Origin of the sequence: Paenarthrobacter ureafaciens, assembly GCF_004028095.1 — a bacterium.
GTDB classification, from domain to species: domain Bacteria; phylum Actinomycetota; class Actinomycetes; order Actinomycetales; family Micrococcaceae; genus Arthrobacter; species Arthrobacter ureafaciens.
In genome coordinates this window covers 1,990,085-2,104,041 of sequence record NZ_SBHM01000007.1, presented here as the reverse complement: position 1 = coordinate 2,104,041, position 113,957 = coordinate 1,990,085, and the positions used below count along the sequence as shown (strand labels likewise).

The window sequence follows — 113,957 nt, the reverse complement described above, 5'->3', positions numbered from 1 at the left end:
GAACAGGATGGCGGAGAGTTCCACGCCCTCGGGGCTGAAGTACTCTTCGGCAAGCATGTCGATCTGGTCGATCGGGGTGCAGAAGCGGGAGTTCGGGTGCGCGGCCGGGGCCTCCGAGTCCGGAGTCCAGGAGTTGCCCTGCCAGTCGGTCAGGTGTGCCGGGGTCTCCTCGGTCATGCCTTCCCACCAAACTCCACCGTCGTCGGTCAGTGCGACGTTGGTGAAGATGCTGTTGCCCTTGGCAATGGCACGCATGGCGTTGGGGTTGGTACCCCAACCGGTGCCCGGCGCAACGCCGAAAAGACCGGCTTCCGGGTTGACCGCGCGGAGCTCGCCTTCCTTGCCGAAGCGCATCCACGTGATGTCATCGCCCAGGGTCTCAACTTTCCAACCCTTGATGGTGGGGTCCAGCAGGGCGAGGTTGGTCTTGCCGCAGGCGGAGGGGAAGGCCGCGGAGACGTAGTAGGTCTTCTGCTCGGGAGAGGTCAGCTTGAGGATGAGCATGTGCTCGGCCAGCCAGCCTTCGTCGCGGGCCATGACCGACGCGATGCGCAGCGCGTAGCACTTCTTGCCCAGCAGGGCGTTTCCGCCGTAGCCGGAACCGAAGGACCAGATGGAGCGCTCTTCGGGGAAGTGGACGATCCACTTTTCCGGGTTGCACGGCCATGCGACGTCGGCCTGGCCGGGTTCCAGCGGTGCGCCGAGGGAGTGCAACGCCGGTACGAAGAACGCGTCGGTCCGGGTGATGCGTTCCAGAACGTCGGTGCCGATGCGGGCCATGATGCGCATGGAAGCAACCACGTAGGCGGAGTCGGTGATCTCAACGCCGAACTTGGGGTCTTCAGCATCCAGGTGGCCCATGACGAAGGGAATGACGTACATGGTGCGGCCGCGCATGGAGCCGGCGAAAAGTCCGCGCAGCTTCTGCTTCATCTCGGCCGGGGCCATCCAGTTGTTGGTGAAGCCTGCGTCGCGCTCGTTCTCGGAGCAGATAAAGGTCTGCTCCTCTACACGGGCAACGTCAGCGGGATCGGAGAAAGCTGCAAAGGAGTTCGGGAACGTCTCCGGGTTGAGCCGCTTCAGCGTGCCGGCCTCAACCAGCTCGTCTGTCAGCTTCTTGTTTTCTGCTTCGCTACCGTCAACCCAGTGGATGCGGTCCGGCTGAGTCAGTTCAGCTACTTCTTCGACCCAGGCCAGCAGGCGTGCATGCGTAGTAGGTGCCTTCTCAAGCAGCGGCAGTCGCGCCAGATCGCCCATTGCGGTTCCCTTCGTCGGGTTCGGTGGTGTGTCCTAAACGATAGGGGGCGCGGACCAGACCAATCCGTTGTCAGACATCGGACAAATGAGGGCCGCGCAAATGAAAACCGCGGAAAATCAAGGAATCCAGTTTCTGAAGGGCTGATTTAAGTGACGAAGGTCACCTAGACCGGTCTAGTTAGGCAGATTACAGTCTGTCGATTTGGAACTTCACGTGAACTTCTGTAAAGTTTATTGAGGTTCGAGGGGGTCAGAGAAACAGACCGCCGAGAATCACCAAGAATGCGCCCATAGCTCAGCTGGATAGAGCGTCTGTCTACGGAACAGAAGGTCAGGGGTTCGAATCCCTTTGGGCGCACAGATAAAGACCCGCACCGGTTCGCCGGTGCGGGTCTTTTGTTTTCCCCGTCCCACCCCCACTCCCCTCCCACCCCTCCCAACTAATACGAAAGTGGAGGTTGGTTAGGCTGCGTTGGCCGGGGTGATGGTGACGTTGTAGCCGAGGTTGTTGAGTTGTTTGATGGCGTTGTTCTTCGCTCGGGTTGGGTTGATCCTGTTGAAGTGGTCGGCGCCGGGGTCGGTGTAGCACTCGCCGTTGCGGAGCATGTGCCAGGCTGCGGTCAGGAGGGAATGTTCGACGGCGACCAGGGCCTTGTTCTTACCTGAGCGGGCGGTGATGCGTCGATACTTTGCGGCTAGGTAAGTGTCCTTGGACCGGGCTGCAGACATGGCTGCGGTGCCTAGGGCTGCTTTGAGGTATTTGTTGCCGGGCATGATGTGGCTGGATTTGATGTGTCCGGCGGACTCGTGGGCGGTGGGACAGACCCCTGCCCAGGAAGCGAGCCGGGCGGGGGTTTCGAAGACGTCCATGTCAGCGCCGGTCTCGGCGATGATCACTTCGGCGATTCGTTGGGAGACTCCGGGGATGGTGGCCAGGGCTTCCCTGGCCTCACGAAAGGGTTCCATCGCCTCCTCGATGCGTCCGGTGAGGGTGTCGATGGCGCGGTTGTGGGCATCGATCTGGTCCAGGTGCAGCCTTGCCATGAACGCGTGGTGGGGCCTGAACCTGCCGGTCAGGGCATCGACCAGGGCGGGGATTTTCGAGCGCATCGTCCCGCGAGCCATCCCGGCGAGAACCTCTGGGTTCCGTTCCCCATTGATGAGGGCTTCGAGCATGTCCCGGGAGGAGACCCCGGTCAAATCTGAAACGACGGAGGAGAGTTTGATCCCGGAGCTCTCCAGGAACTTCTCCAGCCTTTGGATTTCCCGTGCCCGGTCCCGGACCGCGATTGCCCTGGCCCGGGTGAGGTCCCTCAGGTCGCGGATCGGTTCCGGGGGCACGAACGAGGCCCGCAACAGCCCGTGCGCGGCCAGTTGGGCCAACCAGGCAGCGTCCGAAACATCGGTCTTCCGTCCCGGGATATTCCGGGCGGCCTTAGCATTGACCAGCATCACCGGGAGCGTCTCTTCGAGCAGGTAGAAGAACGGTTTCCAGTAATCGCTGGTCGCTTCCATCACCAACACAGTGACATGCTCGCGTTCCAGAAACTCCCGCAACTCCAGGATCGCCCCCGTGGTCGCACCCCAGGAAGTGACCTTTGAGGTGTAGGTCCCGGCCCGGGTTCCCGGGACCCGCACGCAGACCTTCGCGTCGCGTTTGGAGATATCCATTCCAGCGGCACGCTCGTGAACAATATCCATTCCAGCTTCCCTCCAACACTGATGACTGTGCTGACAGTGTCTGTCTCGGGGAGGACAGGGATTATTCAGGAATCTAATACCCGTGCTTAAGAGCAACAATCCACGGTTCCCGTGGGAGTCCTCCACGCCACGCTAAGTCACGGACTCAAGGCACCAAGTTGGTTCGGTGTTCACCGAGACAGACACCACCATGATCCACCCGCCGTGCCCGCCCTGACCACAGCTAAGGCAGGTCGAACGCATACTTTCCCCAACCCACGGCGCGCCAGCGGCGCCCACACGCTAAGTCGCAGCTGTGCGCCTTTAGACGGCTCTAAACGCGCGCTAATGCGACCTAGTTGGGGAAGTAGGGAGTTGAGCGGTGGGGCAGGGAGTTTGCGGCTGCGGGTGGTGGCGGGGCAGGGAAAGTGCGTTGAGCGGAAACGGCAAGGGCCGCCGTCGTACTTGAACAGAAGTACGACGGCGGCCCTTGGGTTCGGCGCGTTACTCGCCCACGGCCTCGCTGATGCGGCGGCGGATACCGTCGAAGTGGCGGTTGAGCAGTTCGGCTGCGAGGGGCTTGTCCCCGGCTGCCACGGCGGTGTAGATATCGCGGTGCGTGGCGGCGGTCTTGACCAGGTCCTCGTTGCCGGCGCCTATCTCCACGTGGATCTTGCGGTAGACCTTCCAAAACACGCCCATGAGGTTGATGAGGAGCTCGTTGTTGAGGGGCTCGAACAGGCGGCGATGGAACTCGGCGTCGGCGGCGACGAAGTTCTCGCCCGAAGCCGCCAACTCCTCCATCTGCTTGACCGTTTCCTCAATGGAGGCCAGCTGCTCGGGCGTCATGACGTCAATGGAAGATGCGATCAGGCCGGATTCCAGGGCTTGCCGTACGTCTACCAGTTGCAGGGCTTCGAATCCCTGATGCCGCAGGGAGAGGCGGCCGCGGAAGGTCAGCCCGTCCGCCAGGGCATCGAAGTTGCTCGGAGCGACGAACATGCCGAAGCCATGGCGGATCTCGATCACACCCAGGGCCTGGAGCACCTTCAGGGACTCCCTGAGCGTGTTGCGTCCTACTCCGAGGGCTACGGACAGTTCACTCTCCGTGGGCAGGGGGTCGCCGGCCTCGAGTTCGCGCTCGAGGATCAGTTCCATAATGTCCGACTGCAAAGCCCGCAGCCGCGCCTGTGCACTGAACCGCGCCTGCGGTACTACACCGGAAGTTGTCATGGCGCTCTCCTTGCCAAAGCAGTTACCGCTGCGCAGGCTCGACGCCTCCGCCGCCGGCAAGTGCGGGTGTTAATATTGGAGCGAGCTTAGCGCCCACTGCAGATTGATGATTGCAGCATACAATATCGGATGTCCCACCTCCCTGATAAGTATGCCGCGGAATTTCCCTGGAAGTCCCGCTCCCGGGCCCTCGAACAGTCGCCCCGAAGGCCTTCCGGAACACCCCGGCGTGACCTGATTCTCACTTGACGTTCGTTGTGACCACCCTTACAGTTTCACTATGAGCATCGGACGTCCTACATCCGATAACCCACGATAAGTGAATTGTGAGGCCCCTATGAGCAAGACGATCAATAGCCTGCCGCTGGTCAACGACGCCAGCCGCAGGAACTTCCTGAAGCTGAGTGGAGCCGTCGGTGCCGCTGCTGCTTTCACCGCGACCCTTTCTGCGTGCGGCGGCGCTGCCAGCACCACGAGCAGCAATGCGACCAACACCGCTGCGGTCAACAAGGACCTCACCATTGAGGCGGGCATCTCCTACGCGCTCTCCACGGGCTTCGACCCGTTGAGCTCCTCCGGTGCAACGCCCATGGCAGCCAACCTGCACATCTTCGAAGGCCTCATCGAACTGCACCCGGCAACGCGCGAGCCATACAACGCCCTCGCCGCAGCGGACCCCAAGAAGGTCAACGACACCACTTACCAGGTGACCATCCGCGAGGGTGCCAAGTTCCACGACGGCTCTCCGGTCACCACCGAAGACGTCGCATTCTCCTTCACCCGCGTCATGGACCCGGCCAACAAGTCGCTGTTCTCCCAGTTCATCCCGTTCATCCAGGACGTCAAGCCCTTGGACGGGAAGACGGTCGAGTTCACCCTCAAGTACGCCTTCCCGGGCTTCGGACCGCGTATCTCCGTGGTCAAGATCGTTCCCAAGGCACTCGCCACTGACCTCAAGGCATTCGACGCCAAGCCGGTGGGCTCCGGCCCCTACAAGCTCGTTTCCGCCGTGAAGGACGACAAGATCGTCTTTGAAGCCTTCGCCGACTACAACGGCCCGAAGCCCGCCCTCGCCAAGGGCATGACCTGGCTGCTCCTCTCCGACGCCGCGGCCCGCGTCACGGCAGTCCAGTCGGGACGCGTCCAGGCGATCGAGGATGTCCCCTACCTCGATGTGGACGGCCTCAAGTCCAAGGTCAAGGTCGAGTCGGTGCAGTCCTTCGGCCTTCTGTTCCTCATGTTCAACTGTGCCAAGGCACCGTTCAACAACAAGCTGGTCCGCCAGGCCCTGCACTACGGCATGGACAAGGAAGCCATCATCAAGAAGGCCCTGTTCGGCAACGCCAAGGCCGCCAGCTCCTACTTCCAGGAAGGCCACCCGGATTACGTCAAGGCCAAAAACGTCTACGGCTACGACGCCAAGAAGGCTGAGGACCTGCTCAAGGAAGCAGGCGTCACCAACCTCGAATTCGAACTCCTCACCACCGACACCGCGTGGGTCAAGGACGTCGCTCCGCTGATCCTCGAATCCTGGAACAAGCTCCCGGGTGTCAAGGTCACCGTCAAGAACCTCCAGTCCGGTGCTTTGTACACCGACCGCGTGGGCAAGGGCGACTACACCGTGGTTGCCGCCCCGGGTGACCCGTCAGTGTTCGGCAACGACGCGGACCTTCTCCTGAGCTGGTTCTACTCGGGCAGCACCTGGATGGAAAAGCGCGCCTTCTGGACCACGCCCGAGCGCACCAAGCTCCAGGAACTCATGGACAAGGGCTCGCAGGCCTCCGGCGATGCCGCCAAGAAGACGGTCGGCGAAATCGTGGACCTCGTCTCCGAAGAAGTCCCGCTGTACCCGATCTTCCACCGCCAGCTGCCCAGCGCTTGGGACGAGAACAAGCTCAGCGGCTTCCGGCCCCTGCCCACCACCGGCGTGTCCTTCATCGACGTCGGACGTACCGCTTAGTCGGTCCCCCACCGTTGCGGGGCCCGCCTTGCGTCCCGGGTTCCCCTCCCGGGCCGCAAGGCAGGGCCCGCAACCCTGCTGTACCTCTACCTCGATCGAAGCGAAGCGCACCGACCGCCTCCCGCAGGTGTCCGTGAGGGCGAGACGATGGGGCTGGTCGGTGAGTCCGGCTGCGGCAAATCCATCACCTCGCTCGCGGTCATGGGCCTCCTGCCGAAAACCGCCTACATCAGTGGTTCCATCAAGTTCGACGGCAAGGAACTGCTGGATCCGAAGACCGGGCACAGCGATCCGAAGGCCTACGTCGGACTGCGCGGTGAACAGATCGCCATGGTCTACCAGGACGCCCTCAGCTCCCTGAACCCGTCCATGAAGATCAAGGAGCAGATGGAACAGCTCACCAAGCGCGGAGGCCGCAAGACTCCGACCGAGCTGCTGGAAATGGTGAAGCTGGATCCCGTCCGCACCTTGGCCAGCTACCCGCACGAGCTCTCGGGCGGCCAGCGACAGCGCGTGCTGATCGCCATGGCCCTGTCCCGTTCGCCCAAGATCGTGGTGGCCGACGAGCCCACGACAGCCTTGGACGTCACCGTCCAGAAACAGGTAGTGGACCTGCTCAACGAGTTGCGCGAGCAATTGGGCTTCGCCATGGTGTTTGTCAGCCACGACCTCGCTTTGGTCGCTTCCCTCGCCCACCGCATCACGGTTATGTACGCCGGCCAGGTGGTGGAGTCCGCGCAGGCGTCGGAGCTCCTGCAGAACCCGAAGCACGAATACACCCGTGGCCTGCTGGGTGCGGTGCTGTCCATCGAGGCCGACGCCGCCAGGTTGCACCAGATCCCGGGAACCGTACCGTCGCCACGCGACTTCGCAACCGGTGACCGTTTCGCCGCCCGCTCGCTCAGGCCCGACGCCGACCCGCACCAAAAGCTGGTCCTCACGCCCGTCGCTTCGGCGAACGGTGAGGACACGGACCACTACTGGGCCAGCCACTTGAAGGAGGACGCAAAGTGAGCGAATCACTTCGCCGGGATTCGAAGCCCGTGATCGAGCTCAAGGACGTCAAGGTCTACCACCATGCGCGGACCGGCGGGTTGTTCAGGCCGAACATCGTCAAGGCAGTGGACGGCGTGGACTTCACCATCAGCCGCGGCGAGACCGTGGGCATCGTCGGTGAGTCCGGCTGCGGCAAGTCGACGCTTGCCTCCGTGCTGGTCGGACTCCAGCCCCCGACGTCGGGCAAGGTCCTGTTCCACGGGAAGCCGGCCATCAAGCGCAACGCGGCCATGCGCAAGGAGTTCGGCCGTTCCGTGTCCGTGGTTTTCCAGGACCCGGCAACGGCGCTGAACCCGCGCATGACCATCCAGGACATCCTCACCGATCCCCTGCAGGTCCACGGCATCGGCACCGCGTCCAGTCGTGCGGCAAAGGTCAAGGAACTGCTGGCGCTGGTTGGCCTGCCGCAATCGGCAGCCGAAGTGACGCCGTCGCAGGTTTCCGGCGGCCAGCGCCAGCGTGTGGCGATCGCCCGCGCACTGGCCCTGGACCCGGACATCATCGTGGCCGATGAACCGACCTCCGCGCTCGATGTGTCCGTGCGTGCACAGGTGTTGAACCTGCTCTCCGACCTGAAGACGCAGTTGAACCTGGGCATGGTGTTCATTTCCCACGACATCCAGACCGTCCGCTATGTCTCGGACCGGATCTGCGTCATGTACTTCGGCAAGATCGTCGAACAAGGAACCGCCGCGCAGGTGTTCGACAACCCGAGCAACGACTACACCAAAAAGCTGCTGGGCGCCGCGCCGAGCCTGCTCCACATCTAGTTTTTCCCCTCACAAGTTACAACCAACGGAGATTTCTGTGTCCACTCAGTTCCAGGGCGTCATTCCCCCGGTCATCACCCCCCGCCACGCCGACGGCAGCGTCGACACCGACTCGCTGAAGAACGTCACCAAGCACCTGATCGACGGCGGTGTGGCCGGGCTCTTCGTCCTGGGCTCCTCCGGCGAGGTCCCCTACCTGACCAACGCCGAGCGCGAACTGGTGGTCACCACCATCGCCGAAGCCAACGCAGGTGCGGTTCCCCTGATTGTGGGTGCCAACGAGCAGACCACCAACCGCGTCATCGAGGAAGCCCGGAAGGTAGTGGACCTCGGCGCCGACGCGATCGTTGTCACGTCCATGTACTACGCGATCGGCAACGTCGCGGAGACCGAAACCCATTTCCGCAGCATCCACGCGGCCATCGACAAGCCGATCTTCGCCTACGACGTGCCCGTCCGCACCCACTTCAAGCTGCCCACCGACCTCCTGGTCCGGCTTGGCCGCGACGGCGTGATTGCCGGCGTCAAGGACTCCTCCGGCGACGACGTCTCCTTCCGCCAACTGCTGCTGCAGGCCAAGGACATCCCCAATTTCGATATCTTCACCGGACACGAAGTGGTGGTGGACGGCGCACTCCTCGGCGGCGCACAGGGCGTTGTTCCCGGCCTCGGCAACGTTGATCCGGCCGGCTACCGCCGCCTCTTCGATGCCGCGCAGGCTGGAGACTGGGCCCTGGCCGCGCGGGAACAAGACCGTCTGGCCGATGTGTTCGAGATCGTCTACACCCCCAACGGCCGCGTTTCCGGCGGCGCTGCGGGCCTGGGCGCTTTCAAGACCGCCCTGCAGGTGATGGGCATCATCGAGTCCAACACCATGAGTCAGCCCATGCTGACCCTGAACGACGCAGAGACCGCCGCGATCCGCGCCATCCTGGAACGCAACGGGCTGGTCTAGTCCTCAATGACCGGTTCGATGACCGCTTCCATGACCCACGTGATCGGCGTTGACCTCGGCGGTACCAAAACCGCCGCCGGGGTTGTCTCAGAGTCGGGGGAGGTACTGATGTCGGGGACCATTCCGACGCTGAACCGGACCGGTGGCGAAGCAATCCTGGATGCCACCGCAGCGCTGGTTTCGGGCTTGGTTGAGCGCGCTGCCGACGCCGGACTGACAGCGTCCGGCGTCGGCGTCGGCTCCGCGGGAGTCATCGACGCCGCGGCCGGGACCGTGGTCTCCGCAACGGATGCCATCCTGGGCTGGACCGGAACGAAGCTTGTTGCAGGGCTCTCCGCCCGTGTGGGACTTCCGGTCCGGGCCGTCAACGACGTCCATGCGCACGCCCTCGGCGAGGCATGGCTGGGTGCAGCCGCAGGCACCGACAGTTCCCTCATGGTCGCCTTCGGTACAGGCGTGGGCGGCAGCTTTGTCCTGAACGGCTCGCCGTTCCTGGGACACCGTTTTGTTGGCGGCCATGTGGGGCACTTCGCGTCCCCCTACGCCGTAGTGGACGGAAATCCGCTGCCCTGCGTGTGCGGTGGTTTCGGGCACGTGGAAGCCGTCGCTTCCGGGCCCGCCATCCACGCGGCCTACCTCCGGTTCGGTGGTCTGGCGTCGGAGGCCGCCGATACCCGTGGTGTGTTCGCGATCGCCCAGGGGAACCACGACGCCGTGAGCGGCGTCGCTGCCACTGCCGGCGCCGCTCCCGGTGCCGTGGTCGCCGCCCGTGCCGCCGTCGGGCTCGGTGCCAAAGCCGCCGGGCAAGCCCTGGGCGGCCTCATCAATATCCTTGACCCTGAAGTCGTGGTGGTGTCCGGCGGCCTTGCCGACGCCGGGGAGCTTTGGTGGAAGCCCATGGAGACCGCCCTGCGCCAGGAACTCCTGGCCCCTTTGGCTTCCGTACCGGTAGTTCGCGCCACCTTGGGTAATACGGCGGCGATCGTCGGCGCTGCGAAACTCGTTCTTAAGTAAGGAAGGGACCATGATCCTCACCGCCGAAGGCCTCGAGGCCCTCCGTTCCCAGCTGATTGTTTCCTGCCAGGCGTACCCCGGCGAGCCCATGCGTGATCCCCGCACCACCGGCCAGGTGGCGGCTTCCGCAGTCATTGGCGGTGCTGCGGCCGTCCGCGTCCAAGGGTTGGCGGACGTGCAGTTCACCCGCGCCGCCGTCGAGGTGCCGGTGATCGGACTCTGGAAAGACGGCCACGACGGCGTCTTCATCACACCCACCCTCCGTCATGCCCTTGCCGTGGCGAATGCCGGCGCGCATGTGGTGGCCATTGACGGGACTCGGCGTGCCCGGCCGGACGGCCTGTCCCTGGCAGAGACCATTGCCGGTATCCATGCCGAATCCCATGCCTTGGTGATGGCCGACTGCGGCTCGTTCGACGACGCTGCCGCTGCCGTCCAAGGCGGTGCAGACCTCATCGGAACCACCCTCGCCGGGTACTCTGGCGAGCGCCCCAAGACCGATGGGCCGGACCTGGCGTTGCTGGCGGAAATCGCTTCGGCGAACCTGGGCAAACCGCTTATCGCCGAGGGCCGCATCCATACACCCGCCCATGCCCGGCAGGCCCTCGATGCCGGCGCCTTCGCAGTAGTGGCCGGCACGGCCATCACCCACCCGGCGTCCATTACGGGCTGGTTCAAGGGTGCGATGCACGCGTAGCACCAAAATTTGCTCAATCATTAGCCGCATGCCCTTCCCGCAACCCCGTAGTTATAGGGGATACGAGGGTTCAGACGGGAATGATGCAGCAAATTTTTGCGGTCGCAGCTTAGAGCCCGTACTTCTCCAGCAAGCGAAGCCACACTTCGCTCAGGGTGGGGAAGGCCGGGACGGCGTGCCAGAGGCGGTCAAGGGGTACCTCGCCCACAATCGCGATGGTCGCGGCGTGGAGGAGTTCAGCTACCCCGGGACCCGCGAAGGTTGCGCCCAGAATGACCCGGCGGTCCTCATCGACGACGATCTGCGCCCAGCCTTTGTAGTCGGGCGAGTAGAGCTGCGATCCGGAGACGTTGATGGGTAATTCGACACCCGTGACGTTCTTTCCGTCCAGAAGAGCCTGCTCAAGGCTCGGGCCTACGGAGGCAACTTCGGGGTCCGTGAACACGACGCTCGGTACAGCGTGGTGGTTGGCGGTTTGGGCCCAAGGGCTCCAAGGCTTGGGCGTGCCATGCAGCTTGCCCTTGGCCCGTGCGACGATTGCGTCTCCGGTGGCGCGGGCCGCGTACTTTCCCTGATGAGTCAGCAAGGCCTTCCCGGCAGCGTCGCCCACAGCGTAGAGCCAGTAGCCGCTGGTGCCGTCGCTTGCCGGGCCGTCCACCAGCCCGCTGACGTCCGTGGTCAGTGTGAGCTTCCCGCCGTCGGCGGCGAGGCCCACATTTTCCAGGCCGAGGTTTGCCAATGCGGGGTGCCTCCCGGAAGCAACCAGGAGTTCGTCTGCGCTCACGGTACTTCCGTCGAACGTGATGGTCAGTGACCCGTCGTCGTCCTCTTCCACCTTGTCGACGTCGGTGTGCAGGTGCACTGCCACGCCGTCCGCCCTGAGCCCGGCGAGGACCAGTGCGGCGGCTTCCTCCGGGTAGCTGCCGAGCAAGCGGCTCCGGGCGATGAGCGTGACCATGGAGCCCAGCCGGGCAAAGGCCTGGGCCAGCTCGACTCCGGCCACTCCCCCGCCGAGGACGGCGAGCCGCCTGGGTATCTTCTTGGCTGCGGTGGCTCCCCGGGTGGTCCAGAACGGAACGTCGGACAATCCTTCCACGTCGGGGACCGTGGGGCTGGAACCCGTAGCGATGACCACGGCGTGGTGGGCCTTGAGCGCGTAGCTGTTACCGTCCAGGCCATCGACTTGGACTTCGCGGGGCCCGGTAATTCGTCCCCGTCCCCGGATGAGCTCAATGCCCGTGCTCTCAAGCCATTCCACCTGGCTGCCGTCCTGCCAGTTGTTGGTGAACCAGTCCCGGTGTTTGAGGGCTGCTTCAGCATCCAGGACTCCCGTAATGGCCTCGGTTGCGCCGGGGATCAGCTGGGCTGCGTGCAAGGCGCTGCCGGGACGGAGGAGGGCTTTGGAAGGGACGCAGGCCCAGTACGAACACTCACCGCCCACGAGCTCGGCTTCGATCACCACGGCAGACAAACCGCCTTGCACCACACGGTCCGCGACGTTCTCTCCGACGGCGCCCGCGCCGATCACGATTACGTCGAATTCGCGGGAATTTTCGGCAGTCATGGGAGAAGCCTACGCCGGGAGCCGTCCGGTTGTGAGAGCTTGCTATTTGAACTGACCGGTCAGTTTAGTTAGACTCGACTCAGACATCGTTACTCCGAAAGGCCCTGCCCGTGCTGTCTGCACAGCAACTTCACATCAACGGCCGGCGAACCGATCTCCTCCCGCCAACATCCCTCGAAGCCAAGCGCGGCGAACTCCTCCTGGTTTCCGGCCAAGGACAGGAACAACGGACCGCCCTGGCGCTGGCCCTCAGCGGCCGGATGAAGCCGGGCAGCGGGACGCTGAGCTGGGACAACCAGCCAAAAACCAGGAAGATCCGGGCCGCCAGCGCCTTGGTGGACTCCCCCGGCGTCAACGAACCGGAACAGCACCTCAGCGTCCGTGACCTGGTCACCGAGGACCTGGCGCTCATCCCGCGCCGTTACCGCGGCGCATTGCTCAGCAAGCCATGGCTGAAGGTCAACCGGTTCGAGGACATTGCCGGACTCTGGATTGAACAGCTGCCGCCCGGCCGCCGCTTGGAACTACTGACCGCCCTCGCACTGGCTGATCCCGCCGTGGACCTCCTGGTGGTCGACTCACCAGACCGCCATAGTGCCGACCCCGCCGCGTGGTTGCCTCGACTTCAGGCGTTGGCCTCCGACGCCGGGCGGCCGCTCGCCGTCGTCGGGATCGTTTCAGCCCTTCCGGACAACTGGACAGGCCCCGCAGCGGTGATCGGCAACTCGGTCCGGCGCCCGGCCGAACCGGAGGCAGAGCCGACACCCGAAAGCACCGAACCTGTTCCAACCCACCACCTCCAAAGGACTGCACCGTGACTGTTCTGCGGCTCGCCCGCTCCGAACTCAAGCGCATGACCGGCGGGCTCCTGCCCAAGCTGACCATCCTCGCCCTCACCATGGTTCCCCTGCTGTACGGAGCCGTGTACCTCTACGCGAACTGGGATCCGTACGGAAACCTGGACCGGATCGACGCTGCCTTGGTGGTGGAAGACAAGGGCGCCACATCACAGGACGGCGCGGAACTGCAGGCCGGCAAGAAAGTGGCAGACAACCTGGTGGACGGGCACGTCTTCAACTGGAAACAAGTCGCCAACGCCGAGGAGGCGGACGCCGGGGTCAAGACCGGCAAATACGCCTTCGCGTTGCGGATCCCCGAGGACTTCTCCGCGAACCTCGCCTCTCCGGGCAGCTTCGACGCCGCCGATCAGGCCATGCTCCACGTCACCACCAATGACGCGAACAACTACCTCCTCAGCACCATCGTGGACAAACTCACCACCGCGGTGCACTCCACCGTGGCCAAGGAAGTAGGCGAGGAAACAGCCAACCAACTCCTCACGGGCTTCGGCACCATCCACGCCTCCATCGTCAAAGCCGCCGACGGCGCCGGGGAGCTCGCTGTCGGCGTCGGCAAACTCCGTGATGGCGCTGCAACCCTTCACGCCGGCACCACGGAGTTGGCTACCGGCGCCGACCAGCTGGTTGGCGGCCAGACGAAACTCCGTGACGGCGCCAATCAGCTCAACACCGGAGCCGGCCAGCTCAGTTCCGGGCTCAACGAATTGCAGGACAAGACCGCCACGCTGCCGGCCGATTCGCGCAAACTTGCCGACGGGGCCGCCCAAGTAGCCGCCGGAAATGCGCAGCTGAACGCGAAGGTGCAGGACGTCGTCGGGCAGTTGGACGCAGCGGACAAGGGCATGCGAAACCGCGTCGTGGAGGCCAACTCCAAGCTGGTCGCGGCAGGTGTTCTGACGCCGGAACAGGCAGCCAAGGTCCTGGCGGAGTTCGACGCGGCAGCGGCTTCCGGCCCGGTGTCGGACGCCAGGACGAAGATCGCCGATGACGCGGCCAAGATCCAGCAGCTCTCCGACGGCTCAGCCGCAGTGAGTGCCGGGGCCGCGAAACTCGCCGCAGCAACGCCTGCGCTGACGGACGCCATCGGCAAGGCCTCCGCCGGCGCGGACCAGCTCAGCAGCGGTGCATCCACCTTGGCAAGCGGCCAACAGGCCGCGTTGGAGGGAGCCACCAAGCTCGACGGCGGCGCACACCGGCTGGACGACGGCGCCGGACAACTCGCCACCGGAGCAGTGACGGCATCCGATGGCGCCGGCACCCTGGCCTCTGAACTGTCCAAGGGCGCGGGCGACATTCCGAACCCCAATGACGAACAGAAGAGCAACGTTTCCAAGGTGATCGCCGACCCCGTGGCGGTGGACAACATCTCCCAGGCCAAGGCGAGCTCCTATGGCGCGGGCCTGGCACCGTTCTTCCTCACCCTGGCCCTGTGGATCGGCGTGTTCATGCTTGTTCAGGCCATGCGGCCCATCACCCAACGGGCACTGGCATCCAATGCACGCTCATGGAAAATCGCCGTCGGCGGCTGGCTGCCGTTCTTCGCCGTCTCCGTCCTGCAGGCCACCGTCCTGACGCTCGTTGTGGACCTGGGCCTGGGGCTGAACCCGGCACACCCCGTGGGCACGTGGCTGTTCATGCTGGCCGCGGCGATGGCATTCAGCGCGATCATCCAAGGAATCGTGGCCTTCCTGGGTACGCCGGGCAAGTTCGTGGTGCTGATCCTGCTGGTCCTCCAGTTGGTTTCCTCGGGCGGCACGTTCCCTTGGCAAACCACGCCAATGCCGCTGCACGTAGTCCATGAAGTCCTGCCCATGGGTTACGTGGTCACCGGTATGCGGCACCTGATCTACGGTGGCGAACTGACCATGATCTGGCCAACGGTACTGGGCCTGCTTGGCTACACTGTGCTGGGAGCAGTACTGTCCACCCTTGCAGTCCGCAAACATAAGACGTGGACCCTCAAGACGTTGAAGCCGGAGATCGCCGTATGAGCACCCCAGAGGCCGCACGGGCCCGTGCGGCCACCGCTGAGGCTGCCGACGTCCGGGCTGCCGGCGTCCGGGCTGCCGGCGTCACGGGTGCCACCGGAAAGAAGCTGCGTCCCGAGCGCACCAACGCCACCAAGCAGCGCCTGTTCGAGGCCTCGATGGAACTCATCGGCGAGCGCGGAGCAGCCGGCGTGACCGTCGACGAGATTGCGGCCGCAGCCGGAGTCTCCAAGGGAACGGTCTATTACAACTTCGGCAGCAAGTCGGACTTGATCGCCCAGCTCCTGCGCCACGGCGTGGACATCATGCTCGGACGCCTCCAGGCCATCGAAGGGCAGGTCGCGGACCCCTTGGACGCCATGGCGAACATGGTGGAGCAGGCCATGGAGTTCATGGACGACTATCCTTCCTTCGCACGGCTGTGGGTCAGCGAGAACTGGCGCGCTCCCGGTGAGTGGAGCGCGGTGTTTGCCGAACTCCGGGGTGAGTTGCTGGCCGTGATCGGGTCGGTCGTAGACCACGTGGCGGGCGACTATCCCGTTGACCAGAGCATTGCCCGGGGAAGCCTGGAAGCGGCCATCCTCGGTGCCATCTTTGTGGTGGGACTCGACCGGCAAACATACAACCCGGAACGCACCCGCGGGCAAAGCGTGGCCGCCGTGATGACCATCATGCACGGGTACGTGATCAAGTAGCCCTGCCGTTTAGCCCGCAGACACCCCGGTTCCGCTGAACGGTACAGAACTGCAATCTACGACGGCGTGGCGTGGCGGCTTGGTCGGCGATGATTAACCCCATGCGTCACATGGGGAACAGTGGAAAGCTCGCGATCGTAGCTGCTTTCGTCTCCTTGGGGCTCTTGGTGTTGGCCGCAGTGGTCCTTGAAGAAGTGGTTCTTTACCTCTTCCTTGGCGCCGTCCTCACTTGTTATCTGGCCTCACTGGTCCAGGTCTTCAACCGACGCCGCTACCTGGTTGTCCTTCTGGCCGCGGTGGGCACCACGTTGTTTGTCGGATTCGGCATAGCCTTCCTCCGGATGTGGGGGCTGGCATTCAACCAGGATTCCAACGCCATGGGCAGTGCCGTCAGCAGCAAGGACTCGGACATTTACTTCTACCTCGCTGCCGTTGCCGGCGTGGGAACCGTGGCGGTCCTGTTCCTCGGCGCCGTGATGCCGTCATTTGGCTCGCGAACGGCTGCTCCTGCTCCTGCCAAGCGGCCGGCCCCTGTTACCAAGCGGGCACCGGCCCGGCGGAAACCAAGCCCGCCACCGGCCCAGCGAAATCCCACCCCGCGCCCGGCCACCCAAGCCAAGCGCCCCGCTCCCCGCAAGCCAACGACGCCTGCCAAGCGGCCGGCGTCGAACGCTTCCACCCAGCGCAAGCCTGCCACCAAGCGCTAGCTGCGAGGCCCGCCCTGCGCCCTACCGCGGAATCTTGAGGCGTTCACCGGACCTGACAACGGATCGCTTGCGGGGCACACCCGGCACTGCCGTCGCCACGCCGAGGAGCAGGACCAGACCGCCCAGGATCTCGGCGGCGGTCGGGACCTCGCTCAGCACCAGCCAGGCGGCGGTCATCCCCACCACCGGAACCAGCAGCGTGAACGGCACGACGTCGGAACTTGGGTAGAGCGTCAGCAGCCGGTTCCAGATCCCGTAACCAATTAGGGATGCGAAGGCGGCCGTATACACCGCGCTCAGGATGGTTGCCGGTTGCAAGTCAACAATGGTTTCCAGCACCGCCTCCGGACCGTCCACCGCAAGGGACAAAACCACCATCGGCAGGGGAACCACGGCTCCGGACCATACCACCAAGCCCAGGCCGGATGTGGCTTTTGAGTGCCGGGCCACCACGTTTCCAACTGCCCAGGACAAGGCGGCGGCCAGCACGATCATGAGCGGCAGCACCGGGGCCACGGCACTCCGACCCAAAGCCACTACGCCCAAGCCGGCAATGCCCAGGACCACGCCCACCATCTGCCTCCGCGTCGGCCGCTCACCCAGGAACCGTCCGGCAAGCAGGATAGTGAAAAGCACCTGCGCCTGAAGGACAAGCGAAGCCAGCCCCGCCGGCATGCCCAGCGCCATGCCCAGGTACAGCAGCCCGAACTGCCCTGCGCTCATAAAGAGCCCGACGCCGAGAATGGCCTTCCAGCCCACATCAGGTTTGCGGATGAAGAAGATGCAGGGAAACACCACCAACAGGAAACGAAAGGCCACGAACAACAACGGGGGAACGTCCCGGCCGTCGGGGTGCAGGCCGAGGTCAATGGCAACGAAGTTGATGCCCCACAGCACGGCAACGAGCACTGCGAGCACGGAATGACGAAGGTTCACAAGTCCACTCTTACGTTCATTTCAATGAAGCACCAGCGTTGAATTCGGTACGCGACAATGTAGATTTGCTTCATGATCGATATCTCCACGCTCCGGGCCTTGGTTGCGGTCGATCAGCACGGGTCCGTGGTGGCCGCATCAGAGGCGATGGGTTACAGCCCGTCCGCCGTTTCGCAGCAGATCAAGAAACTTGAGAAGCAGGCCGGAGTCGCCGTGCTCGAGCGCAACGGGCGCGGGGTACTCCTCACCGAACGTGGTGTTGCCCTGGCCGGATACGGTCGGCGCATTCTGGGCGAGCTCGAGGAATTGCAGGCAACCCTGCTGGCAGATCCGGAGAAGCCGTCGGGCACACTCCGGCTGGTGGCCTTCTCCACAGCCTGCCGCGGCCTGGTGGGGCCCATGCTGGGACGGATCGCGACTACCGATTCCGAGCTGGAGGTCAGCGTGCTCGCCGAGGACCCGCGCGAGGCCATCCAACGCGTTGCAACCGGCGAAGCCGAGCTCGCGGTAGTCCACAACTGGAACTCAGTGCCACTCGTGATCCCGGAGAACATGGCCCACGAAGACCTGTGCCTCGACCAGGCCGACGTCCTGCTCAACGTCAGCCATCCGCTGGCGGCGAGGACCGCCGTCGAACGCCTTGACCTGTTGGACGAAACGTGGGTGAGCACGCCGGCGGGAGCCATCTGTAACGAGGCCTTGCTGCAGATCTTCGCTGGATTGGGCCGCGTGCCGGATATTCGCGTCTACGATCCCGACTTTTCGACGCACATCGCCATGGTGGAACAGTCGGTGGCCGTGGCGCTGGTCCCCCGGCTGGGCAGGCCGCCGCTTCCGGCAGGGGTTGTTGCCGTCCCGGTAGTGAATCCCGTGCAGCAGCGCGCCGTAGGGATCGTGTACCGCAAGACCATGGCAGCGAGTCCCAACATCCGCCACACGGTTCGCCTTCTCCGGGAGGTGGCCGCCGCTGAAGAACTCCCCGCGGTCCCGACTGACTCGCATTAGTGGTTGCCAAAAGCGCTGGGAACAACCCCTAATGCCAGCCAGTTGAGGTAAGAGGCGGGGGGTTAGTGGCGCGGCACCTTGAAGTGGATCAAACGCGCGTCTTGCCCGTCGAGCTCAGCCCAAGGCTTCTCCGTCTCCAGCACGGTCAAGGCGCTGGTCGGGTAGCGGGTGGCGGCATCCATGTAGGCGTCGTGGTCCGAGTCCCGGGAAGCCAGCCGCATGGCAAGGTCCTGCACGCCCGGCATGTGGGAGATCACCATCAACGTAGTAACTGTGTCCGGTACGTGGTTGATGACCGCGAGCATCTCTGTGGCCGAGGCTGCGTACAGCCCGTTCTCGAGCTTGGGCGTAGGAGCTTTTTCGCCCAGTTCATCGCAGATCCATGTGCACGTCTGGCGCGTCCGGAGGGCCGAGGAACACAGGATGAAGTCAGGGACCACCTTGTGCTTCAACAACCATTTTCCGGCCAACGGGGCTTCGCGGTGCCCGCGTTCCTCGAGGGGGCGTTCATGGTCGGGCACGCCCACGGGCCAGTCCGCCTTGGCGTGGCGCATGATCACAAGCCGTCTCAGGTGGTGGTCGCTCATCCAAATACCTTATAGCCGCGCCAGGCAGATACTCACTGACCAGACAAAACGAAAGGCGGCACATTCCGTCAGCGCAGTGGTTGCTCGAGTGAGCGCAGGCGCAGAGGGATGTGCCGCCTTTCGGCAGTTACAGGATCAGATCGAGTATTCCGGAGCGGCCCAGACGATGACCTCGGGGTGCTCGTAGAAACGGTAGCCCTGGCCGCGGACCGTGCGGACGGTGTTGGCGAGGCGGCCCAGCTTGGAGCGGAGACGACGGATGTGGACGTCGATGGTGCGCTCGTTGGGGACTTCCTCGGCGTTCCGCCACAGGCCTTCGAGGAGCTCGTCACGGCCCACCGTGCGGGTGCCGTTCTCAACGAGGTAGTTGAGGAGTTCGAATTCCTTGAACGTCAGGTTAAGCGATTCGCCGTCGAGGTGGACTTCGCGGCGGGCGAGGTCGATGAGCACGCCGGACGGGCGCGCTTCCTGCTGGGGCGCAGGACGTGCGGCTTCGGTGCGCTGGCGTGCGGCCACGGTGGGGTCACCGAATGTGGAACGTACGACGTCGAGTGCGGACCCGGGTGCGCTGGCGGGAGCAACGGCGACGGCGGCATAGCTTTCCGCGCCGGTCACGAGCGACTGGGCGTAAGCACGGATTTCCTGGGCCAGCTTGGCAATGGAGGTCCCGGCAGCAGCCGCGGTCTCTTCGTCAATACCCATGTAGAGCACGAATCCGCGGGCTACGTTGTCATTGGCCACGGGCCGGAGACGCTCGGACTGGGCCACCACCGGAGTGGGTGCCGTCATGGCTGCGGGCTCGGTAGCGGCAGGCACGGCGCGCAACTGTCCGTAGGAGTTCGGGTTGTAGCCCTGGGGAACGTAGCCCGGAGCCTGCTGGGCAGCAGCCTGGGTACCGGGTGCGTAACCGGGGCGGTTACCGAAACCGGGGCGGAGGCCGGCGTTGGAAGCGGCCTTGTTGGCGTTACGGACGGAGATGTGGACGTATCCGGATGCAACTGACATGGAGTGCTTACCTCAAAAGTGAATAGCCGTCATCGCGGCTTCGAATGCTGGTGTCCCCGCAATGAGTTTGGGGAGGGGCGCCCAACGGTGGGCTAGGGGGCGAATGCCTGAAACTTTTCTGGGGTGGGAAGTTAGGCTTGCATTCGACAACAGCGGGACTCGTCACCAGCGGGTGAGCTGGAGAAGATTGCTGCGGCTGCAGGTGCTGTTGAGTTCTTGTTCACATTGGAAGTGTGCAACGTAACAATGACAACACGCAAGTAACAAAGGGCGGAAACGTCCACATTCTGAGATAAGCGCGAGTATTGTGCCGCAAATCACAATTCAGCGGATTGCAAAAATGAATGCGGTTTTGTTCGGTCAAGGGCAGAAATATTGCGTTCTGGCTGAACTTTCTTCGATCAATGGCGCATGATGCCCCTCTGGATTCCCGCGAGCGCCCGACAAGCGGAATCTCACGATCTGAAACGGATGCTGTCCAATCGAAGTGGACGCCAGACTCGATATTCAGGCTCCCAATCTGCTAAAAGCTCCGAACGCCACCTGCGAACCCCCGCGCAGCCTCAGTGCCCCCGATTGTCGCGGCGCCGTGGCGCATCCTGCCCCGCCCTTCCTTGGGGCACATCCCCACCGCGGCGAATCCGGCAAGGCGACGCACCGGCGTCGTGATCTCTGTTACCTAAATGTGACTTTCGCTTGAACCTCCTGTACCGTCGAACGAGTGGGTCGCCCCAACCTTGGCCCACACCCGGGATGCGCCGAGCTCTGCCACTTCCCGGAGTTCCGTTCTGATTTCGAGGCAGAGACGGGGGACCCAGAGTCTCCGGGCCAGGCATTGCGCCGGCCCTTGGGGTGAAGCCGCAGCTACACGCGCGGCCGGATGACCTCATCCGAACCCGACAGCTAACTCCGCAGGCGCTGAGAGGTAATCACACATGTCTGAATTCAAGGATCAGTCGCGCCATGAGGCGCGTCACCGTGACGAAAACAACGCTCCCCTGACCAAGTCGCAGAATGTCCTGAAGAACGCTGCCCGCCAGGGTAGGACCGGCCACCGCATGTCGGTAGCAGCCGGCGTCGTCGCAGCCGCGCTGGGCGTTGCATCGCTCGGGCAGGCCGCAAACGCCACGTTCAACCTTCCGGAGATGAGCCAGGCAGCACAGACCCAGGCTTCGGTCCAGGTGGACCCGCAGACCCGCGAGAACGCTGCCGCTGAAGCCGCCGCCCAGGCTGAGGCCGCAAAGCGCGCCGCTGCTGAAAAGGCCGCAGCTGCCAAGGCCGCCGCCGAAAAGGCTGCTGCGGAGAAGGCTGCCGCAGAAAAGGCCGCAGCTGACAAGGCCGCCGCCGAGCAGGCTGCTGCTGCCCAGGCAGCAGCAGAGAAGGCTGCAGCCGACGCCGCCGCCAAGGCCGCTGCGGACAAGGCTGCCGCAGAAGCTGCTGCCGCCGCTGCAGCCCCCAAGGCCATTGATGATCCTGCCGCCGCAAAGGCCTACGCTGCCAGCATCCTGGCCAACTACGGCTGGGGTCCGGGTGAAATGACCGCCCTGAACACGCTCTGGGAAAAGGAATCGAACTGGCGCACCACTGCCACCAACGCTTCCAGCGGTGCTTACGGCATTGTCCAGTCGCTGCCGGCCGGCAAGATGGCTTCCGCCGGTGCTGACTGGCAGACCAACTACCAGACCCAGATCAAGTGGGGCCTGAACTACATCAAGGAACGCTACGGTTCGCCGTCCGCAGCCTTGGCATTCCACTTGGCCAACAACTGGTACTAAACCCGGACGTTGCCTGAGAAGCCGCTCCCGTTGCCGCCGCACGCACCAGTACCTACAGGAGCGGATGGCGGAACCGGGGGCGGCGTTGGCGTTTAACTAGGCTTCGGGTTCCTGCTCCACCGCACGCCGGACTGCTTCCACCGACGCCGCCACATCGGCGTCGTCCGTGGACCAGTTGCTGACGGAGATCCGCAGGATGTCCCGGCCCTGCCAGGAAGAACCTGACATCCACACGGCGCCTTCTGCCATGAGCCGCTGGGTGATCCTGCGCGTACGTTCGTCGCTCCCGAAACTCACCGAGACCTGCGTGAACACCACGTCATTGAGCACTTCCACCCCGGGGATCGAGGATAGGCCGTCAGCGAGCGCCCGCGCGTTCTCGGCCAACCGCTCCACCATGTCGATGACACCGTTCCGGCCCAATTGGCGCAGGGCAGCCCACACCGGAATACCGCGGGCGCGGCGGGACATCTCCGGAACTTTCTCGAAAGGGTCCCCCGGCCCGGCATCCGTCGCTATCAGGTAACTCGTATGAACGCTGAAGGCACGCCTCATGGCTTCGGGGCGGGCCACGATTGCCAGGCCGCAATCGTAGGGAACGTTGAGTGTCTTATGGGCATCGGTGGCCCAGGAATCAGCGAGCTCCACACCTGCCAGGCGTTCCCGCAGTTTCGGGCTCGCAGCCGCCCATAAACCAAAGGCGCCGTCCACGTGGACCCACGCACCACGGTCGCGGGCCACTCCGATGGAGTCAGCCATGGGATCGAAGGCGCCCGAGTGCAGGTTGCCGGCCTGGAGGCATAGGATCGCCGGGCCGGGTTGCTCTCCCATGGCGTCATCGAGCGCGTCGGGCAGGATCCGGCCTTCCCTGTCTGCGTCCACGGGAACACATGTCCCCAGGCCCAGATACCTCAAAGCGAGGTCCACCGCAGCGTGCCGCTCCCGCCCCGCGAACACCGTGATCCTCGGCGCCCCGGACAGGCCGAGGCCTTCCAGGTCCCAGCCGGCCTCGTCCATCAGGTGCTGCCTTCCCGCGGCAAGCCCGACGAAGTTGGCGGTAGTGGCCCCCGTGGTGAAGCCGACGTCGGAGGTGGCGGGCAAGTGCAGAAGGTCAAGCAACCAATCGGCCGCAGACTCCTCGATCGCCGCCGCCGCCGGGGTGGCAAAGCGCAGGCCCGCGTTTTGGTCCCACGCGGAGACAAGCCAATCCGCCGCCATGGCAGCCGGCAAGGTGCCGCCCATGACCCAGCCGTAGAAACGTCCGGACTGGATGGCCATCAGTCCCGGTTCGGCCAGTGCAGCCAGCTCATCAACGACGGCGGCGGCATCAGCAGGTTCGTCGGGGAGCCGCGGCAGGATGCTTGCGGCGACCTGGTCGGCGTCGGACTGTGGGCGGACTGGACGGGTGGGCACCGACGCGAGCCAATTGGTGGCGTGCACCATGGCACGCTCCAATGCAGCACCGTATGCCTCCGGCAACGCAGACATGCGCACAGCCTACTCCCGCCCGGCCGGGTGGAACAGGGCTAGAACGTCAGCGTGATGACGTGGCCGCCGTCGTCGTGCCTCACGGTCTCCACGGTCACCGCCGAGTAGTCGGGAATCCGCCACATGCCGGGTTCCAGATCCGCTTGGTGCGCGGCGGCCTGGCCCACAACCACTGTCCGCATCCCGGCGGCCCTTGCTGCGGCAATGCCTGCGGGTGCGTCCTCGAAAACCACGACGTCGGCCGGTTCGGCACCGAGCAAGGCCGCGGCTTTGAGGTATCCCTGCGGATGCGGCTTGCCGCGCGTAACGGCTTCGGCGGTAACCGCCGTCGAAGGCATGGCGAGTCCGGCGGCCTGCATGCGGATATCGGCGAGGATGCGGTCGGCCGAAGTGACCAGTGCGATGGCCTCGTCCGGAAGAGCTTCGAGCAGGGCCTCGGCTCCCGGCAAGGCAATGATGCCGTCTGTGCGGTTGCGTTCCATCTCGCCCAGTTCGGCGGTGAGGGCAACGACGTCGGCATCCGCCGGGGCGTATCGGCGCACCGTGTCGCCGGCCTGGACGCCGTGCGAGGTCCGCAGGATCTCGGTGTAGTCAAGCCCGTAGCGTTCTGCGAACTCCAGCCAGACCTGCTCTACTACGGCCGTCGAATCCACCAGCGTTCCGTCCATGTCGAAGAGGACGGCGCGAACGGTGAGGGTTTGCCGGGAATGTCCCGGACCGGGCTGTGCGGCAGGAAGGATAATGGTTCCATCCTGCCGCACAGTGAGCCTGCGTTGGTTACCCGTTGGGCCGCTGAGGGAGGTACTGCACCGCCCACTTATTGCCGTCGGGGTCGGCGAAGTACACAAAGTGGCCCCAGTCCTGGACGTCGACATCGCTGACGTCCACCCCGTTGGCTTTGAGCTGTTCATGGGCCTTGTTGATGTCCGCCACCACCATCTGAAGGCTCGGAGCGGTGCCTGGGGGTGCGTCCGACAACCCTTCTCCGATGGCGATGGAGCACGTCGAACCCGGAGGAGTGAGCTGGACGAAGCGGACGCCGTCGGAAGGTCGTTCGTCGTAATCGGCGTTGAAACCGACCTTGTTGACGTAGAAATCCTTCGCGCGATCGACGTCGGACACGGGGACAAACACCAGTTCAAGTTTCCAGTCCATGCGCCACAGGCTAGCGGGGCACGACGGAAAGTAATAGGGGTCTATGCCTAGCCGGCGATCCCGTACAGGCGGTCGCCCGCGTCGCCGAGACCAGGAACGATGTACGACTTCTCGTTGAGTTTCTCGTCAATCGAAGCCAGAACAATGTTGACGTTGGCGTCGGCGAGTTCCTCTTCCAGCTTGGCCAGGCCCTCCGGAGCGGCCAGCAGGCAGATGCACGTGACGTCCGAGGCTCCACGCTTGAACAGGAACTTGATGGCCTCGCGCAGGGTGCCGCCGGTTGCGAGCATGGGATCCAGGACGAACACCTGGCGCCCCGTCAGGTCCTCGGGGAGGCGCTCCGCGTAGGTGATGATGTCAAGGGTTTCCTCGTCGCGGGCCATGCCCAGGAACCCGACCTCCGCCGTCGGGACCAGCTTGGTCATGCCTTCGAGCATGCCCAGTCCGGCGCGGAGGATGGGGACAACCAGTGGCGTGGGCTTGGTGAAAGCGGTGCCGATGGTCTTGGTGACCGGGGTTTCAATCTCCACCGGTTGGGTCTTGACCTCGCGGGTGGCCTCGTAGGCCAGGAGGGTCACGAGTTCTTCGGTGAGCTGCCGGAAGACCGGTGAGGGGGTGTTCTTGTCCCGCAGTACGGTGAGCTTGTGAGCGACCAGCGGGTGGTCCACGACGAGTGTGCGCATCCCCCAAAACTATCATTGAGGCATGAGCCCTACCGAGCCGTATCACGCAGATCACTTGGCATGGATGGGCCTTGCCCTGGACGAAGCACGCCTTGCCTTGGAAACCGACGATGTTCCGATCGGGGCTGTCATCCTGGGGCCCGACGGCGGCGTGCTGGGTTCCGGGCGAAACGAACGGGAGGCGCACGGGGACCCGACCGCGCACGCGGAGGTTGTGGCTATCCGGCAGGCGGCCGCCGCACTGCGCCGGCGGGCTGCTGAATCCGGAGCTGACGGCGACGGATGGCGGCTTGAGGATTGCACGCTCGTGGTCACTTTGGAACCGTGTGCAATGTGCGCCGGGGCAATTGTCCTGGCCCGGATTCCGCGGGTCGTATTCGGCGCGTGGGATGAGAAGGCCGGGGCCGTCGGATCGGTGTTCGACATTCTCCGTGAACGCCGCCTGAACCACTGGGTGGAGGTCTACGCGGGTGTGCGCGAGGAAGAATGCTCAGCCTTGCTGAGGGATTTTTTTGCCGCTCACCGGGTGCCCTGAGCCCGGTTCGCCCGCGAGATGGCACTTAATGCCAATCGGAGGCCTCGGGATTGGCATTAACTGTCATCTCGATGGCCTTATAAACGGTCCGGGCGGTAGTCTCCCAGCTCTGAAGCCGCCCACGGGCTGCCAAGGCCGCTTCCCGCCACGTCCGGCGTACCTCCGCGTCAGTGAGCCACGTCCTGAGCGTTTCGGCCAGGACCCCGGGGGCGTCGAGATCCAAGGCAGCGCCTGCACCGCTCCCACCCAACGCTTCCACAGCACCGGTCCCCTGCCTTACCAACACCGGAACTCCATGCGCCAGTGACTCGACAACCACCATGCCGAACGCCTCGGATGTGGAGATCAGCACACTGAGGTCAGCCATGTGCCACTGGTCTTCGAGGGCTTCCCCGCCCAGCTCACCGGTGAAGGTCACCCGGTTTTCCAGTCCGTGATGTTCGACGGCGGCCCGGACGTTTGCTGCGTAGGCCGGGTCCGCATCCGGCGAACCAACCAGCACCGCGTTCCATGGCAGGTCCGTCAATTGGCTGAGCGCTTCGACGAGCATTGTCTGTTGCTTGTTGGGCAGCAACGCTGACACAGCCACGATACGCAGCGGATCCGAGCCGGCCGCGATGATCCCCGGCTCAACTCCAGGCCTTGCAACGGCGATCTCCAGTTCCCCGTGTCTGGTAAGCAGTTCGCTGGCCGCATGCTCGCTGGGGCAGATCACGCCGCTGGCCGCAGCAAGCGCCTTCCCCTCGAGTCGCGGGTGATCAGCCAGCGCAATGTGCGACAGGATCCAGGTGTTGGTTCCCGAAAGGACCGCGGGCGCCACTTCATCAGGCGCCCCGCTCGCAACCAGGCCGTCGGCAATCACTGTTGTGCCGCCGTCGAGCGCTTGCGCGAAACGTTTCCGGTCCGCTTCGCTGCCCACCGGCCAGTCGCCGTCGACGGTTACTGTCTCAACCTGCGCGCCGAGAGCGGTCAGGTGCTGTGCGAGCGCGGCGTTGTACTTGTTGCCGCCGGACCCGTGCCGGACGTTGCCCGGGACGATGAAGCGGATGTCCACGTGCCTGGCCTAGTTGCCCGGAAGCTCCAGCGAATAGCCCGCCCAGGCGTCGGGGTTTTCGCGCAGGACGACGTCGATGCCGGACAGCGCGGGACCGTCGTCGGTGCTCTTGATGCGGGCTGCCATGACGTCCGCGATGTGCTTGGCGAGCGCTTCCGTGGTGGAGAGCTTGCCCTTGAACGCCGGGTGTTCGTCCAGGTTCTTGTAGTTCAGGTCGGCGAGGATTTCCTCGAGGATGCCGCCGGCGGCGCCGATGTCCAGCACGATTGCGTCGTCGTTGAGTTCACGACGGCGGAACGTCACCTCGGCGACGAAGGTGGCCCCATGCAGGCCCTGGGCCGGGCCGAATGCCTCCCGGGGAAGGCTGTGGGCGACCATGAAATGGCGTCGGACGGTCAGGCTGAACATGTCTTATTCCTCCGGCTGTGGGTAGGCGACCACGTGGCAGAAACCACCGGGCCGTTCGAACAACTTAACAAGCGTGCTGGGCAGGTTCTGGAACGTGCACTCACTGGTGATGAACGTGTCGAAGAGCGGGTCCCTCAGCTGGTTCGCTGCTTCGTGCAGGCGTTGGCCGTTGGTCCTCCGGTGCCTCCTTGGGAGGGCTACGGCGCCCACCTGGCTGGAGCGGATGTTGAGCCGACGGGCATGGAAGTCCTCGCCGAGGGGCAGGGTGACTTCCTTGTCGGCGAACCACGAAAGTTCGATCACGTCCGAGTCGTCACCGGCCAGTTGGAGGCTGAGCTTGAGGCCCTCGTTGGAGGCGGAACAGTGGAAGACGATGTCGCAGTCGTCCATGGCTTCAGTTGGGGCTGCGAACCGGATGCCGAGCTTCCGGGCTAGTTCTTCCTTGCCGGGATCGGCGTCCACGAGTTCCAACCGGTCCAGCGGATACTTGCGCAGGAGCGTCGCCAGGACCCCACCCACCAAACCGCCGCCGATGACGGCAACACGATCACCAAGCCGCGGGCCGGCTTCCCAAATAGCGTTGATGGCGACTTCCACAATGCCGGTCAGTACAGCACGCCGTGCCGGGACATCCTCCGGGATGGCAGTGAGCTGGCTGGCGGGAAGGACAAAGTAATCCTGATGCGGGTGGAGTGCAAAGACAGTCTTGCCCAGCCATTCCTCCGGGCCTTGCTCCACGACGCCAACGTTCAAGTAGCCGTATTTCACGGGGCCCGGGAAGTCGCCTTCTTGGTGGGGCGCGTGCATCAGGTCCGCAACCCGCTCCGGAACGCGACCCTCGTGCACCACGCGCTCCGTCCCCCGGCTGACGCCCGAGTACAGCGTTCGGACCAGCGCTTCGCCGTCCTGCGGGGCTTCGATGGCTTCCCTACGGAGTTCCCCGTGGCCCGATTCCGTAACCCAGTAGGCCTGCGCTGTGTCCGGGCGGTGTTCGCCTTGGTCCTGAGAGATCGTCATGATGCTTATGAATCTATCGTTGCTGTGCGCGGGACGGAAGTTGACCCTTGATCCGTCCCAACGGCGACGGCCGTTTTGGGGAACGGGGCCCAACTCCGGTACCCTATTTCAGTTGGTGACGTGTCCGAGCGGCCGAAGGTGCAACACTCGAAATGTTGTTTGGTGTAACAGCCAACGTGGGTTCAAATCCCACCGTCACCGCCATATAGCGAGGCCCCGGTTCCCATTGTTTGATGGGAACCGGGGCCTTTTGCTTTGCTCGAATCAGTCAGGCGGGCACAGCTCCTTGGCGCGATGCTGGTCTACGCGGGTTCTCGGAGGAATGCCTAACGAGCTCATGCGTCGGCGCGAGCATGAATTACTGGGCCCGCCGCCGATGGACTGAAGAATTCGGGCTTAGCTGGCTACTCGCCGGCCGGTCTGATTCTGTGACTTGACTGCGTAGTTAGGTGTCCGCTTGATCGGAGTGACGGTAGACCTGGTGATCGGTGGCAACTTCATTTCAGACAGCCGCTTCTGGGCGGGTGAAGTCTTCCGGTTCAACTGCTCGTCCAGGGTAACCTTCAGCCGGGCTGCCAGAATCTCACGGCGCAATTTCTTGAACACCTGTTCTTTGCGAGCTCTGTCTTTATCTGTCTGCGGAGCCATCTGCCTCCTCCCGCTGGTTCCTGGACTGGTTCTTGTCCTCATTCTCTCCCGTAACAGGAGGGTCGTCTACGTTATAGAAACTCCGAACAATAGCCTTCTCTTCCTCATTAAGGCCGTTGAGCTTGGAAGCCTCGTTGATGAGTTGCTCAATGCTATCGTCCTGCATCTCAGTGTCGGTGACTTCCCACACGGCATCCAGGAGTTCTTTGTCTTTCGGGGTAGCCAACTCGCTTCGGGCAAGAAGATCCAGCATCCCGGTCCCGTAGGAATACATCTCATCGTTATCTGACGCGGATGCCTCCAGCGCCCATTGGGTCCTGCGCCACCACTCCGACCGGGCATCGGCCTCGCGTTTCTGCCTGATGCTCCACCAACCGATCAGGAACGCCACGACGGCCGCCAAGAGAGTCGCATAGGAACCAAAGGCGCCCCAAACCTGCCAGTCCTGTGCCGGACCCGGCTTCAAGCCTTCAATCGCCGCGACGACCCGGTCGACTATCTGCTGTATCTGCTGCTCGTCCATATGGCCGGTGCCGTTGGGCTATTTCACTTCGTCGGCGTGCTTGGTGATCGCGTTGGCAATGACCTTGCAGCCTTCCGGATCCACCGCGCCCAGGATAGGGGCCGCGAAGTTAAGTACTCCGTTCAAGCGCAGGGTGCTGACCAATTCCAGCTCAGCTTCAAACTGTTTGGGCAGCTTGCCGTCTTCCCGGAGAGGATACTCAGGGTCGACCTCATGGACAGGCGGAAGATCGAATTCGGGCACTTATCCAACTCTCAGTCGTTGCTGCCAACATGCCTCCATAGCTCACCGGCCCCAAGAGAAAACCGGCAGGCGCTTCAAGCCATGTGTGTTTCCGCAGAAACACCAGCGCCAAAGCATCGAACATGACAATACCAACAGCCCGGAAGCAACCGAGCCAGATGTTGCAGTTGTCCACAATGCGGCGAAAGACATGACGCGTTTTCTGACCACGGCGGCCACGACCGCATCCCTCCCGTTGCCGCCCAGGGCACCTTCCGCGCTTATCCGTGACGACGCAATCGATGGCAATTCCCGCGTCACGGAACCCCGGATGTCCGCACTTGCACATAAGTGAGGGCTTCCAGCCGAGCTGCGAAGCCCGATCTTTGCACTTCGCAGGATGTAGGTACAGCACCCGCCCAATGCGAACACCATTTTGGAGGGCATCATCAACTCGCTAAAGCCACGTGTACCGGCGTCGGAAACGAGCAAGCCGCAGCCCGCCAACCTGATCCAAAGGGTAATTCGGCAACCCATGTGGGTGGCAGTGTTGTTGGCACTCCTTGCCTTGGAGTTTCGGGCATCCGGCGTTCAGCGCGCAAACGATGTGTTTATCGACGAAGTGACCTACGCAGACTTGGCTGGGCAGATAGCAGGTGGCCACATGCCATCCATTCTGGGCAAACCCTTTTTCCTTCATCCCCCAGGCTCCTACGCTCTCAACGCTTTGGTCATGCGCCTATGCGGCCTTGAAGGACACCCCTTGGATCTGGCCTTGCAATTACGCTGGGTCAACACTGTCCTCGGAACAGTGACAGTGGTTGTCTGTTTTCTTGTGGTCCGCCGTCTGGTTGGGACGGGGCCCGCTGCGCTGGCCGGCATCGTCCTGGCCAGTGACCCCTTTGTGCTGCGCATGGACGGGCGGCTCATGATGGAGCCACCCGCTGGCCTGGCAGTTCTTTCAGGGTGGCTCCTGGTGTTGCTGTTGCTTAACCGCAAGTGGCGGGCCGCACGCCTGTGGCTTGAGATCTGCGCCGGACTGGTCTTCGGGCTCGCCATCGTCACGAAAGATATGACCGTAGTCTTCACTGTGGTCCCGCTGCTGCTCGGCGTGTTCTGGCGCAACACCGTTCCCCCGCTGACCGCCATGAGAGTCATCGCCGCGGCCATGGTCCCTTACGCAATTTATCTTGGTTGGATTACCGCCAACGGGCTGCTGCCTCAGTTCGTGGACCAGAAGTCGGTGGGTGTCCTGAGGATGGCCGGCGCTGTCCAGATGACCGGCTTCAATTCAGTGGCGGGCGTTAGTTTGACGGACCGGCTCATGGATATGGTCGGTCGGTTCGGAACCAGCTATGTACTGTTGGGGCTTTCCATCGTTGCCGGTGCAATCGCCGCTTTTTCCCCTTTGGCGGACCGTCGCGTGATCGGTTTGTTCTCTCTGCTGACAGGCTTGGTTGGTATCTACTCGGTCTTTTTTGGAGCGGCAGAGGAACAATTCGGCTACTGCGTGGTGCTGGCGGCACTGGTTTCAACGCCCGTGGCGGTCATGATGGTGGTCGACTGGCTCCCCCGGCTTCGCTGGACCGCCGTCACGGCCTCCGCATTGATGGTCGTGCTCAGTCTCGCGCTGGGGATACAGGCCAGGTCAGTCGTGGATGACGGTCTTGTCAGTGCACGGGATTGGATGAACACCGAACTGCCCGTGTCCTCGAAGGTGGGCCTGACGTCCGTGACAGGCGAGTTCGCGTTGCTGCCGCATGAAGGTTGGGAAGTCCTGCCATCCCTGCAGTCCCTCAGGGATGGAGGCGCCCAGTACGTTCTGACCCAAGGACGGCAGCTGGGTGAGGGCTACGGCTTTGCGGCACCTGAGCTTCTGGACTGGCTCAAAAACAACGCACGGCCCGTTTTCACATTTACCGGCCCGACGTCCGGGGACACGGTCGTTTGGCAGTTGGACCGAACAAAACTCGACGCCGCGGTGGCCGGAGGACTGACTCTCCCCCCGATCAGCGGCGGGTACCGGTGAATCGCCGGATCCTCTCGACTGTGTTGGCGGTGACGATGGCAAGTGCCGGCGCCGGATGCAGCGTTGGGCCCGATCAGGGCATTCCGGGCTCCATGTCCTTTGGGGTTTTGGGCTCCACGTGCGCTCCCGATCGACTCGCCGCGCTCCGAGACGCCGGAATTTCCGTTGTTGAGCTGCCGTTGGCTTGGGATCGCTACCAGCCGGTGGATAGGCGCGTGGACCGCCACTACGTTGCCCAGGTACAACAACAGCTGGCGGACTGTCGTGACGCCGGCATGCAAGTCGTGCTGTCCCCCGGCATGCACTACCCGCCCAAGTGGGTGCGAAAGCTGCCCGGCGGTTCCTTGAAGGGAAGCGCAGGAGGCACTCCCAAAAAAGCCGGGGCCGAGCTGGTGTTCAGCGCCAAGGTCCGGGAAACCGCCCATGACTATCTGGCAGGCATCCTTCCGGAGCTGGGATTCAATGGCATCGCAGCCATACGGGTAGGGACGAATGCCGGTGGGGAGTTAGGGTACCCGGGGCCTGACGATGGCGGACATGAAGGTGAGTTCTGGGCATTTGGTGACGCCCCGCAGTCCGGCAAAGGTCTGGCTGAAGGCGTATCACCGTCCCCAATGCCGGGGTGGGTCCCGGGTTCACCTTCGTGGAACGGGAGTTCAGTGACTGACGGGCAGGTCCAGGGGTGGTGGGACTGGTACGCCCGATCTGTGGTCGATGCGGTGGCATGGCAGATACACGAACTAAGGGAGCTCGGATATCAGGGACGAGTGCACGTGCCGGTTGCGGGCCGTGGGGTCCTGCCGGCGGACAAGGCGAAAGCCATCAAAGGACGTCTGGACGGGCGGGCCAATCCAGACGGAGCCCAGGAACGGGGCCTGGACTACCCCGCCCAATTCGCGGTCCTGTCAACGTTGCCGGGCGTGGACGTGGATTTCACCGGCCTGGACGACATATCCGCCGTCGAAGCACGCAATGCTTTGCCTCCGCAGGACCAATGCCACCCGAGCGACGACGACGATGTGCTGCACGACAGTGCCTCCCTGTGGTCGTCCCACAGGTACACGAGCGCCTTGGCCCGACGCGCCGGCCTGGGATTGGTGGGGGAAAACCCCGGCCCGGCGGACTGGCCATTTACGGGAGGTTCGCCACGCTCAGACAGCCTTTCCGATCAGCTGCGAAGAGCTCCGCAATATGCCAAGGAATGCGGCATGACGATGTTCTTGTTCGGTTTCGAAGCGTGTTTGTTCGAGGGCAAAGAGCACAACGAAAGCGGGGTCAACGTTGATGACTACAAGAAAGTCATCCAGGAAACCCGAGCCCTGCAGTACCCGGAACGATCCCGAAAACCGCCAGTCTAAATCTCCTGGATAATCCTCCGGCCGTCCGTGTCCAGGCGCTTGCCCATGTGCTTCGGTGTCCGCAACACAATCGACCGGTCGGCGATCTCCACGTAGGGCAGCTGCTCGCCGAGTTGGCGCTCCAGCACAGCCATGTCCTCGACTCCGCGCAACCACACCGCCATCGCGATGGAATGCGTGCCGCCAGTCGTGACAACCAGCCGCGCTTCGTTCAATCCGGCCAGGCTTGCGGCGACAAGATCGACCTTTGACGCCGGGGCGCTCAGGAAGTACCAGACGCAGACCGGCCAGGGTGAGGATGTCCGCGCCAGTTCCAGCCGGACCACCACCCTTTGCGAACCCAGGACGTTGGCCAGCGCGGTCTTTGCCCGTGTAGGGCTGATGCGCAGCAGTCGGGCAAGGTCGGCAACGGACGTCCTGCCGTCCATCAGCAGGATCCCGGCCAAATCCTTCTCGACCTCGGCACTGACTGCCGAGGCCCGCGGAGTTGGCAACGGCACAGCCCTTTCGAGCGCCCGCACTTCGTCAGTCGCCAAGGACCTCAGACGCCACTTCCGTGCATCCGTGATCATCCTGGTGACCCGGTGCGTACGCGTGCTGGTGATCCCCTCCACTGCGGGAATCCGGTCCAGGAGGAACGTGGAAAGTTCGGCGTCGGTACTGCAGAAGACCGTAAGAATAAGGTCACGGGCTCCGGCGGTCTGGTCGACGGAAACCACCTCCCGGTCGCGGACCAGACCTTGTATGACTGCCGACATCATGGACGGCGCACACGTGACGTCGATGATGGCACCAACAAACCTGGCCCCGGATCCTTTGTAGGACGTCATCCAGGCGAGCCCTCGGTCCTGGAGGACGTTCCACCTTCGTGCAAGCGTGACGGCGTCGGCGCCAACCACTGGAGCCAAAGCCGTCCATGGTGCCCTGGGCCTCACTTGGAGGGCATGCAAAAGCCTCAGGTCACGCTCGTCGAAATCGAAATCCTGCATGGGCAGTCCGTTTTTCCCACTTTCCTGCATCTTCGGTGAATCCAATCATGCTCTTCCTAGGTTTGGGCCGCTCGCCCCGACCCTGAAAGGCAAAGTGTGGAACCCCCAACCACTGCAGCCGCCGACTCCCCCAATGCCCGCGACAATCACTTGATAGAACTCGTCCGGCAAGGACACCTGTCCGCATTCGATGAACTTTACAGACGCCATAAAAATGCAGCCGTTTACGTGGCACGCAGGGAGGCAGACAACCTCAGCGACGTGGACGATGTTGTTGCCGAAGCCTTCCTGGCCGTCCTCGTGGCTTTGGAAGCCGGCAAAGGACCGAACGCGTACTTCCGCTCCTATGTGCTGACCACGACGCGCCGGATGGCCCACCAACGCAACGCCGGCGCCAGGCGCCGGGCGGCCTTTGACCGGGACAGGGCGCTCGCGCAAACAAGCCAGGAGGCAGACGCTTTCGTCGCACTGTTCGAATCAACCACCCTGCTGCGGGCCTTCCGCTCGCTCCCCACCCGATGGCAACGGGTGCTGTGGTGCGTGGACATTGAGGGCATGAGGCACACCGAGGCGGGAGAATACGTGGGGGTGAACCCCAACGGCGTTGCCTCGTTACTGATCCGCGCCCGCGAGGGTCTCCGCCAGGCGTATCTCCAGGCACACGTCCGCCAGCCCGCCGGCAAAGGCTGTTCCGAAATCTCGCAGCTCCTGGCGCGGTTGGCGCGGGACTCGGCGACCGCCGCCGCCAGGAGGCGGGCAGAAAGCCATCTGGCGGGCTGCCTGCACTGCGCCGAAGCACTGTCCGAGCTTCTGGAGATCGAACGCACCCTGAGGCCGTCCTCGGTTGAACGCTCCGCCAGCCCTTTCCAGAAATCCCGATAGAATCGGAGGTGCCCAAGCAGCCGGCCAACACAGGGAGGACACAGTGCGCACTCTGCAGCACCGGACTCCCTTCCATGCCTTGCGCTCTTCGGCGATCGCCACGGTGATCGTGCTGCTGGCCGCAAGTGCCCACGTTGCCGGCGGCGGCGAACTCCCCACGTTCCCGGTTCTCTTGGCGCTGGTTGCCGTAACGGGCCTGGCCACCACCTTCGCTTCCCGGTTCAAGCTGAACCTGGTGGCAATGTCCGCGCTTCTTAGCGCGAGCCAGTTCATCCTGCACGACGCTTTCAGCGCCTTTGCACCGGTGGGTGCTGCCGGACCACGAGGCAGTCACCACGTGGGAACCGAGCTCCTGACACCCGTGCTGGACCCCGCTGCCCACCTTCATGATCCGGGAACTGCCGCCGGAGCCCTCATGCTGGTGGCGCACGCTCTGGCCACCGTCGCGTCCGCAGTTGCCTTGTCGAAGGGCGAGGATGCGCTGTGGCAGCTTGCAGCCTGGCTCCGGCCGCTTGCTGTACTGCCCACACTGCTTTTCAAGCCCGACGCCGGTGCCACGCCACTGGTCGTCGGCGCACCCGTGGTTTTCATCCCCCGCCCGTGGCGGAACCTCAGGCAAGACAGCCGGCGCGGCCCGCCGGCCGCCGTCGTGCATTCCTGACTCCGCCCGGCACCCAAAGTTCACAACAAGCAAAAGCCTTGTGAGGTGACGGGCTAAAAACCTGTACCCAGCGCCGCTCAGAGGCGCACCTTGAAAGGCATTCCCATGAACAAGTCCGTACTCCGCCGTGCCCTGTCCACGACCGCTGCAGCCGGTGCCACCGCTGCCCTGATGATGGCCGGACTCGCCGGGGCGTCCGCCCACGTCGGCGCCGATCCAAACAAGACCGCTGCCAACTCCTACGCGCTGGTCACCTTTGGCATTCCGCACGGCTGCGATACCTCCCCCACCACGAAGGTGACCATCACGCTGCCTGAGGAACTGACGGATGCGCAGCCCACGGTGAACCCCAACTGGACCGTTGAGAAGGTGACCGAAACCCTCGACGCACCGAAGAAGCTGGACGACGGGACCAGCATCACCAAACGCACCGGCCAGATCGTCTACACGGCCAAGACCCCGCTGGATCCGCACCTGCGGGATGCCTTGGTGTTGTCGGTCAAGCTGCCTGATGCAGCGGGCAAGACCATCTACTTCCCCACGCTGCAGACCTGCGAGCAGGGCCAGGTGGATTGGTCCGAAGTTCCCAAGGATGGCCGGAAAGAGGATGACCTCAAGTCCCCCGCCCCTTCGGTGACCATCACCCCTGCCGACTCGTCCGGCGGCCACCACGGCGTGTCAACGGAAACCACTGAGCAGGCCGCTTCCGTGACCAGCGACGACTCGACCGCACTTGGTTGGGCCGGTTTGATCGCCGGCTTGGCCGGCCTGGTTCTGGGAGGCGCGGCGTTCCTCCGCAGCCGGACCGCAAAGACGGGCACAACAACCAAGTAGCCCTGCACGATTGGCGCCCGGAAGATCACAATCCGGGCGCCAATCCGTGGCGGTCGCCGTGGCTCGATTGACTCCCGCCACGGCCGCAGCAAGGCTGGTGCCCATGTGGACTCAGCGCATCAAGACCGGACTTTTGACGACGACGGCGGCTGCCTCGCTGCTGATGCTGGCCGCCTGCGGGCCCAGCCCGAGCCCTTCGGGGAGCAGCAGCGCACCGCCAAGTTCATCCACGCCGTCCGCTTCGCCCTCGCAGTCGTCGACGTCGACTGCTCCGTCCGGAAGCACCTCACCGTCGGCAGCCCCCACGTCCGCTGCTCCGGCCGCGCCCGCCTTGTGCAAGGCGGATTCGTTGACTGCAACAACGGACGCCACCGGTGGCGGCGCTGCCGGAAGCATCTACGAGAAACTGATTCTGACCAACTCAGGCTCGGCAACCTGTGTCCTGGAAGGCTTCGCCGGGGTGTCCCTCACAGCCAACGCCACGGGAGATCCCATTGGCGAACCGGCCACGCGGGAAACGACCACGCCCGTCACTAGGATCGAGCTGGCCCCCGGCAAGTCCGCATGGGCGGAGCTTCGGTACACGCAGGCCGGGAACTACGGCGACTGCACCAAGGTCCCGGCAGCGGGATACCGCATCTACCCGCCCGAAGACACGGCATCCCTGTTCGTCGCCGAACCCCACGATGCCTGCAGCAACATGGGCATCAAGCTCTTGAGCATCACCGCATTCCAAGCGGTCTAAACCGCCTCCCCACGGGCCGGGCTTATTATGTCCGGGCCGTGGGGCATGATGGAGGAATGCAGGAGCAGCAGGCGTCCACAGGCGCCATGAGCCGTTTCAGCCAGGCAACCAGGGAATGGTTCCTCGGCGCTTTCAGTGAGCCCACGGCCGCCCAGGATGGCGCGTGGAATGCCATTTCCTCCGGCTCCCATGCCTTGGTGGTAGCCCCCACCGGTTCGGGAAAAACCCTGGCCGCGTTCCTCTGGGCGTTGGACAGGCTGCACGCTGCCCCGTCGGATGCTTTGCCGGGACTTGAGGAGGTTCCGGCGCCGGCCAAGGGCCGCGCCAAGCGTCCCAAGACCAAGACCCGCGTCCTCTATATATCGCCGCTCAAGGCCCTCGGCGTGGACGTGGAACGCAACCTCCGCGCCCCGCTGATCGGCATCACGCAAACGGCAAAGCGTTTGGGCCTGCCCGCACCGCTGGTGACGGTTGGCGTCCGTTCGGGAGATACGACGGCGGCAGATCGCCGCTCGCTGCTGTCCAACCCTCCGGACATCCTCATTACAACGCCGGAGTCCCTGTTCCTGATGCTGACGTCGCGTGCACGCGAGACGCTCAGCGAAGTGGACACCGTGATCATCGACGAAGTCCACGCTGTTGCCGGCACCAAGCGCGGTGCCCACCTCGCTGTATCGCTGGAACGCCTGGACGCGCTATTGCCCAAGCCCGCTCAACGCATCGGGTTGTCCGCCACAGTGCAGCCGCGCGAGTTGGTGGCCCAATTCCTTGCCGGGCAGGCTCCGGTGGAGATCGTTGCTCCCCCCTCCAAGAAAAACTGGAACCTGACGGTCACCGTGCCTGTTGAGGACATGTCGGACCTCCAGGGTGCTGCCGGCGCATTCGATTCCGGGCCGGCTTCCGGATTGCAGCCGCAAGCTTCCATCTGGCCGCACGTTGAGGAGCAGATTGTGGATCTGGTCCTCTCCAAGCAGTCCACCATTGTCTTTGCCAATTCACGTCGCCTTTCGGAGCGGCTGACCGCCCGGTTGAACGAGATCTACGCGGAACGCCAACTCATGGCGGAGGCGGGTTCACCGTGGGCTGAGCCGGCTGCCGGGAATACGGAGGACTGGGGCGCCGGACCAGGGCAGGATGACGCTTCCGCTGCATCCCGGGCCAAGGCGCCTGTTTCCACCGCAACACCCGCTCACATGATGGCCCAGGCAGGCAGCACCAGCGGAAGCGATCCCGTTCTTGCCAGGGCACACCATGGTTCAGTGTCCAAGGACCAACGGGCCATGATCGAGGACGACCTCAAATCCGGCAGGCTGCGCTGTGTTGTTGCAACGTCATCACTGGAACTAGGCATCGACATGGGCGCGGTGGACCTTGTCATCCAGGTAGAGTCCCCGCCCTCGGTTGCCAGTGGCCTCCAGCGCGTCGGTCGTGCCGGGCACCAAGTAGGCGAGATCTCCGAGGGCGTCCTCTTCCCCAAGCACCGGGCCGACCTCCTCCACACGAGCGTCACGGTGGAGCGGATGCTCAGTGGCCAGATTGAGCGGCTGAGCATCCCCACCAACCCGCTGGACGTCCTTGCCCAGCAGACCGTCGCGGCCACCGCATTGGAGAGCATCGACGTCGAGGAATGGTTCAGCACCGTTCGCCGCTCGGCGCCGTTCGCCAGCCTCCCCCGGTCAGCCTTCGAGGCCACGCTGGACCTCCTGGCAGGCCGGTACCCCTCCGATGAGTTTGCCGAGCTGCGGCCCCGCATCGTGTGGGACCGCCACGCAGGAACCATTGAAGGCAGGCCCGGATCCCAGCGGCTGGCGGTCACGTCCGGCGGCACCATTCCCGACCGCGGCCTCTTCGGCGTGTACATCATCGGTACCGAAGTTGAAGGGACCGGTTCCTCCGGTGGCTCTGACGGCGACGGCCCGAGCCCATCGTCCCGCGCAGCCAAGGGCGGCCGCCGCGTGGGCGAGCTCGACGAGGAAATGGTCTACGAATCCCGCGTCGGGGACGTCTTCGCCCTCGGAGCAACCAGCTGGAAAATTGAGGACATCACGCATGACCGTGTCCTCGTCTCCCCTGCCTTCGGGCAGCCGGGCAAATTGCCGTTCTGGAAGGGTGACTCCCTGGGCCGTCCCGTGGACCTCGGACGTGCACTGGGCGCGTTCATCCGGGAACTTTCGGCAGCTGATACCGGGCCGGCCATGGAACGCTGCCAGGCCAGCGGTCTGGACACCTTCGCGGCAAGCAACCTGATTCAATACCTCGAGGAGCAAAAGCAGGCCACCGAGGTTGTGCCCAGCGACCGAACGCTGGTGGTGGAACGCTTCCACGATGAACTGGGTGACTGGCGGGTGGTCCTCCACAGCCCCTTCGGCATGCCGGTCCATGCGCCGTGGGCCCTTGCTGTGGGGCAGAGGCTCCAGCAGCGTTACGGCCTGGACGGATCGGCGATGGCTGCCGATGACGGCATTGTGCTCAGGGTGCCCATGATGGAGGACGAGCCTCCCGGTGCGGAGCTGTTCCTCTTCGATCCGGAGGAACTGGAACAGATCGTCACCGCAGAGGTGGGCGGCAGCGCTCTCTTCGCGTCGCGGTTCCGGGAATGCGCTGCCCGCGCTTTGCTGCTGCCGCGCCAAAATCCCACCAAGCGGCAACCGCTGTGGCAGCAACGCCAGCGTTCCGCCCAGCTGCTGGATGTCGCCAAGAAGTACCCGTCTTTCCCCATCGTGCTGGAAACCGTGCGCGAATGCTTGCAGGACGTCTACGATCTCCCGGCTCTCAAGGACATCGCAGCCTCCGTGGAACGCAGGGAACTGCGGATTGTCGAAACCACTACGCAGCAGCCATCTCCTTTCGCCAAATCATTGTTGTTCGGCTACGTCGCCCAGTTCCTCTATGAGGGCGACTCCCCCCTGGCCGAGCGCAGGGCTGCAGCTCTTGCCCTCGACTCCACCCTCCTGAACGAGCTCCTGGGCAGGGTGGAACTCCGTGAGCTCCTGGACGCAGCAGTCATCGATTCCACCGAGCGGGAGCTGCAACGGCTGGTTCCGGATCGTCGGGTCCGTGGGATGGAAGGCATTGCGGACCTCCTCCGGCTGCTGGGTCCGCTGGACGTGGAGGAAGTAGCCGAGCGCCTGCAAGGGCAGGAACTGGTTCAGGAGCAGGAACAGCTGCTGAACCGGGAACAGTTTCCGGACCATGCGGAGGACCAGGAACTCACCGAAGACAAAGCCCTTCCTCCCGGAACTCCCGCTGAGGCAGAGCAGCACCTGTTGGCACTGCAGAAAGCGAACCGCGCCCTCAAGGTGACAATCGGCGGCGTCGAACGCTTTGCTGCCATTGAAGACGCGGCGCGGCTTCGCGATGCAATCGGTGTTCCCCTTCCCATGGGTGTGCCGCTGGCCTTTATCGAACCTGTGCAGGACCCGCTGGGAGACCTCGTTTCCCGTTACGCCCGCACGCATGGACCATTCACTGCGGCCGAAGCGGCGACGCGGCTGGGACTGGGCGTCGCCGTCGTCAATAGTGCCCTGAAACGGCTGGCGGCAGACGGCAGGGTTGTGGAGGGTGAGTTCCGACCACACGCCGTCGCCGCAACCCTGGACCCTGAAACCACCGATCCCGAGTTGATGGGCCCGGAAGCTCCTCCTGCCAGCGAATGGTGCGACGCCGAGGTCTTGCGGAAATTGCGGCGCCGCTCCCTCGCTGCGTTGCGGGCGGAAGTGGAACCGGTGGACGCCGCCGCTTACGGTCGCTTCCTTCCCGCATGGCAAAACGTCAGTGCCCAGGGAAAGTCGAGGGGCTCGGCCCTGCGGGGTCTGGATGGCATCATCACTGCCGTGGACCAACTGTCCGGGGTTCCCGTCCCGGCATCGGCATGGGAACCGTTGGTGCTGGCCAGCAGGGTGGCCGACTACAAACCCGCGATGCTCGACGAGCTCATGGCAGCGGGTGAACTGCTGTGGTCCGGAGCCGGCCAGCTGCCCGGCAATGACGGATGGATCAGCCTCCACGTTGCAGACTCTGCCGAACTGACCCTGAGCCCTTCGCCGGACTTCGAACCGGGCGATGCCCAGCAGCGCCTGCTGGACTACCTCAGTGCCGGCGGCGGCTACTTCTTCCGGCAACTGACGGACGTTGCCGGGGGCATGGACGCCGTGCTCAGTGACGACGCCGTCGTCTCAGCGCTGTGGGACCTGGTGTGGGTCGGCAGGGTTACCGGGGATACCTTTGCCCCCGTCCGTGCCATGATCGCCGGAGGACGGACGGCCCACCGGCAAGTTGCGAAAGCCCCGAGGGCCCGTGCACCGCGCATGAGCCGTTTGGGCCGCCACGGTGCAGGCCTCCTTGGCTCCCCGGGATTGAGCGGCGGACGCTACGGTTCAACCGCTGCTTCGGCACCCACGCCGCCGCTCGCCGTCGGGCGTTGGTCCGCGCTTCCCGCCCCGGAGCTCGACCCCACCATCCATGCACGCGGCACCGCGGAGCTCCTGCTGGACAGGTACGGAGTGGTGACGCGCGGGTCCGTCATGGCCGAGAACATCCTGGGCGGGTTTGGGCTGATGTACAAGGTCCTGGCCCGGTTGGAAGAGGCAGGACGGTGCCGCCGGGGCTACTTCATTGAACACCTTGGCGCGGCCCAATTCGCGGTGCCTGCCACAGTGGACAGGCTGCGGTCCTTCACGGAAGACGCCCGGATCTCCAAGGCCGAGCCGTCAGCGTTGGCCTTGGCGGCAACGGACCCGGCGAACCCATACGGCGCGGCCCTCCCGTGGCCGGGTGTGGCCGGTGAAGCCGGTTCGGGACACCGCCCGGGCAGGAAGGCCGGAGCTTTGGTGGTGATGGTCGACGGCGCGTTGGTGCTTTACGTCGAGCGCGGCGGCAAGACCCTGCTCACCTTCAGCCACGACGAGGCTGCCTTGACCGTGGCCGCCGAGGCCTTGGTGGGCGTAGTGCGGAGCGGCGCCGTGGACAAGCTGTTCATGGAGAAAGTGAACGGCCACGATCTCCTGGAGACCCCCATAGCGGTGGCATTGGCTGCCGCCGGCGCCTACTCCACACCGAAGGGACTGCGTATCCGTGCCTGAGGGAGACTCCATTTGGCGGGCAGCACACAAGCTCCACGAGGCCTTGGCAGGGCAGGTCCTCACCGCTTCAGACTTCAGGGTTCCCCGGTTTGCCACACTGAACCTGTCGGGCTGGACCATGGTGGAGGTGGTGCCCCGCGGGAAGCATCTGCTGATGCGTCTGGAGGGGCCGGAAGACACCCTGCCCGGTGCCAGCAAGAAACCGCGGGCATTGACCATCCACTCGCACCTCAAGATGGAGGGCTCATGGATGGTCTACCCGCCCGGGGGCCGATGGACGAAGCCTGGTCATACCGCCCGTTGTGTGCTGCGCACTCCCGTAGGGGACGCGGTCGGTTTCTCCCTGGGAATCCTGGATGTGGTGCCCACCAGCGAGGAAGACAAGATCGTCGGCCACCTCGGGCCGGATCTCCTGGGCCCGGACTGGGACGAAGAGGAGGCCTTACGGAGGTTGCAGGCCGAACCGGACGTTCCCATTGGCTTCGCCTTGCTGGATCAACGCAAGCTTGCCGGGATAGGCAATATCTACCGCTGTGATTCCTGTTTCCTGTCTGGCATCCACCCAGCGCTACCCGTGGGCCAGGTCCCGGACCTTGCAAAAATCGTCACCGACGCCAAGCGCCTCCTCGGTGAAAACCTTGGACCCGGGCGTCGGACTACGCTGGGCCCGCGTGCCATGCGTCCCGGTTACTGGGTGTACGGCAGGACCCGCCAACCCTGCCGGCGCTGCGGTACGCAGATCCGGCACGGCCTCCTCGCGGGACCCGACGGGACCGAAGAGCGGGACATTTACTTCTGCCCCCGGTGCCAGCCGGCGCCCTGAAACGACCTTTCAGGCCGCGTCAGTACCGCCCCTGCGGCGACACCCGGCTCCGCATCAGGCTTGCCCTCCGGGACCATGAACCTCGGCAGCAGCAACTGAACGAGTGGACCAATGGCCAGGGCGTAAACCACCGTGCCAACACCTACCGATCCGCCAAGCAGCCAACCTATCGCCAACACGGTGACCTCTATTCCGGTGCGCACCAGCCGGACGGACCATCCCGTCCGCCGCACGAGGCCGGTCATGAGGCCGTCGCGGGCGCCGGGCCCCAGACGGGCTCCGATGTAGCAGGCCGAAGCGATGCCATTGAGCGCCACCGCTCCCGCCAGCAGGGCGATCTGGCCGCCAAGATGGAAGAACTCCGGGATCAGCCACAAGCCCAGATCCGCAAAGAGGCCCACCAGGACCGCGTTCGCCAGCGTTCCAATACCGGGCATCTGCCGCAGCGGTATCCAGAGGAGAAGCACCAGGAAACTCACCACGATCACCACCACCCCAATGCTGAGGCCCGTCTTTTCCGAGACTCCTTGATGGAACACATCCCAAGGATCAAGGCCAAGGCCGGCTCGAATGAACATCGCCAGAGATATGCCATACATGGCCAGTCCGAGCAGGAGTTGGGTGAGTCTTCGGGTCATCATGAATCCCATAATTCATGAAAACTGGCCTTGTAATCCATAGCCAGTTTGAAATACTGGACTGATGCCGAGTTCACTGAACCCCACCGCCCTGGCCCGACTCCTTGGGTCGTGGAACTCCGGCGCGCTGCCCGCCTACCGTGATCTGGCCGACGTCGTGCGTTTGCTGGTGATGGATGGCCGCATTCCTCTGGACGTCGCCTTGCCGAGCGAAAGGTCGCTGGCGTCCACCCTGGGACTCAGCCGCACCACCATCACCGCCGCCTATGCGAGCCTGCGCGAGCAAGGATTCCTGACAGCGGGCCAAGGCAGTCGAGGGCGGACGAGCATTCCGCACCGGAGTACTCCCGTCAGCATGCCGGGCCTCGCCGCGCCCGAAGGCCTGCTGGACCTGGCCTACGCATCGTTGCCCGCGGCCGGCGAGGTGGTCCACCGTGCCTTCGCGGACGCATTGACCGAGTTGCCGGCGCTCCTGCCGGGATTCGGCTACGACGCCTTGGGCATTCCAGTCCTCCGGGAGGCCATCGCCGCGAAGTACACGGCCGACGACGTACCCACCACCCCGGAGCAAATCCTTGTGACCTCCGGCGCGCAACACGCACTCAACATCATTCTGCGTACACTTGCCGGCAAACAGCACAAAGTGTTGGTGGAGCACCCGAGTTACCCGAACGCCCTCGACGCCATCCGCACCGCGGGCTCCCGCCCCCTGCCCGTCGCGCTGCCCTCCCCCGACGCTCCGGACTCCTGGGACATCGACGCGATGGTCGCTGCCATGCACCAACAACGGCCGGCCATGGCTTACCTGGTTCCGGATTTCCACAATCCCACCGGCCGGCTCATGCCCGACCACTACAGAAAACGCCTGGCACGCGCCGCGGCCTCCTCCGGCACCGTGCTGGTTGTGGATGAGACGCTCCGGGGACTGAACCTCGACGGCGGCACTGCCGCACCGATGTCAGCTTTCAGTCCCGCCGTGGTTTCGATAGGGTCGCTCAGCAAGTCGCACTGGGCAGGGCTCCGGACCGGATGGATCCGCGCCGACGCACCACTGATCACCCGCTTTGTGGCCACCAGGACGACCATGGACCTCGGCGGGCCGGTGGTGGAACAACTCGCAGCGGCACGGCTGGTGCGCTCCTACGCCGAGCCGCTTGGGTCGCGGCTGGAAGAACTGCGCGACAACCGCGCCTCACTGTTGGAACTACTGGCCGAACATCTGCCGGAGTGGGAAGTGGAGCGACCCCAAGGCGGCCTGACTGTCTGGTGTCGCCTCCCCACACCCGGCAGCACCGCACTGACGGTGGTCGCACCGGAATTCGGCGTCCGCTTGGCTGCCGGCCCAAGGTTCGGCGTCGGTGGGGCGTTCGAGCACTACATGCGGGTGCCTTACACACTTCCGCCCGCGCAACTCGAAACCGCGGTCAAGGCGCTCCGGGAGGCACAGGACAAGCTGGGCGATTCCCCGCAACTCCGCCGGAGCCTAAAAGCTGAAGAGAGGTTCGCCGTCGCCTGACCTTTAAGCAGCCTGACCCCATCTGACTGGCAGTAGGGGTTGTTCCCAGCGCTGGGAACAACCCTTAGTGCCAGTTAGTTGGACGAGTAGACCCGCTCCAGGAAGGCGCCCCAGGTTTTGGCGGTGAGCTCGGACTCGCCGCTGCCGCCAAACTCGTGGACAGTCATGCCCACCGGTGCACCGAAAGCGTTCCGGCCAAAGAAGCGGTACATCGTGTCCGACGTGCGGATGCCCAGGAAGTTCTCGTTCGAGAAGTCCACTTCCCCTCTGAGCCGTCCCACACCGTCGACGTCCACATCAATGGAAGTTCCGGCAGCAGCTCCTTCGACGCCCAACGCCTCCTTCAACTTGATGAAGCCGTCCGGCGTCCGGGATGCCGCAGGTGCCTGGACGTCGGTGAAGACCACCGGTTGTCCGTCGAAGTAGCGGAGGTACTGGCCCAGGGTGTGGAGGTAGAACTCGGTGTGCTTGCTGGCGCCGTCGTATTGCTCGTCCCAATTATCGGCAAAGATGCCGCTGTGCACGTAGTGCAGCTTGGCCCGGCCACCTTCAAGCGGCTCAAGGACGTGCTCCAACTGGTTGAACCAGCCGTCAGGGCCCTCCATGCGGGAAACCAGGTGGTTTGGGTGTTCCTCCACGGTCTTCACGTCAGGCCACTGGTCGGTGGGGAACATCCACGCCGAGGTGCCCTTGGTGACGGCTTCCCAGACGCGCTCAGGAGTTCCGGGCAATTCGGTGTCCGCCACAATTTCGAACTTACGGTTGCCAGTCATTGCTCTGGTCCTTTTCTGCTGGTGCGTGCGTTGTTTGTTCAGTTGTTTGTTCCGTTACCGGTGTCTTCAATGCCGGATGAAGTACGACGACGAGCCGGTGCTTCCGTGCGCCGCCCGCCACTGCGGCAGCACCGCCGTCGTGATACTTGTCCACGAGCCGCGTCACGGCGACGCCGAGTTCCTCGGCGAAGGCGGCCCGCTCGGCTGCGGAGCGGAAGGTGATTTCCCCGTCGATGGCGAAGCTGGCGAGCTTCTTCTTGGCCGCCGCTGCGCCGGAGATGAGCTTGCCCATTTCCTGCACGGTGCGCGAAGCCAGGGAGAGGAGCCAGAAGGCCGAGAACCTGTCGGCAAAGCGGCGGGGATCGGGCGCCACGGAAGCCAGCGCACTCGGGGAAATGAGGTAGGACGCTGCCGTGGCACGCACGACGCGCTCGGTGACGTTGCCCTTGCGCCGCTCCTCCACCAGTTCCACCAAGCCATGCTGCTCCAGGGCCTTGAGGTGGTAGTTGACCTTCTGGCGCGGCATGTCCACCCTGGCCGCCAGCTGCGTTGCGGTTGCGGGCTGAGTGAGTTCCTGCAGGATCCGGGTGCGGATCGGATCCAGCGATGCTTCCGCCGCGGAGGGATCCTCGATCACTTCGATGTCCAACATGCCTCAAGTATCACTACCGACAACTTTTTTTGTCAAGAACTTTTTTGTGTTCGGTAGCCCCCTCCCCAGGGTCCAAGGGAGGGGCTGCCGGGCAACGTAGAATTATTCGGTGATGCAATCCCCCCTCCCCGTGCGCGACGGCGTGAACGCAACCCGCCTCCGGCTTCCGGATGAGGGCCCGTGGGAGACCGCGATGGACTACATGATGCATCGCTGGGGGCACATCGATCCCAAAGGCATCGAGGACCGCTTCGACGCCGGCGAAATTGTGGGCGAAGGCGGAATCCCGTTGAGCCGGGCCACCAAACTGGAGGACCACACCTTCATTTGGTACTACCGCACGCTCCCGCCGGAGACCCGCTTGCCCGTGGAAATCAACATCCTCCACCAGGACGAGCACATCCTGGTGGTGGACAAGCCGCACTTCCTGCCAACCACCCCGGGCGGCACCTATATCCAGGAATCGGCACTGGTCCGGCTGCGGAACCTCCTAAACCTGCCAGACCTCATCCCCATGCACCGTCTGGACAGAATGACGGCCGGTATCCTCCTCCTGTCCACCAACCCGGAAACACGCGGCAAGTACCAAGTGCTCTTCGAAAAACGCCAGGTCCAGAAGGACTACGAGTGCGTCTCTGCCGCGACCCCGGCCGCAGGGTATCCCGCCGTCGACTTCCCCGCAGTTGTCCGCAACCGCATGACCAAGTCCCGCAGCTACCTACTGGCAGAAGTGGTTGACGGCGAACCGAATGCGGAGACCCGGATTGAACAGATCAGGACCTTCGACGCCAGGGCGCAGCGCCGCGCGCTGTACCGTTTGGAACCACACACCGGGAAAACCCACCAACTGCGGGTTCACATGGCCTCACTGGGACTGGGCATCCTCCACGATGCGTTCTACCCGGACCTGCTGGACAAGGCGCCGGACGACTACAGCAAGCCGCTGCAACTCCTGGCCAGGGGTATCCGTTTTGTTGACCCCATCAGTAAGAAGCCCGTGGAGTACCGCAGCCGCTTGGAGCTCAGCGAAGCCCGCGTCTGACGCTCCGACGCGGCCCTATCCAACATGCGCGGCCCTATCCTTCAAACACAGCCCTAACCTTCAAAAACGGACTGAAAGACGGCCGCCGTCTGCTCCGAAAACAGCACGAACTCCACTATTTCCAGCGGACTTCCCGGGCCGCTGTTTCCTGAACCGCCTCGTTCCGGAACGGAGTCCCCCAAGGCGGTGACGACGTCGTACGCCACCTCCGCAACCTGGCGCGCATCCCAACCGTAAATCCCGGCACTGATCGCGGGAAAAGCCACGCTGCCGACGCCCAACTGCGAGGCAACCGCGAGGCTTTCGCGGAAACAGGAGGCAAGCAGCCCCGGGTCCGTTTCCCCGGCATGCCGGTTGGGCCCCACGGTGTGAATCACCCACCGCGCAGGAAGCCGGAACCCGGGAGTCGCCACGGCTTTCCCCACGTCCAGGCCGCCGGGCAGTTCGTTCCGCCGCAGTTCCCGGCAAGCCTCCAGTAATTCGCGCCCGGCCGCCCTGTGAATGGCACCGTCCACGCCCCCGCCGCCGAGCAATGATGAGTTGGCGGCGTTGACGATCGCGTCCGTGCTTCGCGTGGTGATGTCGCCTTGCAGGATCCTTATACGCATGCCGCCAGTCTTCCGTCGCGGGTGGGCAACGGCAAGGGAAGCGGCGGGCACGGCAAGTGCGGTACGTTGTGCGGGTGGACTTCATCTCGCCCGATTCGTGGGGATCGGCCATCTACCTGTGGATTGTTCCCGTGGTGCTTGGTGATGCCATTTTTCCGCCCGTTCCGTCAGAGATGGTGGTCATCACCGGCGGCGCCCTCGCGGCTGACGGCCACGCCAACTTCTGGTTGATCTTGTTCCTGGCCGCGTTCGCCTCATGGCTTGGCGATATGGCCGTCTACCTGCTCTTCAAACGGCGCATCAGCCACGTGCTGGACCGGTGGTCCTGGGGAAGGAAAACCCACTTGGCCATTCACGAAGCCATCGCCAAGGCCGGACGGTCCTCAACGTACGGGGCCATCATCGGTGCGCGGTTCATCCCGGCCGGGCGATTGGCGACGTCGGCCGCGTCAGGCATTGCCAACGTGTCCATCCGGGGATTCAGCCTGTGCGCCGGGCTTGGCGCCATCCTGTGGGCGGTATGGCAGGTTGGCTTGGGATACTTTGCGGGATCAGCCACCAAGCTGCCGTTTTGGGCGAGTTCATTGATCGGCGTGGCCGTGGGCCTGCTGATCGGCGTCGTGGTGGGCCTGATCGCGACGCGTCGACGCGGGAGCGCCTCACCAGTGGATGAACCGTTCGACGGCGACCTGCCGCAGCCCGAATGATGCCCCACCTCCGCTAGATCGGCGACCAGCGCCCCCGGCTGCGCCGCAGCACATAGAGGGCACCGGTCAGAGCCACGCGTTCGACGGCGTCACGCACCATGGCAGCGGACGTCCGGGCGGCGTCGTTCTCACCCGCGTAGTCCTGGGCGTCCACGGTGAACCGAAGGCTGATCTGGGGCACACCGCCCACAATGTCCAGCTGGTTCGATTCCACGTGGTGGCGGGTGCCCAGGGCCTCCACAGCTGCGGCCATCACGGACTCCGGCGCATTGCCGGGCTTGAGGCCGGTGATCTTCAGCTTGGTCTGGAACGAAGGCATCCCACCACCCTATCGTCGCCCCGGACGCTCTATCCCATCCCAACGGGTTTCGCCGGACGCTCTATCACATCCCGACGGGTCCCCCCGGGGTCGCTCTCCTAGCCGGTGTTCCGCAGGCCCGCAGCAACGCCATTGACCGTGATCAGCATGGCCCGCTGGAGCCGCTCATCGATTTCAGCTCCGGACACTGATTCTTCGCGGACGCGACGAAGGAGCTCCACCTGCAGGTAGCTGATGGGGTCAAGATACTGGTCCCGGATTTCCAGTGAACGCTTGAGCGTGGGCTGCGCGTCCAGCAGTTCCAGTTCCCCGGTGAGCCTCTCGACCTCGGCGACCGTCAGTTCGTACTCGTCCCGGATCATGTGGAAGAGCCGGTGGAGTTCCTGCGGCACCAAGGAGGACACGTAGTGCCCGGCAATTTCCATGTCCGTCTTAGCCAACGTCATCTCGACGTTGGAGATCACGGAACGGAAGAAGTGCCAGCGCTCCATCATCTCCATCAGCTGCTCCGTGTTGCCGGACTCGCGGGCCTTCTTCAGGCCTGAACCGACGCCGAACCAACCGGGAACAATCTGGCGGGACTGGGTCCATCCGAACACCCACGGGATTGCACGCAAGCCGCCCAGGCCTGCACCGGAATCGGGACGCTTGGACGGGCGGGAGCCGATGTTCAACGAGCCCAACTGCTCCACGGGCGTCGATGCCAGGAAGTAGGCCGGAAGGTCGGGATCGTCAATCAGGGCGCGGTACCGTGCGAACGCGGCGTCGGAAATGGTCTCCATGACGTTGCCGTAGCGTTCACGCTGGTCCTCGGACGTGCGCGGAGTGCGGTGCAGGGCCGAGCCCTGCATCACCGCCGCCAGCGACAGTTCCAAGTTTTCGCGTGCAAGCTCCGGCAAGGAGTACTTGTCCGAGATAACCTCGCCTTGCTCGGTGAACTTGATCTCACCCTCAAGCACCCCGTTGGGCTGGGCCATGATGGCGTCGTAGGTAGGTCCACCGCCGCGCCCCACTGAACCACCTCGGCCGTGGAAGAGCCGCACGCGGACACCATGCTTCGCAGCGACGTCGCGCAACTTCCGCTGGGTCTTGTGGATTTCCCACTGGCTGGTGAGCACGCCCGATTCCTTGTTGGAATCCGAGTAGCCCAGCATGATTTCCTGGATGTCCCCGCGCAGGCGGACGAGCTCACGGTAGGACGGATCAGACAAAAGCTGGTCCACGATTTCCGCAGAAGCACGCAGTTCTTCCACCGTCTCAAGCAGCGGAGCGAAACCGATCCGTGCGTGCGGATTCGCCCCGAAGAGGTCAATGAGCCCGGCTTCGCGGGCCAACACGGCGGCTGCCAGCACATCATCGGCACCGCGCGTCATGGAAATGATGTAGGTTTCCACGACGTCCGGCCCGTAAGTATTCAGGGCCTGGCGAATGCTCCGGAAGACGTCGTACGTACCGTCGGCGGCGCCGTCGAGCTTAATGGGGTGGCCGGACAAGGGACGGCGGGACGCCAGCTCTTCGCCGAGGAACGCGAGGCGCTCCTCGCGGGTGAGGGAGCCATACGGCTTCTCCGTCCCTAGCCTGTCGACGAGTTGACCCACGGCGTCGTGATGGTAATCGGCATGTTCACGGATGTCCAAGGTGGCCAAATGCAGACCGAACGCTGCGAGCGCCCTCCTGACACGGGCCAGGGCACCGTCCGCCACAAGCCCGGCGGCGTGGTTGCGGAGCGACGTTTCCAGGAGTCCGAATTCGGCGAGGAGTTCGGAGGTCGTGGCATAGTCGCGGCCCGGCTCGTGATACGTCGACGCCGAGATGCGACGCCCCGTATTGATGAGCTTGGCTTTGATGCATGTGAGCTTGAGCCTGTACGGCTCCTGCGCATTGAGCTCCAGCACCCGTTTGTCCAGGCCGGGCAGGTTCTTGAGGTCCACCTCGATGGAGTCCAGCAACTCCTGGTCAGCGCCGAACAGTGCGGTGGAGTTGGAAAGGACGGAAATCAGCTCATCGATCAGGGCAATGCTGATCCGGACCGCATTCTGGTTTTGGAGCTGGAGGATCTCGCGGGTAACAGCCGCCGTGACGTTCGGGTTGCCGTCCCGGTCACCACCGATCCAGGAGCCGAAGCGCAAGGGCGCGGCGCCTGTGGGGAGCTCGACTCCGTGTTCCGCCAGGAGCTCGGAAAGATCCGTGAGCATCTCCGGCATGGCATCGGTGAGGATGCTGTTCAAGTAGTAGATGGCATTGCGCGCTTCATCCACGGGAGTCGGCCGCACTTGCCGGAGCTCGTCTGTTTGCCACATCTGATCGATGATTTCGGCGAGCTGGCGGTCCTGACGGCGCCTGGCCGAGGTGCCTTCCGCAGTGGGCTGTGCCAGCACATCGGAAAGCTTACGGATCTTGTCCAGGACCGAACGCCTGGAGGCCTCGGTGGGGTGGGCGGTGAAGATCGGGCGGACATCGAGTTCGTTGACTACGTCCTGCAGGATCTCCGGCCCTGCCTGACCCGCGATTTCGGAAACGGCCTTAGCCAGCCAACCGTCCTTCTCCTGCCTGGTCCGCAGCCCCCGCACCCGGTGGACCTGCTCGGCAGCGTTGCTGAGGTGGAAGTAGAAAGCGAAAGCCCGGACCAAGTCGGTTGCCTGCTCCAGCGGCAGGGAGGCGAGCAATTCGCGGACCTGGGCTACGACGTCGTGCGCGCTCCACGGTCCGGTGGCATCGGCGCCGCCACGCGCCGCTTCCTTGGACTCCTTGGTCAGCAGGCGGACCTGCTCCACCAATTCCAGCAATTCGGGACCGTGTTGCCGGACCAACGACTCGCCCAGCAGGGTTGAAACCCTGCGGACGTCGGCTCGCAGTTCCGCGGCGAGATCAGTGGATTGCTGGGCAGTGTGAACCATGGAGTATTACCTTCGGAATCGGGTGTGGCCCGTACACTGCGCTGGATACTGTGAGCCGGATTACTAATGTTTCCCAAGGGATATTACCGGCAGCCCGGGATACCGCGGAATGCGTCTCAAATACTGGTTTCCGTGAAGCGCCGATCGTCCTTGCGGGTTGGCCCGCGGCCCAGCACAATCCTGCCGTCGTAGGGGTCGCCGCCCGGTACGCGGGGCCCCGCCGTCAAGTGCTCGTGCCTGCGTTGCCGCATCTCTTCAACGGCCGCCGCGGACTCCCACCGCGTAGGCGCACCGGTGGCCGGCTCGATCATGGACAGAACACTGCCGAGCGTACCGGTAGCCCCTTTCGCCGGGACGCCCCTACCCACCAAACGCACCCCCGCCCAGATCGACGCGAGGACAAGCCCCAAGCTGACAACTGCGGAAATCACGCCCTCCATCCCCATGCCAATCAGGGTACGCCCGCCGCACATACACGGACAGGGGCTTCTAGCGCCCCGACCAGGCCTTCTTCAGGACCTCCCAATGCTCGTCAGTCATCAAGCTTGCCGGCGTCACCGACACCGAGGCGGCGCCACCGCGGGCGGCGTCCCGGAGTTCCCGCCCAAGCCGCTCAGGCGTGATGACCCCTTCCGATGACCACAGGCCCAACGACAGGGACATACGCCAACCGGCACGCCGGTTCATGGCCCGGACCAGCTCCTTGGTTGGGGGTGCGTCGGCATCGTTCAGCCCAACGTACTGCCAGACATGGAGACGATCGAGCTGTTTAAGGAGGAGGTCGTAGTCATGCCCACTGTCCGAGCGATCCCCGGTGGCCAGCACCAGCGGCGAGCGCACGTCGGTCTCGGTCCGGACTCCATAAGGCTCGACGGCGGCACGCACCTTGCGGACGATGTCCGCCACTGCCTCGCTGCGCCACGTGCGGAGGTGGGCGTCCGCGGCGTCGATGGAACCGCTGCTGTTCCGGGGCCAGTCCTTCAGCCCGGTGGTCGCCTTGAAATCTTCAAGGTCATCAGTGCCGAATGTGAAGTCGTCAAACATCAGCTCGGTGAGGTCCACCGCCGTCGGGCGATACCGTTCGGCGACTTCCGATGCCAGGGCGGCCAACCGGTCACCCGCCTCCCCGTTCCGGAGGGCATTGACGCTCGCGAACGACGACGACCGTTGTCCGCTTGCATTCCGACCTGCAAGGGAAGGATCCTCCCCAAGGCTTCTGCCCAGGAGAACATCGATGGTCAGGACAATGTCCCGTTGCCGCCCTCCCGCCGAAGTACCTACGGCCTTGATGGCCTCGGCAACATAATCCCGGCCTGTCGCCGCAACTGCACCGGAGACAGCGTTGGGATTGCTATAGGACGGAAATGCCGTCCAGTCGGTGCGGCCCACGGCAAGGGAAACGGCTGTGGCATCCACGGCATCGAGCTGACCCGCAAGCCGGGGAAGATGCCCGGGATCATTGGTGGCAATGTCCTCGAACCCGAGGTTGACCATTCGGTCGGCGGGCCGCGAAGATTGCGCCGAAGATGACGACGTCATCACCAGAGATGACGCCGCCACCGCGAGCGCCGCCATGGCGGCGGCTATCTTTCGCTTCATGTTGGGGATCCGGTGGCGAGGTCGCCGTCCGTTGCACTGACTGAGACCACCCCTGTGCGCTGAAGCTTGTTCCACCGGGCGGGGCTGCCCCGCAATTCCTTGACGATCGCGCTCGCCAACGCCAGCCCCACGAAGACTGAGTAAAACGGCCACAGAAACACCGTCCACACGAAGCGGAGATCGCGCCAGGACTTGTTCAGCCCAATGGAGAAGACGATCAGCAGCAAGGATACGAAAAGGCCCAGCCACCCCAGGATGGCGAGCACCTCCCCAGGGATGGGTCCCTTGCCGGCGAGATACAGGAAAGGCAGTATGCCCAGGATTAACAGCTGCAGTACAGGGATCAGCACCATGGTGACGGCGTTGAAAATCAGGAACAGCCCAAAGGGCCCGTGATCCCATGTGCCCAGCATCCTGGCGTGCATGCGCAGGGTCTGCAGGAGGCCACGCGACCACCTCACGCGCTGGCGCCACAGACCGCCCATGGTGGACGGCGACTCGGCATAAACGAGTGCCTTCGGTTGGAAGCTGACCCGATAGCCTGCGCCATAGACGCGCCAAGTCAGCTCGAGGTCCTCACCCAGGGTGTCTTCGCAGAACCCGCCGACCTGCCGTACCAGGTCCGTGCGAAAGGCGCCGATGTTGCCGGAAACGATCGGAAGGCAGTGCATCAGCGACAAAGCCCGCCTGACGAGCCCTGTACCCACATGGCTGAGGATGGCGAGCATTCTGGTCTGAATCCGGTCCAGGTTCACCGGGCGGTCATCGCCGCACACGGCGCCCACCTTTGGATGGTCGAAGCCCTCCAGCATGTACAGGACAGTGTCCGGGGCGAAGATGCCGTCCGCATCCACGAACATCAGTACATCCCCGTGCGCGGCAGCGATTCCGGTGTTGAGCGCGGCACCTTTTCCGCCATTGGCCTTGGAAATGAAACGAACCCGGTCATGCTGATCCGCAAGCCCGGCCATGATGGAGGCAGTGTTATCCGTTGACCCGTCGTCCACCAGGATAATTTCCAGCCGAAGATAACGGCTGGCCAGGATGGACTCTACGCAGTTGGTGATCACCACTGCCTCGTTGTAGCCGGGGACGATGACCGAAACCAACGGCCTGCCCTCGGCCAGGGAGTACTTGTGCCTAACCCCCCGGGGCCGGTGGATGCGGTTGAAGTACAAAGCCAAGGGAACGTAAAGGATCTTGACGGCGCCAAACGCCAAAATCACCAGGCCTCCGATCTGGACAAAGGCAAGCGCGACGTCGACCAGCGTCACCCTGCCAGCCCCGAAGGCAGCCCTCGGACGTGGGCAGCCAACACGCTGTCCAAAAGCTCCGGTGCATGTGCGCTGTTGGCCCCGAAACGCGCATTGATTTCCAGCACGACGGGAGTCCCATCCGGCATGCGCCTGATGTCCAGGTCCACCGGTCCCACCAGGGCCAGGGCGTCGACTGCATCCCGGGCCAGCCCGGCTACGTCGGCATTGGCCGGGCTGTCTGTCCGGCGTACCGTCACGGCGTTACCTATCCGCCCCTGCTTGAGCTCGGTCTTCTCGAGCACGACGACGACGGCGGACCCTCCTTCCGCCCGGTGAACGACAGGCGCGAATTCGGTTCCGGGTGCGAAGCGCTGGACAATCCATGAGTCGTCGATAGTGGACCATATTCGTGCGGCGTGGCGGCCCCGGTCCGCGAGCTTCTCAAGGACGCGGACTCCACGTCCTCCCCGGGAGACGCGCGGTTTGACCACGATAGGACCGCCCAGGAAATCCATGGCTTCTTCCGCGGAATCGAAACTGCCGGGAAGCGCGAAGTCCGGGACGCCTACACCTGCGGTGTCCAGGCAGGTCATGGTGAGGAATTTGTCGTTGGCTATGTGGACGGGAGCGGGGTGTCCGATCACGACTCCGACGCCCGGTGCAAAATCATCACGGGCCTGGGCAACCAGAACCAATTCGTCGCTGACTGTCGGGATGACTGTATCTACGCCGTGTGAAGCCACAAGCCCACGCAGTTCCCAAAGGTATTGCGGAGCATAGGCACGCGATACGCGCACGACGACGTCCGCAAGGGAAGGATCAACGTCCTCCATATCAACACCGAGCACCCAGTGCCCCCGCGACCGGAGTTGCTGCGCCAGTGACGAACCTGCCGGACCCCCTAAGCCCGTTACCAGAAAGCGTGCCATCAGAATTCCCCCACTGCTGAACCGAGCAAACGGACGGGCTCGAAGCCCTCCGCGTAGTTCTGCTTGGCCTGGGAGCCCCGGAACGCTGCCAGGCTGCGGATTCGCTCAGGGCTCATGTAGGGCTTTCCCTTCTGGTCGCGGTGCATGGACACAGCGTGGATCTTCACGTCCACGTAGCCTGCGATGTCCACAAAGACGCTCGGATTGAATTGCCTCGTGGCAGACGGGCTTTCGAAGCACAAGATTGATGAGTGCTGGCGGGCCGCACGCATGGTGGCCTGATGCACCGCCAAGTGGTCCTGATGGTAGTCATGCCCTGAATGGGTCATCACAACATCCGGATTGAAATCCTTGATGAAGGCCTCAATGGTTTGAACCATCTCCTGGCCCTGCTGGGACAGCTTGGTGTCCTTGAAGTCGTGAACCTGTACTTCCGCGGCGCCCATGAACTCCGAACCGGATGAAGCCTCGACGGTGCGTACGGTGCTGTCGCCGCCTTGGCTTCCCGCACTCATCACCAACGTGCGGACCTCGTGCCCGGCATCTGCGAGCTTCGCCAAGGTAGCCCCGCACGCCAATTCAAGATCATCCGGGTGCGCTCCGATGGCCAGTACTCGGCGCGGCTGAGTCGCAACGCCGTGATCAATCCTCAATGCCGGGGACACGAGGAAGCCCACCAGCAGCGAGGCTCCGCTCAGCAGGACGAGGCCCTCAAGCAATGAGCGAAGGAGTGGCGTCAGCAGGCTCATCACCAACGCGGCAAGCAGTACTCCCCCGGCGCAGGCCATGGCCCACCTCAATCGGTGTGGTGTCCTGAACCTGCGGACTATCCAGTTCTTTCCGGCGGGAGCGATGGCCCCAACCACCGCCAAGGCGCCAAGCGCGCCCGCAACGACGAACAACGTCGCTTTCATTCTTCCCCTAAGTTCGCGGATAGCTAGCCCCACCTCGGGTGCTGCTATCAAGCAGTGGAGGAGGTCCCCCCTTCATGACGTACCGGACGGTGTGATGCAGCGCTCAGTCGCCGCGACCGCGAGCTCAGTACTCATAGCGGAGGTTGCCCGTACTGAATTCGCTGCCACTGAAGGAGTAGGTGAGGACGCCGCCGACCGGCCGGCTCGTGGTTTCTGCGGTCATATGGAAGTGCAGCTTGCCGGGCCGGATGGAACCAGTGTTACAAGTGACGGTTTGTTGGCCTTGGAACGAGCAAGTCCACCCCTTGGGGACAGTCAACGACTTCTCCAGGATGCGGGCATCAGGGCCCAGTGTGAAGGTGGCCGTACCCGGCCCGGAGGGTGCTGCCCCTCGTTGAAGGAAGTGCACGTGAACCGCGGTCAGGCCTGTGCGGGCGTCCTGAGCCGCCCAAACAGAGGTCGAAAGTGCAGTGGGATTCGCCGGTTGATCCGGTTCATCCGGTTCATCCGGTTCATCGGGTTCATCGGGCGCAGGGACCGGTTCCCGCTGAGGCTGCAGCGACTCTTGTGGACTTCCCGGCGGCAGCTCTTCCGTTGGCGCAGCTCCCTGCACCCCGGCAGCTTTTGGGACTTCCCGCTCATCGGATGGTTGCTGTTCCTGCTCCGTTGGCTGCATCTGCGCGGGGGCCGATGCGGCGGAGGGCAGTGCCGACTCGGGGGCCTGTTCCTGCGCGGATGCCGAAGGAGTCCCTGTTGCCTGACCGGAGGGCGTTGACTGTGGCCACGAGGGAAAGACAGAAGATTGGGCCTCGGGCTGCATGGAGTCGGCACGGTTGACCACCGGAGTTTCTGGAACAAAAAGACCGGCAACCCCCGAAACACCCAAGGCCAGCCCCAAACCCGCCGCCGCAACGACGGCCATCATCACTGGCTGGCTGATGGCAGGAGCCACGATGGCCGCCTTTACCGGGGCAAGTCCGCCCAGAACTCCCAGTCCGGCACCCTTGCCGGCCCATAAAGCCACCGGAACTCCGGTGACCATGGGAAGAAGCACAGCCCTCATGCTTCCTTGGACATCTTTCAGTTCGGAGAGGGCGTGGGTGCATTTTGAGCAACCGCCCAGGTGCTGACGCATTTTCCGCGACGCTGCCCGGGACAATCCACCACGGATGTACTGGCCTAGCTTCGAGGCATACACGGCGCATTCATCGTCGTGTTCATCAGCCACGTGGGCCTGTAAGTACTGTCTCCTCAAGCCTTCCCGGGCGCGCAGAGCGAGCGCTGAGACCGCGTTGGGTGAGAGGCCAAGGATGGGTGCCACCGCGGCGGGCTTCATCCGTTCCACGTCGAGGTACCACAGGACGGCCTTCCAGCGTTCGGGCAGCGCTTGGAATGCCTTGGCGACAGCATCCGATTCAAAAGCCTTGATAGCGGCATCCGGTTCCGACAGTGGGCGGTCCAATACGGCGTCGTCGCTACTGGGCAGAGTGCTTCCCGCTTTGCGGTTGCGGTGGTGGGAAAGCCTGGTGACGGTGGACAGGAGATACGCCCGGAAGAAGTTGTTGGGCCCTTTCCCGGCGACCAGGTTTTGCAGCACCGCCTGAAAGGCCTCGGCCACCACGTCCTCTGCGTCACTGGGGTTGTCCACGTTCCGCCGGGCAACCGCAGCGGCGATGGATATATGCCTCTCGTAGAGGTGGTCGAAGGCAGACATGTCGCCGCCGCGTACCAATTCGATATAGTGTCCGTCGCTCAGAACATCCGCGCCGGAATTATTGTTTGTGTTTTTCCTGGAGGCCACTATGGCATCCACACAACATAGAGAATTGCGCCCATATAAATGCAGTGATGGCGGGCCAGCAGATGTGACGCGAGTTTTTCTAAAGACTTTAAAAACGTTGCCTTGGAAAACTACGTCACGATCGGGAACAAGGGGGCACTATCCGCATATGACATCGTTCCGGAACAAATCCCTCGCCGAATGTTCATTTCCGCGCCATGTGCTCCTCCGGCGGTGGCAGACAGCCAGCTACAAGAGGGGCTGGCGGTTCCGGGCGGATTGGTTGCTGCCTGAAGTGCGCACAGTAGTCACGTCCTTGGCAACGTGCTATTCGGTCCCCGCAATGACCGCCAGGTCATTGGGTGCGGCCAGGGCCAGAAACGGTGTGGGGATCAGTGAAACCATGACTGACTTCCGGGCCCTCTTTGTTGCTGCTGACCAAACACTGGATATCGACGCACTCCAGTCCCTGGCAGAGGGCTGGGCGGAGGTGTCCGAAACGGTCCCGCCCATCTCGTGCACCGACGTCTACACAGGACTCGCCACACCAGCCCACTTCCAGCGTCGGATCCACGAAGTCTCCGTCGAAGATCCGGGCGCAGGGCCGCACGCCGTGGCCGTCATCGACCTCCCCGAACCACAGGGTGGCCGCAGCCACTGCTGGACCCTGTTGGCGCTGCTTGGGGATACGGTCCAGGCCGAACTCAAGGGAACTGGCGCCACGGCCATGTACCAGAATTCTTCAGTCCACGTGTTACTGCCGCTCTCGGCTTTCAGCCTGGGGCGTCTTCTGAACTGCAAGATCGCCGTGGAGTCCCTCGGGGAAGGAGTCCTCAGCCCGGCAAGGGTGAAGTTCCTGCCTTTCTCAGTCGACGCAGGGGCAACCACGTCCACAAATTCCCGCCCGGAGTCCATCTGAGCAAAACCTGGAACCTGGCGTCATGATCATCCTCAAGCGACCACTCATTAATGACGAAAATCTTTCGAGGATGCTAAGGACTTCCCAAAAAAATGAATAAACCGCTTCACATGAAGACCACCGCGTTGATGGCCGCATTTCTGGCTGTCTTCCTGACCTCTCTAGCGCTGGTCTGGGCTGCGCAGCCGGCCACTGCTGCAAATATTCCCGGAGCCAGCATCAGCATCAGCACAAACTCCGTAGTGACAAGCCAATGGGACCAGGTCGATCTGACCTGCGAGTGGAGCGTGCCGGACCACTCGCAGCCCGGGGACACCTTCCAAATGCAGCTGCCCCAAGAGCTTCGCTGGTTCGGCGCAGCATCGTTTGACCTGGACAATCCCGAAGGCGAAACTGTTGCCACCGCGGTGGCCGATGACTCGGGATTGGTGGTCTTTACCCTGACTGACTTCGTTGCCACGCACCCGCTTAAGGTGCGCGGCACGTGCAACTTCTCGACGCGTTACGCGGAGGTTCCGGGTGATGAGGAACGCGAGCAACTGGAATTCACCGTTGGCGATCGTGTTGTCCGTGTACCTGTAACCGTCACCCCCTGCGTCACCGACTGCACGCCGGCACCGGAATCTGCAGGCAAGGCGATGTGGTGGGCTGATGCGGGTCAGACACGGCTCGAGTCCATCATTTACATGCCGCCCATGCCCTCGCGTTCAAATGACGTGACGGTGACGGATACTCCTTCCGCAGGGATGGAAATTGACTGTGACGACGTCACACCGCGCGTTGGCCGAACCGTCAACGCAAACGGCAACGTCACCGATCCCATGGAAACCGATCGCTACCCCGCTGTTATCGAGTGCACACCGCAGGAAGTAACGGTGACGTGGACGGGTCTTCCCAGAGGGGAACGCGTTGAGCTTTTCGTCGTCACCGAGGTTACGGATGCGACGTTGGATGCCTACACGAACACCGGCACTGTGACGATCGACGGCATCGAAAATCCGGTCGGCGCAGAAACCCGACGGACCAGCGCCGAAGGAACCGGCGACGGCACCGCCACTCCGACGCCCACGCCCACGCCGACCACAGCCACGCCGACGCCTACGCCTACGCGCTCCAGCAGCACACCCACGCCCACCCCAACACCCACCACCGCCACGCCGACACCGACGCCTACGCCGACCACGCCCATGCCCACACCCACCATGACGGAACCCGCAACAGCCGAGCCCAGCACCTCGGCTCCGACGCCCTCCACGCCGGTGACAACACCCGCAGTCGAGGCTCCGAGCCAAACGCCGGAACAGCCAAAGAAGGTCCAGGACGACACTGAACTGGCCAGCACGGGAGCCAACGGTCCGGCCTTTGTCTTCGCCGCAGCCGCCTTGTTGGCATTGGGTTCACTGCTCGCCTTCGGCGCAGCACGGCGGTCGTCGCAGCGTCGTTCGCACTAAGGGCGTTGCCACGATCCGGCTCGCGCTGGCATGTATTGGGGGCCAGCGCGAGCCGCTCCATTTAAGCAGCCACGAAATTAAGGTGGGGGTAGCTGAAAAAGGGAAAGGAATTTTTACCCCTGCACCACGGTTTGTCCGTACGGTTGAAGTCCTCCAATCCATGGAGAACAGTCAAGGAACTGAGGAGAACCATGAGCGCGCCCACCACGGCTGATCAACAACTGGCACGCTGGGAGAGGTTCCGGGCAGGCCGCAACGCCGCGTTGGCGGCCGACCACGGATGGCTGACGCTCACGTCCTTCCAGTGGTTGGGGTCAGTCCCCGAACCCCTTGAGCTGGTCCCGGGGTTTTGGTCCACCGACGGGGCCTCCGCGACGCTGACGGCCGCGGCGGAAGACGGGTTGACGTTTGTTTCCTCGGGTGACCCTGTAATAGGGACCTACTCAGAAACCCTCCAGGACGAGGAGTCGCTGAACTGGGTTCAGTACGGCGGGTTGGACGGCACTCAGGTGGTCGTGGAGTTGGCCATGCGTGCGGACAAGTACGCCATCCGCACGCGTGACAACGGCTCCGCCGTCTACACGGAGTTCTCCGGCGTCCCCACCTACCCCTTCAACCCGGAATGGGTGATCAGCGGGAGGTTCGAGGCGTATGAGAATCCGGTGGAGGTTCCCATCGGCACAGCAAACCCGTTGGTAGACGGTGTGCATGTGTCCGTTGGCGAAGTGGTGTTCCACGTGCCCGGGATAGCGCACGAGGTCAGGCTGCATGCAGAAGCCGAGAAGCTGGGTGCCCTCAACGTGACCTTCCACGACGAGACCAATGGAGACACCACGGACGAGTGGCGCAAGGTCTTCATTCCCAAGCCTCGCCCGGACGGTTCGGTGATCATCGATTTCAACCGTGCCATCAACTACCCCAGCGCGTTCACGCCCTATGGCACCTGCCCCATGCCCGTCCGTGGCAACTCGATCGATGTTCGCGTTGAGGCGGGCGAAAAGCTCCCCGCGGACTAACGGGGACCAACGCGCACCAACGCAGGCCAGCAGCGAACCCGCAGACCCACAACGCCGGCCGGACCACTCCGTCAAACGATCGCCGAGTGTCCCGTCACCGCACGGCCCACAATCAAAGAGTTGATCTCAAAGGAACCTTCGTAGGTAAAGATCGCCTCGGCATCCGCGAAGACCTTGGCCATGCCGAAATCGGTCACAATACCGTTTCCACCCAGGATGGACCGGCCCATCGCGACGGTTTCCCGCATCCGTGCGCTGCAGTATGCCTTGGCCAGGGCAACTTGTGCCATGTCAGCCCCACCATGCCGCACGCCGTGGGCGTCAGTGAAGATCCCCTCCTGGAGTTGGGCAATACGGACCATCATTCCCATGCTGGCGGTGGCATTGCCCAGCATGTTCACCAGCTGTTGCTGGATGAGTTGGAACCTTGCGAGAGGCCTGCCGAACTGAGTGCGTTCCACGGCGTACTGCCGGGCGATGTCGAAGGCTGCCAACTGCTGCCCAACGGCCTGCCAGGCCACCATGATCCGGGAGCCCCTCAGGAGATGGTTGGTGTCGGCGAAGCTACTGATTCCTTCGAACCGGTCGGCTTCCAGGACCTGCACATCCTCGAACCGGATGTCGGCGTTCTGGACGGTTCGCAGGGCCACTTTATTCTCGATGCGGGTCCGAGTGATTCCCGGCAACGAGGCGTCCACAATGAAGCCCCGGATCGAACCGTCCCCCTCGTCCTTGGCCCACACCAGCATGTAGTCACAAAACGTCCCGTTGCCGATCCAGCGCTTGGCGCCATTGATCACCCAGTAGTCGCCGCCGTCGGACTCTGGCCTGGCGACGCGCCGGGCGGTGGTCTCCATGCCGCCGGCGACGTCGGATCCGTGATCCGGCTCGGTCAAGGCGAAGGCGCCGGTGGTGCGGAGGTTGGAGGCGTCGTCGAGGTAGCGGTCCTGCTGGGCGTCACTGCCAAAGTCGTAGAGGGACTCAACGAAGAGATCGTGGTGCACCATGAAGAACGTCGCAATTGAGGTGTCAACACGGGTCATCTCCGCGATGACCAGCCCAGCGAAGAGGTGCGTGTAACCGCGCTGGGCGGGTGCACTCAGACGCAGTGCCGCCAGCTTGGGAAGGATGTGCTCAGGGAACTCCGCGCGGTCCCACCACTGGCCGGCGTAGGGTGCGATCTCGGTGTCGAGGAACGCCCGCAGCTCCTTGAGCTTGCGTTGTTCCTGGACGCTGAGGAGCGATTCGAAGTCAAAGAAGTCTGCCGCGGGGAGTTCCTCGCCCATCATTTGAGCCCCATGCGGATGGCGCCATCAAGCCGGATGGTTTCGCCGTTGATCATGGCATTCTCCACGATGTGCGCTGCCAGGTTGGCGTACTCGGCGGGCCGGCCCAACCGGGCGGGGTGGGGCACCTGCTGGCCCAGGGATTCCTGTGCTGCCGGCGGCAGGCCGGCCATCATGGGCGTCTCGAAGATGCCGGGCGCGATCGTTGCTACCCGGATCAGCGAACGCGCGAATTCGCGGGCGAGAGGCAGTGTCATTGCCGCAACGGCGCCCTTGGACGCCGCATAAGCCGGCTGCCCGATCTGCCCTTCGAATGCCGCCACGGAGGCGGTGTTGATGATGACTCCGCGCTCCGGGCCACCTAGCTCGGTTGTAACCGGTTCGTTCTGCACCATGGCGGCGGCAGCGAGCCGCACCACGTTGAAGGTCCCCACGAGGTTGACGTGGATGACCTTGTTGAAAGCCTCGAGGGGTAGCACGCCGTCGCGGCCAAGGACCTTGCCGGGCGTTGCGATTCCGGCGCAATTGACCACGATCCGGAGGGTGCCCAGGGCCGCCGCGGCATCGATGGCGGCCTGGATTTGGGCTTCGTCGGTGACGTCGGCAGCCGAGAAAACTGCTTGCTGCCCGGAGGACGTGGCGTTCAATGCAGCGGCGTATTCCTCCCCGGCTGACTGGGGCAGGTCCACCAGCACCACCGAAGCTCCGGCGTCGAATAGCCTCCTCGCGGTGGCCGCGCCCAGCCCCGAGGCTCCCCCTGTTACCAGCGCAACCGTGCCTTTGATGTCCATCCATCCTCCTTGATGCAGACCCAAATCCGTTAATGCATGTTAACTGGAATCCCGGCCCGGCGCACGTCACTTCCTCCCCGCTAGGCTTGATCCATGCCCAGCACGAGCGCAGAACCACCCCTGTCCGCAGTACCGGCAGCAGTATGGGGAGAACGGGCCGACGCTGCAGCGCGTTCCGTGACGCGAACTTTCGGAAAGCGGCTCTTCTTCCTGCCCGGCACCCACATCGGCGCCGTCAGCTTTCCGGGCAGGTTCAGCCTCTTCGGCCCATGGCACTACTGGTGGCAGGCCCATTATGTGGATTGCCTGGTGGACGCGGGCCGCAGGGAACTCGCCTCGGGAGCAAGGTTCGACGGCGCCTCCCGCCCCAGCGCGGGCAGGCTCGCTTCCCGGCTGGTGACCACCATCCGGCTCCGGAACCGTTTCCGCTTCGTCAACCATTTCTATGACGACATGGCTTGGCTCGCGCTGTCGACGTTCAGGCTGGAGGAACTGGCCCGGGAGACCCGCAAGCCCGGACGGCGCCGCAACGCCTACGTTCGCAGGTGCCTCACGTTGCAGTTCGATTCTGCGGCTACGGAAGACCTGGGCGGCGGAACTTACTGGAGTACCGCGAGGGATTTCAAGAACACGCCCGCCACGGCTCCGATCGCACTGTATTTTGCCAGGACAGGGCAGAGGGACAAGGCGAAAGCCTTGGTGGCGTGGCTCAACACCAGGCTTCTGAACCAGGACACGGGCCTGTATATGGACGGCCTGCGGATCAGGAACGGCGAGCCTGTTCTTGAGAGCGCCGTCTACACCTATAACCAAGGTCCCGTACTCGGCGCGCTTCTGGAACTGGGCGGAGCAGTCGAACTGGAACAGGCGTCGAGGCTGATCGAGGCAATCGGCCGCGGCCTGACCCTTCCGGGTACCGGCGTCGTCCGCTGCGAGGGCACCGGCGATGGCGGCCTCTTCACCGGAATACTCTTGCGCTACCTGGCCTTGGCCGCCCGGGACGCCAGGCTCCCGGAGTCAACCCGCTCGGCGGCAAGGGACCTTGTCCTGGCTACCGCCGAGGCCATGTGGACGGGTCGTTCGGAACGGACCCCCGGCGGCCGCGAAGCCTCCAGGCCCCGCCTCATCTTCTCTTCCGATCCACAGCGTCCGGCCGGCGAAACATATCCAGAGGGGTCCGCCGTCGAACTTTCCACCCAACTTCAGGCCTGGATGGCATTGGAAGCGGCCGCAACGCTGGGCTAGGGGAATTACGTCACGCAATACTTGTGTAATTGACGTGATCCTTGTCACATAAGGCCTTCAGGGCTTCGTAAAGAAGGGTTGCCTAACCTACGCTTTTCACAGCGGGCACCCCCAAATCCCCGCCGCCCGCAGAGGCCCGGACCGACTTCCGGGCACCCACATCTGTTCGCAGAAAGAAGTCCGCATGAAGCTCCGCAAGAACGCGCTGGCAGGAATCGCTCTCGCCGCCACTGCCGCACTCGGCCTCGCCGCCTGTGGCTCCAACTCCGGCACCCCGGCCGCCTCCGAATCCGCTTCCGGCGAAGGCATCACGGTCTACAACGCCCAGCACGAAAGCCTCACCAAGGAATGGATCGACGCTTTCACCAAGGAGACCGGCATCAAGGTCACCCTCCGCCAGGGCTCGGACACCGAAATGTCCAACCAGATCATCCAGGAAGGCGCAGCTTCCCCGGCCGATGTGTTCCTGACCGAGAACTCACCCGCAATGGCGCAGGTTGAGAACGCCGGTCTCTTTGCCGACGTCGACAAGGCAACCGTCGACCAGGTTCCCGCCGAGTTCCGCCCCTCCACCAACAAGTGGACCGGCATCGCTGCCCGCTCCACCGTCTTCGTGTACGACAAGAACAAGATCAGCGAAGACAAGCTGCCCAAGTCCATGCTGGACCTGGCCAACCCTGAGTGGAAGGGCAAGTGGGCTGCGTCCCCCACCGGCGCCGACTTCCAGGCAATCGTGTCGGCCCTCCTTGAACTGAAGGGCGAGGCCGCTACCGAAGAGTGGCTCAAGGGCATGAAGGAAAACTTCAAGGCCTACAAGGGCAACAGCACCGCCATGAAGGCCGTGAACGCCGGTGAAGTGGATGGCGCGCTGATCTACCACTATTACTACTACGGCGATCAGGCCAAGACGGGCGAGAACTCCAAGAACGTCACCCCGTACTACTTCAAGAACCAGGATCCGGGCGCCTTCCTGTCCGTTTCCGGCGGCGGTGTCCTGAAGTCCTCCAAGCACGCTGAGGACGCGCAGGCATTCCTGAAGTTCATCACCGGCAAGAAGGGCCAGGAAATCCTGAAGAACGGCACCTCCTTCGAGTACGCCATCGCCTCCGGGGTTGATGCCAACGAGAAGCTGGTTCCCATCAAGGAACTCCAGGCTCCCACCGTTGATCCCGCAAAGCTCAACTCCACAAAGGTCACCGACATGATGACCAAGGCAGGACTGCTGTAACTACGTGAGTACCGACCTTTCGGCTTCCGGCACCCAAGCGGGAAGCACGACGACGGCGGGCAAGGGCAAGCGCCCTCGCCCGCCTTTCGGCGTCTCAACGGTGTCCGTCCTGGCCATCCTGACGGCGCTCTTTTCACTTCTGCCGCTGGGCTACGTGGTCTACATGACCGCCGCGACGGGCTGGGACACCGCCGTCGAACTCATCTTCCGGCCCCGCGTCGCGGAACTGCTGCTCAACACCATCCTGCTGATGGTGATTACGGTCCCCGCCTGCCTGGTTCTTGGCGTGGGTGGAGCATGGCTCGTGGAGCGGACCAAACTGCGCGGCCACCGCTGGTGGGCGGTGGCACTGGCTGCCCCGCTGGCCATTCCGGCCTTCGTGAACAGCTACTCGTGGGTGTCCGCCGTGCCGTCCCTGGCGGGGATTTGGTCCGGCGTCCTGATCGCCACGCTTTCCTACTTCCCGCTGGTCTACATTCCCGCCGCGGCGACGCTCGGCCGCCTGGATCCGGCGATCGAACAGTCCGCTGCATCGCTGGGTTTGGGCCCGTGGGCTGTTTTCTTCCGGGTTGTCCTGCCGCAGCTCCGGATTGCCATGTCCGGCGGGGCGCTCCTGGTGGCACTCCACCTGTTGGCCGAATACGGCGCCTTTGCGATGATCCGCTTCGATACTTTTACGACGGCGATCATGGTTCAGTTCCAGTCGACGTTCAATGGCACCGCGGGAAACATGCTGGCCAGCGTCCTGGTCTTCCTGTGCCTGATCCTGCTGGTCGTGGAGGTCCGGAGCCGCGGAACAGCACGCTACGCCCGCATCGGTTCCGGGGCGCAGGCCAAGGCAACCCGCATGCCCCTGGGCCTCTACCAGGTTCCTGCACAGCTGGCTCTCCTGGCGCTTACCGTTCTGGCGTTCGGAGTTCCGGTGTGGTTCGTGCTGCGCTGGATTGTGGCCGGCGGCCTGGACGTCTGGGCCGCGGATGAGTTCATTCCGGCGCTGCTGCAAACGCTCGTGTACGGTGCGGTCGGGGCCCTGGTCACCACCATCGTGGCGTTCCCCATGGCCTACCTGGCGGTGCGGCGCCCCAGCTGGTTCAGCAAGATGCTGGAACTTTCCAACTACATCACCAGCTCCCTTCCGGGAATCGTGGTGGGCCTGGCCTTCGTCACGGTGAGCATCCGTGTGCTGCCGGGCGTGTACCAGACCGCCGGGGTGCTGATCGCCGCCTACGTGCTGCTGTTCCTTCCCCGGGCCCTTGTGAACCTGCGGGCCGGGCTCGCCCAGGCGCCCAAGGAGCTCGACGAAGCCGCGCAGTCCCTGGGCAAGGCGCCGCTGGTCTCCTTCTTCCGGGTCACCCTCCGGCTTTCGGCACCGGCAGCTGCCGGCGGTGCGGCCTTGGTGTTCCTGGCCATCGTGAACGAACTGACGGCCACCCTGCTGTTGTCGCCGAACGGCACCAGGACCCTCGCCACGGAGTTCTGGAGCAAGAGCAGCGAGATCGACTACACCGGCGCAGCCCCCTATGCACTGCTGATGATCCTGCTCTCGGCACCCATGACCTACCTGCTTTTCCAACAGTCCAAGAAAGTTGCCGGACAGTGACCGAACAATCCCCTTCCCGACTCCCCGCGCCGCGTGTGGCACCCTCGGTGGCTTCCTCCACCAACCCACACTTGGACATTGCGGAGGTCACCAAGAACTTCGGTTCGCAGTCAGTGCTGAAAGGGGTCAACCTTTCGGTCGCCAAGGGCGGGACCACGGCGATCGTGGGGCCCTCCGGTTCCGGGAAGACCACACTGCTGCGTTTGATTGCCGGGTTCGAGCATCCGGACACCGGGTCCATCAAACTTGATGGCACCCCGGTGGCGGACGGCAACGTCTGGGTTCCCGCCCACAAGCGCCAAGTTGGTTACGTGGCCCAGGACGGTGCCCTGTTCCCGCACCTTTCCGTGGGGCAGAACATCGCTTTTGGCCTGGATGCCGGAAAGCTCGACGGCGGCCGCCGTGTGGTCAAGGAACGGGTCGCCGGGTTGCTCGACATGGTCTCCCTTGACCCGGCCATGGCAAAGCGCCGGCCGCACCAGCTTTCCGGCGGCCAGCAGCAACGGGTGGCCCTTGCCCGTGCCCTGGCCCGCGAGCCTGAACTGATGTTGCTGGATGAGCCCTTCTCTGCGTTGGATGCCGGCTTGCGCGTTGCTACCCGCCGGGCCGTCGCCAAGGTACTCAACGAAGCCGGCGTAACCACTATCCTGGTCACCCACGACCAAGCCGAAGCCCTCTCCTTCGCCGACCAGGTGGCCATCATGCGCGGCGGCAAGCTGGCTCAGATCGGCAACCCTTTCGTCGTCTATACCCGCCCCGCGGACCGGGCCACAGCGGAGTTCCTTGGAGACGCAGTCTTCCTCGATGCGTGGATGGAAGGCTCCTTGGCCACCTGTTCCCTGGGCGGGATTCCGGTACGCCGGCCACCGGCCCAGGGCAAGGTCCAGCTCATGCTCCGGCCGGAACAGATCCGGATCGCCCCGGAGGGTCCTATCCGCGGCGTAGTGGTGGACACTGACTACTTCGGGCCTGAAACCACCGTTCGCATCAAGCTCGGAGACTACCGGGCACCGGACGGCAGCGCTTCGGGCAACAGCCACCGGTACCCCGGCGGTGGAGAGATCATCACCATCCGCCACTGGAACGCGTCCATCACCAAGCCCGGGACCGAGCTAAGCCTCCGTGTCATAGGCGAAGGCGTGGCGTTCCCCATCGAGTAGCCCAACTGGGTCGCATTTGTGCGCGTTTTGAGCCCTGTAAACGCGTGTGGAGTCTCATGACTTAATAGACAGTTCTGTCTCATGACTTCGTAGACACTCTGTCTCAGGACATCGTGGACACTTAGCTTGCGGGTTTGCTGCTATGCATGAGCAAACCCCAACCGGACATCAAGATCCGGCATGCTGTGGCAACGTGGTCCGAGGATTCGCCCAGAGGCGCGGTTACTGCGTTCTGCAGGAAGCACAATGTCTCCCGGGCCTGGTTCTACCGGGTCCGGGCGGCGGCTGCCGAGGTGGGGCCGGTGAAGGCATTGGAGAAAAAGCCCACGATTCCAAGAACCATGCCGGCCCTGACCCCACAGGCGATGATCGAGTTGCTGCTCGGTACCCGGGCGGAACTGCAGGAGAGCGGGCAGGACCACGGTCCGCTTTCTGTCATCGCGAAGCTCTCACGACAAGGCTTCACACCGCCCTCGCGTGCCACCGTGGCCAGGATCTTTTCCCGGGCCGGTGTCGTGATGCCCGAACCGCGGAAGAAGCCTCGAAGCGCCTACAAAAGGTTCGTCTATCCGCAACCCAACGCGTGCTGGCAAATCGACTCGACCGAATGGCAGCTCGCCAGCGGCAAGAAGGTAGCCATCTTCCAACTCATCGATGATCATTCGCGTTTGGCGCTGGCGTCCCTGGTCGCACCCGGCGAAACCAGCGCCGCCGCAATCGCCGTCGTTACCCAGGCCATCGAACGCCACGGAGCACCGCAGAAGTTCCTTTCCGACAACGGCTCGGCACTGAATCCCACCCGCCGCGGCCGCACCGGGGCCCTCGTGGAGTTCCTCAAAGCCAAAGGCATCGAACCGATAACGGGCAAACCCTACAAACCCACCACCCAAGGCAAGAACGAACGCTTCCACCAAACCCTGCACCGATACCTGCACAGGCAACTCCCGGCCCCTTCAATGGCTGCCCTGCAACTGCAGGTCGACGCTTTCGATCTCTACTACAACAACGAACGCGAACATCAAGGCCTACCCGCGGGAACGACGCCCTATGAGGCCTGGAACGCCACCCCGAAAACGCCCCCGCCAACCGTTCCTGAGCAAGTCACGCCCGCAACGGACAGGCAAAGCGCGCACCGAACAGTGAACCGGAACGGGTCCGTGACGATCCTAGGAACCCACTTCAAAATGGGCAAAGAACACACCGGCACCACCGTGCACATCATCTACGACGACACCACCATCATGTTCTTCGGAGCACAAGGCACCGAGATCATCACTCACCCCAGACCTCCGCACGGAACCACCTACGTCGGCAACGGAAAACCCTCAGGAGTCGTCGCAGACCCACAAGGCACCCGCAAGAAACGAACAAAGTACCCGCCCCGCAGAGGCCGACAAACAAAGTCCCAAGACGAAGTGTCCACACAGTCGTGAGACAACAACCGTCCACGAAGTCATGAGACATGAAGTGTCTACAAGGTCATGAGACATGACAAGCCCTGTAAACGCGCACAAATGCGACCTACTTGGGTGGGGTTTGGGGCTTGGGTGGGGTACTGGGTTTTTTGCGCTGCGGGTACGGGGTTTCGTGGCGGACCAGCATCTCCACGAAACCTGCGATCTTCCGCGCCCGGGTGTCGGCACCCTTGACGTGGTTGGTCCTGTGAATGAGGGCGAAGCGGTTCTGGGAGGTCAGTACCTCGAACATCGCCTGCGCCTCGGGCACGGCGGCGATGGCCGCGGCAAGATCGTCCGGAACCACCGAATCGGCGGGGCCGGCATAGGCGGCCTCCCAGCGTCCATCGGCCTTGGCGGCGTCGACGGCGGCACGCCCGGCGTCTGTCATCCTGCCTTCGGATTCGAGCCGGGCAATGTGCCCCACGTTGCGCGCCGACCAGATGCTCCGGCGGCCCCGGGGCGTCATCCGTTGAAAGTAGCTTTCGGCGTCGCGGCTCTTGGATTGTCCATCGATCCAGCCGAAGCAAAGGGCCTCGTCCAGCGCGGCGTCGTAATTAAGCTCCGTGACGTTCCCGCCCTTCTTGTGCAGGATCAGCCACACACCCGGGCTGTCAGCGGCGTGCTTGGACAACCAGTCACGCCATTCGGAAGCATCGGCAACCATCAGTTCTTCGAGCTCAACGGCCATGGCCCCATTCTGCTGGCAACTGCCCCACATGCGGAAGCGGAGTCAAAACACCTTTCACGGCATAGGCTGAACCGCAGAGACCCTGCCGCGCCCAAGGAGGAGCCATGCTGCGTGCCCGCCCGACCCATTTCACGTCCCGGCTTGAACCATGGGTTGAGCTGCTGGAAGCTTTGGGGCTGGTAGCCACGTCCGAGGCCCGGGACCGGGCGGAGTTCGACGCCGGATCCGGTCGCCTTGCGCTGCAAAGGGTCAGCCACCAGCAATCCGAACCCCGGGACGGCAGCACCGCTTTCGGTGTGGAGGTCGGCGTGCTGGAAGAATTCGCCCGACGCACCCGCGACGACGGCACCCGTGCCACGGTCACCGAATCCGCACAGGGCGAGACCGTCCACGTCACCGGCAGGGATGGTTTCAGCTTCTTCGCCGGCCAGGCCCAACGGGCACCTGACGGCAGTTGGGCTACCTCGGACAAAGCCGACCCGGCACTTGCCGTGGTGGCCACGTGGGTGAGTCCCGACGTCGACGGCTCCGCCCGGGAGCTCGCCAACATCGGCGCCCGTCCCCGGACAGCCGACGACGAATCCGCGACCTTCACCACCAAGAACGGCGGGATCCTGCAGGTGATTCACGGAACCGCCCCGGAGTCCGGAGACCTGGCCTTCGAGTACGACGGCGGCTTGAAACCTTTGCTGGAGCGGCTGCACGAAGGGGGCATTGACGCGAGGATCGACGACGATGTCCTGTACGTCGCCAACCCGGATGCCGTGGGCGGCTCCGCGCCGGCGTCCATGGTGATTCGGAAACCGGCACCGGGTAAATAAAGCTACTCCTCCAGCGCCCCGTCGCAGAGCCTGCCGACCACCTCGGTGAGCATGGCCAGCCCGGCCACGATGTCCTCGTCCTTGGTGTACTCGTGTTCGTTATGGGAGATGCCGTCCACGCTGGGCACAAAAAGCATCACCGTGGGAACAAGATCTTTCATGTTGGTGGAATCGTGCCCGGCCAACGTCATGACTTCCTTGTTGGAGAGCCCCAGTTCGGCCGCGACCTTTGCTGCCAGCTCCACGCCTTCGGGCTGGTATGGCGTGACGGCCCAAGAGTGCGAATGGTGCTGCTCCACTGTGACGTTGGCTGCCCGTTCGATGTCCGCAATACGTGCGTGCAGCAGGGCGTCAGCCTCGGCCAGGACGCTTTCATCGGCACTGCGCAGGTCAAGGAGCAGGTTCACGCGGGAAGGCACCACCACCGGCGAATTCGGGTAGACGTTGAGCTGACCGACGGAGGTGTGCAGGACTCCGGGGAAACGGTCGGCCAGTTCGCGGGCCGCCACCACCAGCATGGAGGCTCCCAACAGGGCATCCTTGCGGTCCGCGATCACGGTGGAACCGGTGTGCGCCTGTTCACCGTGGACCACGAATTCGTACTTGTTGGCGGCCCAGTTGGAGCTCACCAAGCCGATGGTGATCCCTTCGCGTTCCATGCTTCGGCCCTGTTCGATGTGGATCTCGGCGCAGTAGGCGGCCTGCGGCCCCTCGAACGAACCGCGGCAGCCAATCGCGTCCAGGGCATCGCGTACCGTGACCCCGGCGGCGTCCTTGGTGTTGAGCGCTTCTTCGAGGTCGAGCTTGCCCGTGTAGACGGACGAACCCATCATGGACGGCTTGAAGCGGCTGCCTTCCTCGTTGAACCAGTTCACGACGGCGAGGTTGAACCTGGGTGCCGGAGCGCCCGCTTTCCAGCGCTCCACCAGGCGGAACGCGGCGTGGGCCGCGGCGAGCACACCGTACGCGCCGTCGTATCGTCCCGCCGTCGGCTGCGAATCCATGTGCGAGCCGACCACCACGAACGGAGCACCCGGTACTGCCTCGTAGAGGCCCCACTGGTTGCCCGCGCGGTCGAACTTCACGGTGAAACCGTGCTCCTCAAGGAGCGCGGTGAGCCACCGCCGCTGCTCGCCGTCCGGGATGGTGGCTGCCTGGCGGTCCACGCCGCCGTTTTCGGTGGCGCCGAATGCGCTCATGGTGTGGAAATCCTGCACGAAGGCGGCGTCCCGGGCAGTGAAGCTGGTTGTGGTGGTCATGTTTTCCCCTATGCGCTGTGGCTTGCAGAGATGCGGGCCAGGACCGGGCTTTCCGGGGAAAGTCCGGCCTGGAAGTCGGTTGATTGGTACGTGAAGCGGCCGCCGACGGCGGTGGCCAGGACACGGAGTTCACTGATGTCAGGTGCCTGCAATGGTGATCCGGAGAGGACGGTGAAGTCGGCGAGCTTGCCGGGTGTCAACGTTCCTTTGTCAGCCAGGGCACCGGTGGCTGCCGCGGCCCCGGAGGTGTACGCGGCCACGGCCTGGCGGGGCGTGAGCCGTTCGGCCGGATTACCGAAGACGACACCGGATTCGGTCATGCGGTCGACGAATGCCTGCATGCCGCGCAGGACGTTGCCGTCGGCGACGGGCCGGTCCGAACTTCCTGCAAGTGCCACTCCGGCCTCGAGGAAGCTTGACGCCCGGTAGGCCCAGTCCAGCCGCTCCGGGCCAAGGGATTCGGTCATCGCGTCTCCGAGGTCGCGGAAGAAACTCGATTGCGGAGTCACCGCGATGCCCGCCCCGGCCAATCGGGGCAGTTGCCCGGGCCGTGTCATGGACGCGTGCTCAATCCTGTTGGGAATACGCCTCGGGCCGTACGTTGCTTGGCAGTCGGTGATGATGTCCAGGGCCAGGTCAATGGCGCGGTCGCCGATTGCATGGGCAGCAATGGACCACCCCGCCGCGTAGGCAGCCTCGATGCGTTCGCGCAGCTGGTCGGGGTCGGCTTGGAAGTAGCCTTTGTTGCCGGTGTTGTCCTTGTGTCCGTGGCTGCAGAACTCGTGGCTGACCGCTGCGGTTTCGCCCAGGAGCGAGCCGTCCATGAATACCTTGGCGGGCCCCAGGGACAAGAAATCACCCCCGAATCCTGTGGCTATCCCCAGGTCCAGGCCGATGGGGGCCGCGGCAGGGCTGTCGGCAGCGTGGCCGTTCAAGCCGTGCAGGATATCCAGGACCGGCATCACCTGCGCACGGGCATGCAAACGTCCGTTGGACGCGGCGCGTTGGTAGGCAGCCAGCTCGGCAGGGCTGTGGCCGATCCAGCCGCCTCCCACGCCGGCTTCGGTGAAGCTCGTGATTCCCTCGGACGCGTAGTACTTGGTGGCCCGCTCCAGTGCAGCTTCGATGTCCTCCAGCGAATACGGCAGGATCAGCTGTTGGATGAGTTCCTGCGCCGTCTCCTGGACGACTCCCGTGGGACGTCCCGCTGCGTCACGGACTATTTCTCCGCCGTCGGGATCGGGGAACGACGGCGACTCGGCACCTGCCAGCCGCAGCGCGGCTGTGTTGACCACCGCCATGTGGCCTGACGTGTGGCGCATGAAGAAAGGGCGATTGCCGGTGATGCGGTCGAGTTCGTCGATGTCCGGGAAGGCGCCGTCCAGGTGGGCCTGATTGAAGCCGGTGGCGAAGAGCCACTGTTCGCGACCGGCTTCAACGCCACCTGAGACGGCACCCCGGAGGAGATCATAAAGCTCCGCCAGTGCCCGGGCGCCGGAGACGTCGAGCTCCGCCAAACCAAGGCCGAACCACGTGGTGTGGCAATGCGCATCAATGAAGCCGGGCGTGATCGTGGTGCCACCCAGGTCCAGGACCTGGGTTGCTTCGAGACCTGCCAGGTCTCCGTCGAAGCCCACGATCCGGCCCTGCCAGATTCCCATGGATTCCGCCGTGGGACGGTCCGGCTCCATGGTGATGATGTCTGCGTTCTGTAGCACAAGATCCAGTTTCATGGCTTGTCCCTAGCGGTGGGACGTGGTGACGGACTTGATGCGGGTGTAGTCCTCAAGCCCGAATACGGAGAGGTCCTTGCCCGTGCCGGAATGCTTGAAACCCCCGTGGGGCGCCTCTGCCGGGATCACCTGGTGGCAGTTGATCCACACCGCTCCGAAGTCGAGTTCGTTGGAAACCCGCGTCACCACGCCGTGATTCTCGGACCATACGCTGGAGGCCAAGGCATACTTGGTGCCGTTGGCGAGCTCCAAGGCCTCGTCTTCGGTTCCGAAGGGCTGGACTGTCAGCACGGGTCCGAAGATCTCGTCGCAGACCACTTCATCGCTTTGGAAAACACCGTCAATGACCGTCGGTTCAAAGTAGTACCCGGTGCCGGTGCGCTTGCCGCCGGTCAGCACGGTGGCGTTGGCCGGGAGGCGGGTCATGAAACCCTCCACGCGCTCCAGCTGTGCGGCGCTGTTGAGCGGCCCCAGGTCCTCCCCCACACGCAGGGCGGAGGCAGCATCGGCAAGTGCCGTTGCGAACTCCGGGTGGATGTCCCGGTGGACCAGCACACGGGTAACGGCAGTGCAGTCCTGGCCTGCGTTGAAGAAGGCACCAAGGGCGATTTCGCGGGCGGTCCGCTGGATGTCGACGTCGGCAAACACCACTGCAGGGGCCTTGCCGCCGAGCTCCAGGTGAACGTCCTTGAGGGTTTTCGACGCCGCCGACATAACCTGGGCGCCGGCCCGGGTGGAACCGGTGATCGAGACCATTTCCGGGATTTCGTGGTCCACCATCGCTGCCCCGGCTTCGCGTCCGCCGCAGACCACGTTCACTACACCGGCGGGGTACACCTGTTGGGCCAGTTCAGCGAGAATCACGGTGGACCACGGGGTGGTGTCGGCTGGCTTGAGGACCAGTGTGTTGCCCGCTGCCAAGGCCGGACCGATCTTCCAGATGGCCATCATGAACGGGTAGTTCCACGGCGTGATCTGGGCGACGACGCCCAGCGGCTCCCTGCGGATGGTGGAGGAGAACCCTTCCACGTACTCGGTCTGGGCAGTTCCTGAAACCACGCGGCAAGCACCGGCGAAAAAGCGCAGCTGGTCTGCGCCGCGCAGGATTTCGAGCTCCTTGGTCAGCGCGGCCGGCTTGCCGGTGCAGGCGACCTCAGCTTCGAGCAGCCGGTCGACGTTGGCCTCGATGAGGTCGGCAAGCTGCAACAGCAGCGACTGGCGGGTTCCCGGCGTCGTGCGCTTGTAGCTCTTGAAGGCGGCGGCAGCAGCCTGGAAAGCGGAGTCGACCACTGCGGCGTCGCTGTCCGGGGCCGTGCCGATCTGCTCACCGGTGGTGGGATCGAAGAACGGCAGCGTCTGCCCGGCGCGTACGGATTCTCCGTTGATGATGTTCTGAAGCTGGATCACGGTGGGGCTCCGGTCAGTTGATGGAAGTTTTGGGCGAACGGGTCGCGGGGTCCTGCGGCAGGTGCAGCAAGGCTGGCAGGCCGGAGTCAACGGCGCGGCGGAACGCGGCTGCGAAGTCCTCCGTACGGTCCACCCGCTCCCCGTAGGCACCGTAGGAACGGGCCAGGGCTGCGAAGTCCGGGTTGGTCATATGTGTTCCGGAGGGCCTGTCCGGGTAGTGATTTTCCTGGTGTTCACGGATGGTGGCGAAGATGCCGTTGTCCACCACCAGCACTATGGGCGTTGCGCCGTAGCCCATGGCGGTGGCGAGTTCCTGGCCGTTCATCATGAAGCAACCGTCGCCGGCCACGGAGATGACCTGCCGGTCCGGATAGGCGAGCGAGGCTGCTACTGCCGCTGGGATTCCCATGCCCATGGCACCGTTGCGCGGTGCTGCCAGCGAATTCGCGGAGTTGTGCTCCAGGTAGCGGGCTGGCCAGATGGCGTGGTTTCCGGCACCGAAGGTGAGGACGGCGTCGTCGTCGAGCTCTTTCTTGAGCACCTCCATGGCGACGCCGAGGTCCACGCCGATTCCGCCGTCGGGCATTGGCGTCGAGTACGCGAGGTGGTCGGCGCGGGCGCTGGCGAACCAGCCCTCTTCGCGTTCTGTGCTGACTTCGACGGCGGCAAGGGCGCCTGCAAACGCTGTGACGTCGGCAATGATGTGCTGGTCCAGGCGTCCAAAGTGGCCCAGGAGGTTGGCGTCGGCGTTGACCACCACGGTGTGGGCCTTGAGTCCGCGCTTGTAACCGTCGGAAAGGACATCGCTGCGGACGCAGCCGACGAAGACCACCAGATCGGCATCGTCCAGGCGCTGGGCGTTGGCGTCGCTCCGTCCGTACCCCAGGTAGCCGGCGTAGGCCTCGCTCCTGTGCGGGACGGCGTCGTAGGCACGGAAGTCTGCCACGACGGGGATGTTGTGGCGGGTGGCCCAGGCGGCAAGCTGAGCGCCGGACTCTTCCGTCCAGCCTTCGCCGCCGACGACGATCAGCGGCTTGCGTGCCTTGCCCAGCTTCTGCTTCAAGCCTTCAAGGTCCGCGGCGGCGGGTTCCGGACGGGCCACCGCGCGCGGTTCCACCGTTATTTCCTCGACGACGTGGACCAGTACGTCCTCGGGAAGGCCGATGACGACTGGCCCGGGACGTCCGCTCAGGGCAGTGCAGACGGCGTCATCCACCACCCGGGCGGCCGAGGCCGCGTCATCCAGGGTGAGAACCTTCTTGGCTGTGCTGCCGAACCAGGCGTTGATGTCGAACTCCTGAAAGGACTCGCGGCCGCGGTCAGCTACCGGGATCAGCCCCACGAACAGGATGAGCGGGGTGGCGTCCTGGTAAGCAGTGTGCACGGCGATGAAGGCATTGGCCGCGCCCGGGCCCCGGGTAACCATCGCAACGCCGGGAAGCTCGGTGAGCCGTCCTTCCGCGAGCGCCATGAATCCGGCGCCCCCCTCCTGGCGGGCAACCACGTTGGTGATGGGCGAGCTGTGGAGTCCGTCGAGGACATCCAGGAAGCTCTCACCGGGGACGGTGTAGACCCGCTGGATTCCGGTGCGCTCAAGCTGGCGGACGATCAGGTGTCCGGCGGTAGTGGTGCTCAATGCTTCATACCCTTTTCTGCGATGGAGAGCTTGGGGAGGAACAGCCCGGACAGCGCGGTCAGCGCGGAGATCACCAGGAGGATGATGGCACCGGGCCAGAAGGAACTGTTGGCCGCAACAAGGGCGGTGGCGATCAGCGGCACGAAGCCCGAGATCACGCCGGCGGTGTTGGAGGTGATGGCGACGCCGGTGTAGCGGACCTTGGTAGCGAAGAGCGCAGTCAGTGCGGTGCCGGAGACAGCGTAGGGAATGGACAGGACGGCGACGCCGATCATCATTGCGAGTACCACCAGGACTGGCACGCGGCTGTCGATGGCCAGGAAGACTGGTACTGCGATCAGGGCAGAAGCGACGCCGCCCCAAAGGATGACCTTGCTGGCGCCGAACTTTTCACCCAGCCGGCCTGCCCAGACCAGGGCACCGATCTCCAGGGCGGCTGCCAGGAGCGTGCCCAGGAGCAGGAGTTCGGACGGCATCTTGAGGACCTTGGTGCCGTAGAAGACCACGAAGCTGGTGATGAGGTAGAAGCCGCCGATGCCCAGCAGGGCCGAGCACATGCCGACCAGGATCTGGCGCCAGCTGTTCTTCAGGACACCGCGTATGGGAGCGTGCTCCGTCTCGCCGGATTCCATGAGTGCTTCAAATTCGGGCGATTCGCTGAGGCGGCTGCGGATCCACAGGGAGATGGCGAGCAGCGGGATGGCGGCGACGAACGGGATGCGCCAACCCCAGGAATCAAAGTTCGTCTGGCCTACCAGGAACAGCATGCCGAAGAAGCCGCCGGAGGACAGGATAGTGCCGATCGGCGAACCGATCTGCGGCAGCGCTGCGTAGCGGGCGCGCTTTTCCACGGGTGCGTTCTCGACGGCGATGATCACCGCGCCGCTCCACTCGCCGCCGACTGCGAGGCCCTGGACGATGCGGAGGGCTACCAGGAGGATGGGAGCCGCGATGCCGATGCTCATGTAATTGGGAAGCAAGCCAATGAGTCCGGTGACGATGCCGATCCCGACGATCGTGACCATGAGGATCTTCTTCCGCCCCACTTTGTCGCCGAGGGCGCCGAAGATGAAGCCACCGATCGGGCGGGCCACGAACCCTACTGCGAGGGTTGCGAAGGAGCCCATGGCCGCAACGAACGGGTCCTGCGAGACGAAGAACTGCGCGTTGAACACCAGAGCCGCTGCCGTGGTGAAAAGGAAGAAGTCGTACCATTCCAGCGCCGTGCCTACAAGGGCAGCCAGGGCCACCTTCTTGGTGACGCGTTCGTCAACGACGTGTCCTGCCGCGGGATTGGTGTCAGTGTCTGGGCTGACCGTGCTTGCCATAAGTGCTCCAAGGTGCGAGAACGAGGGCCGGGCATCTGGACAGCCCGAACATTTTGTGACTCACTCCATACTGCCAGTAGCTTTTCCCAAAATAACTAGCGATACACCACGCATTGATGCCCCTAGAATGTGTGAATGCACAATGTTGAATCGCCGGCCCAACAGGCACGCTGGTCCCGGCTGGTTGATCAGCTCGAAGAACGGCTTGATGAACTGGCGCAGGCTTTCACCACCAAGGTCCGGGACATCCCGGAGTACGGCGAAAGCCAGGTCACTGTCCAGGAGATCCGGGACACGGCCAGGGAAACCTTCCGGCGCCTGATCCGGGGCTTGAAAGGAACACATCCGGACAGCCGGGACGGCCTCCTCGAATTCGCCTCGGACTTGGGTGCCAAGCGCGCCCAGGCAGGTATTCCCCCGGAATCCCTGACCACGGCCGTGCGCTTGGACTTCAGCATCCTCTGGGCCGAACTGCTGGAAATCGCAACACCGGAGGACGCCATATTGCTAGCATCCCGTGTAGACAAGGTGTGGGGTGTCGTGGACGAATTCGCCACCCGCACGCACACCAGTTACCTCACCGAACGGGTCCGCATGGCCCAGGAGGAATCGAGTATCCAACGCGAGTTCGTTGCCCGGCTCTTCAACCAAAGCACGCCGTCCGTGGAAACCTCCGCCCAGGTCGCTTCAGCTCTGGGCATCAACGCCGACTCACGCTTTGCACTGGTGGCTGCCAGCGGAGAGCCTGGCGCACGGCTGCGGACCGCCATATCCCGATTCACGTCGAACACCACCGCCAGGCAGAAGCTCTTCCTCCACGAATCAGGCGGAAACACCTATGCGTTCTGGGCGCTGCCGGCTACCCGCACCCGCAGCGCTGACAGCGAGGACCAACTGCCCCCACCGCTGGCAGACCTCCCCTGCGGCTACGTCCCTGAGGTCCTCGGGCTTCGGGCCCTTCCGGCAGCGGCCCGCACTGCCGAAAGCCTGGCCGCACTGCTAAGGCCCCGAGATACGCGGCCGCTTTCCGCCGACTCGGCATGGCCCCGCCTCGCCCGCCAGGCCCTCCAGGATTCCGGCATGGACCTCGCGGCCGAGATCGAAGAAGCCCTGGCTGAATGCAGGGGCGGCGAGCGGGAACGCCTGCTCGAAACCGTCCGCCATTATTTGAGCACCGGCAACATCACCGTCACGTCGGAGCAGTTGTTCTGTCACCGGAACACCATCCTTAACCGTCTCAACCGGTTCGAGGAACTGACGGGCATAGACCTTGCCGTACCGGCCAAGTCGGCCCGCCTGATAGTTGCGTGGGCATGACGCCCGATGTGTGTTCACACATTTTCGCCGGATTTTTGCTGGGATTTTTGCCATTGAACGTGTGATCGGCAACACAGAATAGTTGTAGCTACCTTGCACCGGACACTCGTCCCCGCACCCCATCCGGAGATTCTGATGGCCCACACGGTAGATACCGCCGCCGCATCCACAGCCAGGCTAGACCTCGCCAAAATGCGCAAGATTGCCCTCGCCAGCGTTATTGGCACCACCGTCGAATGGTACGACCTCTTTGTTTTTGGAACCGCCTCGGCACTCGTTTTCAACAAGATCTTCTTCCCCAGCTTCGATCCGATCGTCGGCACCATGCTGGCCTTCGGAACCTTCGCCTCCGCATACATTGCCCGCATGGTCGGAGCCATAGTCTTCGGCCACTTCGGTGACCGCCTCGGCCGCAAGTCCATGCTCCTCGTGTCGCTGCTCACCATGGGCGCCGCAACCTTCGCCATCGGCCTGCTTCCTGACTACGCAGCGATCGGCATCATGGCACCGCTATTGCTGCTCCTGCTCCGCGTGATCCAAGGCCTTGCCTTGGGCGGCGAGTGGGGTGGAGCCGTGCTCATGACCGTGGAACATGCACCGTCCACCCGCCGGGGCTTCTACGGTTCCCTGGTCCAGGTAGGCGTGCCCGCCGGAACCCTGATCGCCAACGTCGCGTTCCTCATCGTGGCCTCCTCCATGAGCAGCGAGGACCTCCTCGCCTGGGGCTGGCGGATACCGTTCCTGGCCTCCTGCCTCCTGGTGGCCGTCGGCATCTACATCCGCCTCAACATCGAGGAAACGCCCTCCTTCCAGGCCGTCAAGACCGCCGGGGCAAAGGCCAAGATGCCCTTCGCCGCCCTCATGGCCAAGTACTGGAAGCAGGTTGTCCTGGGCGGCGTCGCTACCCTGTCCACCGGCAGCACCTTCACCCTCCTGGTAGCCTCCGGCGTGGCCTACGGCAAGAAGGAACTGGGCCATTCGGAAAGCCTCATGCTGTGGGTGGTCCTGTCTGCGTGCGCCCTCTGCTTCGTGCTGATCCCGTTCTTCGGCAAGCTCTCCGACAAGCACGGCCGCAAGCCCATCATCTACGCCGGCGTCATTGCCGAGGCAACGCTCGCGTTCCCGATGTTCTGGCTCATGGACACCAAGTCCGTGGCCCTGCTCTTTGTCGCCTACCTGGCCATGATGACTGCCTTCGCGGCCAACTACGGCCCCATCGCGACCTTCCTTGCCGAACTGTTCGGATCCAAGGTCCGGTACTCCGGCCTCTCGGTGGCCTACATGCTCTCCGGTCTCCTGGGCAGCGCGGCAACCCCGTTCATCACCACGTGGCTCCTGGGCCTGACCGGTGAAAGTTCCTCAATCGCCTGGTACATCCTCGCAGCAGCCCTCGCCTCCCTGGCAGCACTGTTCGTCCTGACGGAAACCCGCCACGGCAACATCGATGCCGTGGACGAGGCACCCGCCGTGGCCGGTGCCGCAACTGCAGGTTCCACGGAAGCCACGGCAGCGAAGTGACCGCAACCCACATCGAGCGCCTGGCCGGTATCCCCGGCCAGGCGCCCGCCGTCGGGCCCTTCTCCCCGGCGGTCATTGCCAACGGTTTCATCTTCACCTCCGGCCAGATCCCCGCGATTACCGGCCTCAACCACCAACCGGACACCTTCGAGGGCCAGGTCCGGCAGACCATCAAAAACCTCGCCGGGGTGCTGGAGGCGGCCGGATCCGGCTTGGAGCACGTGGTCAAGGTCAACACCTACCTCACCAGCCCTGAGCAACTGGAAGAGTACAACCGCGTTTACGTCGAGTACTTCGGCACGGCCAAGCCCGCCCGGACCACGGTGTGCGTCAGTCTTTGGGGCGTGTCACTGGAGATTGAATGCGTGGCAGTGCTCGCGCCCAAGACCGGCCCTGAAATACCCGCCAAGGAGGGTTCCCTGTGATCACCACTTTGCTTGAGGACCTCGCCAGGACCAGCTACCCCACGATCGGCCATTTCCTCGAGGAGGGGTTCGTTGATCCCGGCATCGGCTCGCTCATGGGGCACGTCCCGGGCGGCGTCAAAATCGCAGGGCCGGCCGTTACCGTGCGCATCGCAGACCGAGACGCAATCGCGATGAATCGGGCGCTCCTGGCACTCCGGCCCGGTGACGTACTGGTGGTGGACATGCTCGGCGACAACCGTCACGCGCCTGTAGGAGCCGTGACCGCGGCGGCGGCGATCGCCCAAGGTGCTGCCGCCGTCGTTGTTGATGGCGTGGCGACCGACGTCCGGGAACTCCGCGAGGCCGGGCTGCCGGTGTTTGCCCGCGGGACGTCGTGCCTCACCACCAAAAGGCTGCGCGGAGCGGGGTCGGCGGTCAACGTTCCCGTCCACTGTGGAGGCGTGCAGGTGAATCCGGGCAACATCGTCCTGGGTGATGACAATGGCCTGATAGTGCTCGCACCCGAAGCTGCTCAGGAAGTCCTCCCCCGGGCGCTGGCCTCCGACGAGGCCGAGCCCGCCATCCTGGCACGCATCGCGGCCGGGGAACCGCTCGAATCGATCCTTGCCCTGTAGCATCCGCGGACGCGGCAGGCCACCTGCTGCGCCACAAGCGAACTTGGTCCGGGGATGGGGTAGAACTTAACTATGAGCGTACGTACACCTGATCCGTATCCCGGCTGGCTTTCCGACGAAGACCTCTTCGAGGCCCGCGGGCGGCTGCCCATGGTCTACGTGGAAGCTGTTCCCGTCCGGCTGGATCCGCTCGGGTACGTCAATGAGGTCGGCTCACTCCTGCAGGGCGACGCCGACGGCAACATGGTGCGCTACCTCGTCTCCGGTCGCGTCCTGTACCGAGAAACCATCCGGGCAGCCCTCCTGCGGCACATGGAAAAGGACCTCGGTCCCCTGGCTTTCCCGCAGCTTCCCATCAGCCCGGTTCCTTTCACGGTGGCCGAATACTTCCCGGCTCCCTCGCAGACCGGCTTCACGGACGAACGCCAACACGCCGTCTCGCTGGTCTTCGTCATTCCCGTCACGGGCGAATGCGAACCGCGCCAGGATGCCCTCGAACTCACGTGGATGACCCCGCAGGACGTCCTCAGCGACGGTGTCCAGCAGGAGTTCGAAGGTGGCCGCGGGAACCTCGTGCGGCAGGCACTGGCATACTCGGGCATCGTCGTCTAGCGGGTCCCCCGGCTTGGAGCGGTCCCCTTTTGTAGACTGGACGGCGGACCGCAAGAGAACCAAAGGACTTCCGATGACTCACAGCCCAGCTACTCAGCAATACCGCGAAAAGCAGGCTGGGGACCTGCAGCCCGGAGACTTTGTGTACCTGCCCGGAGACGGGCCGGCCGAGGAAATCACTTCCGTCGACGTCCAGAATGACGATTACGGCGTCCCGGCGTTGGTGCTGGTGACAACGCACGACGGCGGCAGCGTACGCATCGCTGCCAGGTCCAGTGTTCCTGTCGGTGACGGAGTTCCAGCCGGTGCCAACTCCAGCCTTCCGGATGGGGGCGCCGCCGATGCCGGCGCCGCCGATGCGGGCACTTCCGACTCCGGTGTCCAAGACTCCAGCGCCCCGGACTCCAGCAGCCCGGCGGCTCCCGACGCTCCGGCCCCTGCTGAACCTGCCGTCGTCGTACCTCCCCGCCCGGAAGCGCCGCCGGCGTACATCGGGCCCAGCGCCGAAGAGATGGCGTTGATTCCCGAGCCGGCGGGCACGCCCGAGTCCGTGGTGCTGGCTGCTGCGTCCAACCACAAGGGCAAGAACGGCGTGCAGGTGCTGGCCGATCGCCTCGCCAAGGGCATCAACACCAAGTCCGGCAGTTGCCTGCGGGACCTGAGCGACCTGGCCTTCAACCTTTGCGTGGTGCTCAAGGATCCGGACGGTTCGCTTGCCGTCGCCGACCTCCTGAATGTCCTGCCGTTCGACGGCAACCTGGACCGCTGGGCGTCAATTGAACGTGCGCTCGCGCTTTCCAGCTTCATCTGCCGCGAGTCGGGCCAGACTGAACGGGCCGCGGTGTACGAGAAACTCCTCCGCGCGCCGGAATCGCAGGAAGAAGACCCGTTCAGGGCCCGGATCAACGCCCGTGTGCGGCAGCGCGCCCTCAACGAACCCAACCTCTACGACAAAGAAATCTTCCGCGCAATCGACAACGGAAACCAGGAAGCCGAACGTGAGTGGCGGTTCCTGCGGCTCGAAGCGTTGCTGTTCCTGCGCGCCCACGGCGGCTCCGAGACCATCGACGAGGACGAACTGGGACGCCGGATCGGCAATGAACTCGAGGCAGTCCGGGCCTGATCCCCGGCCGGGCTCCGCACCATGGCGTCAAGGTCTGTTGCGGGCGCCTAAACGGCGGTAAATTCGGGGCCATGACGAACAATCTGAGCGTTGTGATTAATGCTGATGCGCCGCAGGTTTGGAATATGCTGCGCGAACCGTCGCTGGTGGCCCAATGGCACGGCTGGGAAGCCGATGACCTGAATGACGAAATCAAACAGATCTACTTCAACACCGACGTCGTGGAGGGTCCGGACCACACCAGCCTGACCGTCAACGGCGGCGATGTCTTCGAACTGCATCCTGTGTCCGGGGGCACCGAGCTCAAGGTCACCCGGGCGGCCCTGGACCATAACTCCGAGTGGGCGGAATGGGACGAGGACATCACCCAAGGCTGGCTCACGTTCATCAACCAGCTGCGTTTCGCCTTGGAGCGCCACCCGCATGGCAAGCGGCGAACCCACTTCCTGTCGGTCTCCGGGAGTGGATCGGCCATAGAAAAGCTGGGGCTGGGCGACCTGCCACCCGTGGGCGACGAGTACTCGCTGACGCTGGGCACCGGTGAGGCTATTTCCGGGAAGGTCTGGTTCAAGAGCCGCCACCAAGTAGGCGTCACGGTCCGCAGCTACGCTGAACACGGGGACGGGCTGCTGATCGTTGCCGAGCAACTGCCCATACCGGAGAAGAGGCCCGACGGCGGAGCGATCGTCATTGCCTCAACGTACGATCTGGGGGCCCACACCTTGGCGGACATCCGGTCCTCGTGGGACAAGTGGAAAGAGTCGAACTACGGTTCCTGACGGCCGCCACGTCAAGTTACCTTCGGTAAAGCTGGCACACTTGGTAGCGTGCCAGCTTCTGTTTCCCAGTCCTCCCCGCTTCCTACCGCCGCGCCTCGTTCCAACGGGGCGCTTCCGGCGGAGCAAACCGAATTCGGCTTCACGGTGGGCCGCCGCCTGACGGAAACGTCGTCGCCGTCGTCCTCCCTTGTAGAAGCAAACGGAGGCGAATTCCTGGGCCGGACCGGCACCATCACCACGCCGCACGGGACCATCCAGACGCCCGCATTCATCGCCGTCGGGACCAAAGCGACCGTCAAGGCCGTCCTGCCCGAGTCAATCGCCGAACTTGGCGCGCAAGCCGTGCTGGCCAACGCTTACCACCTTTACCTGCAACCCGGGCCTGAAATCCTCGATGCCGCGGGTGGTCTGGGCGCGTTCATGAACTGGCAGGGCCCCACGTTCACCGACTCCGGCGGTTTCCAAGTGATGAGCCTGGGCTCCGGGTTCAAGAAGGTGATCGACATGAAGAATGTTGACACCTCAGGCCCTGACGACGCTGTTGCTCCCGGGAAGGAGCGCCTGGCGCACATCGATGACGACGGCGTCTGGTTCAAGTCGCACCTCAACGGGGACAAACACCGGTTCTCCCCCGAGATCTCCATGCAGGTCCAGCACCAGATCGGCGCGGACATCATGTTCGCCTTCGACGAGCTCACCACCCTGCAGAACTCCCGCGGCTACCAGGAAGAATCCTTGGAACGCACCCGGTTGTGGGCGCTGCGGTGCCTGGAGGAGCACTTTGCCTTGACGGCCTCGCGGGTGGGCAAGCCGTACCAGGCGCTGTTCGGCGTGATCCAGGGCGCGCAGTACGAGGACCTGCGGCGCAAAGCCTGCCGCGACCTTGGCGCCATGCCCTTCGATGGATACGGAATCGGCGGAGCGCTGGAGAAGGAAAACCTCGGGACGATCGTCCGCTGGTGCAACGAGGAGCTTCCGGAGGACAAGCCCCGGCATCTCCTAGGCATCTCCGAACCCGATGACATCTTCACCGCCATCGAGAACGGTGCCGACACCTTCGACTGCGTCTCCCCCACGCGCGTTGCCCGGAACTCCGCGTTCTACACGCCGTTCGGCCGCTTCAACCTCTCCGGAGCCAAGTACAAGAAGGACTTCGGTCCATTGCAGGACGGCTGCGACTGCTACACCTGCACCAACTACTCCCGCGCGTACATCCACCACCTGTTCAAGGCCAAGGAAATGGTGTCGGCCACGCTGATCTCCATCCACAACGAGCGCTTCGTGGTGAAGATGGTGGACGACGCGCGCTTGGCCATCGAATCCGGGGACTTCTTCGAGTTCAAGGCCGAGACGTTGGGGCGGTACTACTCCTAGCTGGCTGCGACTTCTCCGGTTCGCGAGTTCGCCGGAGCCCTGCTCGCTCGTGCGGAACGTCGCTGGTCTACCGCAGGCTTCCGGCGAACTCGACGAGGGCCTAGGCGGCGACTTCTCCGTAGCTCGGTTCACGCTTCTTGATCCAGCCCACCACCAGGACGGTGACGGGCACGAACAGGAACTCGACGGCGGTCTTGTACAGGAAGCCGACCAGGACGTAGTTCACGAACGAGCCGACGTCGGAGATGCCGATGACGGACGCGGCGATGCTGCAGAAGATCAGCGTGTCCACGAATTCGCCCACCACCGACGAACCCATGAGCCGGGCCCACAGGCTCTTCTCACCCGTGCGTTCCTTCATCTTCACGAGGATCCACGAGTTGATGGTTTGTCCGGCCAGGAACGCAAGCAAGGAGGCGAGGACGATCTGCGGGACGGGTCCCAACGCGCCTTCGATGGCGGCTTGCTTGGCCACACCGTAATCGTCGTCGAAGCCCGGAAGAATGATGATCACCCAGTAGCAGAGCGATGCAAACACCGATAACGCGAACGAGGTGATGATCGCCTTCCGGGCAACTTTGAAGCCGTAGACCTCGCTCATGACGTCGCCCAGAATGTACGCGAGCGGGAAGAGGAAGAATCCGCCGTCGGTGATGATCGGCCCGAGCACCACACCCTTGGAAGCGCCGATGTTGGACAGGATCAACACCACCGCCATGACGGCCAGCATGATGCCGAAATAGGGAGATCCGATCGAAGCGAAACGGGGCGCGGGCTTGCTCAAGGTACTGCCGGAAGGCGAGGGCATGGGTCATCCATTCGTAGTGGTTCGCGCAGGCGCCTCATCCTTTTCGGAGAGCGCCCCGCTGTATTAGCACTGTGGGTGGCGGGCACGTTTGGCCCGGCACCACGTTACATTCTCCCATCCCCGTCCCTCTGCCACATCCCACCCTCAACCGGCCACCCCTCAGCCACATCCCACCCCCTCCCAACCATCCCTCTGCCATCCCTCTGCCACCTCACCTTTTTGAACGCGTTCAGAAAGGTGCCATACTGATTCTTGAACACGTTCAAACAGGAGGGGCCCGATGGCAATTAAGAGCGCGCGAACCCGCCAACTCGTAGCCGACGTCGCATTGAAGATGTTCCGGGAGATCGGCTTCGAGAAAACCACCATGCGCGCCATTGCCCAAGAAGCGGGAGTTTCCGTCGGCAACGCTTACTACTACTTCGCGTCCAAAGACGAGCTCGTTCAGGAGTTGTACATCCAAGTCCAGAATGAGCACGCATCGGCCGCGGCACAGGCACTCGAAGGCATCCCGGATCTCGCAGGCCGCATGAAAGCCGTTCTGCACGCTGGCATCGACGTCATGTCCCCTTACCACCAGTTCGGTTCCGACTTCATTGCCACAGCCATCCGGCCGACGTCGCCCGTCAACCCGTTTGGCGCGGCATCCGCTCCCGCCCGGGAGGCGTCGCTCGCGATCTTCCGTTCCGCCGTCGAAGGTTCCACTCCGGCCGTCGCTAAGAAGCTAGGCGGCGATCTTCCCGAGCTGCTGTGGCTGGCGTACATGGGCGTCGCGTTGTTTTGGGTATACGACCAATCCACGGATCAACGCCGCACGCGCCGGCTGATTGACGGCGCCGCGCCACTGATGGCCCGTGGTCTGTCGCTTACGAAGATTCCCGGCGTCAGCAAAGTGTTCGACGACGTCCTGAGACTGGTTCGCAGCGTCAAGGAAGACTCATGAACCCGCGGACGGTGGTCATCGCCGGAGCCACTGGCTTTATCGGCAGCTACTTCCATCGGCGGTTTCTTGAAGAGGGTTGGAAGGTCCGAACAGTCGGGCGGAACGCGTCGGCTGACGCACAGTGGAACGACGACGGCGCCATCACCAGTACGCTGAACGGCGCCGCACTGTTGGTGAACCTTGCCGGACGTTCCGTGAACTGCCGCTACGGGAGGCGGAATCGCCGGGAAATTATGGATTCGCGCGTGTTGACGACTCGAACGTTGGGCCGCGCCTTGGCTGCCTGCGCCGAGCCACCGAGCACCTGGATCAACTCAAGTACCGGGACCATTTACCGGCATGCCGACGATCACCCACAGTCGGAGGCTTCCGGCGAACTCGGCAGCGGGTTCTCTGTCAACGTTGCCAAGGCTTGGGAAGACGAGTTGGAGGCCGCCACTGCACGGCGCACGCGCAAGGTGCCTCTTCGGATCGCGATCGTACTGGGCGCAGGGGGCGTGATGAACCCCCTCCGGAACCTGGCCAGGTTTGGCTTGGGTGGGCACATGGGACCGGGGACGCAGAAGTTCAGTTGGATCCACGTGGAGGACTTGTTCCGTTCGGTCATGTTCATTCACGCAAAACCCGGGCTTGTTGGTGCAGTCAATGCGGCGTCGCCCAATCCGGTAGACAATCGCGAACTCATGGGGCTGGTCCGGGTGAGCCTGGACGTCCCCTTCGGCATTCCGACGCCCGCTTGGCTCCTTGAAGTTGGGGCAGTTCGCATCCGCACCCAGACCGAGCTGGTCCTGAAGAGCCGATGGGTAGAGCCACGGAAGCTACTCGATGCGGTTTCGTGTTTGAGTATCCGTCATTGGCCGGAGCTCTCAGCGCTCTTCGGAGAAGTGACAATTGAGTACGCATGGCGATGACCAGTACAACCGCACAACACCGCATCCTCCCCAGCTCCCCAACCCGCGGGTCAGGGTGACCTTGGGAGGGAAGGGGCTGGGTATGGGTGTCTTGGTTGCCTATGTAGCCTTTAGTACCCTGTTGTCCCTGCAAGCCCCTGAATATGCGCTGATTTTCTTCATCTATGCCGCCATCCCCGCAGCACTCATCGGATCCGTAGTCGGATGGCTGTTAGGACTGGTTCTAAGGCAAGTGCGGAACCAATGGCTCCACGTGGCCGCGTTCTTCGTGGTTGGCACCCTGATCTGCGCACCCTTTGGTGGGCTTTCCAGTTTGGGTACGGTCCTCTTTAGCCTGTCCATCGCAACCGCCGCGGCGATCGGCAGGTTGTCGGCCTGGAGGCTGGTCAAGATCTGCCCACCCACCGCATAACGGCGGCTATGGGGCTAACTCCGCTCACCGCCGTCGGGCGTCCGCGCAGGGAACCCGACGTAACGCGGGACGTTGCCCATGTACTGGCTATACGCCGGACCAAACTCCTTCTGGAGGGCCTTCTCTTCCCACAACGCGCCGAAGTGTTCCACGGCCATGCCCGCGGGCAGGGTTGCAGCCGCCCAGCGCGAGCCCTTGTACACCGCAACCCCTGCGTGGATTAACCACCAGCCCAGGTACATCGGATGCCGGCTCGCGGAGTACGGACCGCTGGTCACCAACGCTTCCGGACGGCCCAAGGCAAAGCTTCCGGTGGTGTGCCGCCGTCGTTCCGCCACCGCCCAAACGGTAATTCCGACGCCGGTCAGCACCAACAGCGTCCCGGCGCTCCTGCGGGCGCGTCGGGCGGACAACGTGGGCAAGGGGTGTATCCGTTGTAGGACCGCGTCCAAGACCAACCCGAGCACCTGCCCGGGTGGCAAAGGGATGCCGGCCGCTTCCCGTTTCACCGCGCCGGCCAGCCGTGCGAGTGGGCTCATGTCCAGAACCATAAACCCGCGAAGGGTGAGGCGCTATGGGAAGTGATAGAGGAACGCGGGAATCCCGGCGGGAGGTGATAGAGCAACGCGGGAAACCCGACGGGAGGTGATAGAGCAACGCGGGAAACCCGACGGGAAGTGATAGAGGAACGGTGGGGGCGCGGAACCGGGGTTTTCCTCTCGGAATCCTAAGGAAGTGTTAGGAAATCCCCTCCGACGTTGGCTGTGCCGTGCATCACCCATAGCTTGGAACATGTCCTCTTCACCCCCAAGAGGACCTTTCTTAGTCGACGAAGAGCCATGTGCAAGGAAGCCATGAGCACGAGCTTCATGGACAGAACGAACTCATGCAAGACACGACTGCCATGTGCGCAGCCGTCCAGGAAGGTTCATTGATGAGCACCCAACAAGCCGCGCCTCTGAGCGAGGCGGCACAGACACGCAAGGCCGTGAGCAACATCCTCAAGGGCTCTGCGGGCAACCTCGTGGAGTGGTTCGACCTCTACGTGTACACCGTTTTTGCCGCGTACTTCCAGTCGCACTTCTTCAACTCCAAGGACGAACTGCAGGCTGGCCTTGAAGCGATGGCGGTCTTCTCGACGTCGTTCCTCATGCGTCCGATCGGCAGCTGGTTCTTCGGCCGCTACGCGGACCGTAAGGGCCGGAAGGCTGCCCTGACGCTGAGCGTGACCCTGATGTCCGCGGGTTCGTTCGCCATTGCGATCCTGCCTACCCAGGACGTCATCGGCCTGTGGGCCATGATCCTCTTGGTCTTCGTCCGCGTGGTCCAAGGCTTCTCCGTCGGCGGCGAGTACGGGACCAGCGCCACGTACATGTCCGAGGCAGCAACGGCCAAGCGTCGCGGCTTCTTCTCCAGCTTCCAGTACGTCACGCTCATCGGCGGCCAGATGCTGGCCCTCCTGGTCCTCGTGATCCTGCAGAACACCATGAGCAAGGAAGACCTGACCGAGTGGGGCTGGCGCATTCCGTTCGCAATCGGCGGCGTTGCTGCACTGGTTGTCCTGTGGCTCCGCCGCTCCATGGAAGAGACCGTCTCCGCCGACCAGATCCGTGCAGCGCACGTCAAGGTTGAGGGCGAGGCCCAGCCGGGCAGCATGAAGCTCCTGTTCACCAAGCACTGGAAGCCGCTGCTGATCTGCATCGGCATCACCCTCGGCGGCACGGTGGCGTTCTATACCTACACCAACTTCATCCTGAAGTTCATGAACGATACCTCCGGCATCGCAAAGACCGACACCTCCGTCATCAACTTCTGGGCACTGTTCATCTTCATGTTGCTGCAGCCCGTCTACGGCATGTTGTCGGACAAGATCGGCCGCAAGCCGCTGCTGATCTGGTTCGGCGTCACCGGTGTCCTGTTCACTTGGCCGCTGCTCTCCACCCTGGCCGGAACCAAGGATCCGTTCGTCGCCTTCCTGCTCATGATGGGCGGCCTCTTGATGGTTGGCGGCTACACGTCCATCAATGCGCTGGTGAAGGCTGAACTCTTCCCGGCATCCATCCGTGCGCTGGGCGTGGGTCTTGGCTACGCGATCGCCAACTCGCTGTTCGGCGGTACGGTCCCGCTGATCGGCGCTGCCCTGCAGAAAGCCGGCCAGGTGGACATGTTCTTCACCTACGTCACGGCGGCCATCTTCATCTCGCTGTTGGTGTACGTCTTCGCCCTCAAGAACAAGAAGGCTACGCACCTCGATACCGAGCAGGGACATGCTTGGGGAAACCGCAAAGACGACGACAAGAAGGACCTCGTCAACGTCTAACACCCCCTCTGAGGCCCGTTCTGCGCCCTTCGCTGAGTGCGAAGGCCGCAGGGCGGGCCTCGCAACGTTAAGCTCAAGTAGCGGAAAACACCCGCCGGGCTACCAGAAGGATCAACAGTGCACGTGCTCATCGTCGAGGACGACGACGCCATGGCGTCGGCACTGGGGGCTGCCGTGACGTCGGCGGGCCACAAACCAACCAGGGTGTCCCGCGGTGAAGATGCACTCCTGGACCACCGCAACCACGAGGTCATCCTCCTGGATCTGGGCCTCCCGGACCTGGACGGGTTGGAAGTGCTCAGGAAGCTCCGCCAAGTCACGCACATCCCCATCCTGATCCTCACGGCGCGCGATGATGAACGCAGCGTGGTCCTGGGCCTGCGCTCGGGTGCGGACGATTACCTGGTCAAGCCGGTCAAGCTGGTGGAGCTGCTCGCCCGGATCGAGGCCGTGACGCGAAGGGCCCGCCGCTCCGGCCAGAGCACACCCCATGAGGTCACCGTGGGGCCGTTGACCGTAGACCTCGACCGCCGCCTCGCCGTCGTCGACGACAGGGAACTCAGCCTCACCGCTACCGAATTCGACCTCCTCAGCCTCTTGGTCCGCAACGCCGGCTCCGTGGTGACCCGTGAGCAGATTCTGGATGCCCTGTGGGGCGACGCCTTCGTGGCGCACTCCCGCTCCTTGGATGTCCACCTGACCGGCCTGAGGTCCAAGCTGCAACTGCCCGGGTTCATCATCAACGTGCGGGGCGTCGGGTATCGCGTGGAGCAGGGATGAAGGTCCGCGTCCTCGGGATCCTCAGTGTCATCGCCGTGCTCATTGTTGTCACGGTTTCCAGCGTCATCCTTACGTCAGCCGCGCGGGAACTGACCCAGGACGTGCAGATCAACCGGGTATCGGCCCTGAACCGTTTTGCCCAGCTCGCCAACGATGCCTCCGCTGATGGCGACACCACCCAGCTCCAGCGCGAAATGGACCGGTACACCGAACTCTATGGCGAAGGCATCCTGATCCGCCTCCAGCAGCAAACCCTGGCCTCCGGCGGTCTGAGCGAGCAAAGACGGGACGTTCAGGATGCCTTGGCCCGGGCCAGCCTCAACCTCAGCGACACCACCATCGGCACGGTCCGGCCCTTCGAATCCGGGACGGAGGTCATCTCGCGCTCTTTTGGAACGGCCAGCCAGGTGCTCGGAGAAGCCGTCCTGGAAGTCAACCTCGACGCGGCCCGGGCGAAACTGCGCGAACGGTGGGTCGTCGTCGGGCTCGCGGCCCTGGTGATGGGTGCGGTGCTGCTGCTGGTCGCTGCCCGCCTCACCGGCTGGGTTTTGCGGCCGGTGCACCGCTTGAGTGAAGCGGTACACCAACTCGAAACCACGGGCAAGACCAGCAAGCTTCCCGAGGCAGGTCCGCCCGAGCTGCGGGAACTGAGCCGTTCGTTCTCCGCCATGGCCAACACTGTCAGCGAAAGCATGGAGTCGCAGCGTCAGCTCATCGCGGACACCTCGCACCAGCTGCGCAACCCGGTGGGCGCCCTGCGGCTCCGGATCGACCTGCTGCAGCTTGAACTGCAAAACAGCCCGGCGAAGGCGGCGGCGGCCGGCGTGGTGGACGAACTGGAGCGCGTTGAGGAAATGCTCGACGGCGTGCTGAAGCTGGCGACTGCGGAGCATCGTGCCGTTGCCGGGGCTGCTGCAGCGCAGTCGTCCGAGCATCGGCGCCAAAGCGTCATTGATCCTTTCCCGGTACTCCAAGGCGAGGTGGAAAGGGCGGGCCCCGCGGCACGGTTGGCCGGCTCCACCATTACCTTGGAAGACCACAGCGGGCCCGCGTTGGAGCTCCGGTGCGACCCCGAGGAACTGGCCCAGATGGTGGGTGAGTTGCTGGCCAACGCCATCAAGTACTCCCCCGGTGGTCACATCGCAGTGGCGGCCGAAGCTATTCGGGACGGCCTGGCGATCGAGGTCTCCGACGACGGCCCGGGACTGTCCGCTGATCAGCGTCTGGCATCCACCTCGCGGTTTTGGCGCGCGCCTCAACACAGCGGAATTCCCGGCAACGGCTTGGGCCTCACCATCGTGGAACGGCTGGCCGAGGCCAACGGAGGCAAGCTGGTGTTGCGGGAGCGTGTCCCGCACGGGCTGATAGGACGCCTGGAGTTCGGCGGTGGCGCGAATGGCTAGGCCTTTGTCCCGCCGTACCGTGCTCACGTCCGGGCTGATCCTGGGAAGTGCAGGGCTGCTGATGTCCTCCGCTGCCTGCACGCCGGAGCCGAAACCGGAGAAGCTGACGGTGGCTGGTGGCGAATCGGGCGGTTTCTACTTGGAGTTCGCCACCTTGCTCGCAGGTCTGCTGCAACGCGAGGGCGTTGCGGAAACGGCAGAGCCTCTGGTCACTGGCGGAAGCCTTGAGAACATCCGGCGGGTCATGTCCGGCGAGGCGACATTCGCCGTCGCACTTGCCGACACGGCAGCGCTTCCGGCCCCGGGTCCGGCAGCGCCCGGCCCAAGCCCTGCCGCCACGGGCGCAAGCCCTGCCGCCACGGGCGCAACCCCGGCCGCTGCGGGCGCAACCCCGGCCGGTACAAGCCTGGTGGCGCTTGGCAAGGTGTACGAGAACTATGTTCATTGCATAGTCCGCGCAGACAGCGGCATCGGGACCTTCGCCGATCTGGCCGGAAAAGTGGTGGGGGTGGGCGAAGCGGGGTCCGGCACTTCCCTGACGGCTCCCCGGATCATCGCTTCCGCCGTGCTTGAACCCGCGCCGCAACAGGTCAACCTAGGCCTCAACCAAGGGCTGTCCGCGCTCCGGGGTGCGTCCATCGACGCCCTCTTCTGGTCCGGCGGGGTCCCCACCGCAGCCATCGCAGCAACAGCCTCGGTGCTGGGAGTCCGGCTCCTGGACCTCTCACTGCACATCGCAGCCCTGCGCACAGAACACGGTGATTACTACGACCGCGTGCTCATACCGGCGGGAACCTACGGCGACGCCCCCGCGATCTGGACGGTGGGCGTAGCCAACCTGCTGTTGTGCCGCAGCGATCTCCCCGATTCCCTGGCGCGGCGTACGGTGCGCCTGCTGGTGGAACGGGCGCAGGACCTTATTCCCACATCAAGCACGGGCGTGCAGTTCCTCAGTCCGGAGACGCTCATCAACACAGCCGGGGTTCCGCTGCACCCGGCCGCGGCCGCTGCGTACAGGTCCCTCCACGGCTAGGAAATCGCGCATCATCAGGAAGCTGGCAAAATGGAAACCATGACTTCTGCCGCTGCCCCTGCCATTGCATTGACCATCGCCGGCTCGGAAGCGACCGGCGGCGCCGGTGCGCAAGCCGACCTCAAGACGTTCCAGGAACTCGGAGTTTTCGGCATCGTCAACCTGACGTGCATCGTTTCGTTCGATCCCAAGGACAACTGGAACCACCGTTTTGTCCCGGTGGACCAGCAAGTGATTGCGGACCAGTTGGAAGCCACGACGGCGGCCTACGGTGCCGCTTCCGGCGCACCTTCGGTGTTGGACACCGTGAAGATCGGCATGTTGGGAAGCCCGGCAACCATCAGCACCGTGGAGAAGGCGCTGTCCGACGGCGCATTCAGCAGCATCATCCTGGACCCGGTCCTGATCTGCAAAGGCCAGGAGCCCGGACACGCGCTGGACACGGACCAGGCCTTGAAGGCGCAGATCCTCCCGCTGGCCACGTTTGTCACACCGAACCATTTCGAGGCCGAATCCCTCTCCGGCCTCACCATCACCGACGAAGAGTCCCTCAAGGCCGCCGCCATCCGCATCCATGAGCTCAGCGGCGCCGCCGTGCTCGCCAAAGGCGGGGTGCGGCTGGAAGGTGCTGACGCCGTCGACGTTTTCTACGACGGCCGGACGCTGGAAGTCCTGCGTGCACCGAAGGTGGGCGAGGTCGCGGTGTCCGGTGCGGGCTGTTCGCTGGCCGCCGCCGTGACGGCGGAGCTGGCCAAGGGTGCGTCGCCGCTCGAGGCGGCCCGTACAGCCAAGGCGTTCGTGACCGAGGGAATCCGCAACCGCGTAGCGTCCGGGGCGCCGTTTGATGCCTTGTGGCAGGGCGGTGCGCTGAGCTAGCGCTGGCCTAGCGGTTGGTAACCTTGCCCATCAGCGACGCGATCGGGCGAAGGAACAGGGGCCGGGCAAGGAACCAGGCCGCAGCCGTGACCACGATGGACGCTGCGAAGACCGCGAAGCCCCACCAACTGTTGGCGTCGTCCGTGGAGGCGTACATGTGGTTGAGGTTCCGCAGGGCACCCGTGGCCAGGACCAACGTCACGTGGACGATCACGAACGCTACGAAGTAGATCATCACCGGGAAGTGGACCTTGCGGGCAGCTTCAATGGGGTAGAACTTGTTGACCGCTGCCTTCTTGGGCCACGCCCCGGACATGCGGATGCCGGTAATGATGGCCAGCGGCGCCGCGATGAAGACCGTGATGAAGTAGGTCAGCAGCTGCAAGGCGTTGTAGTTGACCCAACCGTTTTCCAGCGGCCAGTTCAGCGACGCGTACTGGAGGCCGGCCGAAACCGCGTTCGGGAAGACGTCCCAGCTGGTGGGCACAATCCGCATCCACTGGCCTGTGGCGAACAGCAGCACAATAAAAATCAGGCCGTTGAGCACCCACAGCGCATCCAGCGTCAAGTGGAACCACAGGTCCAGGCTGATCTTGGTGGGAGCGTTCCTGGTCTTGATGAAGCCCTTGTTGTTCCGCGTCCAGTAACCCGGCGGCCGCGTAGTGGTGCGCACCTGCCAACCGGAGCGGATGATCAGGACGATGAAGAACATGTTGAGGAAGTGTTGCCAGCCCAGCCACGCCGGGAGCCCCGTCGGTGCGCCCTCGGGCAGCTCCGAGTGTCCCGGATAGTCCGTCAGGAACTGCTTCACCGGTTCCAGCGTGCGGAGCCACTGTGCCACGAGCACCAGGATCAGCGCGATGACCAAAGCCCCCACGGTGACGGCGACGGGCTTGAACCACCTGTTCGACGTGATCCCGGACGACTTGCTTGAAACGGACATCAGGCCGCGTTCCTCTCTGGCTTGTTGGCGTGCGACCAGTTGGCGCTCTCATAGCGATTCAACCAGTTGCTGCCCGACGGCGAAAACGGCGCCTGGCCCGCAGGGCGCCTTTGGCGTCAAAAATCGCAGCATTCGGACACATAGCGCAATACTTATTTTCTAGAACGGACTTCCAGAATTATTTACTGTAATTTGGACTTGGTCAAGGATTCAGGCTGTCCCGGGGAGGCTCGATGGTTCGGAAAACCTCCGACGCCGCAGTCCATTCCGGCTCCTGGCAGTGGTCCCGGACAGCGACTACCCAACGCAAGCTGCTGGACGCGGCCGCTGCGGTTTTCAGCGAACTGGGCTTCACGGACGCCGGCATCTCGGACATCGTCACGCGGGCCAGGTCCAGCGTCGGAAGCCTTTACCATCACTTCGGCGGCAAGACAGAGCTCTTCCTTGCCCTCTGGGACGACTACCAAAACGAGCACGAACGGCTGGTGGCGGCCGCCGTTGCCAAGGCCCGGAAGTCCGGCGAAAACGATCCCTTGGCGCTCTTCGACGTCGGCAGCCGCACGTACTTCGACTACACCTGGAAGCACCGCGCGCTGGAACGCGTCTTCTTCGAGGGCGATGCTCCCCCCGGCTTCGAGGTCCTGCGTCGCGAGCGCGGGCGGGAATGGGTGCGCCAGAATTCGGTCCTTCTCGGAACGGCCGAGGACACTTTGGGCCGCCTCACCGTCGCGGTGATCACCGACATCATCACGGTTGCCGGCCACGAGGTCGCCTTGAGTGCCACCAAGAAGGAAGCGGACGACGTCGTTGATGCTGCGGCAGTCCTGGTGGCGCGGCTGGTTCGTTAGCCGCCGTCCTGCGCCGTGATCGCGGGAAACCGCCGTCCTGCGCCGTGATCGCGGGAAACCGCCAAGGACCCCCGGAAACTTCCAGCGTCACCGCAGGGTTGCCGCGAACTCGCCGGAGTCCCGTTAGCGCGCGGAGGCCCCGCTCAACGCGCGGAGTGCGCCGCCAGGAAGCTGTACACCTCGGTCTCATCCACGCCCGGGAACGCGCCCGGGGGCATCGCGGCCAGCAGGTGCGAATGGGCCCGGGCGGACGGCCAGGCGTTGCCGGCCCACTCGTTGGCCAGTTCGGCCGGTGGCCGCTTGCAGCAGTTCGGATCCGGGCAATTGGAGGTGGCCCTGGCCGTGGTCTCCCGCCCGCGGAACCACTTCACGTGCTGGTAAGGCACCCCGATGCTGAGCGAAAACTCGCCGGCGGCGGAACGCTCGGTCCGCGCCGTGCACCAGTACGTGCCGGAGGGAGTGTCCGTGTACTGGCTGTAGGCGCTGAACTTGTCCGGTACGTCGAACACCGCTCGGGACGTCCACGCCTTGCACGACGGCTGCCCCTCAATGGCGCCGGTGTGGTCCTGCGGGAAGGCGACGCCGTCGTTCTCGTAGGCCTTGTAGATGATCCCGGACTGGTGGGTTTTCTGGAAGTGGGTGGTGATGCCCAGGTGTTGGGTCGCCAGGTTGGTGAAACGGTGGGCCGCAGTTTCGTAGGACACCGCGAAAGCGTCCCGGATGTCCTCCACGGCGATCTCCTTGGCGGCCTTGGCCTTCAGCAGGAAATCCAACGTTGCCTGCTCCGGCAGCAGCAATGCCGCCGCAAAGTAGTTGGTGGCCACTCTCTGCGCCAGGAAGTCACCGTAGTTCTTGGGAGTCCCGTGCCCCAGGACGTAGTGCCCCAGCGCCTGCAGCAGGACCGACCGGGGATCGTGGTCCTGCCGCTGGTTCTGCGTTAGGTAAATTCTGCGGTTCTTCAAATCGGTCACGGACCGGGTGGAATGCGGCAGGTCGCTGACGTGGTGCAGTGAGAATCCCAGGTTCTCGGCGATGTCCGCGATGACGTGCTGGCTCAACGGCCCGGAGGTGTAGCCCACGCCCTTGAGGACCTTCTGCGCCTCGGCCTCGTACTCGGGGAAATAGTTACCGCGCTCGCGCATCATGGCACGCAACTCGCCGTTCGCGCGGCGGGCTTCTTCCGGCGTCGCGGCTTGCTCGTTGAGCTTGCGTTCGAGTTCCTGAAGCAGCCCGACCTGCGCCTCCAGAACCTCCAACGGAAGCCGCGAACTGATGCGGATTTTTGGCAGGTTCAAGGACTCGTACAGCGGTCCGCGCTGGTACCGCTCCAGCTCGATTTCCAGGGCGGCGCGGCGGCTTGGCGGCTCAGCTCCGAGCAGTTGGTCGATGCTCACGTTCAACGCGGAGGCAAGGTGTTGCAGCAGCCCCAGCTTGGGCTCGCGTTTGCCGTTTTCGATCAGGCTCAGTTGGCTCGGCGCGGTCCCGACGGCGGCACTCAGGTCATCGAGCGTCAGGCCGGCTTGCTTGCGCAGGTGGCGCACGCGGCGGCCAAGGCTGATCACGTCCAGTTCGGGGGACGTAGGGGACGACGACGGCGACGCGACTTCGCGGCTCCAGCTCACAGGCGACATTTCTTGAGAATACGCGAAGAACTGCATTTCTTTCCAGAGGATTTATCTAGAAAGAGCTTGGAAAGTGCAGAAAAGTAGTTCTCACGAAAAGAAATACAGACCCCGGGTGAGCCGGCCGAAGCAGCAAGGACGCAGCGGAGGCCGGCCCGGGAGCCGCTTGGATACGAGGAGACATGCAATGACCGCATCGTTTGAACCAGAGTTGACCGCTGAGCAGCAGGCCGCGGCGCTGGAACTTGAATGGTCCGCCAACCCGCGCTGGGAGGGCGTCACCCGTGATTACTCGGCTGCCGACGTCGTCCGCCTCCGTGGTCGCGTCTCCGAAGAGCACACCCTGGCCCGCCGCGGTTCGGAAAAGCTCTGGAAGCAGCTCACCGAGGAAGCACCCACCGGCGGCTACACCAACGCCCTCGGCGCCCTGACCGGCAACCAGGCAGTACAGCAGGTCAAGGCAGGCCTGCGCGCCATCTACCTTTCGGGTTGGCAGGTCGCCGCTGACGCCAACCTCTCCGGTCACACCTACCCGGATCAGTCGCTCTACCCGGCCAACTCGGTTCCGCAGGTTGTGCGCCGGATCAACAACGCGCTGCTGCGTGCCGACCAGATCGAGTACGCCGAGGGCATCAAGACTGTTGAGGACTGGCTGGTCCCGATCGTGGCCGACGCCGAGGCCGGTTTCGGTGGCCCGCTGAACGCCTACGAACTCATGAAATCCATGATTACCGCAGGCGCCTCGGGTGTTCACTGGGAGGACCAGCTCGCTTCGGAGAAGAAGTGCGGCCACCTCGGCGGCAAGGTCCTGATCCCCACCCAGCAGCACATCCGGACCCTCAACGCAGCCCGCCTGGCTGCCGACGTCGCCGGCACCCCCACGGTGGTCATCGCCCGCACCGACGCCGAGGCCGCAACCCTGATCACCTCCGATGTTGACGAACGCGACCGCGAATTCATCACCGGAGAACGCACGGCCGAGGGCTTCTACAAGGTCCGCAACGGCATCGAGCCCTGCATCGCCCGTGCCAAGGCCTACGCTCCGTACTCCGACCTGATCTGGATGGAGACGGGCACCCCGGACCTGGAACTGGCCCGCAAGTTCGCCGAAGCCGTCAAGGCCGAGTACCCGGACCAGATGCTTTCCTACAACTGCTCGCCGTCGTTCAACTGGCGTAAGCACCTGGACGACGCCACCATAGCCAAGTTCCAGCGCGAACTCGGCGCCATGGGCTTCACGTTCCAGTTCATCACCCTGGCCGGCTTCCACGCCCTGAACTACTCGATGTTCGACCTCGCCCACGGCTACGCCCGCGAAGGCATGAGCGCCTACGTCGAGCTCCAGGAAAAGGAATTCGCCTCCGAATCCCGCGGCTACACCGCTACCAAGCACCAGCGCGAAGTCGGCACCGGCTACTTCGACGACATCGCCACAGCGCTCAACCCGAACGCTTCCACCCTCGCCTTGGTCGGATCGACCGAAGAAGGCCAATTCCACTAATCCCCAGCCGCCCCCTCCGCTCGCAAGCTCGCGAGGGAACCCGGCGGCCGTGGGCCCACTTTCCCAACTAGATGGCAGTAGTGGTTGTTCTGAACGTTCAGAACAACCACTACCGCCAGTCAGTTGGTTCCTGAAGGGACAACTCCAATGAACAGCTTCACCGACAACTTCACCATCAACGGCATCACTTTGACTGCGCAGCCCATTTGCCGGCAGGGCGAGGTCCTGACTCCGGACGCGCTTGAGTTTGTCGGCAAGCTGCACCGGGCCACCGCCGAGCGCCGGCAGGAACTCATGCAGGCACGGCACGCACGCCGCAACGCAATCTCCTCCGGCCAGGACCCGCGCTTCCTGCCGCACACCGAGGCCATCCGGAATGACCCGTCGTGGCGGGTGGCTCCCCCGGCCCCGGGGCTGGAGGACCGCCGCGTGGAAATCACCGGACCAGTGGACAAGAAGATGACCATCAACGCCCTGAACTCGGGGGCGAAGGTGTGGCTGGCGGACATGGAAGACTCCTCCACTCCGACGTGGCGCAACGTCATCCAGGGCCAGCTCAACCTGACTGACGCTTTGGAGCGCCGGATCGACTTCACAACCCCCGAAGGCAAGGAATACAAGCTCAAGGCCGCCGAGGACCTGCCCACCATCGTGGTCCGGCCCCGTGGCTGGCACCTGCCGGAGAAGCACATGCTGATCGATGGCAAGCCGATCGCCGGCGGCATCGTGGACTTCGGGCTCTACTTCTTCCACAACGCCCGCCGCCTCCTCGCCCAGGGCAAGGGCCCTTACTTCTACCTGCCCAAGATCGAGAACCACCTCGAAGCACGGCTCTGGAACGACATCTTCATCCTGGCCCAGGACCTGCTGGGCATCCCGCAAGGAACCATCCGGGCCACGGTGCTGATCGAAACCATCACCGCAGCGTTCGAAATGGAGGAGATCCTCTACGAACTGCGCGACCACGCGTCCGGGCTCAACGCCGGCCGGTGGGACTACATCTTCTCCCTGATCAAGAACTTCCGCACCCGCGGGCCGCGTTTCGTCCTGCCGGACCGCGGCCAGGTGACCATGACCCAGCCGTTCATGCGCGCCTACACCGAACAGCTGGTCCGGGCCTGCCACCGCCGCGGCGCCATGGCAATCGGGGGCATGGCGGCAGCAGTACCCAACCGCAAGGACGAGGCAGCCAACACAGCCTCCTTCGAGAAGGTCCGTGCGGATAAGACCCGCGAAGCCAACGACGGTTTTGACGGTTCCTGGGTAGCCCATCCGGACCTGGTACCGGTGTGCCGCGAAGTCTTCGACTCGGTACTTGGCGAAGCGCCCAACCAGCTCACCAAGAGCCGCGAAGACGTGACCCCGGATGACCGCGCCTTGATCGACATCGCCAGCACCCAGGGCACCATCACCGAGGCCGGCATCCGCCAGAACATCGAGGTGGGCATCCGCTACATCGAGTCCTGGCTCCGGGGCAACGGCGCAGTGGCCATCCACAACCTCATGGAAGACGCCGCCACTGCCGAGATCTCCCGCTCCCAGCTCTGGCAGTGGATCCACTCCCACGCCATCACCGAACACGGCGATATCATCTCCCGCGAATGGGTCCAGGACATGCTGGATGAGGAATTCGCCCGCCTGGAACGCTTCGACGGAGACCGCTTCGCAGACGCCCGCAGCATCTTCGAAGAAGTCACCCTCACGGAAGAGTTCCCCACGTTCCTGACCATCCCGGCGTACGCCCGCTACCTCACCGAGGCCCGGGAAGAAGCGACGGCTGAAGAACTCGTCGCCGCCTAGGAGCAGCAACGCCTGGGAACGACAAACCGAAAGCCCCGACGCTGGGCTGCCTGCACTCTTCGCAACAAGTGACCCCGAAGGCCGGGGAGGCAGCCCAGCACCGGAAAAACCACCCATCTGGGTCGCAGTTAAGCACGTTTTGGGGGCTCAGAACGTGCTTAACTGCGACCCAGTTGGGGTTAAGGCTGGCGGGCGACCCAGCGCACCGACAGCGTGGTGCACACACAGAACGCGAGGACCGAGCCGAGGATGACCAGCAGCGGCGCGGTCCACCCTGCGGACACGTCATGGACGTAGCCAACGATTGTGGGAGCAAGCGCGGCAAAGCAGTAGCCAACGCCCTGCACGACGGCGGACATCTTGCCGGCCGAGGCCTGGTCGCGGGCGAACCTGATGACGGCAATGAAGATCACCGTGATGCCGCCACCCTGGGCTACTCCGCCCATCGAGGACCAGAGCCACCACAGCTGCGGGGCCAGCAGCAGGCCCACGGGAACGCTCAGCCACAGCGCGCTCAAGGTGACCGCGACCGTCGTCGTACTGGTGAAGCGGGCCAGGAGCGGAACGCCCAGGCCGCCCACAATCGCGAAGATCTGGAACAGCGAGGACCCTGCGCCGGCCTCGGCGGTACCCATCCCGAGTTCATCGGACAGGAAGCTGGGCAGCCAGGCCGTGACGCCGTAATAGGAGAACGCCTGCCCGGCGAAGCCAACAGTCAGCCCGGCTATCAGCCATCGGACGCCGGCCACCCGTCCGGAACCCGACGGCGGAGCAGCGGGCACGGGCGCCGGAACCAGGGCGCGGCGGACACCAACGGTAGGAATCCAAAACACGATCGCAGCCAGCGCCAGCAGGGCGCTGGCGGCGAGGGACAACCGCCAGCCCAGCAGATCCGCGAGCGGCGCAGTGATCACGGACGTCAGGAACGAGCCGATGTTCAACGCCGCGGTGTAGACGCCCATGGCCGTGGCTTGCCTGCGTGGGGCGAAGTCGCGACGGATGATCAAGGGCACTGCGATGTTGCCGATGGTGATGGCGACGCCGATGAGCACCGTACCCACCATCACGGGCACGCCTCCCCCGCTGGAGCGCACCACAACGCCGGCCAGCACTCCCAGCAGGGTAAGCATGACGGCGAATTCGGCCCCGAAGCGCCGTCCGGCGAGGGATGCCAGTGGGGATGCGAGCGAGAAGCACAGCACGGGAATGCCGGTCAGCAAGCCCAACTCGACCGGCGAGAATCCAAGGTCCATGCGCAGCGAGTCCACCACCGGCGCAACGGCAACGAACGGCCCGCGCATGTTGAGGGCGATGAGTCCGATGCAGGCAAGGATCAACCAACCGCGCGGAACTTTGGCAAGCAATTGGTTCACGGAACGGGCCGCAGGATCTCAGGAAACGTTTTCATCAGTTTCATTGCTATCACGGCGCCGCCCAGCCCCGAAAAAAGACGGCTCAGCCGGTTGCCTGCAGCGTGGCTTCGATCACCGCGGGAGACAGGACATACTGGGTAACCATCTGGCTCGCGCCCAGGATGGCAGCGCGGTCCCCGGCCATGGAGATGCCGATCCGCAGGTGGGTGGTGGCCAGCGGCAGGGAACGCCTGTACACGACCTCGCGGATACCGGCCACGAGATGTTCCCCGGCCTCGCCGACGCTGCCGCCGATCACGATCATGGACGGGTTCAGCAGGTTGACCACCGTGGCCAGGACATCCCCGACGTCTCGCCCCGCCTGCCGCAGGGCCTGGATCGCTTGCAGGTTCCCCTCACCGACCAGCCGCAACACGTCGGCGCCGGTTGACGCGTCCAGCCCAAGCTCGTGGAGTTGGCGCGCGACGGCGGGACCTGAGGCCAGCGCTTCGAGGCACCCGTAGTTGCCGCAACGGCACAGCACCTCGTCGCCGCGGGGTACGCGGACGTGGCCCAGGTCCCCGGCGGTTCCGTTGGCGCCGCGCTGCAGCTCTCCGCTGCTGATGATGCCGGCACCGATGCCCGTGGCCACCTTGATGAACAGGAAGTTCTCGTGCTCCGGCCAGTAAGCGGTCCGTTCGCCGAGTGCCATGATGTTCACGTCGTTGTCCACCAAAACCGGGACAGGCAGCGAGCGCTGGACGTAAGGGACGACGTCGAACCCGTCCCAACCCGGCATGATCGGCGGCTTCACCGGCCGGCCGGTGTCGTGTTCCACGGGTCCGGGCAAGCCAATGCCCATGCCGGCGAGGTCGCCCATTTCCCGTCCTGCCTCGGCGAGCAGTTCCTTGCCTGCGGCTATGACGCGCCCCAGCACGATGTCCGGGCCGTCGGAGACGTCTTGCTTGAGCCGCTGCTCGGCAAGGATTTTCCCTCCGAGGTCCGTGACCGCAACAATCACGTGCGTGGCGCCGACGTCGACAGCCAGGACCACGCGGGCGGCCGGGTTGAAGGCAAAGCGCGACGGCGGGCGCCCGCCACTGGAGCTTGCCTCGCCCGCGGGTCCTACGAGCCCGGAGCTGATGAGTGCGTCGATGCGGGACGCAACGGTGGAGCGCGCGAGTCCGGTGGTCAGCGCGAGTTCGGCGCGGGTGCGGGCCTGCCCGTCACGGAGCAGCTGGAAGAGGTCACCAGCGCGGGAAAGACTTCCGGCCTCCGGCGCAGAGGGCTCTTTTCCGGCGTCGTTCGCGGGGGCTGAAGTCATGAATCAGTGATAGCACGGATGGTTATGCGTGTCACGCGGCAAAAGAACGCCGACGTATTTTCAACTTTTGCTTGACGCTCGGCAAAAGTCCCCCTAGGTTGTGAGGTACAGCACATCACGACCGCAAATGGTGGTTATCACCAGGGTCGATCTGCGCTCAAACCACAATGACGAGGAGAGACAGTGTCATACTCGATCCAGCTCTACACGGTCCGAAAGGCCCTGGAAGAGGATCTTGCTGGAACCATCCAACGTTTGGCTGACATCGGGTTCACCATGGTGGAGCCCTACCGGTTCGTTGCCAAGGCAGCGGAACTCAAGAAAGCACTTGCCGAAAACAACCTCACTGCACCCTCCGGGCACGCTCCCCTGCTGAGCGATGACCAGGACGCCATCTTCGAAGCGGCCCGGCAGCTGGGAATCGGCACCGTGATCGATCCGCACGTTCCGATCGAGCGCTGGAACAGCATCGAAGACATCAAAGCCACCGCAGAACAGCTCAACGCGGCCGCGGCCAAAGGCGCGGAATACGGCGTCCGCGTGGGCTATCACAACCACTGGTGGGAAGTTGAGTCCGTCATTGACGGAAAGACCGCCATTGAACACCTTGCCGACAACCTCGCTCCCGAAGTGGTCCTGGAACTGGACACGTACTGGGCCGCAGTGGGCGGACAGGATCCGGCCGAACTCCTGGCCAAACTCGGTGACCGCGTGAAGTTCATCCACATCAAGGACGGTCCCGTCACCTCCGACCCCTCCAGCCAACTGGCGGTCGGCGACGGAAAGATGCCCATCTGGGACGTCCTCGCAGCAGCAGGTTCCCTGGAAGCCGGCGTTGTTGAACTCGACGACTTCCAGGGCGACATGTTCGAGGCCGTCCGCGACAGCTACAACTACCTCAGCGCAGGAAAGGTCTCCGCATGAGCCACGCCGCAGGAGCAGCGTTCGGTCCACTGGGTTCAGGTCCCGTGGGAGTCGGCATCATCGGTGCCGGCGTCATCAGCAAGCAGTACCTGGACAACCTCACCAGCTTCCCCGATGTACGGGTCCTCGCCATCGGCGACCTGTTCGAGGAAGCAGCGGCAGCCCGGGCTGCCGAATACGGAATTCCCGCCCACGGAGGTGTGGACGCCGTCCTCGGCCATCCTGAGGTCGAAATCGTCATCAACCTGACCATTCCTGCTGCCCACGTCGAGGTGGCTACCCTCGCCGTCAACGCCGGCAAGCACGTGTGGAGCGAGAAGCCCTTCTCCTTGGACCGGGAAAGCGGGCTTGGCCTGCTGAAGGCCGCGGACGCTGCCGGTGTACGCCTTGGCTGTGCTCCCGACACCTTCCTCGGTGCCGGGCTGCAGACGGCGCGGCGGATGATCGAGCGCGGAGACATCGGCACCCCGCTGACCGCTCTGACCCTGATGCAGTCACCGGGACCTGAGTCATGGCACCCCAACCCGGCCTTCCTCTTCCAGGACGGCGCCGGACCCCTTTTCGACATCGGCCCTTACTACCTCACAACGCTGGTGCAGACCTTCGGCAGCATCCGCCGCGTGGCCGCCTTCGGATCCAAGTCCCGCGAATCGCGCATCATCGGTTCCGGGCCCAAGGCCGGGGAAAGCTTCGAGGTCACGGTCCCCACGCATGTCAGCTCCATCCTCGAGTTCGAGGGCGGCGAGTCCGCCCAGAGCATTTTCAGCTTCGACTCACCGCTGAAACGCGCCGGGTTCGTCGAGATCACGGGCACCGAAGCCACCATCGCCTTCCCGGACCCGAACATGTTCGACGGCGACGTCAGGATTTGCACCCTTGGCTCTGACGACTGGACGGTAGTGCCCTCCGTGGGTTCCACCGCCAGCCGGGGTGCGGGAGTTTTGGAGATGGCCCGGGCAATCCGTGAAGGCCGTCCCCACCGGGCCCAGGGTGAACTCGCGTTCCACATCCTGGACACCATGGCTTCCATCTCGGAGTCGATCGATAACCGCGCCTTTGTGGATGTGGAAAGTTCCGCAGCCAAGGTACCGGCCCTCCCCGAGGACTGGGACCCCACCGCAGCAACCCTTTCGGCCTGATCCCATCCCCTCAGGCAACTCGACGACGAGAAAACCGGAGCAACAATGAAGAACCCCCTGAAAGTCCTATCGGCGCTGACGGCCACGGCCGCGCTCGCATTGGGCATGACCGCGTGTGGCGGCGGAGATAATACGCAGGCCTCCTCCGACACCATCACGTACTGGGCGTCGGACCAGGGCAACAGCCTTGACGACACCGCAGCAAAGCTGAAGCCCAGCCTGGACCGCTTCACGGAGAAGACAGGAGTCAAGGTCAAGCTGGAAGTCATCGGCTGGACCGACCTTTACAACCGCATCCTGACGGCTGTCACCAGCGGCGACGGTCCGGATGTCCTGAACATCGGCAACACGTGGGCCGTGACGCTGCAGGAGACGGGTGCTTTCGAGCCCGTGGAAGGTGAGCTCCTGGACGCGATCGGCGGCAAGGACCGCTTCCTGCAGACCAGCTGGTCCACCGGTGGAGCCGAGGGCAAGACGCCCACGTCCATCCCGCTCTACGGCTTGGCGTACAACATGTACTACAACACGAAGATGTTCAAGGAAGCAGGCATCGAAAAGCCTCCTGTGACCTGGGAAGAATTCGTCGCTGACGCCAAGAAGCTGACCAAGGACACCAACGGCGACGGCAAGCCGGACCAGTGGGGCTTCACCGCTGCCGGCGCATCTGTTTCCGCCAACTCCCACCAGGCCTTTATCCGCGGCCTGCAGAACGGCGGCACGCTCTTCGACAAGGACGGCAAGCCGACGTTCGACAGCGATCCGCAGGTGGCTGGTGTCAAGCAGTGGGTCGACCTGATGGCAGTGGACAAGGTGATGTCGCCGTCGGACGCCGAACTTAGCCAGGGCGCCCAGAAGGTGGACAACCTCATCAACGGCAAGGCAGCCATGATGTTCGACCAGAGCCCGCTGAAGAACTTCGCCGCACGCGACTTCAAGGACTGGGGCGTAGCCCCCGTCCCCATGATGACCGCCGACGCGACGGGCGACCGCGCCACCCAAAGCCACGTGGCCGGTATCAACCTGAGTGTGTTCAAGAACAGCAAGAACAAGGCGAACGCCATCAAGCTTGCCGCGTTCCTGACCAGCGATGAGGAGCAGGTTGCCCTGAACAAGGCATACTCCTCCCTGCCGGTGGTGACCGAAGCCTCCAAGGACGCTGCGTTCCAGACCGAGGAGGTCAAGGCCAAGAACGATGCCCTGGCCAACCACTCCCTGCCCATGCCGCTGATCGCGAAGGAAGGGCAGATGGAGACCCTCACGGGTACCGCGATCAAGAACCTCTTTGCCAAGGCAGCAACCGGAACTGTTTCCGAAGACGACATCAAGGCGGCCCTGAAGGACGCCAACAACCAGATGGCCGCGGCCCAGTAACGACGCCTCGCGGGCGGGGGCACCACTGCCGGTGGTGCCCCCGCTCCGGCAAAGGAGTTTCGATGTCCCACTCAACGCTGGACAGCGGCAAGACCGCTGCAGGCAGCACCAACGCTGCCAATCCTGAGCCCGGCGGGCCAGCCACCGCCGCGCCTGCGCCCCGGAAGCGGCGCCGTTCCTTCCTCCCCTACGGCCTGATCGCCCCGGCCGCCCTCCTTGAACTCCTGATCCACATCGGCCCCATGCTCCTGGGTTTCTGGATCGCTTTCATCTCCCTGACCCAGCTGAACCTGACCAACTGGCTCAACGCCCCGTTCGTCGGCCTGCAGAACTTCATCAACGGCCTGAACCCGGAAAGCACCATTGGTCAGGCCTTCTTCAGCACCGTGGGCCGCACCCTGGGCTACACCATCCTGGTGGTGGGCTTCTCCTGGGTCCTGGGCATGGCCGGCGCAGTGTTCCTCTCCTCCAATTTCAAGGGCCGCGCCATCCTGCGGACCTTCTTCCTGGTCCCCTACGCCCTTCCTGCGTACGTCGGAACCATCGCCTGGGCCTTCATGTTCAACCAGCGCGACGGTGCCGTGAACCAGATCCTGGTGGACACACTCCACCTCTTCGGCGACGAACGGCCCTTCTGGCTCCTGGGTGAAAACTCCTTCGGCGCCATGGTGATCGTCAACGTCTGGCAGCTGTGGCCTTTCGCGTTCCTGATGCTCATGGCCGCCCTGCAAAACGTGCCCAACGACGTCTACGAGGCAGCAGCCATTGACGGCGCAACCCTGTGGCAGCAGTTCCGCACCATCACCCTGCCCATGGTGCGCCCGGCCAACGGCGTGCTCCTCATGGTGATGTCGCTGTGGACCTTCAACCAGTTCAACATTCCGTTCGTCCTCTTCGGTGCCACGTCGCCGAAGGAAGCCACACTCATCTCGCCGCTGATCTACCAGAACTCGTTCGGCAGCTGGAACTTCGGCCTGGGCGGAGCCATGAGCGTCCTGCTGCTGATCGCCCTGTTCATCGCTTCTGTCTTCTACATCCGCATGGTGCTGCCCAAGGGAGCCGACAATGATTGAGACCCGCAACTTCCGGATCCTGAGGAACGTGGTCCTGACCATCCTGTCCCTCTGGGTCGCCGTACCGCTGTTCGTCGTAGTGTCCACCTCCTTGAAGCCGCTGAAGGACGTTTCCGGCCTTTTCCAGTGGATCCCCCGCGAAATCACGCTCGCTCCGTACTTTGATATCTGGACCACCGTGCCGTTGGCCAAGTACTTCCAGAACAGCCTCATCATCACCATCGCCGCCACTGCGTTCTCCGTAACAGTCGCTGTGTTGGCGGCCTACGCGATCGCGAGGCTGCCGTTCAAGGGCAAGCGCGTTTTCAGCCTGACCGTCCTGTCCACCCAGATGTTCCCCGGCATCCTGTTCCTGCTCCCGCTGTACCTGATCTTCACCCAGATCCGGAACATCACCGGACTGCAGCTCCAGGGTTCCTACCTCGGGTTGATCATCACCTACATGACGTTCACCCTGCCGTTCGCCATCTGGATGCTCAGCGGGTACTTTGCTTCCATTCCCAAGGAGTTGGAGGAAGCATCCATGATCGACGGCACGGGAAGGATGGGAGCGCTGTTCCGCGTGATCCTTCCGGTGGCCAAGCCGGGCATCATCGCCGTCGCGGTCTACTCATTCATCTCGGCCTGGGGCGAAGTCTTGTTCGCCTCGGTCCTGACCAATGAGGCCACCAAGACGCTGTCCCTCGGTTTGAAGGCCTATGCCAGCGAATCCGACGTGTTCTGGAACCAGCTCATGGCCGCATCGGTTGTGGTCAGCCTGCCGGTCCTCATCGGATTCATCCTGGTCCAGCGGCACCTGGTGGCCGGCCTCTCAGCGGGCGCCGTCAAGTAGCAACGACCATCTCCGGGGCCGGGAGTCCTCCCGGCCATCCGGCCCTTCTTTAGGAGCATCACAATGAACACGGCGCATACGCCAGCGCTGTCGCAGGACAGCAGCACAGCCCGCCCCCTGGGCGTGGCCGCCATCGGTTACGCCTTCATGGGGAAGGCCCACTCGAATGCATGGCGGAATGTGGCCAGTTTCTTCGACGTCCCGGCCTTTGAGCAGAAAGTGCTCGTGGGCCGGGACGCAACCCAGGTGGCCGAAGCCGCCGCCAAGTACGGCTGGGCCGAATCGGCGACCGATTGGCGTGAAGTCATTGAGCGGGACGACATCCACGTCATCGACATCTGCGCCCCCGGCTGGATGCACGCTGAAATCGCCGTCGCCGCCCTCGAAGCCGGCAAACACGTCCTGGTCGAAAAACCCCTCGCCAATACCCTCGTCGAGGCCGAACTCATGACCGCCGCCGCAGCGAAGGCCCGCGCCCGGGGCGTGCAGTCCATGATCGGCTTCAACTACCGGCGCGTCCCCGCACTGGCCCTGGCCCGGGAGCTGATAGTGGAGGGCCGGCTCGGCACTGTCCGCCACGTCCGCGCCGCCTACCTCCAGGACTGGCTTTCCGACGCCGAATCCCCCATGACGTGGCGGCTCCGCAAGGAGACAGCGGGCTCGGGAGCGCTCGGGGACATCGCCTCCCACGCGATCGACCAGGTCCTCTTCCTCCTCGGCGACGCCGTCACCGAGGTCACCGGCCGCCTCCAGACGTTCGTTGACCACCGCCCCGGCGAGGCAGGACTGGAAGAAGTAACGGTCGACGACGCCGCTTGGGCCACGCTGACCCTCACCTCCGGAGCAATCGCCTCCGTGGAAGTCTCCCGTGTAGCCACGGGACAAAAGAACTCCCTCAAACTTGAGATCTATGGCGACAAGGGCACCATCCTGTTCGACCTCGAAGCCCTCAACGAGCTCGGCTTCCTGGACGCCACCGTTCCCGTGCGGGAACAGGGTTTCCGGCGGATCCTGGTCAACGAACCCGAACACCCGTACCTTGAGGCATGGTGGCCGCAAGGACACATCATCGGGTGGGAACACACCTTCACCCACCAGGTCCGCGATTTCCTCCTGGCCATCCAGGACGGAACCCAACCGTCGCCGTCGTTCGAGGAGGGTCTGAACGTCCAGCACGTCCTGGCCGCTATCGAAGAGTCCGCAGCCGCCAAAAGCTCATTGATCCAACTGTCCAGCACCACCGAAGGAGCCTGACCATGCCCCGCCCGTACACCCTGTTCACCGGCCAGTGGGCCGACCTCCCCCTCGAGGAAGTCGCCAAGCTTGCCTCGGGCTGGGGCTATGACGGCTTGGAAATCGCCGTCTCCGGAGACCACCTGGACGCCTGGCGCTGGGATGAACCCGGCTACGTCGAATCCAAGCTCGAACTCCTGGACAAGTACAACCTCAAAGTCTGGGCCATCTCCAACCACCTCAAAGGCCAAGCCGTCTGCGATGACCCCATCGACTTCCGCCACGAAGCAATCGTGGGCTCTCGCGTGTGGGGCGACGGGAACCCCGAAGGCGTCCGCCAGCGCGCCGCCGAAGAAATGAAACACACCGCCCGACTCGCCAAGGCTTTGGGGGTGGACACCGTAGTGGGATTCACCGGCTCCTCGATCTGGCAGTACGTGGCCATGTTCCCGCCCGTCCCGGAAAAAGTCATCGACGCCGGCTACCAGGACTTCGCCGACCGATGGAATCCCATCCTGGACGTCTTCGACGAACAAGGGGTGAAGTTCGCCCACGAAGTCCACCCGTCCGAGATCGCCTACGACTACTGGACCACTCAGCGCACGTTGGAGGCGATCGGGCACCGGGAGGCGTTCGGCCTGAACTGGGACCCCTCCCACATGATGTGGCAAGGCATCGATCCCGTCTCCTTCATCTGGGACTTCAAGGACCGGATCTACCACGTGGACTGCAAGGACACGAAGGTCCGCCAAACCGGCCGTAACACGGTCCTGGGCTCCCACCTCGCGTGGGGCGACCCCCGCCGCGGTTGGGACTTCGTCTCCGCCGGACGCGGCGACGTGCCTTGGGAAGCCTCCTTCCGCGCCCTGTCCGCGATCGGCTACAACGGCCCCATCAGCATCGAATGGGAAGACGCCGGCATGGACCGCCTCCACGGCGCCCCCGAAGCCCTCGCTGCCCTGAAAAAGTTCGACTTCCCCGCCTCGCAAACCTCTTTCGACGCAGCGTTCAAGCAAGGCTAGGAAGAGAGGGGCGGGCGTGACCGTCACCGTGAAAACGGCGTCATGCCCGCCCCTCTTTAGGCCAGCAGCCTTTGGCAAGCAGCAAGGGGTGCTTGACGCGCCCTATTCCACAGTGACCATGACTGAGGGCCAGCCGGAGGCTCCATCCGGTACGGGATCGGCGCGTTTGTCTGTCTGCACTTCGCCGG

At 64.0% G+C, this 113,957-nt stretch carries 102 protein-coding genes, 2 tRNA genes, 2 pseudogenes and 1 riboswitch (2 of these 107 running past the window's edge); of the genes and pseudogenes, 61 read left to right on the top strand and 45 right to left on the bottom strand.

Annotation, left to right across the window (positions count from 1 at the left end):
- On the bottom strand, window positions 1-1,257 hold the 5' portion of the coding sequence (locus AUR_RS14150) for a phosphoenolpyruvate carboxykinase (GTP) (RefSeq protein ID WP_062095252.1). The gene continues 570 nt to the left of window position 1, outside the view; the window shows 1,257 of its 1,827 coding nt (coding positions 1-1,257); its start codon is at window positions 1,255-1,257; its stop codon lies off the left edge, out of view.
- Between the two features lie 284 nt (window positions 1,258-1,541).
- Between AUR_RS14150 and AUR_RS14145 the strand changes: the two genes are divergently transcribed.
- Window positions 1,542-1,615, top strand: a tRNA-Arg gene (locus AUR_RS14145).
- Window positions 1,616-1,719: 104 nt separating this feature from the next.
- On the opposite strand, the gene AUR_RS14140 is transcribed toward AUR_RS14145, so the two are convergent.
- The gene (locus tag AUR_RS14140; RefSeq protein WP_062095250.1) at window positions 1,720-2,958 is read right to left on the bottom strand and encodes an IS110 family RNA-guided transposase; all 1,239 of its coding nucleotides are present in this window, start codon (window positions 2,956-2,958) and stop codon (window positions 1,720-1,722) included.
- A gap of 483 nt (window positions 2,959-3,441) precedes the next feature.
- The gene (locus tag AUR_RS14135) at window positions 3,442-4,170 is read right to left on the bottom strand and encodes a FadR/GntR family transcriptional regulator (protein WP_021474541.1); all 729 of its coding nucleotides are present in this window, start codon (window positions 4,168-4,170) and stop codon (window positions 3,442-3,444) included.
- A 337-nt stretch (window positions 4,171-4,507) separates the two neighbouring features.
- Between AUR_RS14135 and AUR_RS14130 the strand changes: the two genes are divergently transcribed.
- The 6 genes and pseudogenes from AUR_RS14130 to AUR_RS14105 all read left to right on the top strand — a co-directional run bounded on the left by AUR_RS14130 (window position 4,508) and on the right by AUR_RS14105 (window position 10,622).
- Complete coding sequence (locus AUR_RS14130; RefSeq protein ID WP_021474542.1) at window positions 4,508-6,130, top strand: ABC transporter substrate-binding protein; 1,623 nt, start codon at window positions 4,508-4,510, stop codon at window positions 6,128-6,130.
- 129 nt (window positions 6,131-6,259) lie between these two features.
- Window positions 6,260-7,144 (top strand): annotated as a pseudogene (locus AUR_RS14125) (ABC transporter ATP-binding protein); the annotation flags it as partial.
- On the top strand, window positions 7,141-7,956 hold the full coding sequence (locus AUR_RS14120; RefSeq protein ID WP_062095246.1) for an ABC transporter ATP-binding protein: 816 nt from the start codon (window positions 7,141-7,143) through the stop codon (window positions 7,954-7,956). The pseudogene AUR_RS14125 and the gene AUR_RS14120, both read left to right, overlap by 4 nt.
- Window positions 7,957-7,993: 37 nt before the next feature.
- On the top strand, window positions 7,994-8,911 hold the full coding sequence (locus AUR_RS14115) for a dihydrodipicolinate synthase family protein (RefSeq protein WP_062095244.1): 918 nt from the start codon (window positions 7,994-7,996) through the stop codon (window positions 8,909-8,911).
- 30 nt (window positions 8,912-8,941) lie between these two features.
- Window positions 8,942-9,925 carry an ROK family protein gene (locus AUR_RS14110; protein WP_062099022.1) on the top strand — a complete coding sequence of 328 codons (984 nt, stop codon included), beginning with the start codon at window positions 8,942-8,944 and terminating at the stop codon, window positions 9,923-9,925.
- Between the two features lie 10 nt (window positions 9,926-9,935).
- A complete protein-coding gene (locus tag AUR_RS14105) occupies window positions 9,936-10,622 on the top strand; it encodes an N-acetylmannosamine-6-phosphate 2-epimerase (RefSeq protein ID WP_062095238.1) in 687 nt (228 codons plus the stop codon).
- Window positions 10,623-10,731: 109 nt separating this feature from the next.
- Here the strand turns inward: AUR_RS14105 and AUR_RS14100 are convergent, their stop codons facing one another.
- Entirely contained in the window at window positions 10,732-12,186 is a 1,455-nt protein-coding gene (locus AUR_RS14100) for a dihydrolipoyl dehydrogenase family protein (protein ID WP_062095236.1), read from the bottom strand.
- A 110-nt stretch (window positions 12,187-12,296) separates the two neighbouring features.
- On the opposite strand from AUR_RS14100, the gene AUR_RS14095 reads away from it, so the two are divergent.
- The 4 genes from AUR_RS14095 (at window position 12,297) to AUR_RS14080 (ending at window position 16,436) form a co-directional block, all read left to right on the top strand.
- Window positions 12,297-13,004 carry a sugar ABC transporter ATP-binding protein gene (locus AUR_RS14095; RefSeq protein WP_062095234.1) on the top strand — a complete coding sequence of 236 codons (708 nt, stop codon included), beginning with the start codon at window positions 12,297-12,299 and terminating at the stop codon, window positions 13,002-13,004.
- A complete protein-coding gene (locus AUR_RS14090; protein ID WP_062095232.1) occupies window positions 13,001-15,037 on the top strand; it encodes a YhgE/Pip domain-containing protein in 2,037 nt (678 codons plus the stop codon). The genes AUR_RS14095 and AUR_RS14090 overlap by 4 nt, the downstream gene beginning before the upstream one ends.
- Window positions 15,034-15,729, top strand: a complete 696-nt coding sequence (locus AUR_RS14085) for a TetR/AcrR family transcriptional regulator (protein WP_082694604.1) — start codon at window positions 15,034-15,036, stop codon at window positions 15,727-15,729. Before AUR_RS14090 ends, AUR_RS14085 begins: the two co-directional genes overlap by 4 nt.
- Before the next feature lie 101 nt (window positions 15,730-15,830).
- Window positions 15,831-16,436 (top strand): proline-rich domain-containing protein, encoded by a 606-nt coding sequence (locus AUR_RS14080; RefSeq protein WP_241650928.1) that lies wholly within the window; start codon window positions 15,831-15,833, stop codon window positions 16,434-16,436.
- A 21-nt stretch (window positions 16,437-16,457) separates the two neighbouring features.
- On the opposite strand, the gene AUR_RS14075 is transcribed toward AUR_RS14080, so the two are convergent.
- Complete coding sequence (locus AUR_RS14075) at window positions 16,458-17,372, bottom strand: EamA family transporter (protein WP_062095228.1); 915 nt, start codon at window positions 17,370-17,372, stop codon at window positions 16,458-16,460.
- 72 nt (window positions 17,373-17,444) lie between these two features.
- Between AUR_RS14075 and AUR_RS14070 the strand changes: the two genes are divergently transcribed.
- Window positions 17,445-18,377, top strand: a complete 933-nt coding sequence (locus AUR_RS14070; RefSeq protein ID WP_062095226.1) for a LysR family transcriptional regulator — start codon at window positions 17,445-17,447, stop codon at window positions 18,375-18,377.
- Between the two features lie 62 nt (window positions 18,378-18,439).
- Here AUR_RS14070 and AUR_RS14065 read toward each other — a convergent pair whose 3' ends face one another.
- Window positions 18,440-18,964, bottom strand: a complete 525-nt coding sequence (locus AUR_RS14065; RefSeq protein ID WP_062095224.1) for a SixA phosphatase family protein — start codon at window positions 18,962-18,964, stop codon at window positions 18,440-18,442.
- Window positions 18,965-19,099: 135 nt separating this feature from the next.
- Entirely contained in the window at window positions 19,100-19,969 is an 870-nt protein-coding gene (locus AUR_RS14060) for a winged helix-turn-helix domain-containing protein (RefSeq protein WP_021474557.1), read from the bottom strand.
- Between the two features lie 776 nt (window positions 19,970-20,745).
- A riboswitch (cyclic di-AMP (ydaO/yuaA leader) is annotated at window positions 20,746-20,899 on the top strand.
- A 5-nt stretch (window positions 20,900-20,904) separates the two neighbouring features.
- On the opposite strand from AUR_RS14060, the gene AUR_RS14055 reads away from it, so the two are divergent.
- Entirely contained in the window at window positions 20,905-21,744 is an 840-nt protein-coding gene (locus AUR_RS14055) for an aggregation-promoting factor C-terminal-like domain-containing protein (RefSeq protein WP_062095222.1), read from the top strand.
- Window positions 21,745-21,840: 96 nt separating this feature from the next.
- On the opposite strand, the gene AUR_RS14050 is transcribed toward AUR_RS14055, so the two are convergent.
- The 4 genes from AUR_RS14050 to upp are packed head-to-tail and all read right to left on the bottom strand — an operon-like array spanning window position 21,841 to window position 25,070.
- Window positions 21,841-23,232, bottom strand: a complete 1,392-nt coding sequence (locus AUR_RS14050; protein ID WP_062095219.1) for a pyridoxal phosphate-dependent decarboxylase family protein — start codon at window positions 23,230-23,232, stop codon at window positions 21,841-21,843.
- Window positions 23,233-23,270: 38 nt separating this feature from the next.
- Entirely contained in the window at window positions 23,271-23,993 is a 723-nt protein-coding gene (locus tag AUR_RS14045; protein WP_082694605.1) for an HAD-IA family hydrolase, read from the bottom strand.
- Window positions 23,994-24,009: 16 nt separating this feature from the next.
- The gene (locus tag AUR_RS14040) at window positions 24,010-24,387 is read right to left on the bottom strand and encodes a glyoxalase superfamily protein (protein WP_062095217.1); all 378 of its coding nucleotides are present in this window, start codon (window positions 24,385-24,387) and stop codon (window positions 24,010-24,012) included.
- A 47-nt stretch (window positions 24,388-24,434) separates the two neighbouring features.
- Complete coding sequence (gene upp, locus AUR_RS14035) at window positions 24,435-25,070, bottom strand: uracil phosphoribosyltransferase (protein ID WP_021474806.1); 636 nt, start codon at window positions 25,068-25,070, stop codon at window positions 24,435-24,437.
- A gap of 22 nt (window positions 25,071-25,092) precedes the next feature.
- On the opposite strand from upp, the gene AUR_RS14030 reads away from it, so the two are divergent.
- Complete coding sequence (locus AUR_RS14030) at window positions 25,093-25,605, top strand: nucleoside deaminase (RefSeq protein WP_062095215.1); 513 nt, start codon at window positions 25,093-25,095, stop codon at window positions 25,603-25,605.
- Between the two features lie 25 nt (window positions 25,606-25,630).
- Here AUR_RS14030 and AUR_RS14025 read toward each other — a convergent pair whose 3' ends face one another.
- The 3 genes from AUR_RS14025 to AUR_RS14015 are packed head-to-tail and all read right to left on the bottom strand — an operon-like array spanning window position 25,631 to window position 28,084.
- Entirely contained in the window at window positions 25,631-26,659 is a 1,029-nt protein-coding gene (locus AUR_RS14025; RefSeq protein ID WP_082694606.1) for a glycosyltransferase family 4 protein, read from the bottom strand.
- 9 nt (window positions 26,660-26,668) lie between these two features.
- Window positions 26,669-27,067, bottom strand: a complete 399-nt coding sequence (locus AUR_RS14020) for a 6-pyruvoyl trahydropterin synthase family protein (RefSeq protein WP_062095214.1) — start codon at window positions 27,065-27,067, stop codon at window positions 26,669-26,671.
- A gap of 3 nt (window positions 27,068-27,070) precedes the next feature.
- Entirely contained in the window at window positions 27,071-28,084 is a 1,014-nt protein-coding gene (locus AUR_RS14015) for a zinc-dependent alcohol dehydrogenase (protein WP_062095212.1), read from the bottom strand.
- Between the two features lie 114 nt (window positions 28,085-28,198).
- On the opposite strand from AUR_RS14015, the gene AUR_RS14010 reads away from it, so the two are divergent.
- Window positions 28,199-28,288 (top strand) — tRNA-Ser (locus AUR_RS14010).
- 192 nt (window positions 28,289-28,480) lie between these two features.
- Here the strand turns inward: AUR_RS14010 and AUR_RS14005 are convergent.
- Genes AUR_RS14005 through AUR_RS13995 form a run of 3 tightly spaced genes read right to left on the bottom strand, consistent with a single transcriptional unit; the run spans window position 28,481 to window position 29,498 of the window.
- Window positions 28,481-28,732, bottom strand: a complete 252-nt coding sequence (locus AUR_RS14005; protein WP_128397191.1) for a hypothetical protein — start codon at window positions 28,730-28,732, stop codon at window positions 28,481-28,483.
- Window positions 28,713-29,255, bottom strand: a complete 543-nt coding sequence (locus AUR_RS14000) for a hypothetical protein (protein ID WP_062095208.1) — start codon at window positions 29,253-29,255, stop codon at window positions 28,713-28,715. The genes AUR_RS14005 and AUR_RS14000 overlap by 20 nt, the downstream gene beginning before the upstream one ends.
- Before the next feature lie 18 nt (window positions 29,256-29,273).
- Window positions 29,274-29,498: a hypothetical protein gene (locus tag AUR_RS13995; RefSeq protein ID WP_062095206.1), complete on the bottom strand. Its 225-nt coding sequence runs from the start codon at window positions 29,496-29,498 to the stop codon at window positions 29,274-29,276.
- 643 nt (window positions 29,499-30,141) lie between these two features.
- Here AUR_RS13995 and AUR_RS13990 point away from each other — a divergent pair.
- The gene (locus AUR_RS13990) at window positions 30,142-31,506 is read left to right on the top strand and encodes an ArnT family glycosyltransferase (RefSeq protein WP_241650927.1); all 1,365 of its coding nucleotides are present in this window, start codon (window positions 30,142-30,144) and stop codon (window positions 31,504-31,506) included.
- Window positions 31,507-31,535: 29 nt separating this feature from the next.
- Window positions 31,536-32,864 carry a glycoside hydrolase family protein gene (locus AUR_RS13985; protein ID WP_128397190.1) on the top strand — a complete coding sequence of 443 codons (1,329 nt, stop codon included), beginning with the start codon at window positions 31,536-31,538 and terminating at the stop codon, window positions 32,862-32,864.
- Here the strand turns inward: AUR_RS13985 and AUR_RS13980 are convergent.
- Window positions 32,861-33,853, bottom strand: coding sequence for an Lrp/AsnC family transcriptional regulator (locus AUR_RS13980; RefSeq protein WP_069694707.1), 993 nt, complete (start codon window positions 33,851-33,853; stop codon window positions 32,861-32,863). The two genes, AUR_RS13985 and AUR_RS13980, sit on opposite strands and share 4 nt — an antisense overlap.
- Before the next feature lie 96 nt (window positions 33,854-33,949).
- Here AUR_RS13980 and AUR_RS13975 point away from each other — a divergent pair, with 96 nt between their 5' ends.
- The 6 genes from AUR_RS13975 to AUR_RS13945 all read left to right on the top strand — a co-directional run bounded on the left by AUR_RS13975 (window position 33,950) and on the right by AUR_RS13945 (window position 42,879).
- Window positions 33,950-34,735: an RNA polymerase sigma factor gene (locus tag AUR_RS13975; protein ID WP_062095195.1), complete on the top strand. Its 786-nt coding sequence runs from the start codon at window positions 33,950-33,952 to the stop codon at window positions 34,733-34,735.
- 43 nt (window positions 34,736-34,778) lie between these two features.
- Window positions 34,779-35,396, top strand: a complete 618-nt coding sequence (locus AUR_RS13970; RefSeq protein WP_062095193.1) for a hypothetical protein — start codon at window positions 34,779-34,781, stop codon at window positions 35,394-35,396.
- Between the two features lie 105 nt (window positions 35,397-35,501).
- On the top strand, window positions 35,502-36,230 hold the full coding sequence (locus AUR_RS13965; protein WP_062095191.1) for a YcnI family copper-binding membrane protein: 729 nt from the start codon (window positions 35,502-35,504) through the stop codon (window positions 36,228-36,230).
- Window positions 36,231-36,333: 103 nt separating this feature from the next.
- Window positions 36,334-36,975 (top strand): DUF4232 domain-containing protein, encoded by a 642-nt coding sequence (locus AUR_RS20395; RefSeq protein WP_206616279.1) that lies wholly within the window; start codon window positions 36,334-36,336, stop codon window positions 36,973-36,975.
- A 56-nt stretch (window positions 36,976-37,031) separates the two neighbouring features.
- A complete protein-coding gene (locus AUR_RS13950; protein WP_128397188.1) occupies window positions 37,032-42,056 on the top strand; it encodes a DNA glycosylase AlkZ-like family protein in 5,025 nt (1,674 codons plus the stop codon).
- Window positions 42,049-42,879 (top strand): DNA-formamidopyrimidine glycosylase family protein, encoded by an 831-nt coding sequence (locus tag AUR_RS13945; RefSeq protein WP_062095185.1) that lies wholly within the window; start codon window positions 42,049-42,051, stop codon window positions 42,877-42,879. Before AUR_RS13950 ends, AUR_RS13945 begins: the two co-directional genes overlap by 8 nt.
- Here AUR_RS13945 and yczE read toward each other — a convergent pair.
- Window positions 42,846-43,520 carry a membrane protein YczE gene (gene yczE / locus AUR_RS13940; RefSeq protein WP_062099012.1) on the bottom strand — a complete coding sequence of 225 codons (675 nt, stop codon included), beginning with the start codon at window positions 43,518-43,520 and terminating at the stop codon, window positions 42,846-42,848. The two genes, AUR_RS13945 and yczE, sit on opposite strands and share 34 nt — an antisense overlap.
- 61 nt (window positions 43,521-43,581) lie before the next feature.
- On the opposite strand from yczE, the gene yczR reads away from it, so the two are divergent.
- On the top strand, window positions 43,582-45,033 hold the full coding sequence (gene yczR / locus AUR_RS13935; protein WP_062095183.1) for a MocR-like transcription factor YczR: 1,452 nt from the start codon (window positions 43,582-43,584) through the stop codon (window positions 45,031-45,033).
- Between the two features lie 74 nt (window positions 45,034-45,107).
- On the opposite strand, the gene AUR_RS13930 is transcribed toward yczR, so the two are convergent.
- Window positions 45,108-45,806 (bottom strand): SRPBCC family protein, encoded by a 699-nt coding sequence (locus AUR_RS13930; RefSeq protein ID WP_062095181.1) that lies wholly within the window; start codon window positions 45,804-45,806, stop codon window positions 45,108-45,110.
- Window positions 45,790-46,458, bottom strand: coding sequence for an ArsR/SmtB family transcription factor (locus AUR_RS13925; RefSeq protein ID WP_062095179.1), 669 nt, complete (start codon window positions 46,456-46,458; stop codon window positions 45,790-45,792). Before AUR_RS13925 ends, AUR_RS13930 begins: the two co-directional genes overlap by 17 nt.
- 112 nt (window positions 46,459-46,570) lie before the next feature.
- On the opposite strand from AUR_RS13925, the gene AUR_RS13920 reads away from it, so the two are divergent.
- A complete protein-coding gene (locus AUR_RS13920; protein WP_062095177.1) occupies window positions 46,571-47,500 on the top strand; it encodes a pseudouridine synthase in 930 nt (309 codons plus the stop codon).
- Between the two features lie 53 nt (window positions 47,501-47,553).
- On the opposite strand, the gene AUR_RS13915 is transcribed toward AUR_RS13920, so the two are convergent.
- Window positions 47,554-48,108 carry an O-acetyl-ADP-ribose deacetylase gene (locus tag AUR_RS13915; protein ID WP_062095175.1) on the bottom strand — a complete coding sequence of 185 codons (555 nt, stop codon included), beginning with the start codon at window positions 48,106-48,108 and terminating at the stop codon, window positions 47,554-47,556.
- A 74-nt stretch (window positions 48,109-48,182) separates the two neighbouring features.
- Between AUR_RS13915 and AUR_RS13910 the strand changes: the two genes are divergently transcribed.
- Window positions 48,183-48,815, top strand: coding sequence for a DedA family protein (locus AUR_RS13910; protein ID WP_164888685.1), 633 nt, complete (start codon window positions 48,183-48,185; stop codon window positions 48,813-48,815).
- Between the two features lie 13 nt (window positions 48,816-48,828).
- On the opposite strand, the gene AUR_RS13905 is transcribed toward AUR_RS13910, so the two are convergent.
- The 8 genes from AUR_RS13905 to AUR_RS13870 form a co-directional block, all read right to left on the bottom strand.
- The gene (locus tag AUR_RS13905) at window positions 48,829-49,134 is read right to left on the bottom strand and encodes a hypothetical protein (RefSeq protein ID WP_062095173.1); all 306 of its coding nucleotides are present in this window, start codon (window positions 49,132-49,134) and stop codon (window positions 48,829-48,831) included.
- A gap of 98 nt (window positions 49,135-49,232) precedes the next feature.
- The gene (ppc, locus tag AUR_RS13900) at window positions 49,233-52,031 is read right to left on the bottom strand and encodes a phosphoenolpyruvate carboxylase (protein ID WP_128397187.1); all 2,799 of its coding nucleotides are present in this window, start codon (window positions 52,029-52,031) and stop codon (window positions 49,233-49,235) included.
- Window positions 52,032-52,147: 116 nt separating this feature from the next.
- Window positions 52,148-52,477, bottom strand: coding sequence for a hypothetical protein (locus AUR_RS13895; RefSeq protein ID WP_128397186.1), 330 nt, complete (start codon window positions 52,475-52,477; stop codon window positions 52,148-52,150).
- Between the two features lie 43 nt (window positions 52,478-52,520).
- On the bottom strand, window positions 52,521-53,630 hold the full coding sequence (locus AUR_RS13890) for a hypothetical protein (protein ID WP_062095167.1): 1,110 nt from the start codon (window positions 53,628-53,630) through the stop codon (window positions 52,521-52,523).
- Window positions 53,627-54,904: a glycosyltransferase family 2 protein gene (locus AUR_RS13885; RefSeq protein ID WP_062095166.1), complete on the bottom strand. Its 1,278-nt coding sequence runs from the start codon at window positions 54,902-54,904 to the stop codon at window positions 53,627-53,629. Before AUR_RS13885 ends, AUR_RS13890 begins: the two co-directional genes overlap by 4 nt.
- Window positions 54,901-55,815 carry an ATP-grasp domain-containing protein gene (locus tag AUR_RS13880; protein WP_062095164.1) on the bottom strand — a complete coding sequence of 305 codons (915 nt, stop codon included), beginning with the start codon at window positions 55,813-55,815 and terminating at the stop codon, window positions 54,901-54,903. The genes AUR_RS13885 and AUR_RS13880 overlap by 4 nt, the downstream gene beginning before the upstream one ends.
- Window positions 55,815-56,729, bottom strand: coding sequence for a PIG-L deacetylase family protein (locus tag AUR_RS13875; RefSeq protein ID WP_083261935.1), 915 nt, complete (start codon window positions 56,727-56,729; stop codon window positions 55,815-55,817). The genes AUR_RS13880 and AUR_RS13875 overlap by 1 nt, the downstream gene beginning before the upstream one ends.
- Window positions 56,730-56,853: 124 nt before the next feature.
- The gene (locus tag AUR_RS13870) at window positions 56,854-58,443 is read right to left on the bottom strand and encodes a sigma-70 family RNA polymerase sigma factor (RefSeq protein ID WP_062099008.1); all 1,590 of its coding nucleotides are present in this window, start codon (window positions 58,441-58,443) and stop codon (window positions 56,854-56,856) included.
- Window positions 58,444-58,912: 469 nt separating this feature from the next.
- Here AUR_RS13870 and AUR_RS13865 point away from each other — a divergent pair, with 469 nt between their 5' ends.
- From AUR_RS13865 to AUR_RS13850, 3 genes are all read left to right on the top strand, one after another.
- On the top strand, window positions 58,913-59,428 hold the full coding sequence (locus AUR_RS13865; RefSeq protein WP_241650926.1) for a hypothetical protein: 516 nt from the start codon (window positions 58,913-58,915) through the stop codon (window positions 59,426-59,428).
- A gap of 92 nt (window positions 59,429-59,520) precedes the next feature.
- Complete coding sequence (locus tag AUR_RS20320; protein ID WP_164888684.1) at window positions 59,521-60,879, top strand: Ig-like domain-containing protein; 1,359 nt, start codon at window positions 59,521-59,523, stop codon at window positions 60,877-60,879.
- Between the two features lie 191 nt (window positions 60,880-61,070).
- On the top strand, window positions 61,071-61,895 hold the full coding sequence (locus AUR_RS13850) for a DUF1684 domain-containing protein (protein ID WP_128397184.1): 825 nt from the start codon (window positions 61,071-61,073) through the stop codon (window positions 61,893-61,895).
- A 71-nt stretch (window positions 61,896-61,966) separates the two neighbouring features.
- Here AUR_RS13850 and AUR_RS13845 read toward each other — a convergent pair whose 3' ends face one another.
- Both AUR_RS13845 and AUR_RS13840 read right to left on the bottom strand, forming a co-directional pair.
- Window positions 61,967-63,184 carry an acyl-CoA dehydrogenase family protein gene (locus tag AUR_RS13845; RefSeq protein ID WP_062095154.1) on the bottom strand — a complete coding sequence of 406 codons (1,218 nt, stop codon included), beginning with the start codon at window positions 63,182-63,184 and terminating at the stop codon, window positions 61,967-61,969.
- The gene (locus AUR_RS13840) at window positions 63,181-63,972 is read right to left on the bottom strand and encodes an SDR family NAD(P)-dependent oxidoreductase (protein ID WP_062095152.1); all 792 of its coding nucleotides are present in this window, start codon (window positions 63,970-63,972) and stop codon (window positions 63,181-63,183) included. The genes AUR_RS13845 and AUR_RS13840 overlap by 4 nt, the downstream gene beginning before the upstream one ends.
- A 93-nt stretch (window positions 63,973-64,065) precedes the next feature.
- Between AUR_RS13840 and AUR_RS13835 the strand changes: the two genes are divergently transcribed.
- The 5 genes from AUR_RS13835 (at window position 64,066) to AUR_RS13815 (ending at window position 70,638) form a co-directional block, all read left to right on the top strand.
- Window positions 64,066-65,217, top strand: a complete 1,152-nt coding sequence (locus tag AUR_RS13835; RefSeq protein ID WP_062095150.1) for a glycoside hydrolase family 76 protein — start codon at window positions 64,066-64,068, stop codon at window positions 65,215-65,217.
- Window positions 65,218-65,401: 184 nt separating this feature from the next.
- On the top strand, window positions 65,402-66,445 hold the full coding sequence (locus tag AUR_RS13830; protein ID WP_062095148.1) for an iron ABC transporter substrate-binding protein: 1,044 nt from the start codon (window positions 65,402-65,404) through the stop codon (window positions 66,443-66,445).
- A 4-nt stretch (window positions 66,446-66,449) separates the two neighbouring features.
- Window positions 66,450-68,045: an ABC transporter permease gene (locus AUR_RS13825; RefSeq protein ID WP_206616252.1), complete on the top strand. Its 1,596-nt coding sequence runs from the start codon at window positions 66,450-66,452 to the stop codon at window positions 68,043-68,045.
- Entirely contained in the window at window positions 68,042-69,205 is a 1,164-nt protein-coding gene (locus tag AUR_RS13820; RefSeq protein WP_206616250.1) for an ABC transporter ATP-binding protein, read from the top strand. The genes AUR_RS13825 and AUR_RS13820 overlap by 4 nt, the downstream gene beginning before the upstream one ends.
- A 146-nt stretch (window positions 69,206-69,351) precedes the next feature.
- Window positions 69,352-70,638 carry a DDE-type integrase/transposase/recombinase gene (locus AUR_RS13815; RefSeq protein ID WP_062095146.1) on the top strand — a complete coding sequence of 429 codons (1,287 nt, stop codon included), beginning with the start codon at window positions 69,352-69,354 and terminating at the stop codon, window positions 70,636-70,638.
- A gap of 88 nt (window positions 70,639-70,726) precedes the next feature.
- Here AUR_RS13815 and AUR_RS13810 read toward each other — a convergent pair whose 3' ends face one another.
- On the bottom strand, window positions 70,727-71,350 hold the full coding sequence (locus AUR_RS13810) for a YdeI/OmpD-associated family protein (RefSeq protein ID WP_062095144.1): 624 nt from the start codon (window positions 71,348-71,350) through the stop codon (window positions 70,727-70,729).
- Window positions 71,351-71,454: 104 nt separating this feature from the next.
- Between AUR_RS13810 and AUR_RS13805 the strand changes: the two genes are divergently transcribed.
- Window positions 71,455-72,171 carry a hypothetical protein gene (locus tag AUR_RS13805; protein ID WP_062095142.1) on the top strand — a complete coding sequence of 239 codons (717 nt, stop codon included), beginning with the start codon at window positions 71,455-71,457 and terminating at the stop codon, window positions 72,169-72,171.
- A gap of 2 nt (window positions 72,172-72,173) precedes the next feature.
- Here the strand turns inward: AUR_RS13805 and AUR_RS13800 are convergent, their stop codons facing one another.
- Genes AUR_RS13800 through AUR_RS13780 form a run of 5 tightly spaced genes read right to left on the bottom strand, consistent with a single transcriptional unit; the run spans window position 72,174 to window position 79,534 of the window.
- The gene (locus tag AUR_RS13800; protein WP_062095140.1) at window positions 72,174-73,430 is read right to left on the bottom strand and encodes a M20 family metallo-hydrolase; all 1,257 of its coding nucleotides are present in this window, start codon (window positions 73,428-73,430) and stop codon (window positions 72,174-72,176) included.
- An 8-nt stretch (window positions 73,431-73,438) separates the two neighbouring features.
- Window positions 73,439-75,163, bottom strand: a complete 1,725-nt coding sequence (locus AUR_RS13795; RefSeq protein WP_062095138.1) for an amidohydrolase — start codon at window positions 75,161-75,163, stop codon at window positions 73,439-73,441.
- 9 nt (window positions 75,164-75,172) lie between these two features.
- Entirely contained in the window at window positions 75,173-76,570 is a 1,398-nt protein-coding gene (locus tag AUR_RS13790) for a gamma-aminobutyraldehyde dehydrogenase (protein ID WP_062095136.1), read from the bottom strand.
- A gap of 13 nt (window positions 76,571-76,583) precedes the next feature.
- Complete coding sequence (locus tag AUR_RS13785) at window positions 76,584-78,206, bottom strand: thiamine pyrophosphate-dependent enzyme (RefSeq protein WP_062095134.1); 1,623 nt, start codon at window positions 78,204-78,206, stop codon at window positions 76,584-76,586.
- Window positions 78,203-79,534 (bottom strand): MFS transporter, encoded by a 1,332-nt coding sequence (locus AUR_RS13780; RefSeq protein ID WP_021471592.1) that lies wholly within the window; start codon window positions 79,532-79,534, stop codon window positions 78,203-78,205. Before AUR_RS13780 ends, AUR_RS13785 begins: the two co-directional genes overlap by 4 nt.
- A 135-nt stretch (window positions 79,535-79,669) precedes the next feature.
- Between AUR_RS13780 and AUR_RS13775 the strand changes: the two genes are divergently transcribed.
- The 8 genes from AUR_RS13775 to tgt all read left to right on the top strand — a co-directional run bounded on the left by AUR_RS13775 (window position 79,670) and on the right by tgt (window position 87,299).
- On the top strand, window positions 79,670-80,851 hold the full coding sequence (locus tag AUR_RS13775) for a PucR family transcriptional regulator (RefSeq protein WP_021471593.1): 1,182 nt from the start codon (window positions 79,670-79,672) through the stop codon (window positions 80,849-80,851).
- Window positions 80,852-80,986: 135 nt separating this feature from the next.
- Window positions 80,987-82,369 carry an MFS transporter gene (locus AUR_RS13770; RefSeq protein WP_062095132.1) on the top strand — a complete coding sequence of 461 codons (1,383 nt, stop codon included), beginning with the start codon at window positions 80,987-80,989 and terminating at the stop codon, window positions 82,367-82,369.
- Entirely contained in the window at window positions 82,366-82,794 is a 429-nt protein-coding gene (locus tag AUR_RS13765; protein ID WP_082694480.1) for a RidA family protein, read from the top strand. The genes AUR_RS13770 and AUR_RS13765 overlap by 4 nt, the downstream gene beginning before the upstream one ends.
- Window positions 82,791-83,411, top strand: a complete 621-nt coding sequence (locus AUR_RS13760) for an RraA family protein (RefSeq protein WP_021471596.1) — start codon at window positions 82,791-82,793, stop codon at window positions 83,409-83,411. The genes AUR_RS13765 and AUR_RS13760 overlap by 4 nt, the downstream gene beginning before the upstream one ends.
- Window positions 83,412-83,483: 72 nt before the next feature.
- Window positions 83,484-84,023, top strand: coding sequence for an NUDIX hydrolase family protein (locus AUR_RS13755; RefSeq protein WP_021471597.1), 540 nt, complete (start codon window positions 83,484-83,486; stop codon window positions 84,021-84,023).
- 73 nt (window positions 84,024-84,096) lie between these two features.
- Window positions 84,097-85,146, top strand: coding sequence for a DUF6707 family protein (locus AUR_RS13750; protein ID WP_062095130.1), 1,050 nt, complete (start codon window positions 84,097-84,099; stop codon window positions 85,144-85,146).
- 71 nt (window positions 85,147-85,217) lie between these two features.
- Window positions 85,218-85,925 (top strand): SRPBCC family protein, encoded by a 708-nt coding sequence (locus AUR_RS13745; RefSeq protein ID WP_031216263.1) that lies wholly within the window; start codon window positions 85,218-85,220, stop codon window positions 85,923-85,925.
- Window positions 85,926-86,069: 144 nt separating this feature from the next.
- Entirely contained in the window at window positions 86,070-87,299 is a 1,230-nt protein-coding gene (gene tgt / locus AUR_RS13740) for a tRNA guanosine(34) transglycosylase Tgt (protein ID WP_031216264.1), read from the top strand.
- 100 nt (window positions 87,300-87,399) lie between these two features.
- Here the strand turns inward: tgt and AUR_RS13735 are convergent, their stop codons facing one another.
- On the bottom strand, window positions 87,400-88,107 hold the full coding sequence (locus AUR_RS13735; RefSeq protein ID WP_062095128.1) for a queuosine precursor transporter: 708 nt from the start codon (window positions 88,105-88,107) through the stop codon (window positions 87,400-87,402).
- Between the two features lie 280 nt (window positions 88,108-88,387).
- Between AUR_RS13735 and AUR_RS13730 the strand changes: the two genes are divergently transcribed.
- The 3 genes and pseudogenes from AUR_RS13730 to AUR_RS20570 all read left to right on the top strand — a co-directional run bounded on the left by AUR_RS13730 (window position 88,388) and on the right by AUR_RS20570 (window position 90,373).
- A complete protein-coding gene (locus AUR_RS13730) occupies window positions 88,388-89,050 on the top strand; it encodes a TetR/AcrR family transcriptional regulator (RefSeq protein ID WP_062095126.1) in 663 nt (220 codons plus the stop codon).
- Window positions 89,047-89,945: pseudogene (locus AUR_RS13725) on the top strand (TIGR01777 family oxidoreductase). Before AUR_RS13730 ends, AUR_RS13725 begins: the two are co-directional and overlap by 4 nt.
- A complete protein-coding gene (locus AUR_RS20570; protein ID WP_021471604.1) occupies window positions 89,942-90,373 on the top strand; it encodes a hypothetical protein in 432 nt (143 codons plus the stop codon). The pseudogene AUR_RS13725 and the gene AUR_RS20570 overlap by 4 nt, the downstream one beginning before the upstream one ends.
- Before the next feature lie 14 nt (window positions 90,374-90,387).
- On the opposite strand, the gene AUR_RS13720 is transcribed toward AUR_RS20570, so the two are convergent.
- Window positions 90,388-90,912, bottom strand: coding sequence for a methyltransferase family protein (locus AUR_RS13720; protein WP_052474363.1), 525 nt, complete (start codon window positions 90,910-90,912; stop codon window positions 90,388-90,390).
- A gap of 395 nt (window positions 90,913-91,307) precedes the next feature.
- Here AUR_RS13720 and AUR_RS13715 point away from each other — a divergent pair, with 395 nt between their 5' ends.
- The 5 genes from AUR_RS13715 to AUR_RS13695 all read left to right on the top strand — a co-directional run bounded on the left by AUR_RS13715 (window position 91,308) and on the right by AUR_RS13695 (window position 96,785).
- A complete protein-coding gene (locus AUR_RS13715) occupies window positions 91,308-92,693 on the top strand; it encodes an MFS transporter (RefSeq protein ID WP_021471606.1) in 1,386 nt (461 codons plus the stop codon).
- Between the two features lie 117 nt (window positions 92,694-92,810).
- Window positions 92,811-93,473 carry a response regulator transcription factor gene (locus AUR_RS13710; RefSeq protein WP_021471607.1) on the top strand — a complete coding sequence of 221 codons (663 nt, stop codon included), beginning with the start codon at window positions 92,811-92,813 and terminating at the stop codon, window positions 93,471-93,473.
- Window positions 93,470-94,876 (top strand): sensor histidine kinase, encoded by a 1,407-nt coding sequence (locus tag AUR_RS13705; protein WP_062095122.1) that lies wholly within the window; start codon window positions 93,470-93,472, stop codon window positions 94,874-94,876. Before AUR_RS13710 ends, AUR_RS13705 begins: the two co-directional genes overlap by 4 nt.
- Complete coding sequence (locus AUR_RS13700; protein WP_128397182.1) at window positions 94,869-95,909, top strand: TAXI family TRAP transporter solute-binding subunit; 1,041 nt, start codon at window positions 94,869-94,871, stop codon at window positions 95,907-95,909. Before AUR_RS13705 ends, AUR_RS13700 begins: the two co-directional genes overlap by 8 nt.
- Before the next feature lie 39 nt (window positions 95,910-95,948).
- Window positions 95,949-96,785: a hydroxymethylpyrimidine/phosphomethylpyrimidine kinase gene (locus tag AUR_RS13695; RefSeq protein ID WP_206616249.1), complete on the top strand. Its 837-nt coding sequence runs from the start codon at window positions 95,949-95,951 to the stop codon at window positions 96,783-96,785.
- A gap of 7 nt (window positions 96,786-96,792) precedes the next feature.
- Here the strand turns inward: AUR_RS13695 and AUR_RS13690 are convergent, their stop codons facing one another.
- Window positions 96,793-97,728: a cytochrome b/b6 domain-containing protein gene (locus AUR_RS13690; protein WP_062095116.1), complete on the bottom strand. Its 936-nt coding sequence runs from the start codon at window positions 97,726-97,728 to the stop codon at window positions 96,793-96,795.
- A 233-nt stretch (window positions 97,729-97,961) separates the two neighbouring features.
- Between AUR_RS13690 and AUR_RS13685 the strand changes: the two genes are divergently transcribed.
- Window positions 97,962-98,576 (top strand): TetR/AcrR family transcriptional regulator, encoded by a 615-nt coding sequence (locus tag AUR_RS13685; RefSeq protein ID WP_062095114.1) that lies wholly within the window; start codon window positions 97,962-97,964, stop codon window positions 98,574-98,576.
- A 143-nt stretch (window positions 98,577-98,719) separates the two neighbouring features.
- Here AUR_RS13685 and AUR_RS13680 read toward each other — a convergent pair whose 3' ends face one another.
- The gene (locus AUR_RS13680) at window positions 98,720-100,234 is read right to left on the bottom strand and encodes an XRE family transcriptional regulator (RefSeq protein ID WP_021471613.1); all 1,515 of its coding nucleotides are present in this window, start codon (window positions 100,232-100,234) and stop codon (window positions 98,720-98,722) included.
- Window positions 100,235-100,385: 151 nt separating this feature from the next.
- On the opposite strand from AUR_RS13680, the gene aceA reads away from it, so the two are divergent.
- Window positions 100,386-101,699 (top strand): isocitrate lyase, encoded by a 1,314-nt coding sequence (gene aceA / locus AUR_RS13675; protein ID WP_021471614.1) that lies wholly within the window; start codon window positions 100,386-100,388, stop codon window positions 101,697-101,699.
- 147 nt (window positions 101,700-101,846) lie between these two features.
- On the top strand, window positions 101,847-103,499 hold the full coding sequence (aceB, locus tag AUR_RS13670; protein WP_062095112.1) for a malate synthase A: 1,653 nt from the start codon (window positions 101,847-101,849) through the stop codon (window positions 103,497-103,499).
- A 179-nt stretch (window positions 103,500-103,678) separates the two neighbouring features.
- Here the strand turns inward: aceB and AUR_RS13665 are convergent, their stop codons facing one another.
- Together AUR_RS13665 and AUR_RS13660 are read right to left on the bottom strand one after the other, a co-directional pair.
- Window positions 103,679-104,872, bottom strand: a complete 1,194-nt coding sequence (locus AUR_RS13665; RefSeq protein WP_021471616.1) for an MFS transporter — start codon at window positions 104,870-104,872, stop codon at window positions 103,679-103,681.
- A gap of 82 nt (window positions 104,873-104,954) precedes the next feature.
- Entirely contained in the window at window positions 104,955-106,175 is a 1,221-nt protein-coding gene (locus tag AUR_RS13660; RefSeq protein WP_062095110.1) for an ROK family transcriptional regulator, read from the bottom strand.
- A 183-nt stretch (window positions 106,176-106,358) separates the two neighbouring features.
- On the opposite strand from AUR_RS13660, the gene AUR_RS13655 reads away from it, so the two are divergent.
- The 7 genes from AUR_RS13655 to AUR_RS13625 all read left to right on the top strand — a co-directional run bounded on the left by AUR_RS13655 (window position 106,359) and on the right by AUR_RS13625 (window position 113,769).
- Window positions 106,359-107,099 carry a sugar phosphate isomerase/epimerase family protein gene (locus AUR_RS13655; RefSeq protein WP_021471618.1) on the top strand — a complete coding sequence of 247 codons (741 nt, stop codon included), beginning with the start codon at window positions 106,359-106,361 and terminating at the stop codon, window positions 107,097-107,099.
- On the top strand, window positions 107,096-108,238 hold the full coding sequence (locus AUR_RS13650; protein WP_062095108.1) for a Gfo/Idh/MocA family protein: 1,143 nt from the start codon (window positions 107,096-107,098) through the stop codon (window positions 108,236-108,238). The genes AUR_RS13655 and AUR_RS13650 overlap by 4 nt, the downstream gene beginning before the upstream one ends.
- A 45-nt stretch (window positions 108,239-108,283) precedes the next feature.
- Complete coding sequence (locus AUR_RS13645; RefSeq protein ID WP_021471620.1) at window positions 108,284-109,609, top strand: ABC transporter substrate-binding protein; 1,326 nt, start codon at window positions 108,284-108,286, stop codon at window positions 109,607-109,609.
- Between the two features lie 62 nt (window positions 109,610-109,671).
- Window positions 109,672-110,682: a carbohydrate ABC transporter permease gene (locus AUR_RS13640; RefSeq protein WP_128397181.1), complete on the top strand. Its 1,011-nt coding sequence runs from the start codon at window positions 109,672-109,674 to the stop codon at window positions 110,680-110,682.
- On the top strand, window positions 110,675-111,514 hold the full coding sequence (locus tag AUR_RS13635) for a carbohydrate ABC transporter permease (protein WP_021471622.1): 840 nt from the start codon (window positions 110,675-110,677) through the stop codon (window positions 111,512-111,514). The genes AUR_RS13640 and AUR_RS13635 overlap by 8 nt, the downstream gene beginning before the upstream one ends.
- 63 nt (window positions 111,515-111,577) lie before the next feature.
- Complete coding sequence (locus AUR_RS13630; RefSeq protein ID WP_062095106.1) at window positions 111,578-112,768, top strand: Gfo/Idh/MocA family protein; 1,191 nt, start codon at window positions 111,578-111,580, stop codon at window positions 112,766-112,768.
- A gap of 2 nt (window positions 112,769-112,770) precedes the next feature.
- Complete coding sequence (locus tag AUR_RS13625; RefSeq protein ID WP_128397180.1) at window positions 112,771-113,769, top strand: sugar phosphate isomerase/epimerase family protein; 999 nt, start codon at window positions 112,771-112,773, stop codon at window positions 113,767-113,769.
- Between the two features lie 102 nt (window positions 113,770-113,871).
- Here AUR_RS13625 and AUR_RS13620 read toward each other — a convergent pair whose 3' ends face one another.
- Window positions 113,872-113,957, bottom strand: partial view of a molybdopterin-dependent oxidoreductase gene (locus AUR_RS13620; RefSeq protein WP_128397179.1) — the 3' portion only. 1,465 nt of this gene lie beyond the right edge of the window; 86 of the gene's 1,551 nt are visible here — the last part of the coding sequence; its start codon lies off the right edge, out of view; its stop codon occupies window positions 113,872-113,874.

Excerpts from the sequence above, each read along its gene's own strand:
- AUR_RS13915 (WP_062095175.1), bottom strand. The coding sequence starts at position 48,108 with ATGCGTATAAGGATCCTGCAAGGCGACATCACCACGCGAAGCACGGAC.
- AUR_RS13645 (WP_021471620.1), top strand. The coding sequence starts at position 108,284 with ATGAAGAACCCCCTGAAAGTCCTATCGGCGCTGACGGCCACGGCCGCG.
- AUR_RS13735 (WP_062095128.1), bottom strand. The coding sequence starts at position 88,107 with ATGCCCTCGCCTTCCGGCAGTACCTTGAGCAAGCCCGCGCCCCGTTTC.
- AUR_RS13925 (WP_062095179.1), bottom strand. The coding sequence starts at position 46,458 with ATGTTGGACATCGAAGTGATCGAGGATCCCTCCGCGGCGGAAGCATCG.
- AUR_RS13680 (WP_021471613.1), bottom strand. The coding sequence starts at position 100,234 with ATGCAGTTCTTCGCGTATTCTCAAGAAATGTCGCCTGTGAGCTGGAGC.
- AUR_RS14085 (WP_082694604.1), top strand. The coding sequence starts at position 15,034 with ATGAGCACCCCAGAGGCCGCACGGGCCCGTGCGGCCACCGCTGAGGCT.
- AUR_RS13865 (WP_241650926.1), top strand. The coding sequence starts at position 58,913 with ATGACTGACTTCCGGGCCCTCTTTGTTGCTGCTGACCAAACACTGGAT.
- AUR_RS13715 (WP_021471606.1), top strand. The coding sequence starts at position 91,308 with ATGAGCACCCAACAAGCCGCGCCTCTGAGCGAGGCGGCACAGACACGC.
- AUR_RS13800 (WP_062095140.1), bottom strand. The coding sequence starts at position 73,430 with ATGACCACCACAACCAGCTTCACTGCCCGGGACGCCGCCTTCGTGCAG.
- AUR_RS14040 (WP_062095217.1), bottom strand. The coding sequence starts at position 24,387 with ATGGACTGGAAACTTGAACTGGTGTTTGTCCCCGTGTCCGACGTCGAT.
- AUR_RS13835 (WP_062095150.1), top strand. The coding sequence starts at position 64,066 with ATGCCCAGCACGAGCGCAGAACCACCCCTGTCCGCAGTACCGGCAGCA.
- AUR_RS13990 (WP_241650927.1), top strand. The coding sequence starts at position 30,142 with ATGCCATCCATTCTGGGCAAACCCTTTTTCCTTCATCCCCCAGGCTCC.
- aceA (WP_021471614.1), top strand. The coding sequence starts at position 100,386 with ATGACCGCATCGTTTGAACCAGAGTTGACCGCTGAGCAGCAGGCCGCG.
- AUR_RS13720 (WP_052474363.1), bottom strand. The coding sequence starts at position 90,912 with ATGAGCCCACTCGCACGGCTGGCCGGCGCGGTGAAACGGGAAGCGGCC.
- AUR_RS14105 (WP_062095238.1), top strand. The coding sequence starts at position 9,936 with ATGATCCTCACCGCCGAAGGCCTCGAGGCCCTCCGTTCCCAGCTGATT.
- AUR_RS13660 (WP_062095110.1), bottom strand. The coding sequence starts at position 106,175 with ATGACTTCAGCCCCCGCGAACGACGCCGGAAAAGAGCCCTCTGCGCCG.
- AUR_RS13920 (WP_062095177.1), top strand. The coding sequence starts at position 46,571 with ATGCAATCCCCCCTCCCCGTGCGCGACGGCGTGAACGCAACCCGCCTC.
- AUR_RS14135 (WP_021474541.1), bottom strand. The coding sequence starts at position 4,170 with ATGACAACTTCCGGTGTAGTACCGCAGGCGCGGTTCAGTGCACAGGCG.
- AUR_RS13890 (WP_062095167.1), bottom strand. The coding sequence starts at position 53,630 with ATGAAGCGAAAGATAGCCGCCGCCATGGCGGCGCTCGCGGTGGCGGCG.
- AUR_RS13730 (WP_062095126.1), top strand. The coding sequence starts at position 88,388 with ATGGCAATTAAGAGCGCGCGAACCCGCCAACTCGTAGCCGACGTCGCA.
- AUR_RS13770 (WP_062095132.1), top strand. The coding sequence starts at position 80,987 with ATGGCCCACACGGTAGATACCGCCGCCGCATCCACAGCCAGGCTAGAC.
- upp (WP_021474806.1), bottom strand. The coding sequence starts at position 25,070 with ATGCGCACACTCGTCGTGGACCACCCGCTGGTCGCTCACAAGCTCACC.
- AUR_RS13705 (WP_062095122.1), top strand. The coding sequence starts at position 93,470 with ATGAAGGTCCGCGTCCTCGGGATCCTCAGTGTCATCGCCGTGCTCATT.
- AUR_RS13695 (WP_206616249.1), top strand. The coding sequence starts at position 95,949 with ATGACTTCTGCCGCTGCCCCTGCCATTGCATTGACCATCGCCGGCTCG.
- AUR_RS13755 (WP_021471597.1), top strand. The coding sequence starts at position 83,484 with ATGAGCGTACGTACACCTGATCCGTATCCCGGCTGGCTTTCCGACGAA.
- AUR_RS13850 (WP_128397184.1), top strand. The coding sequence starts at position 61,071 with ATGAGCGCGCCCACCACGGCTGATCAACAACTGGCACGCTGGGAGAGG.
- AUR_RS13625 (WP_128397180.1), top strand. The coding sequence starts at position 112,771 with ATGCCCCGCCCGTACACCCTGTTCACCGGCCAGTGGGCCGACCTCCCC.
- AUR_RS13795 (WP_062095138.1), bottom strand. The coding sequence starts at position 75,163 with ATGAAACTGGATCTTGTGCTACAGAACGCAGACATCATCACCATGGAG.
- AUR_RS14130 (WP_021474542.1), top strand. The coding sequence starts at position 4,508 with ATGAGCAAGACGATCAATAGCCTGCCGCTGGTCAACGACGCCAGCCGC.
- AUR_RS13950 (WP_128397188.1), top strand. The coding sequence starts at position 37,032 with ATGCAGGAGCAGCAGGCGTCCACAGGCGCCATGAGCCGTTTCAGCCAG.
- AUR_RS14050 (WP_062095219.1), bottom strand. The coding sequence starts at position 23,232 with ATGTCTGCGTTGCCGGAGGCATACGGTGCTGCATTGGAGCGTGCCATG.
- AUR_RS14110 (WP_062099022.1), top strand. The coding sequence starts at position 8,942 with ATGACCCACGTGATCGGCGTTGACCTCGGCGGTACCAAAACCGCCGCC.
- AUR_RS13895 (WP_128397186.1), bottom strand. The coding sequence starts at position 52,477 with ATGGGGATGGAGGGCGTGATTTCCGCAGTTGTCAGCTTGGGGCTTGTC.
- AUR_RS14015 (WP_062095212.1), bottom strand. The coding sequence starts at position 28,084 with ATGACGATCTCTCAGGACCAAGGCGAACACCGCCCGGACACAGCGCAG.
- yczE (WP_062099012.1), bottom strand. The coding sequence starts at position 43,520 with ATGATGACCCGAAGACTCACCCAACTCCTGCTCGGACTGGCCATGTAT.
- AUR_RS13640 (WP_128397181.1), top strand. The coding sequence starts at position 109,672 with ATGTCCCACTCAACGCTGGACAGCGGCAAGACCGCTGCAGGCAGCACC.
- AUR_RS14030 (WP_062095215.1), top strand. The coding sequence starts at position 25,093 with ATGAGCCCTACCGAGCCGTATCACGCAGATCACTTGGCATGGATGGGC.
- AUR_RS14055 (WP_062095222.1), top strand. The coding sequence starts at position 20,905 with ATGTCTGAATTCAAGGATCAGTCGCGCCATGAGGCGCGTCACCGTGAC.
- AUR_RS20395 (WP_206616279.1), top strand. The coding sequence starts at position 36,334 with ATGTGGACTCAGCGCATCAAGACCGGACTTTTGACGACGACGGCGGCT.
- aceB (WP_062095112.1), top strand. The coding sequence starts at position 101,847 with ATGAACAGCTTCACCGACAACTTCACCATCAACGGCATCACTTTGACT.
- AUR_RS13830 (WP_062095148.1), top strand. The coding sequence starts at position 65,402 with ATGAAGCTCCGCAAGAACGCGCTGGCAGGAATCGCTCTCGCCGCCACT.
- AUR_RS13845 (WP_062095154.1), bottom strand. The coding sequence starts at position 63,184 with ATGATGGGCGAGGAACTCCCCGCGGCAGACTTCTTTGACTTCGAATCG.
- ppc (WP_128397187.1), bottom strand. The coding sequence starts at position 52,031 with ATGGTTCACACTGCCCAGCAATCCACTGATCTCGCCGCGGAACTGCGA.
- yczR (WP_062095183.1), top strand. The coding sequence starts at position 43,582 with ATGCCGAGTTCACTGAACCCCACCGCCCTGGCCCGACTCCTTGGGTCG.
- AUR_RS13840 (WP_062095152.1), bottom strand. The coding sequence starts at position 63,972 with ATGGACATCAAAGGCACGGTTGCGCTGGTAACAGGGGGAGCCTCGGGG.
- AUR_RS13815 (WP_062095146.1), top strand. The coding sequence starts at position 69,352 with ATGAGCAAACCCCAACCGGACATCAAGATCCGGCATGCTGTGGCAACG.
- AUR_RS13700 (WP_128397182.1), top strand. The coding sequence starts at position 94,869 with ATGGCTAGGCCTTTGTCCCGCCGTACCGTGCTCACGTCCGGGCTGATC.
- AUR_RS13745 (WP_031216263.1), top strand. The coding sequence starts at position 85,218 with ATGACGAACAATCTGAGCGTTGTGATTAATGCTGATGCGCCGCAGGTT.
- AUR_RS13965 (WP_062095191.1), top strand. The coding sequence starts at position 35,502 with ATGAACAAGTCCGTACTCCGCCGTGCCCTGTCCACGACCGCTGCAGCC.
- AUR_RS13635 (WP_021471622.1), top strand. The coding sequence starts at position 110,675 with ATGATTGAGACCCGCAACTTCCGGATCCTGAGGAACGTGGTCCTGACC.
- AUR_RS13875 (WP_083261935.1), bottom strand. The coding sequence starts at position 56,729 with ATGAAAGCGACGTTGTTCGTCGTTGCGGGCGCGCTTGGCGCCTTGGCG.
- AUR_RS14060 (WP_021474557.1), bottom strand. The coding sequence starts at position 19,969 with ATGTCAGTTGCATCCGGATACGTCCACATCTCCGTCCGTAACGCCAAC.
- AUR_RS13630 (WP_062095106.1), top strand. The coding sequence starts at position 111,578 with ATGAACACGGCGCATACGCCAGCGCTGTCGCAGGACAGCAGCACAGCC.
- AUR_RS14070 (WP_062095226.1), top strand. The coding sequence starts at position 17,445 with ATGATCGATATCTCCACGCTCCGGGCCTTGGTTGCGGTCGATCAGCAC.
- AUR_RS14080 (WP_241650928.1), top strand. The coding sequence starts at position 15,831 with ATGCGTCACATGGGGAACAGTGGAAAGCTCGCGATCGTAGCTGCTTTC.
- AUR_RS13905 (WP_062095173.1), bottom strand. The coding sequence starts at position 49,134 with ATGCCTTCGTTCCAGACCAAGCTGAAGATCACCGGCCTCAAGCCCGGC.
- AUR_RS14000 (WP_062095208.1), bottom strand. The coding sequence starts at position 29,255 with ATGGACGAGCAGCAGATACAGCAGATAGTCGACCGGGTCGTCGCGGCG.
- AUR_RS14005 (WP_128397191.1), bottom strand. The coding sequence starts at position 28,732 with ATGGCTCCGCAGACAGATAAAGACAGAGCTCGCAAAGAACAGGTGTTC.
- AUR_RS13930 (WP_062095181.1), bottom strand. The coding sequence starts at position 45,806 with ATGACTGGCAACCGTAAGTTCGAAATTGTGGCGGACACCGAATTGCCC.
- AUR_RS13810 (WP_062095144.1), bottom strand. The coding sequence starts at position 71,350 with ATGGCCGTTGAGCTCGAAGAACTGATGGTTGCCGATGCTTCCGAATGG.
- AUR_RS13750 (WP_062095130.1), top strand. The coding sequence starts at position 84,097 with ATGACTCACAGCCCAGCTACTCAGCAATACCGCGAAAAGCAGGCTGGG.
- AUR_RS13870 (WP_062099008.1), bottom strand. The coding sequence starts at position 58,443 with ATGTCTGCCTTCGACCACCTCTACGAGAGGCATATATCCATCGCCGCT.
- AUR_RS14140 (WP_062095250.1), bottom strand. The coding sequence starts at position 2,958 with ATGGATATTGTTCACGAGCGTGCCGCTGGAATGGATATCTCCAAACGC.
- AUR_RS13690 (WP_062095116.1), bottom strand. The coding sequence starts at position 97,728 with ATGTCCGTTTCAAGCAAGTCGTCCGGGATCACGTCGAACAGGTGGTTC.
- AUR_RS14065 (WP_062095224.1), bottom strand. The coding sequence starts at position 18,964 with ATGAGCGACCACCACCTGAGACGGCTTGTGATCATGCGCCACGCCAAG.
- AUR_RS13805 (WP_062095142.1), top strand. The coding sequence starts at position 71,455 with ATGCTGCGTGCCCGCCCGACCCATTTCACGTCCCGGCTTGAACCATGG.
- AUR_RS14020 (WP_062095214.1), bottom strand. The coding sequence starts at position 27,067 with ATGTTCAGCCTGACCGTCCGACGCCATTTCATGGTCGCCCACAGCCTT.
- AUR_RS20320 (WP_164888684.1), top strand. The coding sequence starts at position 59,521 with ATGAATAAACCGCTTCACATGAAGACCACCGCGTTGATGGCCGCATTT.
- AUR_RS13685 (WP_062095114.1), top strand. The coding sequence starts at position 97,962 with ATGGTTCGGAAAACCTCCGACGCCGCAGTCCATTCCGGCTCCTGGCAG.
- AUR_RS13650 (WP_062095108.1), top strand. The coding sequence starts at position 107,096 with ATGAGCCACGCCGCAGGAGCAGCGTTCGGTCCACTGGGTTCAGGTCCC.
- AUR_RS13780 (WP_021471592.1), bottom strand. The coding sequence starts at position 79,534 with ATGGCAAGCACGGTCAGCCCAGACACTGACACCAATCCCGCGGCAGGA.
- AUR_RS13880 (WP_062095164.1), bottom strand. The coding sequence starts at position 55,815 with ATGGCACGCTTTCTGGTAACGGGCTTAGGGGGTCCGGCAGGTTCGTCA.
- AUR_RS14100 (WP_062095236.1), bottom strand. The coding sequence starts at position 12,186 with ATGACTGCCGAAAATTCCCGCGAATTCGACGTAATCGTGATCGGCGCG.
- AUR_RS13980 (WP_069694707.1), bottom strand. The coding sequence starts at position 33,853 with ATGCAGGATTTCGATTTCGACGAGCGTGACCTGAGGCTTTTGCATGCC.
- AUR_RS13775 (WP_021471593.1), top strand. The coding sequence starts at position 79,670 with ATGCACAATGTTGAATCGCCGGCCCAACAGGCACGCTGGTCCCGGCTG.